The following is an 86,924-nucleotide window of genomic DNA, read 5'->3' as shown; positions in this document are numbered from 1 at the left end:
AATAGTGGGCTAGCACCGCAAACAATAGCCCGCCTTAGGGCGGCCAATTTCGCGGATGCTTCATTCATAGGATAAGTATAGTCGCATTTGAAAAAAAAGAAAGGCTCCTATTACTTTCAATGACTTTCCCATTGGCCTTGAAACAACAAAGCCGGGCTTGAACCCGGCTTGTTGAATATATTCTTTAATTTCATTGCGAAGTGGCCTAGCGCCGCAAACAATAGCCCGCCTTAGGGCGGCCAATTTCGCGGATGCTTATAAGCAAAGAGCTTTTAACTTCTCTACGTAAGAAAGCTCTTCCCAAGGAAAGAAACCATCTTTAGTTCTACCAAAGTGCCCGTAAGCAGCAGTTGGAGAATAGATTGGTCTAAGTAGATCAAGTCTTTCGATGATAGCCGCTGGCTTCATATCAAAGATTTGGTTAACAGCATTGTTAATCTTAGCAACGTCTACTTTCTCTGTACCAAAAGTATCAACAAGAAGTGACATTGGCTCAGCAACACCAATTGCATATGCAACTTGTACTAGAGCTTTATCAGCAAGACCTGCAGCAACGATGTGCTTAGCAATTTGTCTTGTTGCATAAGCTGCTGAACGGTCTACCTTAGTTGGATCTTTACCAGAGAATGCTCCACCACCGTGAGCACCGTGACCACCGTAAGTATCAACGATAATCTTTCTACCAGTTAGACCACAGTCACCCATTGGCCCACCGATAACAAATTTACCAGTTGGGTTAATGAAGTATTTCGTGTTGTTATCAACAAGTGATGCTGGAACAACTTTATTAACAACTTCTTCTCTCACTGCTTCTTGAACTTGTGAAAGAGTCATATTGTCAGAGTGTTGAGTAGAAACAACAATTGCATCGATACGAGATAGCTTACCATCTTCGTACTGTGCAGAAACTTGTGTTTTACCGTCAGCTCTAAGCTCACCTAGAGTTCCATTCTTTCTAACTTCTGAAAGTCTTTCAGCAAGTCTGTGTGAAAGATCAATTGTCATTGGCATGTAGTTATCAGTTTCGTTACAAGCGTAACCAAACATTAGACCCTGGTCACCAGCACCTAATTCTGTATATGTACCTTCACCAACGTTTACACCTTGAGCAATATCTGGTGATTGCTTATCAAGAGCAACCATCACACCACAAGTATTAGCATCAAAACCTTTATCAGAGTGATCGTATCCAATCTCTCTAATTTTATTTCTTACTGTTTCTTGGAAATCGATATTAGCTGTAGAAGTAATCTCACCTGCAAGAACAACTAGACCTGTTGTGATCATAGTTTCACAAGCAACACGAGATTTTGGATCTTGTTCTAACATCGCATCAAGTACCGCATCACTGATTTGATCCGCAATTTTATCAGGGTGCCCTTCTGTTACTGATTCAGAAGTGAATGTAAAATCTTTTAGCACTGCCTCATCTCCTAGCTATAAATAATTAATACACTAATAATTGTATGAATATACTGCTATTAGCGCGTTTTAACAACTAGTTTCAACTACTATTTTCAATAGCTTATACTCAATAAAAATTAGTAATCATCCTTCTTTACGAAGTATTTGAAATAATGAGGATTACGGTATTGATAGAACTTACCGCTTTTGGCCGAATGTACATAAACTTTATTTTTATAGCGATATACATCGTAATTATGTTCACCACTATCTTTAAAAGAATATAAGTAGTTCAAGTTCTTTCGAGTAAGCAATGTTTTTAATCGCGTGGTATTGTGAATTAAAGGCCCTGGACGCTCTTCCATACTAGAGTACTCATCCCACAAAGAAGACATATCCATTCTTCCAAGCATTGAAGCTCTTGAGAAGTAACGTGTTGCCTTGAAGTCTTTATCTGGATTATGTAATTCATCCAAAATCATTTTTAAGTTCTTACGCATTAACTTTCGTGCAGACTTTGATTGGTCAGGACAAAAGATTCCCTTCGAAGCAGGAATAAAAAAGTATGTAAATGAAAACTGGCCTCTTTTAAAGAGTACATTAAGCCACGGATACTTTTCAGTATTCTTTACACCTGCTTTAACAAGAGATTGATAGAATGGTTCATCACTTTCAATCGTATTATAGCCAGGATTTGTCACTCGATTAATTACAACCTTGGCCACATCTCTTCTTTCACTTCCATAGTTATCATCGAGGCGTCCAACTTCATGAATCAAAATCGTTTCAAGTGCATATAGCTTGCGATAAATCTCTTTTTGTCTTTTCCAAAATTTATAAACCAAGGCCTCTTTGTCATAGATATACTGGCTTAAGGCATAGCGGGCCTGATTCTTATCTTCGAAGATTTTCTTTAAGATATCATCTTTTGTTTTACTCTTATTGAGTAGGTCAACGTAATAGTCTTCACGTTCAATGATCTTTTTTTGCCAGTACTTTGTTCTAGCATAAGTCTTCTTATGACCTTTTCTTAAGACCCCATCGAGACGAGAAATTAAATCAGAAATATCATAACGAAGATCTTCAGTTAAGAATGGTTGGTCAAAGCCAACAATACGTAGGTAGACTGAGTCAATCAGAGAGCGAAGACTTAAATCAGATCGACCTTTTTTTGGATCAACACTTCCGTCTTCAACAATTTTTCTCAGTAAGTATGCAGAGTTTGACTTCTGTTTTCCTTCTGCTGTTTCTAGGTCCTTAACCTTGTCGTACTCACTTCTTAAATGTAGGTGATCAACAGGGAAGTTAAAAGACTGTAAGAAAAAGAGGCTATTTAGATATCTTTCAAGATCTTTGAGAAATTGTTTGACCTCTTTCTTTGATTTTAGGGCCACATGAGACTTAGCCTTTAGATCCTTGATATAGCGATACTTATAATTGTGGCGCATGGCCTTTTCAAATTGACTTTGGATCTCACGATTGCGGGCAAGAACATTTCTAAAAGAGCGCATTTTAGAAAGGCGTTCATTAACACCTTTAATCCACTCTCTCTTCTTCTTCATTAAAGGAACGTATTCTTTGATTGTTCCTTCATCGAGATCTCCACTTAATTGAAAAGGAATAAAGATTCCATTCCCTAAGAAATTCTTATAAAGCTTTTGAGACTCGTTATAAATTTTCATCGAGCATGTTGTTTTATACTGCTTGCGATGAAGCTTCATATACTCATTGATCACTTGTGTATCAGATAAGTTCTTTGCGTGAGCAAACTGCCCAGAGAAACTTGTAAAAGCGATGAGAAATGGAAGAGTTGTCTTAAAGTGTTTTAACAAACTCGCTACTCCATAAACCTAGACAAGAACTATTACTCATAACAAGTTGAACACTCTGCTCACTGCTATTTTCCTTTATTAACGTAATCAAAGGTTCTAACTCTGTTACAATATTAGTTCTTATTCCACTTTTTTCTAAGTCAGACTTTAGCTTATCAACATCAAGATCACCTTGGCCCTTTGCCGTTGTAGGACGTGATGGTTTGATAATTGTTGCACTGGCCGCGCCCTTTAAAGAGTCCGCAAATCTTTCTTGGAAAAGATCACTACGTGCAGTTGCTGAGCCTGGTTCAAGATAAGCATGTATCTTCTTTCCTGGATATTTTAAGGAGATTGCATGCAACGTTTCTTGGACGGCAGTTGGGTGGTGAGCAAAGTCGTCAATAATAGGCGAAGAATTGAACTCACCTTTTACTTCCTGCCTTCTTTGCACCATTCTAAGATCTAAGATGCCGGCCTGAATTTCTTCTGGAGTCTTTCCAGCTTTTAAAGCGACAATAATAACTGACGCTAGATTAAGAATATTATGATGGCCCATTAGGTTTGTTTTAAACTCATGCTCACCAACTGAACATTTCATTGAAAACGAAGTCAGGCCATTTTCGACATTAATGATTTTTACATTTTCACGATCATACTCTGACCAAGACTTATCCGTGACCTTTAGATCATTGATACTTTGCCACTCTGAGCAAGCTATCACTTCGTCGACACTTGGAAGAATTGCTTTAAACTCATTTTTAATATCTTCAATTGACTCAAAAATATCAGCATGGTCAAACTCAAGTGATGTGATAATTAATTTATTGATATAGTAAGAGCGAAACTTTGAGAATTTTTCAAAGTATGCAGAATCGTATTCGTCAGATTCAATAAAGAAGTAATCACCTTTTCCCACTCTAGCAGGTGGACGCTCATCCATTACCCCACCAATGAGATAACCAGGTTCCATTCCTAGTTTTTCAAAAAGTTGAACACCAAAGTATGTTGTTGTTGTCTTTCCATGAGTTCCAGAAATACCAACAACGGTTTTATCTTTTAAAACTAAGGCTCCTATTGCCGCCGGAAATGAACAAAATGGAAGGCCACTTTCTTCAATAAATTTTGCATCATCAGAATTTCTTGCGACGACATTTCCTACAACGATTAAATCGTAGTCTTTAATAATCTCTTCAATATTGTGTTCTTCAAATTTATAAACATCAATACCCGAGTTATCTAGATAGGTACTCATTGGTGGATAGAACATGCGATCCGCACCAGCGACCTCAAACCCAGCTTCCTTAAGAAGGCATGCAGCCGCTCCCATTCCCGTCCCGCAAATACGGTAAAAGAACACCTTTTTAAATTTATTTGATTCTTTCAATGCAGATAGTGCATTTATATCTTTGTAATTTTCTAAATTCATAACTTACCCTTTATCCGTCAATTTTAACCGTTTTTCGGACAAAGGGTAAGGGTAAATATTATGATCAACTAATTACTGTTGAGATAAGAACATCTTAATTACATCCTTACAAGTCTTGGTAGAATTTGTTGGCGTGATACCGGTTGGATCAATTTGTTTCCACCACTCAAGCGTTGCTCTAACTTTGTAATCACTATCGGCCTGCACCGCTGATCTTTCAAGTTCTGTTTCTTTAAGAAGACGTCCTATTTTTTCTTCTACTGAATCCTGAATTGCTTCAATATCTCCTGCTGGTTCAATTGAAATAATCTCATCAGGGAAGACGATCAGTGGGATCATTTCTTCTAGTTCATTATAATTTGAAACAAGATTTAATAAGCTTCTATTTTGAGACATCTTTAATGCCGCTATTTTTTGGCCGTGGTATTCACTAGCAAAATTATCCGCAACAGAAAGAACTGATCCCGATAAATAAGGAGAACCTAATGGCTCAACACTATGCCCTTTGAAAACACCAGCAAGAGACTGAAACTCAACTGGCATATGTACACCTGCTTTCTTGCTAATTTTCTTATCAAAGTAGGTTTTTAACGAACGCAGTCTTCTCGTGTAACTCCCCTGGTTCTTTGTTAGAAGCTTGGCCATTAAGAAGTGGCCACCATCATTGGACTCACGAACAAGGTCATCTCCTAAGCCTCTAAAGCTCACAAAGAAGTCATCACTAGGATTTTCAATTTCCTTTACCCATCTTTGCCATGCTGCAATCTCAGTTGGCTCCATTTGTTCCCATGGCATATACGCTTCAATTAACTCGGCCACTTTTTTGCGATTATTAGAAGCAATATAATCATCTAGTTTGAGATCTTGCGCCTCAAGCGCCTTATGAAGAGCTTTCCATTGTTTAGCTAAACCATTACGAATCGTTTTTTCAGCACGTACCTTCTTCTTAAGATTATTTGCAATCTTTGCTGCATGTGCCTTTCTAATTTCTGCATATTGTTCAATTTTACTAAGTGCTGCATCTGCATTTCCGGCAAATTTACTTCTCATTAGATTAGATAATTTATCCATTGCATCCACTTCTGCTCGTGCTAAGAACTCACGAGAACGCATTGATCCATGTTTTGCATTTAAAGCGGCTTCGGCCCAAAAAACGGGATGCTTTAAAAAGTCATCTCCACGTGTAATTTGATTCACGTGAATGGCCTCTTCTAAGAGGACAAGTGGATTATTATACCCTTCTTCCGTAAGGCGCACCTTTACAAGAAGTCCCTTCTCAGGATCAATATCTGGAACAATTTCAGCAAGCTTTCCATCTTCAAGAGTCGCATTCTTTTCAACGACGACTTCAAAGCTATAATTTGTTTGTGTAATTTGATTTGCCCTTTTAATCATTTCATTGAACATCTCAACTGGATCTTTATTAAATTGTGCTTTGAATTTTGTGTGTGAGTCAAAATCAACTAATAAGTCTTTTGTCGCCTGATCCGGTTTAAAGAATGAAAGATGGCAGAATTTTTCATCAACACAAACATCTGAGTTATTAACAGTTGGTAAGAAATTAAATTTTAAATTACCATTATAAGTAACTTGGGCATCAAGACCGGCTTGTTTAAATGCTGATTGTGAATAAAGATTTACAAGGAAGTCACTGTCAAGACCTACGTATTTTGGAATTGTAACAAATTCCTCAGAAGGAGGTCCTCTTATGAAATTGATTTCACAAAATTTAGAAACCTTTGCAATTTCATTTTCAAAATCTTTAGCAGCTTCTTTATACTGATCCACTAATTCTTGTGTGTCAGCATGAATATTAATAATAATCTTACCAGTTTTTGGGTGCCACTTTCCGTCGACAAACTCTTTATCAACAGAAATCTTAGGCATATGCCCAAATTCTTCTAATTTCCTTAGAACATAACTCGAGACCTCAGAAGATTCTGTAATTCTCTTTGTAAAATAGTTGTCGCTAAAATTATCAACAGAATCTACTGCCGCTTGAATCTCCGCCTCAGAGACATTCTTACTATCCTTTAGCATAGAGAAAATATAGTATTTTAGAGTGTTGGCCTTATTTCCAAGTACTTTATCGATTGTACTTCTTAGAATTCCAATATGGTTATCAGCAGTATTTACACCTTGTGGAATCCCAACCTTATCTCTATCAAGCATTGCATAGAGAAGTTTATTAAGAGAGTTTCTTCTTTTAGCTCCAGTTGCAGAAGCAAGAGTCTCACCTTCCGACTTAAGAACATCTGATATTAGTAGATAGGCTTGAAGATCGTCATCTTGTCCATTTAAAATTTTTCTTAAGTGACTTACTTCAACTTCGACAAAATCAGAATGACTTGAACTTTCTTCTAACCACTCATTTGTTTCAATAAATGGAGAATATACATGATCAACAGTACCACCAACTTTGGCACCATCAATATCCATAATTGTTCCACGAAGCTTCTTACTCTCACCATCTAAACGCGTATGTGAAGGGATAACAAGATCACCTACACTATACCCTTTCTCTGGGAATGCTCCAGCTGTTCCAATATATGTAATATTCTTATGACCTGTATTTTTCAGTGCCTTTGCAAGTGGCGAAATTTCATCTCCCCAACTATTTGCAACAACACGCCATACAACGTCTTCTCCTTCAGAGTTTTTAAAGACAATGTCTGACATCGAAATAACATAATTATCATAGTCATATTTCTTAAACTCAAAGGGCTCAATTCCTTTGCCCTTGATTGTCTTTTCTAGCTTCGTAAAGGCCGTTTCAATATCTTTTTTATTTTTGAAAATATCGTATTTCTTGATATCTCCATCGGCCATGAGATCTTTAAAAGAATCTTTTAACTTATCTGAGATGTGAGATAGAACCAAGTCTGGCTCGTCATCGTATAGATTTTTAAGAGCACGAACTTTCCACAGCGTTTCAAAAGTTCTCTCAATAGCACCTTTTTGTCCGATAATGACTCTTTCAGACTTTGGTAGGTGTCTAAAAATCCCAGAGAGCTCATCTTCCATCATCTTATGAGTGTCATCAAGATCACCAAAGATACGAACCTTATTTGTTACTGTATGTCCTCTCTTAGATAGACCAAATTGTAGCATTAGGTGATTTAGTCGATCTTTTCCACCGATTGCTGTAATCGCATAACGATAAGTCGACTCACCAGGGTATTGAACGGCATAGATTTTATTGTAATTATTTGCAAATGGACGAATTTCTTTAAGTATCTGACCACCATTGGCCTGTAAATTCTTTAAGAACTCTCTAGAGTTTTCAAGGTGAAATTCAACATCACGATTACTTTCAACTGCTTCCCAGAAAACAGCACGTGTCGTACGGTTTGAAATATAGTGATCAGCATCTAAAGTCAGCTCACCATTTTTAATTCCTTGATCAGGAAGAGTAAATTCAGACCTTGGTTCTACTTTAGTAATAGCAGAGTCATCTTTTGGTTTTATTTTAGAATCAAGAAGAGTAAAACCTTCATTTAATTTATTTTTAAAGAAGTTATAACCCCACTCATAACTAACCTTTGTCCCAGAAGGCTTCTTACCTAGACGATCTTTTAAGATATCATAAATAATTGCATCGTATTTCTTTGCATCAAAGATTCGAGAGTCAGTTGAGTACTTATCAATAATATAATCAAGCTCAACTTTCTTAAGTTCTCCTAGTGCTTCATCATCAATCTTCTTACCGAAGTTATTGATATATTCACCGATATAGTAATCGAGTTTATCAACAGCTAGTAACGTCTCTAAACGTTCCATATCAGCAACGGAAGCAGGTGCTCGAGTGCTGAAGTATGAATACTCAGAACGATCTACTTGCGAATACTGTGTAAGTACAGTAAGTGTTAGAAGTAAGACGGAAAGTAAACCAAATGCTTTCTTATGCATGAATTCCTCTTTTATTGCCTCTTTTACTGTAAGAAGCTCTTAATAGCGTATAAACAATTATTAATCTTAGGCATTTCATCGATCACTTTAACTTTCCCCTTACTAGAAGAAGAAAACTTATTCTTTAAATTACTAAAGAAGTTACTAATCTTCTTTGCAATTCCGACATTCTCATTAGTTGCCCCAGTTAAGTTTGTTTTTAATTTTGGAACAAGATATGCCTTTTCATAATCATTAAATTCACTTGAACGAGAAAGGATTTCATCAGCGATTCCCGGACCTTGTGCATCTCCATAAATCCTAACCATTTCTTTCTTAAGGCCATCATGAAGTGCATCTTTGATTGCTGAACGATTAACCTTTTCCATATAGTCTTCATCATAGAAGCCGACCATTTCATCAGGAAACGTAATTAATGGTGCTAAGTATTCCATCTCAGATTTAAACCCAGACATTTGATTAAACATCAGAAGTTCTGGATCAATTAAGAATGCCCCCATGGCCCCTTTAGCGTCGGCAACTGTTTTGTCATCCGCTATTGAAAATCCAAAGGTATAACCTGTATCAAAGTTTGAAGTGAACGAAAGGAATGGACTTCCCTGCGCTTCAATAGAGTGCTGCCTAAGCATTGTTGTTAGGCGTGCAGTTTCAACAAATTTAGAATCTGTATTACTTGGATTAGAAGCAATTTTCTTTCCATACATTGTTTGAAGAGAGCGAAGTCTACGATTATAAGTTCCTTGATTTCGAGTTAAGATAGTAGACATCGAACCAAGGTTTGCTTTCTTTACAGCATCTTCATACTCAAGCTCTTGGCCATCAACAATCTGAGGAAATAAGCGGTCACCGTATGTCCCACGGTAAACCAGAACCTTATCTTTTGCAGGGATTGGGTTTCTCATGCGCTTAAGAATATGATTCCAATATGAATCTTCAATTGGAGTCATCTGTTCCCAAGGAAGATATTTCTCTAAAAGATCTGCAACACCTTTGCGATCATTATTTTGAATTAATGCCTTTAACTGATGATTCTCAGCAGCTTTATCAAGTGCGGCCATTGCACTCTTACGAGCTGTTTCTTTGGCCTTCATTTCTTTTTTTACAACCTTAAAATCGCTTTCTAGTTCAGAGATACCTTCTTCAATAATTTTGCGATCTTCATCATAAATTGCAGAATCACCTAATGCCTTCATCTTTAAATTTTCTAAGGCAATCTTTGCACGAAGATCACCTGCTTTAGCATTGTGAGCAATTTCAAAGAATGAATAGATATTTACAATATTCTTCCTTTCATTAATTTCAGAAAGAAAGTTGAAGAGTAGACTTTTAGATGACTTAGTCATGGCCTCATCATTTGTCGAACGAATAACTTTTAAGACATGAACACCATTACCTTCAATTGTTGTATCAATTGCAAAGGCCTGTCCCTCTGGAAGCTCCATTGACTCTAGCGAGATCATAACTGCCCTCGTTTCACTCGAGTCATAAGCTCGTTTTTGCAGATTAACATTATAATGTGCAACTAACTCTTCGAGATTTCGGTCAAATAGATCAGGTGCTTCTGTAATCGTATTCAAATAAAGCGCCGGTTGATTATCAACCTGGTCTTCGATACTAGAAATTGATCTTTTCGTTTGCTGGCAAGAAACCAGTAAGAACGAAAGTACTAAAAATAATAATTGAAATCGCTTAAGGACGAGTCCCATTTTTCATCTCCGATAAAATACTTGATATTTATCGGCAATTATTAACAATTTCTTAATTTAAGGTGTAAGACAAAGAGTAAAATCAATCACTTACAAAAGAAAGTATTTGCAATTTCCTTTCGTATTTCGCTCAATTTCTTTCGATCATACCAATATTTAATGACTTCATTTGCTAGAATCACGACACCTTTTTGTGAATGGGGCTCGATCCAAATTGATGTCCCAGTAAAACCAAGATGACCAAAAGTATCTTTATTAGAACACTTACCAGCAAGAGAAGTTTCAGGGTTTGTCACGCTATCCCAACCATTAATAAATCGCTGATCGCTTTCACGCTTCGTTTTACTAATTAACTGGTATTCACAATTTGCTTTTAAGAGTGTTTTACAAACACCATCAATTGTTCCAAAAAGTCCTGCATGAGAAACTTTCTCAGCGATAACAAAAGCGTTATCATCGTGCACTTCTCCATCGATGATCTCTCTATTTCTACGGCCAGTAGGAACACAAACCTCATCTTCAATATCTAGCCAGTGCTTAATCTCTTCATCCCACATTGGTGAGACAAGATCATAGAGCCCATGCTTCTTTTCAATTTCAAGCTGAAGCCTTAGAGCACTGAAGTCAGAATAAAGAGTCTCACTTTCTTTAACAGGATAAGAAAGAATTTGTTCTCGCCAATTATCAAAAGAAATCCTTCCCCAAGAGTTTAATCCACCTCGATGATTTAAAAGAAGCTTCATCTCTTCAGAAAATATTTCAGGTTTATTTAAATAGGCAAAACCAAGTGTTAACGGCTTTGTCAGAGAAGCAAGATCAAAGTAAACTCTTTGACCTTTTAAAAAAGGATTTTCAAAAAATGAAAATGATTCATAAGATTCATTTTTAAAATCAATATAGGCAAAAGCAAGGCAGTTAAAATTATAACTGCCAAACTCTGCTTTTATTTTTTTTGTTAATTCTTCTATCGACATTACTTGTTACGAATTACGGCCTGAGCAGCTGCCAGACGAGCGATAGGCACTCGATAAGGCGAACAAGATACATAGTCTAATCCAATTCGATGACAGAAGTCGATTGACTGAGGCTCACCTCCGTGCTCACCACAAATTCCAACGTGAATTTCTTTGTTAGCACTTCGTCCTTGCTCAGTTGCAAACTTAACAAGATAACCAACACCTTCTTGATCAAGTGAAACAAATGGATCATTTGGAAGAACTGATTTTGAAATATACTCAGTTAAGAAACGTCCAGCATCATCACGAGAAAGACCAAAAGTTGTCTGAGTTAAGTCATTTGTTCCAAACGAGAAGAAGTCTGCATGATCAGCAATCTCTGCAGCAGTAATCGCTGCACGTGGAAGCTCAATCATTGTTCCTAACTTGTACTTAAATTCCTTATCACCTTTTGTCTTATCAATTGTTGCCACTAAGATTTCTCTAAGAATTGATAATTCTTTAGCTGTTGCTACAAGAGGAACCATAATCTCAGGTCTCACATCAATGCCTTCAGCAAGAGATTCTAGAGCAGCTTGAGTAATAGCAGTAACCTGCATTGTATAGATCTCAGGATAAGTGATACCTAAACGACAACCACGGTGACCAAGCATTGGATTGAACTCGTGAAGTCTTTCACATCCATCTTCAATAGTTTTTACTTCTACATCAATATACTCAGCAAGTTCTTTTTTCTCTTCATCAGAATGAGGTAAGAACTCGTGTAAAGGCGGATCAAGAAGTCTGATATTAACAGGCATACCATCAAGGGCCTTAAAGATTCCCTTAAAGTCTTCTTTCTGATACGGAAGAAGTTTTGCAAGTGCCTTTTCTCTTTGAATCGTTGAATCAGCAAAGATCATCTCACGAACTGCAAGGATTCTTTCCGGCTCAAAGAACATATGTTCTGTACGACAAAGACCAATACCTTCTGCACCAAACTTTACGGCCGTTTCACTATCTTCAGGGTTATCAGCATTAGTACGAACTTTTAGCGTTCTAATCTCATCTGCCCAAGACATGAACTCAGCAAAGTCAGCATTGATTTCAGCATCAAGAGTTGGTACTTCACCTTCAATAACTTCACCTGTTCCACCATCAAGTGTAATGAAGTCACCTTCAACATATTTTTTATCGCCAACAATCATTGTACGATTTTTACTATCAACTAAAATTTCAGAACATCCTGCAACACATGGTTTCCCCATTCCACGAGCAACAACGGCCGCGTGAGAAGTCATCCCACCACGTGCAGTTAGAATCGCTTGAGCAGCTGCCATTCCCGCAATATCTTCAGGAGAAGTTTCCTGGCGAACAAGAATAACTTTCACCCCATTTTCATGCATACTAGTTGCATCGTCTGAGTGGAAAACAATTTTCCCAGCACCTGCACCAGGAGAAGCTGGAAGACCTTTAGCGATAATATTCTTCGTTGCATCTGGATCAAGTCTTGGGTGAAGAAGTTGATTTAGTGCTTCAGGATCGATTTGCATAATTGCTTCTTCCTTCGTCACAATCCCTTCTTTCTCAAGATCAACAGCAATCTTTAAAGCGGCCGCTGCTGTTCTCTTTCCATTACGAGTTTGTAGTAGATAAAGCTTATCTGCTTCAATCGTAAATTCGATATCTTGCATATCTTTGTAATGTTTCTCTAGTTGCTGATAAAGATCTGTAAGTTCAGCAAATGCCTTAGGCATATATTCTTCAAGAGTTTTTTCATTTCTATTTGAATCATTCTTTGAACATTCATTAATTGGTGCCGGTGTTCTAATCCCTGCAACAACGTCTTCACCTTGAGCATTAACAAGATACTCACCAAAGAATTTCTTATCTCCAGTTGATGGATCACGAGTGAAACAAACACCTGTTGCACAGTCATCACCCATATTACCAAAAACCATGGCCTGCACATTTACTGCAGTTCCCCAGTCTCCTGGAATATTATTCAGCTGACGATATTTAATTGCTCGTGGGTTATTCCAAGAACCAAAGACGGCCTCAATTGCTAGCCATAATTGCTCCATTGGATCAGTAGGAAATTGCTTTCCAGTTTCTTGAGCAATAATTTGCTTATAAACCTTAACTAAGTTTTTAAAGTCTTTTGCATCTAATTTTGTATCAGAATCAACGCCCTTTGCTTCTTTTAAGTCTTCTAGAGTTGACTCAAGAAGAGAGTGGCTCATTCCCATAACAACATTGGCATACATCTGAATGAATCTTCTATATGAATCCCAAGCAAATCTTTCATTATCAGATTTCTTTGCAAGGGCCTCTACTGTTTCATCATTTAAACCTAAGTTAAGAACAGTATCCATCATCCCAGGCATTGAGACTCTTGCTCCAGAACGAACAGAGAAAAGAAGTGGATTCTCTCCACCACCAAATGTTTTCTCAGTTGATGACTCGACAAGCTTTAAGGCCTCAACAACTTGTGACTTAATTTCTTCATTTATAGTGTTTGCTTTTTGATAATCGATACAGGCTTCAGTTGTTACTGTAAAACCTGGAGGGACTGGTAATCCAAGAGCAGACATTTCAGCTAGGTTGGCACCTTTACCACCTAGAAGATTTTTCATGCTTCTATTACCTTCAGTTTTTTCTTTTGAAAACGAGTAAACCCATTTACTCATAACTGCGCTCCTTGCTTAGTATAGAAAAAAGGCCACGAATCTGTGGCCTTTCAAAAAAATATTTTAAATGTAGATTCTATCTCTTAAATAGTTTTTAACTTGATCGAGGGCGATACGCTCTTGATTCATGGAATCTCTGTCACGAATTGTAACAGCGTTATCATCTAATGAATCGAAGTCAAAAGTGATACAGAACGGAGTTCCGATCTCGTCTTGACGACGGTAGCGCTTACCAATTGATCCTGCTACATCGTATTCAGCAGCAAATTCTTGTTGAAGTTCATTAAATAGTTTTGTTGCTGGCTCATTTAACTTCTTTGTTAATGGAAGAACAGCAACTTTAACAGGAGCAAGAGATGGGTGGAACTTCATTACCACTCTTTCATTCTCTTTATCACCTTCGTTTTCAATTCTAAAAGCATCACACATAATTGCTAGAAGTGAACGATCACAACCAACAGATGTTTCTAGAACGTATGGAAGGAATTTTTTATTCCCATCCTGTAGATCAGTATACTTTAAGTTCTTCCCTGAGAACTCTTCGTGTTGACGTAGATCGAAGTCTGTTCTTGAGTGGATCCCTTCCATCTCATCCCAACCATGTGGGAATTTATACTCAATATCTTCCGCAGCATCAGCGTAGTGAGCAAGCTCATCTCCTAAGTGTGGATGCCATCTTAAATTTTCAGGACGTAGTCCATTTGATAAGTGCCAATTCCAACGAATCTCTTTCCACTGCTCCATGGCCTCCATTTGAGTACCTGGCTTAATGAAATATTGCATCTCCATTTGTTCAAATTCACGAGTTCTAAAAATAAAGTTACCTGGAGTAATTTCATTTCTAAACGCTTTACCAATTTGAGCAATACCAAATGGTAGCTTCTTTCTCATTGTTGATTGTACATTTAGGAAGTTTACGAAGATCCCCTGAGCTGTTTCAGGTCTTAGGTAAACTTTAGCTGATGAGTCTTCTACTGGACCCATTTGCGTATTAAACATTAGGTTAAAGTCACGTGGTTCAGTGAACTCACCTACTGCTCCACAGTTTTGACATGGAGCTGATGTATCAATTTTATCTTCGCGGAAACGTGACTTACATTGCTTACAATCAACCATAGGATCATTGAAGCCATCAACGTGACCTGAAGCTTTCCAAACTTGTGGGTGCATGAAGATCGAAGCATCAACACCAACGATATCTGAACGTAAAGTCATGGCCTTCCACCACTTATTCTTTAAGTTTCTTTTTAACTCAATTCCGTATGGGCCGTAATCCCAACAAGAAGATAGACCGCCATAAATTTCCGAACTTTGGAAAATAAATCCACGGCGTTTAGCTAGACTAACAATTTGCTGCATGTCCTTAATATTACTTTCTGACACAATGCCCCCTACTATGGTAAATAATTGCACAAAGTATACCTTTTGAAATGCCGAACGGCTAATTATTTTCCCATTAAGGTACGCGCCACCTTTTTGTAATATTACTAACTTATGCGTCAATTTTTATTGAAATTAATAGAAATTCGACTAGTTTATAAGTACTGCCTAATAACGAAACTCAACTTGGATAAGTAGTCTTTATAATTGCGAAGGATTTGCATGAATTTACTTATTTTCTATATATAAATTACTGAAATCACGATTTGGTATCGCGTACCTTTTGCTCTCGTGCTAAAAGCAGGTCATGAAAAAATCAGAAATTCTCGCCCCTGTGGGCAATATGCAAATGTGCCTAGCGGCAATTCACGGTGGTGCGGATGCCATCTATGTTGGAATGCCAGGATTCAATGCTCGTGGGAGAACTCACGACCACTCCGTTAATGAATTAAAAGAGATTATCGACATGTGCCATCTCTATGGAGTTAAGGTGCACGTCGCATTTAATATTCTCATCTTTGAAGAAGAAATTTCTGATGCTATTGAAAGATTAAACGAGGTTGTGGCCCTAGGCCCTGATGCCCTAATCATTCAAGATATCGGACTAGCAAATATCGTCCGACAATTATATCCAGAGCAAGTTATTCACGGCTCGACTCAAATGACAGTGACCAATCACGATCATATTACATTTCTTGAAGACCTTGATATCAAGCGATTTGTACTAGGACGTGAAAACTCAATTCCAGAAATTAAAGAGATCAGATCAAATACGCAGCGTGAGCTTGAAGTCTTCACTCACGGAGCTTTATGTGTCGCCTACTCTGGCCAATGCTTTACTTCAGAGAGTATTGGAGGGCGTTCTGCGAATCGTGGTCAATGCGCCCAAAGTTGTCGCTTCTCTTACGAGATGTTTGTGGATGGAGAAAAACAAGACCTCACAAAACACGGACGAAAGATGAGCTACCTAGTTTCGCCACAAGACCTTTGCGGAATCGAAGAAGTCAATGAGCTTCAAGACATGGGAATTGATTCTTTTAAAATTGAAGGACGTCTTAAAGGGCCGGCCTATGTTTCGACTGCGGCAAGTGCATTTAAAGCAAAACTTGAAGGAAAGAAAGTTGGCCAAAAAGAGCTCGACAATATGGCCCTTACATATTCACGAGGACTCTTTTCAGGATGGCTTCACGGGGTTGACCACCAACAACTTGTTAAAGGTCACTACGGCGCTCACCGAGGAATAGAACTTGGAAAAGTAAAAAAAGTTTCTCCTCCATTTTTAGAAATCGACACTGATCGTGAATTAGAGAATGGAATGGGTGTTGCAATATGCGACGACAATAAGGGCCTTGAGGTTGGATCTTCAATCTTTGGTGTAAAAAGAAAAGGAAAGCGCGTAAGCCTTTCACTTGCTCACGATTTTAAGTGGAAGCAAGTTCGCCCAGGTATGGATATCTATTTGAACTCGGATCCAAAAGTTGCAAAAGAGAGCGAGTCCTTAATTAGTGATATCAACAAACAAAAGCGTATTCCAATCCAAGTAACACTTATTGCAAATGTTGGAGAGAAGCTCACATATAAAATTAACGATGGTTTTAACCAAGTTATAATTGAAAGCGAAGACTTAGTTGAAGAAGCAAGAAAGCCAGCAGATTTAGAAAAAGTTGAAAAAGATGCATGTGCCCTATCTCGTACAATCTATGCTGTTTCAAATTTTGAATTGATAACAAATGAGAAGTCTCCCTTCATTCACTCGAAATCATTAAAGAAGTTGAGACAAGAAGCCGTCGAAGAATTAAATAACAAGCGAGTCTTTGTTAAGGCCCCTCAGACCCAATCTTTTAATCTTTCAAAGAAAGAAGTTTCTGAAAACGATATTACTCTAAACTTCCTACTTAGAGATATAGATCAAGTAAAAGAAGCATTTGAAGTTTTAAAAAGCTGTGAATACGAAAGACTATTAATTACATTAGACTTTGAATTTGGTAAGGACTACAAGCCTTCACTAGAGCTTTTAAAACAACTTCCAAAGTGCCAAGTTGGTATTGCTACGAATAGAATTTTGAAACCAAAAGAATATCATCACTTAAATGTTCTAACTCGATTAGAACCTGATTTTATTCTTTGTCGTAACCTTGGTTCTTACCAATACTTAAGGTCTAAATGTGACATTCCACTTAAAGGTGACTTTTCTTTAAACGTCGCAAATTCACAAACGGCCAATTACTTACTAGATAAAGGTTTTGAAACCTTAACATCATCATATGATTTAAATGCAAAGCAATTGGAAAACCTTCTTGCAAGTACTGATGCTGGGAGAATTGAAGTAAATATCCACCAATATATGCCAAGCTTTCATATGGAGCATTGTGTGTATGCTGCCTTCTTATCGGAGGGATCATCATTTAAAGACTGTGGGAAGCCATGTGAAAAGCATCATGTGGAACTTAAAGACCAATTTGGAAATATGCACTTTATTAAGGCCGATCAAGAATGTCGAAATACAATGTTTAATGCTATTGCACAGAGTTCGACAGACTTAATTGACGAGTTAATTGCAAAAGGTGTTTCTCAGTTTAGAGTCGAACTTTTAAACGAACACGGAGAGAAGCTCAAGAGTAAGCTTGAAAGTTACCTTAACTTCTTTAATGGAAAGATTTCCACGAATGAGTTAAAGTCTATGTTAGGCACTCAAGAGAAGTACGGAATTGGTACAGGAATGCTTATGAAAGAAGACACATATCAAGCGAGAAAGAATTAATGGCAAAGGCCGACAAGTGGTTTGTCTACATTATCGAAACAAAGAATGGGAAGCTCTACACAGGAATTACAACTGATGTAGAGCGAAGATTTGAAGAACATAAGAATGATCCTAAAGGTGCAAAGTTCACCAAGGCCAATCCACCTAAAAAAATTCGTTTTACAGAAGAGCATCCAGATCGCTCAAGCGCAAGTAAACGAGAAGCTCAAATTAAGAAGCTTACTCGTCCTCAAAAGCTGACTTTAATCAAGGAATCGTAAAAATTAATACCTACTAGGGTATTGATTTCTTGTGCTTCAATTAGAGATTTTATAAATAACACCTATGAAATTACTAATTGCACTCCTCATCTCAAGCGCAACGTTTGGGGCATTTACTGAAATACGCTACGATTTATCAACTCATCAAGAGAAACAAATTTCTGTTACTAAAAAGAAGAAAGTTCTTATTTTCCTTTCGCCTAGTTGTCCTTGTTCACAAAAACAATTCGACTATATTAACTCTCTTGCAAAGAAGTTTAGCAATATTGAATTCATTGGTTTTAGCTCGAACAAACATATCAGCAAGAAGAAGGCCCTCGAATACTTTGATCAATTCAAAATCAACTTTCCTATCTTCATTGATCAAGACTTAAAGTACGCAAATAAAATGAATGCCCTAAAGACTCCTCATGTCTTCTTATTAAATGATAAAGAGGAAGTTATCTATCAAGGGGCCGTAACAAATAAGAGAAGCCCTGAGCTATCTTCAAAATTCTACTTAAATGACGTGCTTACAGCATTACAAAATAAAAAAGAACTACCATATAAAGAATCAAAGGCACTTGGGTGCTATATCGCGAGGTAAATATGTTAAATTCATTTAAAGCATTAATTGTACTAGTTATCACTGCTTCTGTCATGGCGTGTCCATTTCAAATCGAATCACAAAATCTATGCGTTGATATCGAGTGGACTAACGGGCCATTTGATGGAAAGCCTTCAACATTTGAAGCAATTGTTTATGACAAAGACTCAGGAGAAAGAGTCTCTCCGAAAGAGCTTAAAGTTTATGTATGGATGATGATGGCAAACGGACACCAACACGGTGGACCAGCTATTTCTTGGTCATATGATGAAGATCAGATCATCAATGGGAATGCAAAATTCTTTATGGGACATATGAAAGGTTACTGGCAAGTTCGTTTTGAATTAGATGGTGACATTGCTGCAATTGATGTGGAGCTTAAGAAGTAATGAAATTATTATCACTGGCACTTTTATTCTTATTATTCACAAGTTGTGGAAAATCTCCATTCTCTGGCGACCTAAAAGAATTAGTTGGTGGACGTGATAATATTACAAATCAATTACAATTTAATACAGAGGCCCTGACAATTTCTCGTCAATGGGAAAAAGGGCCACTGCTCTACGATAGCTCAACGATCACGATCACATTTAAAGATTCAGCAGATAACCTAAAAGATCCAATTGGAGATTTTTCGGCCTATATCTGGATGCCAGATATGGGGCATGGTTCCTATCCAATTACTGTCACGAAGGTTGCGACGGGAATCTATGAACTAACTGATATCTACTTCACAATGGGTGGTCTTTGGGATTTTCACTTACAATTAAAAGATAACGGAAACTTATACGACACTGTCTCATGGCCACTTACGCTCTAATTCTACTTACATTCTTCTTTTCACTAACGACTCAAGCATCTTCATGCTGCGGTGGTGGCGCAAATATTCCTAATATTATTTTAGGCGACCACCAGTGGGAAGCAAAAATCAACTATGCAAACTCTGCAGTAACAAGTGAAGCGGGGGTTGATGGCAAGATTCATAATATTAATTCTAAGAATGAAGTAACTGAGACTATCGCGTTTCAAGGTAGCTACCTCATTGACAGCTATTTTCAAATCGCCTTTGATATTCCAGTTAAAAAAAGAACAGTTGAGTCTTCAATCAAAGAAACAAGTACCACTGAAGTTGTCGATCCAAGCTTTCAACTGACATGGGAATTTCTACCTGAGCTCACTTATAACCTTTTAAAGCCTCGTGGCTTTCTATTCTTTAAGCAGCTAATCCCAAATGGTAATTCTATTTATAGCTATGACGATCCCCTCTTATCAGACTCACTAAGCCGAGGAGTCTACGAATCAACTCTAGGACTTGCTCTATTTAAGGTTGTTTACGACTACGACTACTCTGTGACATTAGAGGGACACTACGGTTTTAAAAGAACGATTGATAATAAAGAAGTTGAGCCAGGATTTGGATATTCGTCTTCTTTAGGCCTTGGTTATAATCCCAATGCGAAGATGCGCTTTGGTACTTCACTAACCTATTGGCAAGATAGTGCCGTTAAGATCGATGGTATTGAAGGTGAAAATAAGTACTATCTTTCAACAAGCTTTAACTACTCGTATATGTTTACTAGAAGTTCACTCGTTTTAAATTATTCAGATGAGACCATCCTAAACGTAGCAAAGAATACAAATCTAGCAAAGGCCATCTCACTTACTTACAAAGTATTTGAAGACCTATAAGAGTAAGCTTAAGGACTTGTAGTGCTCACGTTGAACGTGCTGATGATAACAAATATAATTAACAAGTTGGTTTAGCTCAGATTTTTGAATCTGTGTACCTACTTGATATTCTGAATACTTGCTTGCTGCAACCTTTAGCATTTCACTTCTAAGGGCCTTACCTTCTTGTCCATTTACTAATCTTTGCTCTTCTAAGCTTAGATGAGAGAAGTGAATAAACCCACCTTGCTCAATTGATAATGAAACAAAATCATTATCACCAATTTCAACCCCTGAGACAGCACAAGTTTCTGTTCGAGGAAAAATCCCAAGCTCTACCATTGCCTTAACAAGAAAAATGAAGAGTTCATGATTAGCATTAAAGTCACTCGCTAGAACTCGGCTTTCCAAGCGAAAGATAGCATTTGAAAGAAGGCGAAAAATTCCTTCATGACTTTTCTCACTTAAATCAAGATCGTCTTTATGTGTAATTTGTGGAGCAAACGACTGACAAAGTTCACAGAAGAAACAAAGTAAGTAGAAGGCCATTGGACTGTGGGAAATATTCTTATGGCACCATTTTTCGACATGGTCCTTACTCGTTAGAATTTCAAAACTATTTTTAACTCGACCGAAACCGACTTTAAAAAGGTAACCAACTTGTAAGATAGAAGAAACTTTCTTCTTTCCTCCTCCTTGTCCACCATAGAACATCACAGAAATTTTATTTCCGTTTCTAAGGAGTAAGTTTCCAATCAAGTGCTTGTCTTGATATGGAATCTTGTTAATGAGAATGCCTTCTAATTCAACCATAATAATAAGTCCTGACTCATTATAAAGAGATAATTACATATCTTGTAGTGAATTCTTTCCCACCACTTCCTCCCTTTCTCTAAGGCCCCAATATATTGAAATTCTTCTCCAAAGCGACCACCACGACCGATCATTTGAAAATTTGTGGACTCACTAGGTTTATAACTAATATAAATATTTTCAATTCCATGTAAATTAACTCCATGGCTCAAAGCACTAGTGGCAATAATCAGATTTGCAGGATTTAGATTCTCTCTGGCCACAAAGTCTTTAACTTGTCCTCCTACACAGTAATCACATGAAATGCCTAATCTTAGAAAGAACTTATGCCAGAAAAAGACTTCTTTTCGTGACGAACAAAAAAGAATGGTTCTTCCACTTTCAAAGAGTAATTGTTCAAAGATAAGCTTTAGTAGAAGAAGTGGCCGAATCAACATACGCTTCTTCTTATACATATTCTTCTTTTGGAAGTTTCCAATATTAAGAAAACAGAAATGCCTAAAGTTATTTTCGACATCCCTTTCGATCACACGATATAGCTCATCTGTAATAGTTGCACTCAGTCCTATCACTTTGGTACTTTTAGAAGATGAGATTTGATAAAGGAAATCAAGTAATCTAGGACGAAAGGACTCTCCCCATTCATAAAAGAGATGAAATTCATCTAACACAAAAAGAGAGTTGGATTTTAAAGCAAAATCGAGATCATCTTTAGAAAGTGACTCCACAGTTGTTAAAAAGATTCCCTTGTCAGTAATATTATCCACAACACATTCCCTCTCCTTCAAATCTTCCAGAATTGAACGCAACGGAGAGACAATAATAATCCTTTCAAAGTCTTCTAATAATTGCCAAATAAGTCTTGTTTTCCCCCAGCCCATTGGTGCCATAAATAATGTGAATGAATGCTCTCTATTGACGATCTGTGACAAAGTTGCTTTAAAATCCATACCCAAGAGGTGCAAGAAGTGGTAAAAGAATTAAAGCTATAACTCATTAAAATTAAAGAAGATGAACTCTGTCATAATTAGAAAAGATCAAATTCGCGACTCAAAAGTTGTTCTCACGCAAGAGCAATCGAGACATTTACGTGAAGTTGTAAAGGTAAAGGTTGGTGATGAACTCAAGGGAACGATTCTTGAGCAAGGGCTAACGACTCTTAAGGTAAGCAGTATTATCGACGCAATTGTCGAAGTGGAAGTTGGCCTAACTCGCCCGGGACTTCACTACCCTATCGAGCTAATTATTGCGGCATCAAGGCCACCTACGATGAAGAAAGTTTTCGAGCATTGTAGTGCAATGGGAGCGGACAGCTTTCACATCTTTAAGGCCATTCTAAGTGATAAGAGCTACCTCACTTCTAAAGTTTACGAGCGTTTTCAAGAACTATCTGAATTGGGTGTAAGCCAGTCAGCTGTTTTCTACAAGGCACCTAAGCTTAAGAAAACTTATCAATACGAAGACATGCAACCACAAGGTGTTCAAAGATTTATTCTCTCACCTTATGCCACAACCAAGTTAAAAGATGTTAAAATAGATATCGAAAGACCATTACAATTGGCCATTGGACCAGAACGAGGATGGACTAACCAAGAGATTAACGAATTTAAGAATCTTGGTTTTAAAGAGATAAGCATTGGCCCTTCAATAATGAGAGTGGAGAATGCTTCAATCGCAATCCTTGGCCATTTAAACCAATTAATGGATAGGAATTAATATGCTTAGAAAAATTGAAAAACTTTTTGATGAACAAGTAAGGCCAGCACTAGCTGCCCACGGTGGGAATATCGAATTAATTGATTACGATAATGATAAGCTCTACGTAAAGATGACTGGTGGTTGCCAAGGCTGTTCTGCTTCACAAGCAACTCTTACGGATGGTGTTGCAAGACTTGTAAAACAAAATTTTCCAGACATTGTTGAAGTTGTTGATGTAACAGATCACTCAAAGGGTGATAATCCATTTATGTAATTAGTGCTGTTTAAAGTACTCTATTACGATTTCAGCAACTTCATCTGGTTGCTCACTAGTTAGAGCATGCCCAGCATGCTCGACTTCTTTATAAGTTACCTGATCCTCAAGCTCTTTAGCTAATACCTTTCCGGCCAACTCGGGAGGAGCAATAAAATCTTCACTGGCCTGAACAATCAAAAATTTCTTTCCTGCTGCCATCTTGTATTTATTTGCATCAATGGTAGAGGTCGCATGAATTTGAGCGGCCGCAAGTTGTGGGAACCATCCATTTAACCAAATGGAAGCATCATTACCTTTTGCAAAGAATGCACAACTAATCATTTCTAATCGCTTATCTTTTTCTAGTCGCATATTAAAAGAATTCTTCAAACAATTCTGTGCTTCATTAGTCATTTGAAAATTGCCGCCAGCTGCAAGAAGAGCAAGCCCCTTAACATACTTAGGGTAATATGTAGTAAAGCTTCGTGCTAACCTATTTCCAAAAGCATGGCCCACAAGCCAAATCTCTTTAATTCCTAACTGATCAAGAGTATCTCTTATGTCATCGACAAGCTCTAGCATCGTCGTACTTTTTCCACTTAGCTTGCCAGTGCTTCTACCGATACCACGTGGCTGTATTAAAACAACTTGATAACCTGCCTCGACAAAACGATTTGTCAGAGTCGATTTATATTTCTCAGTGTAATCTTCAACCCCTCTGCCAAGCGAAGGTAGGATAACGAGATACTCGCCAACTGATGCCTTTTCACTGAAAATTCTTACGTGATTTGAAGAATACTTATGTTTAACGATGGTTTCTTTTTGAAGGTATTTAACTGTTGGTGCTTGTGTCGTACTACTACAAGAAAATAGAACGAAATGAAGTAAGATAAAAACTAAACGCATTGAAACTCCTCGATAAGCTTTTTACTACTTATCGAGAAGTCTACTTATACAAGAACTTAATTAAGTTTAAATTATGCAACTTTAGTGTGTTCTTCTAGTTCTGACTCGCGCATACCATAGTCTTCATTGGCATGAGAAATTGACCTTCTTACCCTATCTTCAGTCTCCCAATAACTTAGTCCTGAAAGAATAATATTTCCGCTGGTGGCAAATGCCATGACTGTAGTCACGAGTATAATTTCTAGTAATTCCATATTTGCCTCCTAAATCTAATCATAAAGACTTATCGGCAGGTAATTATGAAATACCTCCAAATTCTACTCAATTTTCAATAAATTTAAACAGTTAGACTATAGGATAACTCGTGAACGTGTGTCAGAAATTTGCTCTTTATTGAGTCTTACAATCGAAATTCCCTCAGCATTCTTTTGATCAGAAAGAACTTCTCCCCATGGATTAATAACTAATGAGTGTCCATAAGTATGAATTCCTGGATTATTTTCTCCACACTGTGCACTGGCCACAACAAAGCACTGTCCTTCAATTGAACGTGCTCGTAATAAAGTATGCCAATGGGCCTGTCCTGTTGGAACAGTGAATGCCGAAGCAAAGGTGATCAGATCAACTTTATTATCGTAGTAATATTGAAGAAAGCTTGGGTAACGAAGATCAAAGCAAATTGCGATACCAATCTTCCAGCCAAGTACATCAATAATTAAAGGATCTTTTCCAGCGGTATAGATATCGGCTTCATTAATTTTTTTTCGTTTTCTTTGCCCTTGTTCATCTACAGTTGTGATGTCACAAGAAAATAGATGGCACTTGTCGTAGCTACCAATAACACGACCTTGAGGATCCAAGTTAATGGCCTTATTAAGAATACCTGTATCAGTTTTAAAAGCAACAGAGCCCCCAATAAGGAAGAGCCCAGAATCAACGGCCAATTGCCTGATGTTATCAAAGTGTTCATTGTCCCACTCCACAAGGTACGGGCTTGGCTCGCGGCCATTAGAGATTGAATAAAAACATTCAGGCAAGAAGGCCACTTGGGCCCCCTCTCTTTTTGCCTGAGATAAGTATGTTTTAATTTTTTCTAGATTTGATTTGTAATCAAGAGATGAAGAAATCTGAATATTGGCGATAACCAATTCATTCATTAAATTTTCTTCCCAATCGCGTAGTAAGTGAAACCTTCACCTAAAACTTTTTCAGTCTTAAATAGGTTTCTCGCATCAAAGATTACCTTTTCATTTAAACGTGTAGCGATTTCTGCAAAGTCAGGAGTTGAAAACTCTCTCCACTCTGTTACAGTAACCATTGCATCACAACCACTTAAGCAATCGTACTTATTTGATACTTCTTCTAAAGATGCGTGATATTTTTCTCCTACCGCTTTCATGAAGTTTGGCCCACCTTCAGGGTCAAAGAAACGAATTTTTGCACCAGCATCAATTAGATCTTTTGCCATATAGATCGCTGGAGACTCACGTACATCATCAGTATTAGCTTTAAATGCGACTCCCCAGAATGCAAAAGTTTTTCCACTTAAGTCTTCTCCGAAGTGCTTTTTTATTTTTGTTGCCATGTAAAGCTTTTGCTCATCATTCACATCTTCAGTTGCTTCAACAATTCTTAAAGAATGACCGTGCTCTTTGGCCGTATAAATTAAGGCCTTCACATCCTTTGGAAAGCAAGAACCACCATAGCCTGGCCCAGAATATAAGAAGTGAGAACCGATTCTTCTATCACTAGCGATCCCTTTACGAACTTCATTAATATCAGCACCTAAAGTGTCACATAGTCTTGCAATATCATTGATGAAAGAAATTTTTGTAGCAAGGAAACAATTTGATGCATACTTTGTCATCTCCGCTGACAAATTCGACATCATAAAGATAGGGTTTCCTTGTTTTAGTAATGGCTCATAAAGTTCTTCCATGGCCTGAGCAGCTTTTTCATTATTGTGTCCAATAACAACACGGTCTGGTCTCATGAAGTCTTCAATCGCCGAACCTTCTTTTAAAAACTCTGGGTTATTAACGATATGAAATTTCTTATCAGTATTCTTAGCAACAATCTCTCTTACTTTTTCACAAGTTCCGATTGGTACAGTTGATTTAATAACGATGATTGCATCATCAGAGATATTCTTTGCCACATCTTCGGCAGCTTGAAATAAGTATGTAAGGTTAGCACTACCATCATCACCAGAAGGAGTTCCAACTGCTAGAAAAATTGACTTGGAATCTTTAACTGATTCAAGCCCCGTCGAAAAAGCTAGTCTTTCGGCCTTAATATTTCTTTTTAATAGGTCATTAAGTCCTGGTTCGAAAATTGGCGATTCACCACGTCTCATCATGGCCACCTTATTTTCGTCAATATCAACACAAGTTACCTTGTGACCAATTTCTGCAAAACAAGTTCCGCTCACTAAACCAACGTATCCCGTTCCAATTACTGTAATTTTCAAGCTTTTATCCTTTTTAAAAATTGGTACTAGATTAGCACCTTTTATGCTAAGTTTTAAGCCTAAATAAGGAATTTAACTATATGCACAAAGCGTCAATTCAGACAATTCTCAAGGTTATTTTTGCGGCTGCAATTCTCACATGGCTTGCAAAATCAGATAAACTTGACCTTAGTCTGATCGGACAGGTACTTGAGAATGGTCCTTGGGCCTTAATCTCACTTGCACTTTTAATATGCAGTTCATTTATTGCAGCATTTCGTTGGTCACTACTTCTGAAAACAAAGAGTGATAAAATTCATATTAAGAAAATCTACCCAATTAATTTAATAGGACAATTCTTTTCAACGTTTCTCCCAGGTATTGTCACGGGAGACTTTTTAAAACTTCTCTACGTTAGAGATTGTGACAAAAACTTAAAGAGATCTTTTCTCTTAAGTACCGCACTAATTGATCGTATTATTGGCCTTATCGGTCTTCTCATTGTTGGTGGGCTATCTTCAATCTATTTTTATTCAGAGTTAACTGTTTTATCACCAAAGGTTAAGCCGCTTATCTCATTTAATATTATGTTATTACTTGGTGCCCTTGGATTCGTTCTTGTGCTTTTTATGCCAGTAAGAATTAAGATACATGTGATAGAGCTAATTAAAATCCTTCCAATTGTTGGAGATAAGATTGCTAACATCACTGAGACTTTTTGGAAAATTGGAGAAAGCAGAGCTGTTATCCTAAAGTCCATTGGCCTTTCAGTTATTGTCCACATCTTTGCCATTACGGCTTTTTGGAGTCTAGTTCACTCATTCCTTCATGCAAATATTGGTATCAAGCAGCTCTTTAGCATTATCCCAGTGGGGCTTATCTCAATAGCTATTCCTATCTCACCTGCTGGAGCAGGAGTTGGTCACCTTGTTTTTGAAGAGCTTTTTAAAGCGCTAGGCCAAGATAAGGGTGCTTCATTCTTTAATCTCTACTTCTTAGTAGCAATTTCAGTGAATCTTCTAGGTGTGATTCCATACGTTCTTTGGAAAAAGAAGCACACATTCAAAGAAGCTGAAGCACTGGAAGAAGTTCAGTAGTATTATTTAATTAAAAACAAAAATCTTTTTCGGATCGATATGACCGTATTGGCGCCACTTTGTTTTAAGGGCCTCAATTCTTAAAAGAAATTGCATATCTCTTTTGCGATCATTTAGTTTTCTGACTTTCTTTGATTCCTTAACGAGTGGCCCTCTTGCATCATATGGAAGAACAGAGATGTCATCGAGTAACATTGTCTTTCCTTCGTGGCTAATTGTGCGGGCAATGAATAAGTCATCCTTTACAAGTTGTAATGTAAACTCATTCTTAGGAATGTAGAATTTTGTATTGTGAAGAATGTCTTTAAAGACATGCTTTTTAAAAAGGTTTTGTCCACGGTACTCAAAAAGAGAATGGTTAATACTTAACATTGAATCTTTTTGATTTTCTTCAATTGAGATTTCATTAACAAATTTCTTAATTAACGGGCCATTATCATCGAAGTCACGTTGAGTGATATACCAATAGACGAAACCATTCATACGAGATTCGTAATCATCATCTTCTTCAGATAATTTTCCAGCAAGCTTGAAATACTCTTCTTTTGCTGACCTTAATTTGTCATAGTATTCATTTGATGAAAACTTCGTTACAGCATCATCTAAAATACTTCTCAATTCTTCCATGTTTATTTTTTCCCACCACTACTGTCTTCATCTACAGCAAGTACGGCCAAGAATGCTTCCTGTGGAACCTCAACAGATCCAACCATCTTCATTCTCTTCTTACCTTCTTTTTGTTTTTCAAGAAGCTTTCTCTTCCTTGAAACGTCACCACCATAACACTTGGCAAGTACGTTCTTACGGAGTGCCTTAACAGTTTCACGAGCAACAATTTTAGCACCAATTGCGGCCTGGATGGCAATATCAAATTGTTGACGGTCAATAATCTTTCTTAATCGTCCAACAAGGTCACGTCCCTTATAATATGCATTATCAGTGTGACAAATAATTGATAGAGCATCAACTTTTTCACCGTTAAGTAAAACATCAACCTTAACTAACTTCGAAGGCTCGTAACCTTTAAAGTCATAGTCCATTGATGCATATCCCTTAGTGTAACTCTTTAACTTATCGTAGAAGTCAAAAACCATTTCACTAAGTGGAAGATCGTAAGTTACTTGTACACGCTCTTCCGTAATATATTTCATATCAGTTTGAATACCGCGTTTCTCTTCACAAAGACGAATGATCTTACCAACGTACTCATTTGGCACGTGAATAGAAATTGAAACGATTGGCTCAGTAATCTCTTCAAACTTACCAGGCTCTGGCATCGTAGAAGGGTTATCAACTTCAACAATCTCACCATCATTCATCTTAACTTTATAAGACACAGAAGGCGCTGTTGAAATTAAATTTAAACTAAATTCACGCTCAAGTCTTTCTTGAATAATATTCATGTGAAGAAGGCCAAGGAAACCACAACGGAAACCAAAACCTAGGGCCTGAGAAGTTTCAGGCTCATATGTAAATGAAGAATCGTTAAGAGCTAGTTTTTCTAGTGCATCTTTTAAAACTTCATAGTCGTTAGACTCAACAGGGAAGATACCACAGAAAACCATTGGCTTTACTTCTTCGTATCCACCTAAACTCGGTGTATCTTTCTTTTTGGCATTAATAACTGTATCCCCAACTTTTACGTCACGGATATTCTTAATCCCACAAATTACCATCCCTACTTCACCGGCACCTAGCTCTTTCACTTCAGTAAAGAACGGAGTATTAACCGCAAGCTTAAGAACTTCATACTCTTGATCAGAGTTCTTAAGATAGATCATATCTTTCTTTTTAATTGTTCCTTCAACAACTCTCAGTAAGAAGATAACACCTTGATACGGGTCAAACCACGAGTCAAAGATTAGACCTTGAAGGTCCTTATTAGGATCACCTTTTGGGTGAGGAATTTTTTCGATAATTGATTCTAGAAGATCTTCAACTCCTAGACCTGACTTTGCAGAAACTTCATCAGCATCTAGTGCTTCAATCCCTACAACATCTTCAATCTCTTGCTTAACACGATCTGCGTCCGCGTGAGGAAGATCGATCTTGTTCAGAACAGGCATAATCTCAAGATCATTTTCAATGGCCATATAAACGTTAGCAAGAGTCTGGGCCTCAACACCTTGAGAGGCATCAACTACAAGTAGTGCACCATCACAAGAAGCAAGAGATCTTGATACTTCATATGAGAAGTCAACGTGACCTGGAGTATCGATGATATTTAGGTAGTAAGTCTGTCCATCACGGGCCTTGTAATTCAAGCGTACAGTTTGGGCCTTAATTGTAATCCCACGCTCTTTTTCAAGTTCCATATTATCGAGAATACGATCAGATTTCTCACGATCAGTAATTGAACCTGTTTTTTCAATTAATCGATCCGCAAGTGTCGACTTCCCGTGGTCAATATGGGCAATAATGGAAAAATTTCGAATTAGTTTCCTATCAATCATTGTATCTATAACTCCGCTAAATTCCACGAATCATAGCACAGAAATCAATGGATAACTATATTTTCGGCATTTTCAGGCACCTAAATCATTAAGATGCCTGAACTTCTTTTGACATCACCATCAAGTAATAATCGAGTGACGAATCGCGTCCACGAATTGGAATAACTGACGCGTAGCCTTCATAAATATATTCAACAACTTCTTCGGCCTCTTCATGCCCCTCGGCACCCTCATCACCTTCAATATCAACCTTTACTGAAATCTTATCTCCAACCTCTTTATCTGATTTAGTTGAGTCATCGCGCTTAGCGATTTTAATTTCCTGGTTTTCAATCTTAGAGCGACGCTTGATGGCAAGCTCATAAGTCTCGATGATGCACTGAGGAATAATTGAGTCAGTCATCACTTTACCAATTGTATCCTCAGACTGAACCTGAAGAAGTTGGTAAATCTGATTATTCATATACATCAGCTCACCCTTAGCATTCGTTAAGAGAACTGGCCTCTTAACCATATTGGCGAGTACATCAAATTTTCTATTTTCAACTACGATCTTATCCGCGCGCAGCTCTTCGAATTTCTTAAATGAGTGAATCATCTTATTCATCTCTTGAGCAATTTCACCAATCTCGTCATCTTGGGAGTAGTAGATGGAAACGTCGAAGTTACAATCTTGAAGCTCGCGAATCGCATCCTTAATTTTTTTAAACGGCAGGGCAATCTTTCCAGGGATAACTAAACCTAAAATTATTGTCCATAGAAAAGCGATAATAAGAGTGATCATCATCTTACGTTTTGTTTCGTTGATAATTCCCTTAATCTTCTCTTCTCTTTCAACATTTTGATAATACTGAATATCTTGAAACTCGGAGAAAGCATCAAGAATCTTATCCGCAAGTTCCCCAATAGAAGTCATTCCAATATTATTTCGATGAAATAAAGATGCCTTACTTAGGATAACTTTTAGAGAGTCGGTATAGGAGAGCATCTGCCCGATAATCTTTTTTACTTCCGGCTCATCGTAGTGAGTGTCGAGTCTTTGAAGTTGCGATGTGAATGATTCACAAAGATTTAGGATTCTTTCAACCATCTCAGGAGTAGGCTTCTTCGTTAAAATTCTTCTTTGGTTTTTAAGAATTGCAACCGCTGAAATCCTAACCTCATCTGTAATGAGAGTTACTTTATTAGAACGATCTGTAATCGACTCGATCTCTTTATTGAGATTATTTAAATGATAAAAAACGATGAACGCAAGTAGGATTACCACAGCTGCGGCAAACGAAAAACTCCATGCGACTCGGTTTCTTAGTGATAAATTCAAAGTTATTCCCCTTTATGCGACGTTAAAGACTTATGCATCCTCAAGATCAGCAAAAAGTTTATTAAAGTTTTTCTCACTTCCTACAAGAACAACGATGTCATCTGACTCGATAATATCCATCGGCATCGGACAATCATTAATCTCCATACGATAAGCGGACTTACCGTCTTCAGTGATATATGGAACCTTCTTTTGAAGGGCAACAATATTAAGTGAATAGTTTTGACGAATCTTACTCTCGACAAGAGTTTTACCTTCAAACTTCTTCCCAAGCTTTAGCTCGACAATTGAATAACCTGCTGCAAAGTTGTAGCGCTGGAGAACGTGTGGAGCGATGATCTTAGAAGCAACAATCTCCCCCATCTCCTCTTCAACTTTAATAATTTCAGAAGCACCAATTTCATGTAAAACGTGCTCGTGAAGCTTAGAAGTAGCACGGGCAATGACTCGACCAACCCCAAGCTTTCGAAGCATTGTTACGGCCATAATCGACATTTGGATATTATCCCCGATGGCCACAACTGCTGTATCAACGTCAGAAATATTTACTGATCGAAGTGATCTCTCATCTGTTACATCAAGAGCAACAGCGTGAGTTGTACGGTCTTTAATTTTATCAACGAGCTCATCATTCTTATCAATAGCAATTACCTCGGCACCTTTTTCGAAAAGTCCTACCGCAGTTTTTGCTCCAAATGTCCCTAGCCCGATAACAGCAACTAGCATATAAAATCCTTTATTTAATTTTAACCAATCATTATTCGTCCGTCAGGATAGTCTAATTTACCTGAGTATTTCTGTCTCTCTCCAATAGCTAAGATTAGTGTGAGAGGCCCAATACGTCCAATAAGCATTAGCATCGAAATTGCGATCTTTCCTGCGACAGTTAAAAATGGAGTAACTCCAAGTGTAAGCCCAACAGTCCCCCCGGCACTCAGCACTTCAAAGAAGAGAGGCAGAAAGTTTTGATTTGGCTCTATTTTCATCATGACAAAAATAAATGATGTTGAAACAACAATAGAAATGAACATTAGGGCCGTTGCCTTAACAACTACAGGGCCTGCGATCTTGCGATCAAACATCATAACGTTCTTATCACCTTTAAGAGTTGAAATAATAGATTGAACTAAAATTGCCAGAGTTGTTGTCTTTACCCCACCGGCCGTCGAACCTGGAGACCCACCAATGAACATAAACATGGCCATCATATAAATCGTATATGAGTGGAGGTTTGTCAGAGGAATCGTATTAAACCCGGCCGTTCTTAAAGTAATGGACTGGAAGACAGATATTTGAATTTTCTCCCAAAGGTTATAGCCATCAAGAGCACCTAGGAACTCTCCAAAGAAGATGAAAATTGCTCCACCAACAGTTAGTGCAAGTGAAGTAATAAGAACAACTTTAGTGTGCATTCCAAGTCGTACGATAGTCTTTTCTCTTGTGACAACTTCCTTTAATTCCTTAAGGGCAATAAATCCAATCCCACCAAGAGAGATTAGAATGGCAATCGTTCCGTGAATTAGTGGATTGGTTGCATAGTTTTCAAGAGAGTTATCAAAGAGAGCAAAACCTGCGTTACAAAAAGCAGAAACACTATGAAAGAATCCGTAGTACATTGCCTGACCAAATTCAAAGCCTTCAAAAGTAAAACCAATCGTTAGAATGATTGCACCCCAAAGTTCAATAATGAAAGTGTACTTAACAATATTGATAATCATGGCAAAGAGTTCTTCAAGTGATGAAACATCGAGAAGGTCTTGCATGATGATACGATCTTTCATCTTCATCGATCGCCCAAGAACGATGGCCATCGAAGAGTATAAAGTCATGATGGAAAGCCCACCAATTTGAATCAGTCCTAAAATAACAAGTTGGCCGACAATACTAAAACTTGTATTTGTTCCAAGTGTGGAAAGGCCGGTTACACATGTTGCGGAGGTTGCGGTAAAGAGAGCATCCACAAAGCTAATACTAACTCCATCCGCAGCAGAAAGAGGAAGCATAAGTAATAATGTTCCGGCTAAGATAACCCCACCGAATGTGAAGAGTACAAGCTGAGCAGAAGTTAATTTTATTTTACTAAAGAGCGTATCAAATCGATTCTTATATTCCCGATTTGTTGTCTCTCCCCCATCATCATATAAAGACAAGATTGTTGAGAGTAAGTGAGCACTCGCTAGTAGATAAGTAAATTTTAAGTCACCCCAAGTAATAAGTGTTGGGATAAAGACTAGTAACGAAAATGAATAGCGACGGAAAAAGTCTTCACCATTCTTTGCTTCAATCATGTTCTTAATAACCGTTAAAGCAATGGCAATTGGGACTACCCAAACCATTAAGTCTAGGGTATTCACGATAAACTTTTGATTCCAAGTGGCAGGTATCTTCTTATTATCAAAGAGAGTGAATAAGAGGATAAAACTACCGTTGAAAAAAAGTTCAAACAGGAATGACAATTTTTGTAATAATGATGCCATATTATTTAATAATATTACTAATTTAGCTAAGTTGATACTTATAGCAGATTGAGACATATTTTCCTATGACTAAAAAGAAGAAACCAAACAAACAGATCAAGTTTCCCCTAGATTTTCCAGTGGACTTCAAAGTCGAACACCTCGACTCTCTTGGTCAAGGCGTTTCAAAACTAAATGGAATTACCTTTATCCAAAAAACTCTCCCAGGAGAAGAAGGCAAGGCCCTTGTCTACAAGTCTAAGAAGAGCATTCAATTTGCAAGCTTAACTGAGTTAACTAAGAAGTCCCAATTACGTACCGATTCGAAATGCCCTTACTATAGTGAATGTGGTGGCTGCCACTTCCTGCATACTAGTTATGAGAATGAAATTGAATTTAAGAAGAAAGCTTATCTCGACAATTTCAATCGACAATTTAAAATTGATTTAAGTGATTCACTTATTATTCATAAAGCAAGTGATCGCTATCATTATCGAAATCGCATTCAGCTTCATTATAATAAGAAGGATAATTCACTTGGCTTCTTTAATGACTCTAATTCAAAAATCACTTCAATTAAAAATTGTTTAATGGCCAACGATGATATCAATAATGAGTTAGCTAAGCTGCATGACAATTGGCAAGGTGAAGCAAAGAAGACAAAGGGACATGTTGAGCTATTCCAGCGTGATGCAACGATCTTAAAAACTTTTGACTCTTATTATTCTGCGGAGGGATTTCTACAAGTAAACCCACCAATGAATGAGCTTTTATTAAATCTAGTTAATGAAAAAATGAAAAGTGTCACAAATGACTCTTCAACAACAGTCGACCTTTTTGGAGGAAATGGGAATATCACAAAGGCCCTTTCTCATCGAACGATTGTTATGGATGCAACTCCGACAAAATATATCAAGTTACAAAATAAAGAGTATCAAGAGTATAGTGAGCTCGATATTTATGACCAATCGGCAATTAATAAACTTGAGGCCTTCAATATAAAAGATATCGACCTACTCGTTATTGATCCACCTCGCAGTGGCCTGAAAAATATTGATGAATTTACTAAAGTACTTAATCCAAAATATATCGTCTATGTAAGCTGTAACAACCAAACACTGGCACGAGATACTCATAAGATTCTTGAAGATTATCTTATTGAAGAAGCGCACATGTTCGACTTCTTCCCAGGTACCCGACACTTTGAATCGGTTATCTTCTTTAAACATAGGTAACGATTGTAAGCTCTTAGATTAACATTGTAATGGGCGCTGAAAGCCATTACAATTAAAGAGTATATTCTCTTTTTAATCTAACGTTTTTGGTGAAATGATGAAACGAACTACAGTTACTTTTCTATTTGCAACATTAATTGGAATCATGACAACTTCTTGTTCTTCAAGTCAGAAAACGGAGCAGTTGAGAAAAGCAGAACTCTTCTATACATATGGAACTCAAAAGATGATTGATAAGGATTACTCTCAAGCACTTGAGGCCTTAGAGAATGCCAATCAATTAAAGCCAAATGATACAAAGACGCTAAACAATCTTGGACTTGCTTATTATTTCAAAAACAGACCTGAAAAAGCTAAGTTCTATTTCAAGCAAGCAATCAAAGTTGATAATAAGAACTCTGATGCCAGAAATAATCTCGCTTCAATTTACTTCAAGGAAGGTGACTACAATAAGGCCGAAGAACAGTACAAAGTTGTTCTTAAAGATCTTATCTATCGCTACAACTACCGAGTAAAGTACAACCTATCTCTAATTGAACTGAAGAGAGGAAATAAAGATGCGGCCATCAAATATCTTCAACAAGTAACAGGCTACACTTTAGACTATTGCCCGGCCCCGTATCAACTGGCCATGATTTATAAGAAAGATGGAAATATTAAAGATGCCATTAAAAACTTAAATATTGCAACAAGTGGTGAGTGTAAAAAAGAAATTGCACCAAAATTTGAGCTTGCTGAAATTTATCGCTCTCTTGGAGAAAGTAAAAAGGCACTACCTCTTTATAATCAGATCATTGAGCAGTTCCCAAGAACTGATTATGCAAAAAGAAGTTTAGTAATAAAGAATAACCTAATGAAGAACGTATATTATTCGAACAAATTTGAAACTGATAATTTATAATTAATTAAAAAGGCGTAATAATGGAACAGGAAGTTGCAAAAGAAGCCCCAAACCTATCTCTAGGTCAGTACCTACAAAAGGCCAGAGATAAAAAAGATTTAAGTATCGAAGCAGTAAGCAGACATACAAGAATCAATCTTACCAATCTATCAGCACTTGAAGCAGATGATGTTGAAAGGCTTCCCAATATTGCATATGTAAGAGGGTTTGTTAAAACTCTTGCAAAGACTTACGATATCGATGCAGAGGAAGCGACAAGAAAGCTTGAAGAACTTTATGGTGCAGTCGCCCCCGAGAAGTCACAACCCCTTGAAGCAGAAGACTTCCCTCAAGCAAATGTTGAAAAGAAACAAGACCTTGTAAAACAAGAAGTTCAGATTTCTGATTCATTAAAATACAAATTACTTGGCGTTGTAGCGGCCTTTTCAATAGGTATCTTTATTTACATAAATCTAGATAAATCAAAAGAAGTAGATACTGGAGAAGATACTAAAGAAGTTGTTGTTGAGGCCCAGGTGCTAGCTGAAAGCACTCCTATGCAAGACACGGCCGAAGAAGAAACGACAAAAGAAGTTGTGGCCGAAGAAACTCCTGCCCCAGTGGTTGAGGAAAAAAAGCCTGAAGTAGTCGTTGAGACAAAAAAAGAAGAAGAAGAAAAGCCTGTTGAGGAAAAAAAGGAAGAAGAAGAGGAAAAAGAACTTAACTTCTACAACCTACCTTCCCCTCTCTTTGCCTTCAAAGATATCTCTGAAGAAGAGAAGAATGAAATCATTCCTGCAAATATCAGGGCCGCTTTTGAAGAAGGAAAACAAAATATCTTCCTTAAGGCAATGACTGGTGACTCTTGGATCGTTTATCAAAGTGATAATGACCCAATTAAGAAGTTCACACTAAAAGAAGGACGCTACCTACTAATTAAAGGCGACCAAGTTCTTCTTCGTCTTGGAAATATTGATGCCTTAAATGTTTTCTATAATGGGGAATTACTTGGAATGTCTTCACGCTCTGGCGTTAAAAGCTTAGTCTTCCCTGTTGAGATCGCAAAAGATCACAAACTGCCACTTTTCATTTTTGATAAAAATGGTGGCGTCCAAACTTCTAAGCAATACTTAGAAGAAAAAGAAAACTCTCAAAACTAAGAATTCCAATCTAATTTTTTATAATAACTAATTCCGATAGCTCCTGTAATTACCGCTGGTAAGAACAGGACTAGAGGGATTGGGATATTATTCTTCTTTGCTAAAGATACCCCTGAGAAATAGAGTGCGTAGTAGATAATCGTCACGAGAAGCGCCAGAGCACTTGTATTTCGAGTCGCACCACGTCCCTTCTTTACACCAAAGACAAAGCCTAGAAGCGCAAAAATAACACATTGAATTGGAATCGTATAACGTCCCCAATACTCAATACTCCCCTTTCTTATATCATCTTCAAGATTATCTTTAATTCTTTTCGTCTTAGCTTTCTTAACTTGCCCTTTTAATTTTCTAATATGCCTTCTAAGTTCATTAGATGACATCATGCTGGCCTTATTAACAGTTGAAAAACTTTGACTGGTAACAATTGGATACTCATATGTTTCAAAAAGAATCTTTTCTATCTCATGGCCTTCTTTATCAATTGAAATAATACTGCCATTAAAGAAGTCAAAACGAATATTGAGGCCGATGGAGTCTCCGTCTACTTTCGGTTTATTTAAAACTCCTCTTTTTGCCATAATCACTTTATCAACATTATCTTTTGATGAAATCCTTAAGAATACATTTTCTAGAACTTTCCCTTCATCTTTTACATCTTCAGCAAATAGAATAACTCCTGGAATCTCAGTAAAGAATTGCTCCTTTTTAATGTCTGTAAGGATCCCCTTTGAACCAAGCTGCTTGAAAGTATTTCTAAAAATCTTCTTAGATGTCGGAATCATATTCGTATTTAAAGAGACAACCGAAGCTGCAATTAGAATTGAAATAATGAAAAATGGAGAAAAGATACGATGCTTATTGATCCCCATGGCCCTTAGGGCAACAATCTCAGAGTCTTCACTTAATTTATTTAGTGTATAAATCATGGCAAAGAGAATTGATAAGGGAGTCGCCATTGGGATGAAACTAATTGAAATATGGCCAAGTATTTCTAGGAATTGCAAAATTCCTACACCTTTTTTCGTCACAAGCCTCATGAATCTGAACAATTGTGTCGTTAAGAGGAAAGCAACAAAGAAAGTAAGACTCATCGTAAAGGGTACGATAAAATTTGACGCAAGGTATCTTTGAAATATCTTCGTTGGGATTAAATCTTTGATCTTTTTGACTGCGTCCATGAAAACCCTTGCCGACTTTTGTCATACTTTGTCTTTTTGTGTACTTACTGTTAGTTTATACCCTCTTAAATCACTTTGAAACCCCCTTTTAAGGAGCAAATATGAAATTCACTTTGAATTTAAATTCTAAAGAAAGTTCAAGTGCTGATTGCTATGTAATTGGTGCTTACTCGACAATGACAAAAAAAGGTAAAAAAGAAGTTGCAACTGTAGCACTTACAGGTTGGCCAAAAGAGCTTAAAGCTACTTTTGAATCAATGAGCAGCTCAGAAGACTACACTGGTGCGAAAGGAACAACTTACTCTTTCAACCACTACGGTAGCGATGTTCTAGTTGTTGGTCTTGGTGATAAGACTAAAGTAACAACTGAAGATATTAGAAAAGAGTTAGCAAAAGCTTACAAAACTGTTTCTAAGTACAAGAAAGTAGCAGTAGCTTTTGATACTTTCACTTACAAGTCAAAGAAAGAAGAGTCTCTAGCTGTTCTAGTTGAAGCTTTCGAAATGACTGCATACAAGTTTGATAAGTATCTTTCAGACTCAAAGCCAGCAAAGCTTAAAGAAGTAATCATCGATACTGCTGAAAAAGCAGCTAAGAAGAAAGATTTTGATAAAGCGATCAAGAACGCACAAATCGTTGCTGAGTCAGTAAACGTTGCACGTGACTTCGTAAACGAGCCACCAAACGTTCTACGTTCAACTGAATACGCTAAGCGTGTTAAGAAAGATGTTGAAGGTATGGCCGGAGTTAAGTGTAAGATTATGGGTAGAAAAGAACTTAAGAAAGAAAAAATGGATCTTTTCCTATCTGTTAACGACGGTTCTGCATTTGATGCTCAACTAGTTCACCTAACTTACACTCCTTCAAAAGCAACTAAGAATACTAAGCACATCGCTTTCGTAGGAAAGGGACTTGTTTTTGATACTGGTGGATACTCACTGAAGCCAGGTGGATCAATGATGAATATGAAGTTTGATATGGCCGGTTCTGCAACTGTTTACGCTGCATTTAGAGCTGCTGCTAAAATGAAACTTCCAGTTAAAATCACTTGTATCCTAGGTATGACTGATAACGCTGTTAACTCTAAAGCAACAATGCCAGATTCAATTGTTAAAGCTAGAAATGGTAAAACAGTTGAAATTCTAAACACTGATGCTGAAGGACGTTTAGTTCTTGCTGACTGTCTAGACTATGCTTGTGACCAAAAACCAGATGCAATCATCGACGCTGCAACTCTTACAGGAGCATGTCTAATGGCACTTGGTACTGAAGTTTGTGGTCTAATGTCAAATGACAAGAAACTTGCTTCTAGCCTACTAAAAGCTGCAGACTCTGCAGATGAGTATATGTGGGAACTTCCAATTATCCCTGAGTGGCAAAAAGATATGAAAGGTACTATTTCAGACCTTAAGAATATCGGTGGTTCACGTTGGGGTGGAACAGCTAAAGCAGCTGCATTCCTACAAGAATTCATTAAGAATGACATTGCTTGGGCCCACCTTGATATCGCAGGTGTTGGTGATTCTCAATCTCACCTTCCATACTGTCCACCAAAAGGTGCTTCAGGAACTGTGATTAGATCTCTTGTTGAGTACTTAAAGCAAAACTAAGAAGTCATCCCAGTGAGTAGTAACGCAATTTTTAACATTGTTCTATATGCGCCAGATATTCCCGGAAATACCGGGAGTATTGGGCGTACTTGCATCGCTCTAGGTGCAAGACTTGTCCTTATTAAACCTTATGGCTTTGATCTTTCAGAGAAGGCCGTAAGACGAGCGGGTCTTGATTACTGGAAACACGTTGAAGTTGCCGAATATGAAAACTGGGAAGAGTTTCTTGAAAATGAAAGGCCACAAGAAGAAGATCTATTCTTCTACACTAAGACAGCTAAAGAAAATCACTTCTATGGACGTGGTTACACAAAGGGTTGTTACTTAGTCTTTGGCTCGGAAACGAAAGGGCTACCAAAGCATATCTTTGATAGCTACCCTAATCGTTTATTTTGTCTTCCGATGTTTTCAGAACATGTGAGATCGTTAAATCTCTCAAATGTGGCCACGGCCGTGGCCTACGAAGCATTAAGAGTAATTCAATACTAGAATTGGTATCCCATTCCTAAAGTTACGCGATACTGATCAAGCTTAATATCTTGATTTGCAATCTCTAGATTTCCGTCTGCAAGATAATCGAATGCTAGTGTAATATCCATTCCGGCTTCACGATAACCAAAATCAACAGACGTATAAATTTGCTCAGATGAAGAGTTGTTAATCTCAAGGTTTCTATATTCAAGCCCTGGAGTTACGTATAGGTATTTTGTATAAAGAACTTCAAGATCAAAGTTAAACTTCATTCTCTTATAATCTCCAGTCTCGTAACCATTGTCTCCTAACTCATATTCAAAATCAGTATCAAATTCTAAGTTACTATACTTTCTCGTTCCACCAATAAAGAATTCTTTGCGAGTTCCGCGATTAAGCTCTTGGCTCTTCGTCTTAACACTTAACCCAGCTTCAGCAGAAAGAACCTCATCTAAGTATCCACCAGCAAGAGTTAAGTCTGCATAGTAACCATGTCTTTGTGAGTTTGGTTTTACATACTTATAAGCACCACCAAAGCTTACGCGATTAATATTAAACATTGTTGAAGCTTCAACTTCAAAAGTATTAATATTCTTATTTTGCATATCTCTTTCAATATTGCGGTAACCGAAACCAAAAGAAACTAAATCAACAGGTCTAAACCCCATTAGAAGAACGGCCTCTCTATTATGACCAACTTCAGTAATGATTGGCCTAGTCTGTGCGAAACCAACATTGTCGTTATAAGAAAATTCCGCTGAAAAGACACGATTTCCAAAAGCACCATTGATATCAAAATCAGAGCTATCTAGAGTATCGATATCCTGAATCTCGGCACTCCCACCTTCGAATTGAGTATTAAAAAATTGTCTGCGGTCATTTGCCACGGCCATTGAAGAGCTGTGTCTCGTTTTACCATCTTTAGAAATTTCAGGCATAACTCGGTTTGCAAATGCAGTTGATGATAATAGTAGTGATAGTGCAAAAATTTGTTTTTTCATAATCCCTCTTAAATAATTTGATTTTATTCTAGAGGATATAAAAAGGGAGGTCAAAGCCTCCCTTCTTACAAATTATCAATTTCTATATATCAATTAGAAATTATAACCAACGTTTAGTTTAAATCCTAATCCATCGACATCAATACTTTGAAGTTCACCTGTCGAGTAACTAAGCCCAAATGTAGCATCAAGCTTATTAGCTCTATATCCAAAATCTGTTTTAGCAACAAATACACTAGTATCTGCATCGAAAGCATCAGGTAGCGTAATACTCATATATTCAAGTCCCGGTGTTATATAAAAAGTTTCTCCCATTAAGAATTCTGCATCCATCTCTAAGCTTAAAGAAGAGTAATCATTATCACTTCCACCATTTTGTACATAATCACCGTACTCAAATGAGAATTTTCCATCTAATTCAATAGAGTTTACAATCGTTGTTCCATTAGCAAAAACACCTAAACGAGAATCAGTATTTACTGCATCATTTCCTTTAGTTGTATATTTAATTCCTGTTTCCCATGACAATGACTTATCTTGCTTACCAAATCCCATTGTTAGAACTGTATAATCACCTTCAACTAAGAAATCATTTAAAGTATGATGAGCAAGTGAAGCACCAAGAGTTGTCCCATTAACAACAATAGTTCCACCAGCTTCAATAATTGTATCGTCTAGAGTATCTGATAGTTCATTTACAGATAGACCAAGACCAAGGGTTAAACTTCCACCAGCTCTAATCCCCGCTAGTAGATCTACTCTTGCAAGTTCTTGATCAGAACCACCAGATTCAGTTTCTGATTTTTGATATGAACCTTCAAAAGAAAATGATTCATTTGAAAATGCTCCAAATAAACTAGGTACAGTAATATCAAGGTCAAATGAAGGAGTCGTATCTGTTTCAAGAGATTGAGAAATATATTGGCCAGCAATGAAGCTTCTCTTTTCTTGAGAAACAGCAAGTACTGATGTGTTTCTTGTTTTACCATCGCGTGAAATTTCTGGCATTAATACATTGGCGTATGCTGATGTTGAAAGTGCTGCAAGTGCAACTGCACTAATTAACTTCTTCAAATCTTCCTCCTTGAAGCAATAAAAATAAATATTAAGATTTATTATACTTTAAATAGAATTAATTAAAACAAATATCCAACATTTAGTGACCAACCAAGGCCATCATAGTCGATATCGTTTTCCTCACCGACAAAGATATAGCTCGCACCAATTGTTGCATCTAGTCTTTTTGTGCGATAACCGAAATCAGTCTTTATTCTAACGTCAGAAGTATCACTTGAAACACCCGGCGCGTTTTCGGCAGAATAATTAACTCCCGGAGTAATATAGAAATTTGAACCTACGAGGAATTCTGCATCGAATTCAAAGTAAAGTGCATTATAGTTATTTCCATCTAGAGAATTACCTTCATCTTTTAGGTAATTTCCAAATTCATATGTGAAGCTACCATCAATCTCAATTCCATTAACAACTTTTGTCATACTACTAAAGAGAGTAAAACGCTTTCCAGTTGTTAAATCATCAGAACCTTCTGTCATTAACTGCACACCTGCTTCAACACTATTCTTTGCATCTTGCTGACCAAATCCTGCACTTAGAACAAAGAAGCCACCTTTTGTGGCAGAAGTTTTATTTTCAACATATTCAACAGAACCACCTAAAACCTTGTCATTAACTTTAAGACTTCCTCCCGCCGCAATGACGCTTTCGTCTGTTGAGATATCTAACTCAGACTTAGTGTAGCCAAGCCCTAAAGTTAGCTTCTTATTTACCTGGTATCCACCGAGAAATGAGAAGTTGGTTGCATGATTTTTTGCACCTTCCATATCATAAGTCGGTATCTCCATATTTAACTGGCCACTAAAGCTATTAGTCGAAAATCCACCAAAAATACCTGGAGAGCTTTGTTTGATTTCAACTGCTGGAGTCGTATCACTTTCAACACTTAAGTATTCATACTTAGCTGCCGCGAAATTTCTTTTTTCTTGTGAGACTGCGATGACAGATGTGTTTAAGGTTTTACCATCACGTGAAATTTCAGGAAGAATAAAATTTGCAGATACATTAGTACTAATAAGTGAAAGTGCACTTAGACATAAGATTTTTTTCGACTTCAACTCGAACTCCTAGGGCGTATGAATATTGTAATAGATTATACAAAGAGAAAAGGGAGATGAAAATCTCCCTTTTTATGACATTGATAAGTTTAAAATCAATTTTTAAAATAAGTAAGCGACATTAACCTTCCAGGCCATTTCATCGTAATCGACAGTTCCAACTTCTCCAATAACTGCATAATCAACACCGAATGTCGCATCAATTCCGTTCATACGATATCTAAAGTCTGCAGAAAGATCGAGCTGTTTAGTGTCCGTTCCATCATTGTCTGTAAGAGTATATTCAATACCTGGAGCGATAAAGAACATTTTATGTAGCATGAATTCAGCATCAAAGTTTAAGTGAAACTGAGAGTAATCACCACCTGCTGTTGTAAAGTCACCAGTTGTGTAGTCAATATCACCATCAAGTTCTGTGTTATTTAGTACCGTTGTCATACCTGCAAAGATTTTAGTACGAGTTGGAGACTTAATATCATCATCTTTTTCTTCAAGATCAAATTGAAGACCAGCTTCCCAAGACATATTATCCTTATTTGACCCTAGTCCAAGAATAATACGATTATGAGAACCATCAATTGTTCCGTTATCTTCATCCACAAGACTGAATGAACCACCAAAAATTAAGTCATTCATATTAAATGATGCCGCAATCTCTATAACAGAGTCCTCGCTATTTGGATCTGTATCAACCATCTGATAACCAAGACCTAAGGCAAATTGTTTAGTTAATCTAAAACCGGCCTTAATATCATAAACTGTAAAATCTGTATCTGTTGCACCAGTATCGACATTCCCAAAGTCTAAGTCCGCTTCAATCGAAACCATCTTATTTGACCAAGCACCGTAAAAGTCAAAGTTAGTTGTATCGATATCACCACCGGTATCGGGTTCTAAATTTGAAGAATTATACTCGGCCGCAACAAAGGTTCTCATTTCTTGTGTTACTGCTATTGTTGAATCGTTTTTGGTTTTACCGTCACGTGACGTTTCAGGAACTATCGTATTCGCAAACGCTGTTGTTGTGAGCCCAACTAGAGTTGCGGCCATAATGATTTTATTCATTTCTTCCTCCATTAAATTTGTATATGCAAATTTTCAACTAAGAAGAAAAAAATAAAAACTTAAATTAATTTAAAAAAAAGAAAGGGAGACCTAAGTCTCCCTTCACGTATATTCTAAATTTTAAAATTAAAATTAGAAGTTGTAAGCTACGTTAACTTTCCAAGCCATTGAATCAAAGTCAACATCGTTAGACTCAGCCATTACAGCATAGTCAATACCAAAAGTTGCATCGATTTTGTTAGCTCTGTAACCGAAGTCAGCAGATAGGTCTAGTTGGTTAGTTTCAGTACCAGCTACGTCTTCGCTTGAGTAGTTAAGACCTGGAGTGATGTAGAACATTTTCCCTACTAGGAATTCTGCATCAAAGTTGAAACCTAGAGCAGTATAGTCACCACCAGCTGAAGTTACATCACCAGTCTTGTATGAAAGATCACCATCAAGTTCGATGTTGTTAACAACTTTAGTCATACCAGCGAATAGACCAATTTTTGATCCAACGTCTAGGTCAGTATCTTCTTCCATATCGTAAGTAAGACCTGCTTCCCATGACATATTGTTTGCGTTTGAACCAACACCTACAGTAAGAGTGTTGAATGAACCATCAGTTGTACCTTGCTCATAAGAAGTGATTGCAAATGAAGCACCAATTACTAGGTCATTCATGTTGTATGAACCAGCAATTTCAAGTTTAGACATATCAGTTTCTGGAGTTGTATCTTCACCCATCATTGTGTAACCAAGACCAACAGCAAATTGCTTATTGATTCTGTATGCAGCTTGTACACCGTAAGAATCGTTATCTGTATCTGCATCTTCACCCATGTTGATGTCTGCTTCTACAGAGATCATTTTGTTTGACCATGCACCGTAAACATTCATGTTAGTTGTATCAACTTCTTGTGCACCAGCAGTATCAGCTTCTGTAGTTTTTGAGTTATACTCACCAGCTACGAAAGTTCTCATTTCACCAGTTGTAGCGATAACTGAAGCGTTCTTAGTTTTTCCATCACGTGAAGTTTCTGGAACGATTGTGTTTGCAAATGCTGCAGAAGAAAGTACTGCCATTGCGATAATACCTGTCATTTTTTTCAAAACTTACTCCTTGTTTTGTTTTATTTAAACTAGCGTTCTAGTTCGATTTAAAAAAATAATTTACTAAATTATACCCTTTTTGTTTTTGTGTGCAATTTTTTTTTACTTTTTTTTAAGAAAGGCCGTGGTTACGCTTCCACGGCCTTCTGTATATAATCAAAAATTTAATTAGAAGTTGTACTTCATTGCAACTCTTGAATCTGTGTCTTCACCGTTTGTTCCAGTGTAAACATCAATATCAACAGTTTTATAATTTAAAGTAGCACCAACAGCAACTCTAGTTGTGTTTTCAAAAGAAGCATCACCATTTGTGTAAGAACCATTGTAGTTAGCAACAACAGCTGATGCTAAAATATTAGTTGGTCCACCTGTTGCATTTGCAAGGTCAGTAGATTTTGCATTTGAGTAAACAGATTGAGAAACAGAACCTCTAAGAGTTAACCAATCAGTTGCTTTAGTTTCAGCACCAATAATAACTGGAAGATTCATTGTTTCTAGCTTTGCTTTACCAGGAACAGCGTTAAGTTCAACATTGATTACTTGGAATGCAGTTCTTACGAAAACCATTCCACCTTCAACTTTGTATTCTTTACCTGCACCAAGATCTAGACGAGAAAGCTCTCCATCTTCATCTCCTAAACCTCTTTCTTGATCCCAAGAAAATGTTTTATATGAACCGTAGAATTTAGTGTCTTTATTGATTGTGTAAGAACCACCAACTTGTACACCAAGAGTTCCATCAAACTTATTACCTGATAGAAGGTTCTTAGACTCAGACATTAGAGATACGTTTGCGTATGCATCCCAGTTGTCTTTGTTAACACCAAGCTTAACGGCCATTGCTTCGTCTTCCATTTTATTATTTGTTGACCCATCAATTGATGTAACGTCTCTATCTGAAGAAGCGTAAACAAAAGCTGCACCCCAGTTAACACCAGCTTTTCCACCAATGAAAAGTTCTAGTTGATTATCTGAAGAAGCTAAGTAGTTTGTTGTAGCAACTGGAGCTGATGCAAGAATTCTAAGAGATGTCGAAATATTTGATTCGTTACCTAGGTAAAGACCATATGTGAAGTTCCCCATTTTCTTAAAGAATCCACCCATTGCTTTAGGGTCACCATCAGTATCAAGAGTTGCTGATCCAGAACCAATACCTTCTGCACCGTACTCAAGTACAACCATATCTCCGTAGTTGTTTACAAATGAAGCGTTAGTAAAGATATAACGATCATCCATTGTGTAGTAGTTGTCTTCAACTTCATCACCTAGAGCAAGAAGTCTCGCTTTAGTAGCATAAGCACTTGTACTTAGTAGAGCTAAAGTAGCGGCACCTAAAAATACCTTTTTCATATTCGTCTCCTTGAACGAGTAAATCCTTGAGCTTAAAAATTAAACTCTTCTAAAAAATGTTAGTTCTTAAATTTTCAAAGGAGATGAGATGAATGTCAACACCCCGAAATTGCTAAAGAATTCGTAATTTCGGGGTTTGTATAAGTATTTTTTATTTTATCTTTGCTTGGACGGCCATGCCACGTGCCAGGAATTTTGACGACATCCAGGAATCTACGAATGTAGTATTTTTTGTCGCCGCCTGCTTCAAAGGAGCGTTGAAACTAAAGAAGATTAGATGATCTTCATTTAAAGTTCCGTCTGCAATTGAAGAATCGTCAATATCTGGACAATAAGAATAATCTCTTAAAACCACGCGCTCCTTTGACTTATTCTCATCAAAAGCGTCAAAATTCTTAGCTAGGTTTTTCTTCAAAAGATTGATTTTTTTAGAAATATCTTCTTCTGTGCTCTCTTCTTTATCGACAAAAGTAACAAATTTCGCTGTTTGAGCATATCCTTCACTCTCAGAATCACAGATTTCACCGATAAAATGTCCCCAATCGTGAGTAAACGAAAGAGGAAAAAAGTAAGTCTGTTCTGCATCCTCATCCTTAGTAATCTTCTCTTCTAAGTCTAAGTGAACATATAAAGAACAAGGAGTTGTCGTGCTTTCACAGAATTCGATAAACTCACTAGAAAGAGTTTTCTTTTCTTGGAATAGCTCTAAGAATTTAGATGGAGACTCTCCCCAATAAAGATTTTCACATTCAATAATTAGCCCATTTGTCAGGCATACTTTCCAGAAGGCTTGATCAATTAACTCTTCAGGGGTTGTGCGGAAAATTTCTTTGATTCTTAGGCCATAACTATTTTCTTTAATTCGCTCGAGAAGCCCTTCTTTATTAAGAGATGGAAGAATTTCAGATGGTGACAATTGAATATGATTATCAATATAACTTTCTTCTCCCCAAAGTAGTGGCATTGGTTTTGTACGTGATCCAAAAGCGTGAAACTTTGAATCTTTATAAAAACAAGAGCTACTAATTTGAGCTTCTTCAACTAATCCAAGCTCTTTAAAAATTGAAATATTTTCTTCACCGCGAATTAATGATGGCCCCATCAGTTTAAAATTATCTTCAGTAATTTCTTCCTCTGAAAGGAGCTTTACACTTGTCGCATCTAAGTTATTTAAATGGTCAAATAAGTCGATCGCAAAGATATCATTTCCAACAATTAAGTTTTTAATAAATGTCTTCTCTTCTTGTTTAACTTCGACTTTTTTAAGCTTTAGAATATCGCTATAGGCCATGGTACCAAATTCCTTGTGTGTTGTGTTTGGCAATACAATAGCTTATTTTTTTTGGAATTTAAATAGCGAAACCACGCATTAAAGCGTGGTTTCAGGTATTTTCACTATTTTTTTCTTACATTTTTTTAGATTATTTAATGACGAGTCTGTCACCTGCTCTAATTTGTCTCTTCTTAATGATCTTTAAGTTAGAAACAATTAGAGTATCAAGACTAACTCCAGTTTTGCGTGATACCGACCATAAAGAGTCACCACGTTGTACTGTATAGTACTTCGTTGGGTTGTTAATTTTCTTTCCACGCTGTTTAGCTAGTCTAATACGATTGCGATACTTTCTCTTTCTCACAACTGACTTACGTGGCTTATCATAAAGGTCAGCATACATATTATCTTTCTTACTCTGACCAATTCTAAAAGGAAGAGTTACATATGACCCACGCTTAACTCTGGAACGATGTGATTTGAAATCATCGTTTAACCAAGTAAGAACTTCTTTATCTTTAATTTTGAACTTTCTTGCAACATCATCAAGGCGAGTTCTCTTTCCTCTTACGCGGTACTTTTGAAAAACTTCCTGGCTTGCAACGTAGTTCTTCTGTGTACAACAAGCTGCCCACTGCTCTCTTTTTCCAACAGGAACTCTTAATGTATAAGTCTTATGAGTCGGTGGCGTAAACCATCTTTGAATCTCAGGGTTCAAGTAGTGTAGATCATCAAATTCAACATTTAAGTCTTTTGCAATCTCAAATAAATCTGCTCCACCAGGAACAGAAATTTCTTGAAAGTCTAAAGGCTCATGCCAATCAATTTCTTCAAAACCAAATGACTTAAGGTTCTTCCCAATGATAGCAAGGGCCATAATTTTTGGAACATAATTTTTAGTCTCTGGCTTTAGGTAGCGACCTTTTCTAATTTTCCAAAAGTTCTTTGTACGGTAGCGACGAATCGCTCGAGACATCTTTCCTTCACCAGCATTGTATGAAGCAGCGGCAAGTTCCCAAGAACCAAATTGCTTAAATAACTTTCTTAAGTATTTCGATGCTGCATATGAAGACTTAATTGGGTCACGTCTTTCATCAACATACCAATTAACTTCAAGTCCATAACGACGTCCTGTGTATGGCATGAATTGCCAAGGACCAACAGCTTTTGCCCAAGACTTGGCCTTCGTTTGAAAACCTGACTCGGCCATTGCTAAGAAAATTAGATCCTGTGGAAGTCCGTTGTCTTTTAAAACTTTAGAAAGAATTGGTGCATATCTTCCAGCTCTCGCAGAGTATCTTTCAAAGAAGCCACGGCCACGAGTTGTAAAATACTTAATCCACTTCTTAACAGCAGCATTGTAAACAACAGGGATATCAAAATAATTATTTTCAAGATTTAAGTGCTCAGCTCCATATAAGAAGTAAGTCTTAAGTTCGTGAGATGTCGGATGCTCAATCTTTGCAGACCCAACAATTTGATCACTTGAGAACTCTGCACCGTGCTTAGCACTACGTGCAATGATCTTTTCTTCTGAGAATTCCGCATCTGCTTCAATTTCAGCATCTGTCTCAACTATTTCAGAAATGTCCTTCGGGCTCGGGACATCTTTCTCAACAGAGATACATGAAAAGAGCAGTTGGGAGGCTACCAGTAAAATTAATCCATTAATTCTCATCGATCATCCTTAACTATATATGTGTATTCAGCGTTCATAAATATAAGAGAACCCTAAATTTAGGGTTCTCATATTTTTTCAAATTGTCGTGTCTGAGTCAACGAGGAAAAGATTTTTTCGGTTAAGTTCCGTACTAAAATCAATACTTTGTGTTGTTTATTCTTTATTTTTCAGCATAGAGTCAACAACAACTGTTCCCATGGCATCGCCAAATACGTTAACAGCAGTTCTGAACATGTCCAGAATTCTATCAACTGCTAAGATAAGACCGATCCCCTCAATTGGGAGACCTACTGCCGAAAGAACAATCGACATTGTAATGAGTCCAGCTCCAGGAATTGCTGCAGCACCAATGGCCGCAAGAGAAGCTGTCATAAAAATGATAATTTGTTGTGTAAGACCTAAGTCATAGCCATAAGCTTGTGCAATAAAGATGGCCGCTACTGATTCGTATAAAGCAGTTCCATCCATATTAACAGTTGCACCAAGAGGAAGAACAAACTTTGCAGTGTCCTTATCAACTCCGAGATTTTCTTCAACATTCATCATTGTAATCGGTAGAGTTGCCGCTGAAGAAGCTGTTGAGAATGCTGTGATAATGGCCGGCCCAATACCTTTTAAAATTTCAAAAGGTGAAGTCTTGCTGCGAACACTTCCTACAATAAGAAGGAAAATACCGTGACAAATAAGACCTAAAATTACTGTAAGCATATATTTTGAAAGTGATACAATCGCACCAAATCCAGACTTAGCAAGTACACCTGTCATTAGAACAAAGATCCCATAAGGAGCTAAGCTCATTACACCCATAGTTAGCTTATTTGAAAGGGCCTCAAGAGAGCCAACAACTTTAACAAATGGCTCACTATCTTTTGGAATAAATAATGCCGTCATTCCCATGAGAATTGAGAAGACAATTACTTGAAGGATATTTCCATCGGCCATTGAGCCAAATGGATTAGTAGGTATAGCACCTAGAAGAACTTCCTTAATTGAAGCAAATAGTGAAGCCCAACCGCCGGAGCTACTTGCAACTTTAGATTGCATCGCTTCTGATAAACCTTGTACACCGGCGGCCCCAAGATCAGCGCCAATACCAGGGTTGATTAGGTTTACAAAAATGATACCAAATAAAACCGCAATACATGTTGTTACAAAATAGTATGCAACAGCTCTTACACCCATTCGACCTAAAGACTCAGGAGTACCTAAGTGATACATGGCCATAAAGATTGAAGAGAAAACAAGAGGAATGATTACCATTTTTAAAAGGGAGATAAAGGCATCTCCGACAGGAGAAATAAATTTTACGTATTCACCCTTTCCAAAATAATGTAACAGAAGACCCAAAATTAATCCGAGTACCATTGCAATACCAATCTTCTGCGCTTCCTTCTTTGCTGCTGGTTGCATTAAATTCCCCTTTTAACTATAAAAATTCAAATCGTTTAAAATAACGTATGGTTGAAAAAAATCTTAACAAAATTCTAACATGTTCATTTATTCTCTTATCATTTTGCATATTTATCAATCCGGCAAAAGCTAAGGTGGAAGAACCAAATTACGATTTTACCTTCGATAAATTCAGGCCATTTCACCCCGGACAAAAACTGTCGGATATAAAGAAAGAGTACAAAGCAATTAGGCTTATTAATGATAAGAAATCAGTGGCAACGTATGAAATTCAAATTCGCCACCAAAGCTACTTCTTTCCAGTTTTTATTCATGTACAAGATGAAATCGTATTAGACTTCTATGCAAGACTTCCAAATTATTTTCTTCACAATACTTTTCATCAATCACTTATCAATCGTTATGGTAAGCAAGATAAATTTATCAATAATGACGGCACATCTGTCTATATCTGGAACGATGAAGCCGGATTCGCCATAACATATTCAGGAGCATGTACAATTACATGCTTCCCGATATTCATTCATATGATTAAAAAAGATGATGTGAAAAATAAGGACTCTTTTCTCATTAAACTTTTAAAAAATTAACTTAACTCTTTTGCAATATCATTTACTGCAAACTTATAGCTCATAATATTCTTGGCAAGAGTGGCCACTGCTTGTCTTGTTGCCATTGGCATCCCATTGGCACCAAAATAGGCCGAATGAATTGCTAGAAATGCTTGAGCATCTTCAAATCTCATCTTTACTGGCCCTATTTTATGAAGGGCATCTTGCTTGATGAATATTTCTGATTTTCTAAGCTTATGAACTTCACTCATTGTAAATATATTCTGGTTACGATAATCAATATAGATCACCTCACCTTTTACTTCGGCCATACGACCTAAGATAATTCCCTGCTTTGTCTTTCTTCCCCACAGGCCAATAATTCCCATTGGCGCCAGTGCCCATGTAAGAAAGCGATTAATCACCACACGACTTTCAAATTCTCTTTCAGTGTGACCTAGTTCTGGAAATGTTCCCATAAGCCACTCATTTGAAGCCAGTGAGAGAACAATCATGGCCATATTCTTATAGCGGTAAACATTGTAGCCAGGTTTTTGAACGATAGATTCTTTCCCGTACTTATCGTTATCAAAATTTGATCTGATTTGAGCAGCAACCATCGGTGTCGCCTCATCAATTGTCATAACCTTGGCCAGCTGATTAGACGCTAAATTTTGTTGGGCCAACTCACTTTCTTTTTCACCTAATTCGGTAAAGTTCATGATTTGTAAAAATCCCGCGATCTCAGGATCAAACTCCGCAACGCGCAGTCTAATATAAACAGGTAGTGCCTGCTCTTTAGCATATTGATAATATGTGTATTTTTCAGTACTTACAGATTGCATTAGTGCCTCCATTCAACTTAATTTTTCGGTATTTTTTCCGACAAAATAAGCTCGGAAGCATTTCCGCTTAGCGCTAGGCAAAAAATCCTCAAATAAAGGAGTGTAATTGCGTCTTAGTCCTTGACAACAGGCCCAATTATTAATAAAAATCCTAGTTTCATAAAGTTAATTTCAGTCCGAGGGAAAAAAGAGTTCGCGATATAATATAGCAACCCCCAAAGACTGCCTTTCATTAGGAGAAAGTATGTACGGAGTAGTAGAGATCTCAGGTCACCAGTACAGAGTAGAAGCTGGTATGACTATTGATGTTCAGAAATTAGATCAAGAAGCTGGTTCAACAGTAGAATTCGACAAGGTTCTATTTGTTGGTGGTGAAAGCGCAAAAGTTGGTGCTCCAACTGTTGCAGGTGCTAAAGTTGTTGCTGAAGTAGTAAGACATGATCGTTCAAGAAAAGTTATCGTTTCTAAAAGAAAGCCAGGTAAGTACATCAAGAAGAACGGACACAGACAACACTTTACAACTTTAAAAATCAAAGAAGTTAAAGCTTAATTAATTATCAATTTTAGGAGTTAGATATGGCACACAAAAAAGCCGGTGGTTCAACAAGTAACGGTCGTGATTCAAACCCAAATATGTATGGTGTTAAGAAGTTTGGTGGTGAAGCAGTTGTTCCAGGAAACATCATTGTAAGACAAGCGGGATCTAAGTTCCACGCTGGTAAAAACGTAAAAGTTGGAAAAGACTTTACTCTATTCGCTACGAAAGAAGGTAAAGTACAATTTGGTTTCTATAACAAGAAGAAACAAATCGTTTCTGTTGTTGAAGCTTAATTAAAATTACCATTTTACGCTATTAATTAGTTGTAAATATTAAAGGGAGCCTATACATAGTGCTCCCTTTTTTTATATAAGACCTTATTATGAAATTTATCGATGAAGTTAAAATTACAGTAATTTCCGGAAACGGAGGAAACGGATGCGTAAGCTTTCGCCGCGAAAAGTATATCCCATTTGGTGGACCAGATGGTGGTGACGGTGGTGATGGTGGAAGTATCTACTTTGAAGCCGACGAAGGAATGAACACTCTTGTTAACTTCAGAGGGAAAAAGCACTACCGTGCTGAACACGGACAACAAGGTGGCGGCCGTCAAATGTGTGGAGCATTTGGTGATGACCTCACAATTAAAGTTCCTGTTGGAACGATTGTTCGTCATGCAGAAACAAATCAAGTTATCGCGGATCTAACTGATCACGGAATGAGATTGATGGTTGCCCAAGGTGGACGTGGTGGCCTTGGAAATATTCACTTCAAAACTGCAACTAATCAGGCGCCACGAAAAGCAACTGCCGGAAAAGAAGGTATTGAACTTGAAGTAGAACTTGAGCTTCGCCTACTTGCAGATATCGCACTAGTGGGACTACCAAATGCTGGTAAGTCGACACTTATCTCTTCTATCTCTGCGGCAAGACCAAAAATTGCAGATTATCCTTTTACGACTCTTGAGCCAAATCTAGGTGTTGTTACACTTGGTGAAGATGACTCATTTGTTGTTGCCGATATTCCAGGGCTAATTGAAGATGCCTCGGAAGGAAAAGGACTTGGGATTAAATTCCTTAAACATATTGAAAGAACAAAATCTCTTGTTCACTTAGTTGATGTTTCTTGGTGTCTTGATGAATACGAAGCATTTGAGCAATACGTAATTATTCGCCAAGAACTTGGTCGCTATAGTGAAGATCTTTTAAATAAGAAAGAGCTTATTTGTTTAACAAAAATTGATGCTATGACAGATGAAGAAATTAAGAAGTTCCAAGACTTCTTTGAAGCACAAGTTGATAGAAAGTGTCTTCCAATCTCTTCAGTATCTGGACTTAATATAGACTTACTTAAATCTTTAATGCTTAAAACGATAAAGGACTAACCAATGTCACAAAATGAATTTATCACAAAAAACGTAGATGAAATTACAGATAATTCAAAATTAGAATTCCCTCTAAATATCGCAATGGCCAGTGCTTGGATCCTTGGAAACTTTAAAGGTATCAACCTTAAAGTTCTTGATATGAGAAAGACGACTGCACTTGCTGATTACTTCATCCTTGCTTCGGCAACAAACTCTTCAATGGCAAATGCTATGTCTGATGAGATTGCAAAACAAATGAAGAGAAAGGGACAAACAGTCATCTCTAAAGAAGGTCTACACCAACAAACAGACTGGATTCTAATTGACCTTGGTGACATTATTGTTCATATCTTTGATGAGTCAGCTCGCGAAGCATACGATATTGATAATCTATGGTCAGTACCAACAGTTGAAATTCCAAATGAGTACTACTACTCTTCTGATGAAGCAGAAAGTTCTGCAGACTCAGACAAAGGTTACTTCTAGTAATCTATGAAAGACAATCACGTTATTGTCATTGGGAAGTTAAAAGATAAGCATCTTATCGCGCTTGAAAATGAATACTTAAAGCGCATTAACTTCCCAAAACTTCACATCCACGAATGTAAAGGTCATCAAGAAAATATCGACCTTGAACTCAAAGAACTTCTTAATAAAGTCGAATCCATTAAAGCAAAGTTTGGAAACCAACATATTGTTGCCATGACCGAGCATGGAAAGACTTGTGACAGTGAAAAGCTAAGTCATTACATCTATAATGTTATTGAGAATCAGCAAAAGGGTGTTTGCTTTTTAATTGGTGGAGCAGCAGGCTTTCCTAAAGAATTCTTAAAGACAGTTGATTACCAACTCTCCCTGTCACCAATGACATTTCCACACAAAATTGCACGACTTGTTCTTATCGAACAAATATATCGTGCTCAGACGATCAAACAAGACCACCCTTATCATAAGAATTAAATAGAATTAATTAGAAACGCCAATGGCCTTTTTAATACGTCTTAGGTTCTCTTGAGCAATTGGACGAACCTTTGCAGCACCTTCAGCTAGAATCTTATCAATCTGAGATTTATCTGCCATAAGCGCATCGTATTTTTCACGAGCTTCTTTCATCTCACGATTTACGATTTCAAAAAGCTCAAGCTTTGCATAACCCCATCCAATTCCATCTTGGTAGCGTTTTGCTAAGGCATCTTGCTCTTCTTTTGTGGCAAAGAATTTATAGATATCAAAAATAAGCGAATCATCAGGATTCTTTGGAGCTTCAGGAGGAGTTGAGTCTGTCGTGATTTTATTAATCATCTTCTTCAGTTTCTTCTCAGGAACAAAACAAGGAATATGATTATTATACGACTTACTCATTTTACGTCCATCAAGACCTGGAAGTAGCTTCACTTCTTCCTTGCTAACAATAGCTTCTGGAAGCGTTAGAAGATCACCATATTTGTGATTAAAGCTTGAAGCGATATCACGAGCAATCTCAATATGCTGAAGTTGATCCTCACCTACTGGAACATAATTAGTATTCATAAAAAGAATATCTGCGGCCATAAGAACTGGATACGAGAATAATCCCATATTAATACCAAAGTCCTCATCGCGATTTTCTTCAGCATTCTTATCTTTCTTAGCCTTGTATGCGTGAGCACGATTCATTAAACCTTTAGAAGCAAAACAAGAAATAATCCAGTTAAGTTCTGTAATCTCTGGAACGTCACTTTGCTTATAAAGAACGGCCTTTTCAGGATCAAGACCTGCCGCTAACCAAGTTGCAGCAACTTCGTAAATATCGTTACGAAGAGTCTCACCATCATGAACAGTGATTAATGAGTGGTAGTCTGCAATGAAGAAGTAGCCTTCCATTTCAGAATTATTAACATTATCAATTGCTGGTTTGATGGCGCCAATATAGTTTCCTAAATGTGGCATTCCTGTTGGTTTAACACCTGTAAGACAAATTTTCTTTTTACTTATGTCACTCATATTTCAAGCCTAATTCTTAAAGTTCACAGTCTTTTATAGCTAAATTTTGCACAAAAAAAAAGGGCCCAGTTAAGGCCCTTTTCTAACAAAATATCTACTCTCTTAATTATCGTATTTTACTACAGAAGATGATTCCATCAGCTCTGTTAATAGCTCAATTGAAAACTCTAGTGCTTGATCACCGTATGGAATCGATGAGTTGCCTTGGCAAAATTTTGACTGTTTAACTAGTGAAGCACAAATTCTCATAACTTCAGCAGTCCCATCAAAAAAATCCGCTTCATCTTCCGTCGTCACAATATGTGCCATAAGCATATTAATTGTTTTAATCGCGCGAAGTTGTGCAGGCGTAAGCTCTGAAGTGTCGATATCAATCGTTAACTTACTATGATTTTGCATTTCCATCTTCTAAACTCCAAAAATTTTATTTTTTAACATCCCTCATACAGAGTTCATATCGGAGCGTCTTCTAGAAATTTTAGTAATTTATGTCTGACAAATTTAATTTGACATAAGACCTTTCTGATAATATATTGATTTTACTTTGTCGCGGGGTGGAGCAGTTGGTAGCTCGTCGGGCTCATAACCCGAAGGTCGTTGGTTCGAATCCAGCCCCCGCAACCAATTCCTCATTAAAAAAATCCAGTCATTTACCGCATATACCGTCATTTTAAAACTGGCGCTAACGCTTGTTTTAAAATTTTGCATATTAAGCTCCTCAGCGTCATAAAGCCAACCTTTGTATTTTTACATCTTCAAGACTAAATAAAAATTCGTCATAGCCGAGAAACTTTTATATATAAATATTTAATTATTATGAAAGATCGTCTCAATACAATTCTTATTCACTTTACTAATGTGATGGCAATGCTCTCACTGGTTAGCTACGCCTTTAGGCATCATGATTATATTAATGATGCTGTTTTACATTATTTTGTTCTGCCGATCTCGACTCTCTATCTGGCCTTCTATTATTTTGACTATAAAGGGCAACATCTCCTTAGAAACCTATCAAGTCTCTTTCCATCTTTTGCAATTACCTTAGTTCTAATTACTTCTTTTGGAGGAATTCATGCACCGGGAGTATTTTGGATAGCAGGTTTTCCAATCTTCTTTGCAATATTTTTTAGAAAGAAGGGTATGATCATTGGTATCTTACTCATGCTTGCTATCTACGCTGTTTTCTACACATTTGAAGCACAGATACTTTCGATGACAGTAGAAGTTCCACACGAGCTATATATGGCCGAGAAGAGAATGAATGTTATTCACTTCTCAATAGTTATTACCCTCTTCTTTCTCTACTACACTTGGCTGGAGCAAAGAACGCGAGATGAAATTGAAAATTCAAAGGAGCAGCTCGATACCCTTTTACACGTCGTACTCCACGACCTTTCAAATCCTATAACAATTCTAAAACTTAAGCTTGAAAGTTTAAAAAGACGTTTTCATATAAAGGAAGTGGAAACAAGACAGATAAAAAAAGCTTTCACAAAGATCGAAGAGATTATTCAAAATGTTAGAAGCTTTCAATTAAGCTCCGAGGGCCTTCAAGAAGATAGAAAATTAATCAGCTCTTCTGAAGTGAGAACTTATTTAAGTGAGCAATTTAAAGAAATGAATAAGAAGCATCTAAAATTAGTTTTTAACGACTTAGGTGGATTTTACATAAAGTTTTCACCATCTATCCTAAAAGACCATATCTTAAGTAACCTCCTTTCAAATGCAATTAAGTTTAGTCATATTGAAGGGGTCATTGAAGTTACATTTAAGGCCCAAGATGATGCGGCCATCTTAAGTTTTCGCGATGAAGGGGTTGGCATACCTGAAGATATTATCGATGAAATCTTTGATTTTGATAAGAAGACATCGCGACTTGGTACAATTGGAGAAACTGGTACAGGTTATGGGCTACCAATTGTTCGCTACTTCACTGAGTTATCAGGGGCCAAAATATCTGTTCACTCACCTACAAGTACTGGAAAAGGCACGGAATTTACTCTTAGTTTTCCATTAAAAAAACCATAAATAAATTTCACTTTGCTAGTATAAGATTTCATTTTGAACTAATGTGGCCCAAATGAAATTAAATTTTAAACGCGAATTCCTTATTCAGCGCTACCTGATTATTTTCACACTGATTATGGTTTCGATAACAGTTTGTTATTACTACGTAGCATACCCACAGGTTCTCTTTCACAAAATCCCAAAAGAGTTCTTTTACACGTATACAACAAGTCAGGTCTTACTTTTCGTCGCTTCATGCTTCTTAGGTAAGCATAGACTGGCCAGGGCCATCTGCGTTCTTCCTTCAGTCTTTATCATGATCATCATTGTATTTACTTTTGGAGGAGTTAAGTCACCAGGAATTCTCTGGATTACAGGAACACCAATTTTCTTTGGGGTCTTTTATAAGCGCTCAGGTCTTCTCTTTGGTGTACTTGTTATGATCTCAACGTTTGCATCTTTTTTTATGCTCGATCATACCATTAGCTCTCTTTCTTACCCTCTAACTTCTAAGCAGTACTACACGCTTTTAAAATTTAATATTGTCCAATTTTCAATTCTCACAACGATTTATTTCTTCTTCTACGTTTGGCTAGAATCGAATTCACGACTAAAATTAGCGCTTTCTAATAAGCAGCTCGATACACTACTACATGTTGTCTTACATGACCTTTCAAATCCTGTCACAATTCTAAAACTTAAGATTTCAAGCTTACTTAGAAAGAGTGTTATTGATGATTCTTCGTATACACAAATCAATAACTCCCTTAGGAAGGTACAGGAGATTATTTCAAACGTTAGAAGCTTTCAGCTGGACTCTGAGATTCTTCTGACAGAAAAGAGTATGATTCATCCGCAACTAATTAAGGACTACTCTGAGCAACACTTTAAGCTTTTAAATGATAAAGACCTTAAACTCCATTTTGATATTCATACAAATAGTGGCTTCTTTTGCGAACAGAAAATTTTCTTCGATCATATACTTAGTAACTTAATTTCAAATGCCATTAAGTTTAGTTATGAAGGACAGGACATTCTCATTAAACTTTATGATGATGCTGGCCGTGTCTATATCGACATCGTTGATAAAGGGATAGGGATACCTAAAGATATCATTGAGGGCCTCTTTCACTTTGAAAGAAAAACTAGTCGCCTCGGAACCAAAGGTGAAATAGGTACAGGTTACGGACTTCCTATTGTTAAGTACTTCACAGACTTTTCAAATGGTAAAATTAATGTCAGTTCAGACGTCAACATCGGAACGAGGGTCTCTCTCTCATTTCAAGTCGCAAAGAATTAATGCATACTCTCATTTGGTAGCATTAGTAATTCGCTCCAAAAACTTAAATGCTCCTTGGCCTTATCATTTAAGCTAAAAGACTCTTGGCTAATGCTCTTGTAGCACTCAACCCATACCTCACGTATTTTCTCAGCAATATCAACTGGTATAATATTGGCGTCAAGATAGGCCTTGTCTAAGTGTTTTAGTGAAGAAAAGTAAAAGACATCGTTTACACGCGAGCGTTGTTCTCGCGTGTAGTGAATGGCCACAACCACCTTCTGTGCAAATGAAACTCTAGGATCATAATCTCTCATAATTTACTCCAAATCTCTCAAGATTATTTCGGAGCAAAGTTAACAAATACTTAATTATGAACAGGTTATGCAGAAATATTATTGAATCGGTGAACAACACCATCAAAACGATCTTTGATCACTTTTAGGCGTAATTCATTCTTTTGAGGAAAACGGCCAATTCCCTTACCTAGTAAGTTAATTTCGGCCTGAACGAAGCGTTTCTTTAAAGTTGTTTTTCTAACTCCCTTAAGTTTACCAAGGTAGTTAATATTTGATGAGGTCATATCACTCATCTTAAGAATAATGGACTTTTCAACAAGCTCTCTTTTCTCTTCGATTTCAGCAGCATCTAGATGATTCTCAATAATATCAAGTTGCATTGTTAAACGACGAAGCTCACGAGAAAGAGCATCTGTTGGTAAATTAGTTTTAATCACGTCTACACTCCATAAATTTAAGACAGATTCTTTATACACCAGAATTTGTTGCTAATGACTATGGAGTGAAATTAAGTATAGGGATGTTAGGAAATTAGACACAGGCTCTTTGAACCTGTGTCTATTATAAGAAGGATTACATTTTTTCAATAAATTCAAGTACTTGAGAACCTGAGTTTACATCAGGAGCTCCACCTTGAGCAAAGTTAGGGCGTCCACCACCACGGCCAGATACTGGCTCGAGGATCTTTTTAAGGAGGTCACCGGCCTTAACGTCTGAGTTAGACCATACAAATGACTTCATTCCTTTATCGTCTTTAGAAAGGAGACACACAATTTGTACCTCGCCCTTATTAATTAAGTTATCACCTAATTCTTTTACGGCCTTAGCATCTGCTTCAAGTGTTGCAGCTAGCATTTTAAAGCCTTCATAGTCGCGCTTAACTTCTTTTGTGAAGTTAGTTGAGCCACCTTTTGCGGCCTTCTCACTCGCCTCTTTAATCTTCTTCTTCATCTCTGAGCGAAGATCTTTAATACGCGCTGGAACATCTGAAGGCTTTGTACTTAGCTCTTTTGCAGCAGCATTTAAAAGCGCCGACCTTTCTTGCATAACTCTTACTGCGGCCGTTCCTGTTACGGCCTCAATACGACGAATTCCTTTTGCAACAGATGTCTCTGTTGTAATAACGAATAGTCCAATATCTCCAGTGCGGCCAACGTGAGTTCCTCCACAAAGCTCAACACTATCTTTTCCAAAAGCGATAACACGAACGTCACTATCATACTTTTCACCAAATAGTGCCATTGCTCCACTATCAATTGCTTCTTCATATGAGCAAAGCTTAGTCGTACGTGAGTCGTTTTGCATAATCCACTTATTAACAAGTGCTTCAACTTTGGCAAGTTCATCCGCAGATACAGCTTGTGGGTTTTGGAAGTCAAAACGTAAGCGCTCCGCCGTAACCATTGAACCTTTTTGGATTGCATGCTTGCCAATAACTTCGTGAAGAGCTGCATGTAGTAAGTGTGTTGCCGAGTGGTTTCTCATCGATGCCTTTCTATTTTCACCGTCAACGATTAATTCTATTTTCTCACCTGTCTCAATTTCACCAGAAATAATCTTAGCGATATGAACATGTGTATTCTTCACTTTCATTGTATCGATAATCTGAAGCTCACCAGTTGAAGTTCTAGCCGTTCCAATATCACCGGCCTGTCCACCTGACTCTCCGTAGAATGGAGTCTCTTTTGTTGCAAAGTAAACTTCATCTTCCGTACGGTAGATCTTTAAAATTTCACTATCTGTTTCTAGTGAGTCGTAACCAGTAAACTCAGTATCGGCAACTTCAATAAACTCAAGTTCAATTCTTTCTTGGTCAGCACCAACAGAGCTCTTACGAGAGATTACACGAGAAGCTTTTCTGTGAGCTTCATAACACTCGTTATATTCAATTTCTGCAAATTCAATATTCTTAGAAGCAAGCTCAGCTTTAATTACTTCCAAAGGAAGCCCATGAGTTGTTACAAGTTCAAAGGCAACATGCCCTGGGAATAATTCTTTTGATTTTGAATTTGAAGATAGTTCTTCTTCAATCTTCTTAAGTCCATTTTCAACGATTGGAACAAATTCATTAATCTCTTGTTCCATATTGTAGATAATTGCTTCACGTGCAGACTTTAGTTGAGGGTAAAAATCTCCAAGCATTTCAATAGTTTTTTGAATATGATTTTTAAAGTTTGGCTTAACACCTCTTGAAATACATGCAGCAACACACTTACGAATTAGACGACGAGGAATATAGCCTTGCCCTTCATTTCCTGGCATTACACCTTCGGCAAGAATCATAATACTTGCACGCATGTGATCAGAAATCATACGCTCTGTTTGCACGTCAGTATTTTTTCCTAGAAGTTCTTTTGAAAGTTTCATCAGTGGTGCCAGTAGATCTGTTTCATAAACAGAGTCACAACCATTCATCACCATTGCAAGTCTTTCAAGACCAGAACCAGTATCAACAGACTTAAGTGGAAGCGGTTCAAATGTTGCATCCTTCTTCTTATTAAGTTCCATGAAAACACCAGCATTCCAGATTTCAATGTAGCGACTTACATCATCAAAGTGTCCACCTGGTTTATACTCTGGCCCATACTCTGCTCCAGTATCATAGAATACTTCAGTACATGGCCCACATGGCCCATGATCTCCAGCTGGCCCCCAGAAGTTATCTTCACCTAGAACAACGATATGATCTTCAGGAACACCACACTTCTTCCATGCTTCAATTGATTCAGTATCTGGCTTGATACCTAAGTCTTCATTTCCACCATAAACTGTAAAATAAAGTCTTTTTGGATCAAAGTTTAACTCGTGAACAAGTAGGTCATAAGCAAGCTTACATGCTCTTTCCTTGTAATAGTCACCAATTGACCAAGAACCAAGCATTTCAAAAATTGTTAAGTGGTGGCGATCACCAACATCATCAATATCTTTTGTACGAATACACGGTTGGTAGTTTGCTAACCTTGGAGACGGAGGAGTCTCCTTCCCAAGAAAGTAATTCTTTAATGGGGCCATCCCAGAGTTGATAAAAAGTAGCGTCGGATCGTTTTGAGGAACGATTGAAGATGCACTAATTTTTAAGTGATCCATCTTTTCAAAGTAATCTAGGAATCTCTCTCTGATCTCGCGAGATGATAATGGCTGCATATTTTCTTCCTTATAATTCAAAGCACAACTAAGTGCATCATATCTATTGTGTATAAGTCTCCAAAATATACTATAAAATCGCTGTTCCGACTACTTCTAGCGTTAAAAAATATGAGCTGAATTAGAATAAAAATGGTTATCAATACAGTTTAAAAAGCATATATTTAGAGGCATAAAAAGAACTAAGAACAAGAACAATTATGGACTGTAAAATCGAACCGGAGATGATGTATGACGCAATTTTATACAGACATGGGAATTAACATGGAGCGACCAAATAATAAGATATTTGTAAACTCTGCAAGAAGTTTCTTAATCCAAGAAACAGTAGCTCGTGGCATTGGAAAACTAACGAAAGATGGTGCCCTAGTTGTTGAGACAGGAAAACATACGGGGCGCAGTGCCAATGACCGTTATATCGTCCGCGATGAAACAACTGAAAATACGATCTGGTGGGAAAATAACTTTAAATCAATGACACCAGAAACTTTTGCTAAGCTTAAGTCACATGTAACAAATTATCTAAATAAAGATCGTGATCTATTCATTACAGAAAGAAGTGTAGGAGCTGATGAAGTACACAACCTTGGAGCAAGGCTTGTGACAACAAACCCAAATCACGCACTTTTCTCAACTCACCTTTTCCGTGAGAAAGTAAGAGACTTTAACGAAAATGACTTCACAATCCTTCACGCGCCAGAGCTTTTACTTGATCCGGCGGAGTTTGACCTAAGATCAGAGACAGCAGTCGTTACTTGTCTTAAGTCTAAGATCACTATTATTGCAGGTACACTTTATGCGGGTGAAATCAAAAAGAGTATGTTTGCAGCAATGAACTATCTTTTACCTGAGTCGAATATTATGCCAACGCACTCTGGAGCATCTCGCCTAGATAACGGTGAAGTTTCAATCTTCTTTGGTCTTTCAGGAACCGGTAAGACAACACTATCAACTGATACAGGAACATTTCTAATTGGTGACGATGAGCACGGAATCAGTGAAGCGGGAACTTTCAACTTTGAAGGTGGATGTTACGCTAAGACATATAAACTTTCTAAAGAAGGTGAGCCTGAAATCTATGCAGCATCAAATCGTTTTGGAGCACTATTAGAGAACGTTGTTCTTGATGAGAGCTCAGGACGTGTTGATTTTTATGATAAGTCACTATCTGAAAATGGCCGTGCTTCATACCCTCTAGAGTTCATTGATGAGCTAGAAAAGACATCACGTGGAGATATTCCAAAGCATGTTTTCTTCTTATCAGCTGATGCCTTTGGAGTTCTTCCTCCAGTTGCAAAACTGACAAAAGAACAAGCAATGTTCTACTTTGTCCTAGGTTACACAGCAAAACTTGCTGGAACTGAAATTGGAGTAAAAGAGCCAACTGCGACTTTCTCTTCATGCTTTGGAGCGCCTTTCATGCTTCGTCACCCAAGCGAGTATGCGAAACTTCTTGGTGAGTATATCGACAAGTTAGGATTTAACGTTTGGATGGTAAACACTGGTTGGACTGGTGGTGCTTACGGAACAGGTCAGCGCTTCCCTCTAAATATTACAAGACAAATCATTCGCAACATTCAAGCAAATAATCTTCAGAATGTTGAAACTGAACAAGATCCAATCTTTGGTCTAAATATCCCTAAAGTTGTGGGAGAAATTCCAAGCACAATTTTAAATCCACAAAAATCGTGGGAAGATCAAGATGCTTACACAGCTAAGGCACAAGAACTTGCAGTTAGCTTTCACAAGCAAATGAGCACATTCGGTAATTTCTATGAAGAAAATATCACTGGTGCTCCAACATTTGGAAAGTAATGAGTTACGAGTATTTAAAAGCATTACATTTAATTAGTATCGTTTGTTGGTTTGCTGGACTTTTCTATATTGTCCGTCTCTTTATTTACCATACAGAGGCTCAAGATAAGAGTGATAGTGAACGAGCTATTTTAAGTACTCAATTCAAAATTATGTCTCGCAGGCTGTGGTATGGAATTACCTGGCCTGCGTGTATTGCCACAGTAATCTTCGGGGCCTCTTTAGTTTATACGACTTATTGGCCAATGAAAGGTCACTACTGGCTTCACCTTAAGTTAACTTTAGTTCTTCTATTGTTAGTGTATCAATTTAAGTGTCATAAGATTTTTAAGGCACTTCAAAACGACACATTTCCTCACTCTGCAAAATTCTTACGAGTGTGGAATGAAGTTGCCACTCTCTTTCTTTTTGCCATTGTTTTTCTTGCAGTGATTAAAAGCTTAGAAGGAATCCTTTACGGAGTTGGTGGAATAATTGCTTTAGGAGTTATTCTTATGGCAGCAATCAAATTTTATCGTAAAGTAAGGAGAGACTAATGAGTAAGATCGTTAAAGGTGGACTATATCAACACTACAAAGGCATGAATTACATCGTTCACGATATTGTACGACACTCTGAAACTTTAGAAGAGTTAGTTTACTACGAATGCCTTTATGAAAATGAGCTTGGAAAGCTTTGGGTACGCCCTCTTGAGATGTTTCTTGAGACAGTTGTTATCGATGGTGTCGAAACACCTCGTTTTAAGTATATCGGTGATCAAAAGGCGAACTCTCGTTTATGAGACATATTAAACTTAAAAAGGTAAAGCATCTTTCTTCTTGGCGTAAAGTTTCCATGAATACATGGAAAATGCCTGTTGATCCTTCAACATATGGACTCTTAAAATTTGATGCGACAAATTTTCAAGAATATACAAAAGATAAAGGGGTTACACCGACTCACCTTTTCACAAAGATTATTGCACAAGTCTTTCACGAGAACCCTCAAATCAATCGAATGATTCGTGGTGCTCATCTTTATCAAAGAGAAAGCGTCGATATTTTCTTACAAGTTTCAGTAGATCATAGCGGTCGAGACCTTTCAGGAACAGTTATCAGAGATGCTGATAAGAAGAGTGTTTTTGAAATAAAAAAAGAACTCATGGATAGTGCAAAGAGCATAAGAAATGATAAGGACAAGTCTTTTAAGAAAGTAAAAAAGGTTGTTACCCTTATTCCAAACTTTCTTGCCAGACCGGCCCTTGCACTCCTTGATATAGCTATGTACCGACTCAATTTCTACACGGGGCTCTTTAGTGTTAAACGTGACCCATTTGGTTCTTGTATGATTACCAGTGTAGGAAATTTTGGAGCTGAATTTGCTTTTGCTCCAATTCCAACAATCTCTCATGTTCCAATTATCTTAAGTCTATTTAAGGTCAAGGAAGAGGCCATCGTTGAAAATGGAGAAATTCTTGCAAGACCAACTCTAACAGTTGGAGCAACACTGGATCATCGAATTATTGATGGAGTTTATGCGAGCAAGATCATTGCTGGGATAAAGAAGTACACAGAAAGCCCACAACTACTTTAAATTACATCTGTTTTCTTTTTAAACGGCCTAGTAGTTATTTCAAAATTCAATATTATTTCCTTAATTCGCTCTAGAATATGAGCATGTATGTAAAATCAATTCTCATATTCATCATGGCCACGAACGCCCTTGCGCTTCAGATTCCATTTTTAGATCGAGACTATGTTATTGATCAGGCAAACGAGGACAGAGCAACATACAGCTATAAAAAAGATGAATATGGCAGGCTTGAGAATACTAGGTGGTACGAGTTAACTTGGCACCTTTTACAAGATGACTACCGAACAGATTTTAAGGCCTATACTAATGAATACAGAGGGACGACCTTTAATGAGGCCAAGATCAACTACTTCTCTCAATTTAACTTTTCTACTGAGGCCAGACACCACCTTGTGGATGAATATCCACTAAAAGAGTGGGGCTTTTTAAACCACTCACCTATTAGAGAAAAGATTAATGATCTTTCTCTATTTTCTAAAGACTTTGAAAAAATTGATTTTAAAACAATCGAACATCCTTATTTCTCAACAGACTTTCAAGTCAGAATGGATGAAGTATCCAAATCTCAACTGAGTTTTGGAAATAAAATAAGAGTTCTAGAAAATCATCATTCTTATCAAAAGAAATTGGAATTAATTCGAGGAGCAAAATCAGAAGTCCTAATGTCTTCGCTTAGCTTTGTTTGTGACAAATCGGTAAAGGTACTTGTAGATGAGCTAATAAATGCTCACCAAAGAGGTGTCAAAGTATATGTTATGGACGATAAGATGATGTCTAAGGCCCTAGGACATAATGAATGTCCTAAGAAACTAAAAAAGAAGGGTGTACAATTTATAAGAGCAAATGACTTCTGGAAATATGAAGGACGTACCGTTTATCACCATAAGAAGCTTGTTGTCGACGGAAAGACTGCAATTATCGGTGGTCAGAATCAATTAAATGCAGACAATTTATCGCAGGATACGGATTTTAAGAATAAGGATATTGATGTCATTATCCAAGGTCCACTTGTTACTGATATCGCCATCGGTTTCTTAAAAGATTGGCAATATTTTAAAAAGAAGAATACTCGTATCATAAGAGGAAATAGAGGAAGTATTATCAGACGTACGGGGCAGCATATTGCAAACCTAGATAAAGAGCTTAACTTTTACAAAGCAAGACAAGAATGGGAAACAAAGAACGAGTTAAGGGGTCAGGCCCAATACCACAAGGTATTAAATAATAAAGAAGAGCGCATGAATGGTGTTTGTCGCTTTATTCAACAATCCCCTTATGAGTATCAAAATAATATTGGAGACGCCTACCTATTGGCCCTTAACCATATTCAAAATTACCTGGGTATTATGGATCCGATTCGCTCTGACACTTATTACAACTCGGTTTTTAAAGATGCACCACTCATTGAGAAATTTGATACTTTTAAAATGTTCAACAAACTTCATTACAAGTTAAAAGGTCTCCAAGAAAGAGGTATCTCACTAGATTTCATTACAACAGGCACAGATATGACAGGTAATGAAATAATCGATATAAAAAATGAAGAGATTAAGGACCTCATTTTAACTGAAGGCATTAGCGATAAATTGCTTCGTAAGAAAATAGAGAAAAAACTTAAGAGCATAAAGAAGTGGAACGACCACTTTGGAGAGGCCCATTTTGCAAACTTAATCAAAGACTATTCAGGATTTGATAATACGCGTGTTTGGCTACACATTAGCTTTCTTCACTCAAAAGTTTTTTATTTTGATAGAATCTTATCAAGTATTGGTAGTTACAATTTCCAACACAATGCTACCGATCATTCATACGAAAACACCCTACTTTGTTTAGACAAGGAGCTTAATCGAGAGCTAGATGAAGTCTTTGTTAGAGATATGGCAAACTCGGTTCCACTAAAATTTAATAATTTAAAATAATTTCCGATGAGTGCCTAGGAAACTATTCTTAGGTGGTAATATGAAGCTCAGTTATATCTTTAAAATTTCATTAGTGACTATTTTTGCAATAGTAATTCAGGCTTCTGAAATGAAGATAAAGCTTAATAAAAGCTTCTTTCCTAAAAAAGAAATCACTATTGATGCTGACTCTCCTGATCGTATAATCGTCGAGTACGATCTTATGTACTATATAAGTGATGGCTGTGCAGCTGATGTCATTACTTCTTATAAGCTTGGCGGTTGCCCACGAAAAAAGTACAAGACCCTAAGAAAAGAGAGCAAGTATATCGTTGAACTTGGGAACTCAAGTGCTCGAAAAGGCAAAGGGCCACAAACGATTAGGCTTTCTGTGAAACAAGAAAAGAAAGACTCTTACGATATTATACCAGTGATCACAATCTTAGATGGCAATGAAGACCAAATTAAAATTGAAGATCCTTGGTTTAGTGCAACGAAAGTTACTCTAGAATCACGCGATCATGTCATTAACCAGTCGCAAGCTAATCAAAAAGGTGGCGAGCACAAAGGCCAACGAAACCATAAAGACAACAAAGTGAAATCTCACAACCAATAGAGATTTTAAACACTTAGAAAAGAACACATTTACTCAAGTATTTCCCCCATCTCTCCGATAAGAATAAAGTAATGAGAGAAAGGGAATTATCGTAATGATTTATTCAAAGAAAAAAATTTTAAAACTATGTGGACTCATAGCTCCACTACTCTTCTCAACACCTTTGCTTGCAAATGACGACAAGGTTGTGGATCAAATCATTGAAGGACATGAGTTCTATGAAGCAAGTGTTCATGGTTCAAAGATTAATATTCTAGAGTCAGATGCCTACAAAACTGCATTTACAGCACATTTAAAAGCAAGACTTACAGAAGTTATTATGGAAAAGGCCGAGCCTCTTTTACAAGAGGAAAAGGCATTATTAGATAAGATTGCCAATGGAGATACATCAACAAGTACCCGCGATATTCTTAGTAATGTTCGTGCAAAACTCGACGTATATCGCGATAGAGAAGAAGTAAGAAAGCTCTACCGTGAGGTCAAAGAAGAGGAAGTGAATAAAGAAAGTAATTACTGCTATGATTATTCACAAACGACTCTTAGAATCGTCTCAAATGGAGAGATGACTATTCGTTGTATTCAAAATGAAAGTGCTCGCAATATTGTAAAGGTCACCCAACTAAATCCAAAGGATCGTAGTGACCTTGAAGTAAAAACAACTTCGGCCACTAGGCCAGAGCCAGTTGAGGAACAAACTCCAGAAATTGAGAGAAGGTATTACTTCTGTTACGAGAGAACAAAGAATATCTTAGCAAAAGAGAATAATTGTCGACCAAAGAGATTAGAGCTTTCTGAGGAAGAACTTGAAAAAGTTGGACGAAGTAATTGTTATCCAATCGATCAAAGTTATAAGTACGACCCTAAAGATGGCTTCACACCAACCGCGAAGCTATACGGAAAGTGTCGTGATGAGATCTGTACAAATCAAAGTGAACAAATTGATTTTGCAAGTTTTGAACTGATCTCTTTCTCACAAGAAGATCCAAAGCAATGTATCGATGATAACTCAAAGTCTCGAGTGTGTGCTCAAACCTACAAGTGTAAGAATCAAACTTACCAAATTACTTGTGAGTTCAATGATGAGGAGACTGTTGACGAAAATCCATGTCACGTAAAAACAATTCTTAATTCAACGATTGAGAACAAGTGTAGTGTTATTGAACTAGGAACGGAGGTATAAGATGAAGTTTTTAATTTCTGTTCTATTTTCAATTACTTCAATTTTTAATACGTACGCATTTACGGTTCCGACTGTATATAATACGGGAAAATTAATTAATGTTACGAAAGAACACTACTTAATTCAAACGAAGTCGAAGAAATATATTAAGGTTAAACCATTTTTAAAGAACCCAAAAATAGGGATTCAAGTAACCTACCCTATTTCAACAACAGATGTTGCAGTTTCAGATAATTATATTTATCAGAAAGCTTTAACGATGCTTCCACAAAGTGAATATACTTCAGATATTATCGAAGCTTATCTGAAAACTCTTTCCGAAGTATCACGAAATGGACTTTATAAAGTTGAAAGTACAAATGGTGGCAGGTATTCATTTAACTTTGTCATGGATATGCTAATTCCTACGGCCTGTGCCGAAGGACAAGATTGCAATAATATGTGTTACTTTGGAGGATGGGCATCCACAAGAAAAGGGAGTTATTGCCAAGCACCTTGGAAGGTTTCGGGACTTGATAAAGTTAAGAGTGTCGATTCAGAAGTTTATACTAATAACTATAGCTGTGGTGGAAAAAACCTATTCCGTTGTAACCCAAAAATATTCGGAGCCTACGACTCTAGTCTAGACCCAGTACAATTTGTTGCGACAAGAAACTCAAAGAGAAATAGTGAAGCTGGTATTTGTATCAAGGTCTCACCTTCTTATGCTCATGCGACAGCGCAATGTCTTGAGGCTTCTGCAAAAGTTCCTAACTTTAAAGAATCTCTAAAGGAACGCTACAACAATAACAAAGAAACATTTGAAAAGATCATTGATAATGTGAATTGTTTTTGTGAATCAAAGAGTACACCTAAGAAGGCCTTCAGCTGTAACGCTCTAAAAGAGAGACTTGCAACGATTTTTGAAAAGCCAGAAACACCAGAGGTTCCAGTTGTTCAAGAACCAGTTGAGGAACCGACACCTCCACAGGTCGAAGAAAAAGAACCAGTGGCAATTCCGGAATCAATTCCACGTGAAGCAGATGGTGGAGACGAAGAAAAATTTGTTCCTATTCAAGAAGAGATTGAACAAGAAGAAGAACTTCTTCCTGACGATTTAATCTATTACAATTGTAACTTTGACTCGGATGAAAAATTATTTGAAGGAAAGAATGCTAATTGTTCGAATAAGGGAGTATGTCTTAAGAAGCTAATTTGTGAAGCACACTCTGAAAAACAGAAGAAATTTGATATCAAGTCAAAACTTCTGGCCTACTGCCCTTGTGATGAAAACGATGCCACACAATGTGCTAATGCCAAAGCAGATAAGGCCATTCGAACAGGAACACCTGACTCATCAAATTCAACATCTGTACAAGAACAGTAATTATAGTAACTCTAATAATTCATCAATTTTTGCATTAACTAGTTCAAGCTCATGGCCTGCGCTAGTTATTGCATCGGTGTCACCGGCCGCTGAAGCATTCTGAATTTTTTCTTCAAGAACAGATTGATACTTTTCTAAAGTTTCAATCTGGGCCATAACCTCTTCCTCTTTGTATTTATTTCCAGATACTTTAGGCTCTTCTTTCTTAGCTGGTTCCACTTTTACAGGCGCAGGCTTTTCTTTTGCTGGTTTAACATCTTCTTCCCAGCCAATCTTTTCAAGGAATTCATCATAAGTTCCTTCAAAAAACTCAGCGCCATCTTTTCTAAAGATCACAAGCTTATTAACACAAGACCTTAGAAGGTCTTCATTGTGGGTAACAATGAGGCATGCCCCTTCGTATTCGTTTATGGCCTCACCAAGAGACTCAATGCTCTCCATATCTAAGTGGTTTGTCGGCTCATCTAGGAAAAGTAGGTTCGTTTTTTTTGCCAGAATCTTTCCAAGCATAACTCTTGCTTTCTCACCACCTGACAGCACAGAGATTCTCTTATCAGAATCTTCACCAGTAAAGAGCATTGTCCCAGCAATGGCCTTTACTCTTGTAATAGGAAGTTCTGTATTAACTTCTTGAATCTCTTGAGCAATTGTATTTTCCGCATGAAGGCGTTTCACATTAGTCTGGCCAAAGTGACCAAGAGCAAGACTTGGGTGTTCCCAAATCTCTCCAGTCCCTTGCTTAAGTTCATGGGAGAGAACATTGAGAAGAGTCGACTTCCCCTTTCCGTTTTTTCCAATAATCCCAATTCGATCTTCGCGGTCGACTTCAAAACTAACTCCTGAAAATAAGTCTTCATCACCATAGCCAAAGCTTAGGTCATGAACTTTCATAATTTGTTTCCCAGGACAAGGAATATGATTGAATGAGAAGTCTAAGTCAGCAATCTTTTCAAGTTGCTTCATATCCTGCATTTTCTCAATCGCCTTAAGACGTGACTGAGCTTGCGATGCACCCCTGGCACTTACACGGTACTTATCCACGTAATCCATCATGTGCTTTATTTTCTTTTCTTGGTTCACACGAGTTTGTTCATAGATAATTTCATCTTGCTCAAGTTGCTCGTAGTACTTCTTTGTCGGCCCTTTTATTTTTCTAAGCTTTCCACGGTGAACACCCATAGTATGAGTTGTCACTGAGTCCATAAAGGAGCGGTCGTGAGTAATGATAATGACTTCACCTTGAAATGTTCTTAAAAATGAACGAAGCCATTGAAGTGAGACGATATCAAGATAATTTGTTGGCTCATCTAATAATAGGCAGTTCGGCTCAGTCAAAAGAGTTTTGACGAGATTAATTCGAATCTGATATCCACCAGAAAAACTTTGGGGGCTTTTTAAAAAATCTTCATCAGAAAAGCCTAGTCCAGTTAAGAGTTTTTCCGCACGGTAAGTCTCATATTCAAATTCAGGCCCAAGGGCCGACATGCATTCAGCAAGTACAGTCTCATGTGTGAAGTGGATATGTTGATCTAACGTACCGATTTTATAAGATTTTGGTATCTTCACCTCACCACTATCATGGGACTCGACACCAGTAATAACCTTAAACAAAGTCGATTTACCAGTTCCGTTACGTCCGACTAGGCCTATTCTTTCACCCGTATTGAGGGAGAACGTCACTTCTTCAAAAAGCGTTCGGCCACCAAAAGATTTAGTTACATTTACAAGCTGAATCATATATATTGTGTAGCAAATAAATTCATTAATAGAAAGCAGATAAGACAGACAAGAAAGGGGCACAATGAGTCAATTCGAGAAATTAAAAAACATCGCAGTAGTTGCGCACGTTGACCACGGTAAAACAACCATGGTTGATGAAATCCTAAAGCAATCAAACACTTTTGACGAACGCGCTGAAGTTGAAGAGAGAGTAATGGACTCTGGCGAGATCGAAAAAGAACGCGGGATTACAATTACAGCTAAAAACTGTTCTTTCTTTTACAAAGACACAAAGATCAACCTACTTGATACTCCAGGCCACGCGGACTTTGGTGGAGAAGTAGAAAGATCTCTAATGATGGTTGATGGTGTACTACTTCTAGTAGACGCTTCTGAAGGTCCTCTTCCACAAACTCGTTTTGTACTTAGAAAGGCACTTTCACGTGGACTTAAGGTTGCCGTTATTATCAATAAGGTTGACCGTCCAGACCAAAGAATTGACGAAGTTAAAGGTGAATGTGAAGACCTACTTCTTGAAATTGCGACTGAACTTGAAGTTGAAGATTTCGATATTGATATCCCTTTCATCTATGCTTCAGCTAAAAATGGTTGGGCCGCAATGGAGCCAGGTGTAGTTAGAGAAGACATGATTCCAGTTTTAGACTTTATGGTATCTGACTACTTCCCAGAGCCAGAAAGAGATATTGAATCTCCACTACAACTTCTAGTATCGAACCTTACATACTCAAAATTCCTAGGACAGCAATTTGTAGGTCGTATCCACAAAGGTACAATTGTTAAAAATCAACAATTCACTTGTATCGGTGATGGTAAAACTAAAAACTTTAAAGTTTCAAATATTCAAACTTACTCAGGTCTTCAAACTGTTGAAGTTAACGAAGCTCACGCTGGTGAGATCGTAATCTGTGCAGGTATTGAAGAAGTTCATATTGGAGATACAATCACTCCAACGACAGCTCAAAACCCATTAGAAAGAATTGAAGTTGAACCGCCAACTGTTGCAGTTAACGTATCGGTTTCAACATCTCCAATGAGTGGTCAAGAAGGTGAATACCTAACTTCAAGAAAGCTTGAAGAATTCTTACAAGATGCTTGTCGTCTAAACGTTGCTCTTAAGTATGAAGCAACTGATGATGCAAAAGTATATAAGCTTAAGGGCCGTGGTGAGCTTCAAATCGCTATCGTATTCGAAGAGCTAAGACGTAAAGGTTTTGAGCTAATGGTTTCAAGACCAGAAGTTCTTTTCCAAGAAATCGACGGCCAGAGACAAGAGCCATATGAGCTAGCAGTTCTTGATGTTCCTGATGATTTCACAGGAGTTGTAACAGAGAAGCTTTCAATCAGAAAAGGGATCATGTCTTCAATGATGCCAATTGGTGAAGGCCGTACAAGAATTGAATTTGAAATTCCATCACGTGGTCTAATTGGTTACCGTGGTGCTTTCATGACTGATACTCGTGGTGAAGGGATCCTTTCAACTGAATTCTTAGGTTACCGTCCATACGCAGGAGATATGCTTGCTCGTCAAAACGGTGCCATTATCTCAGATAGAGCTGGTAAAGTTACAGGGTACGCTGTCTTTAACCTTCTTAACAACGGTGAATTCTTTGTTGAACCAGGTGATATGGTTTATGAAGGTATGGTTATCGGTGAAAGTAAGAAAGAGAACGATGCCAACGTAAATATCTGTCGTGGTAAGCAGCTGACTTCAGTTCGTACTGCTGGTAAAGATGAAAATATCATCCTTCCACCAGTAAGACCAAGAACTCTTGAGTGGGCACTAGACTGGATTGATAATGATGAGTGGGTTGAAGTAACTCCACAAAATATCCGTATCAGAAAGAAAGAGCTTGCTGCTAATAAACGTTCAGTAGTTAGAAAAGAAAAAAAGAGTAAAGATTAGGCAAAATTGTCGGCATTAAAAATTTTTAAAGCTACGAATATAGGCCCCTAGAGAGAAACTAGGGGCTTTTTTTTATCAAGATTACAGCTCCTTAAGTACCTATAATTAAAGAAATTCTATAAATTATTCCCCAAAGACGCGGTGAACATATATTTATCTTATTGACGATTATATGAACCAACCTTTAAAATCAATACGTTATAGTTCAAAACTAAAGAACGAGAAGTTGAATCATGTCAAAATCTTTAAAGGCACATAAGCCACACGTAACAATCGTTGACGACGACAGCGATAACTTAGAAAACTATCAAGATCTTCTTGAGGATGATTTTGATCTGGAGTTAATTCAGAACCCTCTAGAGTTACTAAGTTTCTTAAACACTAATAAAACAGACATCATGGTACTGGATCTTCACATGCCTGAAGTGAATGGTTTCGAACTATTCAGCAAGGCCAGAGAACTAGCTCCTCGTACACCTGTTATCTTCTTAACGGGAGACCCTTCTGAAGAAGCTTGTGTAAAAGGGCTTGAGATTGGTGCACAAGACTTTATTGTTAAGCCAGTTACTATCAATGAACTAGTTGCTCGTATTAAAAATAAAGTTGAAGCTAAGAAGAGTAAGCACCGTCGTAAAAAGAAGAATGAGATTAATTTTGAAGATCATAATTTTTCAATCAACCTTGATCAGCAAAATGTCACTCTTGAAGGTAAAGAGATTAAGCTTACGACAACTGAGTATAAGATCATCACGCTATTAGCTTCAAACCCTAACAAAATCTTTTCAAGAGATCATATCTCTCAAGTAGTTTGGGCAGACAGTGATGTGAACTCACAAAATATTGATACTCACCTATCAAATCTAAGAAGAAAGATTAAGCCTTTCTCAAACTACATCAAGACGATTAAGTCTCGTGGTGTCCTACTAAGACTGTAGAATTTCTTTTAATATAATCTCACTCGCATGCTCCCTATCTTGAGGGGTAGCATGTGATGGGATCTTTTTAATTTCTTCAAGTAAATCACAATTCCCAAATTCATCTTCAGTAATAACAACCGACCCCAAAAGACGATTTGCTTCCATTGCATTATGATACTGTTCATTTTTTTGAGCGATCTTCAGGGGAATATAAAGACTTGGTTTTCCAATTGCAATTAACTCCGCCACCGTTCCCGCACCAGAGCGAGAGATAATATACTTTGCGGCCTTCATTAGATCTGGCATTTCATCACCAAGGAAAGCAACTGGATAGTAACGGCTGCTTTCAAGAGAGCTATATTCATCAATATACTGGCTCCCCACTTGGTGGATAACAACAAATTGCTTCGTTAGCGAATCCAAGTTCTCTTTAATTTTATCATTTAAAAGTTTTGAGCCATTTCCCCCACCAGTGATAAAGAAAATAGGTGCTTCGGAGTCTTTTAATTCAATACCTTTGAAAGTACGAGTTTTTAACTGAGTTGTTTTAAACTCATCACGTACCGGATAACCAGAATAACGAACAATCTTTTGAGGAAAGTATTTTAATGAATCTCTAAAACTTACAAATACACGGTGAGCAAAAAGTGAAGCAATCTTATTTGCAAGTCCTACACGAGAAGTCTGTTCATGAACAATAATTTTATAACCGAGGAGTTTTCCTGCAATAACAGTAGGAACACTAACAAAGCCCCCCATTGATACAATTGTATTTGCTCTCATTCGAATATGGGCAAGATAGTAAAAGCATTGGACTAGCCCAATCATTAAGCGAAAAATATCTGTCACATTTTGCCAGTCTAAGTATCTTCTAAGCTTACCGGTTGAAACACCAATATAGCGATTAACCTTATCCTGAGTGAGCTTAGACTCAATTCCCGTATATGAGCCGATATAGTAAATCCTTACTCCATCCTGCTTTAATTTTTCAATTAAAGTAAGGGCAGGAACAACGTGTCCGCCACTTCCACCACCAGTAAATACGACTGCTTTTTCTTTTCTCTTATTTCTCATAGAGAAATTATACATATTTTGCAGCTACATAGCCAGAGGACCAGGCCCATTGGAAGTTATATCCTCCTAGAAGTCCTGTAACATCAAGAACTTCACCTACAAAGTAAAGATTCTTTTGCAATCGACTCTCCATTGATTTAGAGCTTACTTGATTTGTATCGACACCACCTCTCGTAACTTCGGCCTTGCGGTAACCTTCAGTTCCACTTGGTACAAAAGTCCAATGGTGCATAACTTCGATAAGTTTTTCTTTTTGCGCCCCAGACAATTCAGCACAATTTCTATTTAAAGGAAGCTCATGTTGAGCAAGCCAAAGCTCTACAAAGCGAGTTGGTAGATGTCCCTTTAAAGCATTCACTAGATTCTTTTTCTTATGTTCTTTTAAGATTTCATAAAGATCAGATTTAGGAAGAAAATTAATCTTCACTTCATCTTTCTTATTCCAATATAACGATGCTTTTAGGATCGATGGGCCACTTAGTCCCTTGTGAGTCCATAGAATATTTTCTAGAAATTTCTTATTCCCTACTTTTACTTCCGACTCAATTGCAATACCTGCCAGGTTCGCATTAACCTTATCTAGCGTAAACGGAACAAGTGCAGGTGTCGTCTCGATTAATTTATGACCAAATTTCTTGGCCACACGATAACCGATATCCGTTGCTCCAAGCCCAGGAAAAGAAAGACCACCAGTTGCAAGAACAAGTGTTTCACTTGAGAAGGTTGTCCCATCACTTAAAGAAACCACATACTCTTCTTCGTGTTCCACGTCGATAACTCGACTATTTACTCTCAATTCACAGTTACTTGGAATAGACTTTTGTAGCGCCTCGAGAATTCCACGAGACTTTTGATCACAAAAGAGCTGCCCTAGAGTCTTTTCTGTATACGTTAGATTGTGTTCAGAAATAAAAGAAATAAAGTCCCAATTCGTATACTGGCTTAAGGCCGACTTACAAAAATGAGGATTACTTGAAACATAGAAATTAGGAGTGACATCAAGATTAGTGAAGTTACAACGGCCTCCACCAGAGACAAGAATTTTCTTTCCAGGACCTTTGGCACCTTCAAGGATTAAAACGCTTCTTCCTCTCTTGGCAGCATGAATGCCGCAGAATAAACCTGCGGCACCAGCACCAATGATTATGACATCATATTTTTTCATTTAATTAGAATGAGTTGCGAGAGTTTCCTCTATTACCGTTTGAACGTCCAGAGTTGCGACGGTTACCAAAACCACCACGACCGCCACGATCACCACCGCGTCCACCGCGATCGCCACCACGACCAAAACGTCCACCACGACCACCATCGCGTCCACCATCACGTGAGCGCTCTTTTGTCGCTTCAAATCTTAGCTTTTTATTACCGATAAATACTTGTTCTTCACCGTTAATAAGTAGCTTTCCACTTTCGATAGGAATATCGATGAAAGAGAATTTATCTTTTAACTGAACGTTACGGATCTTTCTCTGGTCAATATTAAGCTCACCTGCAATTGCGTCTAGGAAAGACTTAATTTGAGCTCCATCATCACGTCCGTAGTTTACGAAACAACGGATATTTCCACGGTTGTCAGCTCTAACTTCACCACGAGCACCACGCTCTCCTCTCTCACCTCTTTGTCTTGGCTCCATATCAATGATTGGATTCATTTCAAAACGCTTTAAGTTATCAGAGAAAAGTGACATGTACATCGCTCTTAGTACTTGCTCTTTTTCTAGGTGATCAAAGTTTTCAGCGAAAATATTGAAGCTTTCATCAAGGTTGTCATCACCTTCAAGTTCTTCAAAGATTTCATCAAAGTGATTAAGTTTACGACGAACCATTGCACCTTTAAGAGTATCAACAGTTGGAATTCTTTCTCTTTCGATCTTTGCTTTTGTTAGTCTTTCAAGAGCAGAGATCTTTCTAATTTCACTTGGTGAAACAACTGAAAGAGCTAAACCTTTTTGACCTGCACGTCCAGTACGACCAATACGGTGTACGTAAGACTCTAGATCTTGTGGAAGGCCATAGTTGAAAACGTGAGTTAAGTGATCAACGTCAATCCCACGAGCAGCAACATCAGTACATACAAGAAGTTTAACTTTCTTGTTCTTGAATTTCTTCATTGTTACATCACGATGCTTCTGGTCCATATCTCCGTGAAGAGAATCTGCAAGATAACCTCTTAGGTTTAGTTCATCACAAAGAGAGCTTGCTTCAAGCTTTGTCTTTGTGAAGATAATCCCGTAGTAGTCTTCAACAGCATCAAGAAGACGACAAACCGCTTCTCTCATGTTTTGATCTCGTACTAGGTAGAACTTCTGAGTGATATTATCATTTGAAAGAGTCTTCTTTTGAACTCTTACGATCTCAGGGTTATCAAGGTAGTTTTTGATTAAATCAAGAATTGCAGGTGGCATCGTTGCAGAGAACATCCACGTCTTCTTATTTTCTGCTTGAGCAAGAATTTCCTTAACATCATCAAGGAATCCCATATCAAGCATTTCATCAGCTTCATCTAGAACTGCATACTTAACATTTTCAAGTTTAAGTACACCACGATCGATAAGGTCAAGAACACGTCCTGGAGTACCTACAACGATTTGTGGTCTAATCTTTTTTAGATTTCTAATTTGATTATCAATTGGTGTACCACCATAAACCGACATCGTTTTAACTGTTTCAAAAGTTGAGAATTTCTTAATCTCTTCATTGATTTGGTTAGCAAGCTCTCTCGTTGGAGAAAGGATAATTGCTTGGATATTTTTCTCATTTCCATCAATACGGTGAAGTAGTGGTAGAGAGAAAGCCGCAGTCTTACCTGTCCCAGTTTGGGCCTGACCAACAAAGTCAGTGTCTTTTTCAATTAGTAATGGGATAGCATTAGACTGGATATCTGTAGCTGTTTCGAACCCTCTATCTTCGAGTGCACGAAGCAGCGATTCCTTAAGTGGAATTTCGTTAAAATTCAATTTTGACTCCTTAAACGCAAGCCTAGAATGCTGGCCACGGATTTTTTGCTCGACAAGAGCGGGATAATGACTAAGTGACCGTCATTTTTAATAGGCGTAATTTCTTAATTTCCGGGACTCTAACACGCTAGACGCTGTGTTTCAAGGGCCGTGGAAATAATACAATTGTTCAATTATTAATTGTATTAAACTCTGATCGTAAATTTTTGGCCATGTTGCTAAAAAATGTTGAGACCGTGATGGATTTATTAAGTAACCAATGGTCAGTGCTACAAGTAAATGTGTATGTATAGCGAGTTTTGCCACCGGAGGCAGGCATTATATAGTAAACCCCACCAGAGGTTTGCATCACACTGTTATTACTAAGAGGAGAAGAGATATAGGCCTTAGATTGCTTATCATTCAACATCTCCATCGTGATCTTGAAACCATCCATATAGCGATAGACACGAATAAGGTCATTATATGTATAAAGACCGCGATTATATGATCTGCGCTTTACAACAAAACGCTTAATTTCATTCTTATCCAGTTTCTTAACTTTAAGATTTTTAATGATTACTGATTCGATTAGGGAATCACTAGAGAATGGACATGAGATATTTTTAGCAGAAAGCGTACGCTTATCCCTGTACTCGTTATTACAACGCTTATCAAAGGCAAGAACTGTTTCTAGAACCTTATCAACAGGCTGAGCAATCGTATCGCTAATTGTTCCCTGATAGAAGCGAATGCCCTTCTTTTTTCCAGAAAGCATTGAGACATCAAATTCCTTTGATTTTTCACGGTAGTCTATTTCAAATTTTTTGATATTGATTGCATATGATGAAATCGCCGCAAATACTAAAATAAGAGTCTTCATGCCATCTATTTACCACCATTTGAAAATTTGGGCAAAGACAATAGGCTCTAAATAAAACTATATTACTCTCTATTGTCTTTGTGATCGTTGAAGAAGCGATTAACGGCATCTTCTCCGTCTTCCGCGCTAACTTCTAGTAATGTATTCATCGCATCGAGAATACGATCTTCTTCATCAGCAGAATAGTCATTATGAGCAAGGCGATCTTCTAAGTTTCTTATAACATGTTGTAATGCCGTCTCTTCTGCTAAAATCTGCCTTTTTAAAAGAAGACTATCAAGGGCCTTTTGCCTTTTTATAATTGAAATATTAAGAGCAGTACTCTCTTGCTCATGATGATAAATTTCTTCTTTGATTGTATTTAGCTTCTTCTCTAACTCAAGATCAAGATCACCAGCAAATGAGCTAGCTGAAATCAATAGAGTAAAGAATGCGAATGATAATGCCTTCATGTTAATTTCCTTTAATTTAAGAATTGAACTAAAATCAGATTATCATCAACAAAGAATATTTCACTCAATCTTGAAAGCATTACAAGTGCTGTACAAAAGGTACACACGAATTTATCGAGGCCCTTTAAATACCAAAAGGCCTCAAGTAGCTGAAATTGTTTTAGAAGTCGCGAAATACTTCGTCTTCGATGAATTCAGAAGTTTCAAAATTCTTAAACCACAGCTTCGCAGAGATAGTCTTGATGATCTCACCCGTTTTTACATCTTTTATTCCGATATCAAGATTGGCAATGTCACCAGCGATCTCATAACACTCTTCCATCGTTGTATTATCAATAATGCGCTTTTTGGCCCACTCATGAAAGACACGACTCATTTTTATTCTAACTGGTAAGTTGTCACCAAAGTTTCCCTGTACCATACAAGCAGTACTTAACGGTACTGGCATTGGCTCAGTTGTTTGGTCACTATCCGTTTGATCATTTGCAAATGAATTAAGCCCCGTTAGAAGCACAAGTAAACACAGAAATCCCTTTAACATTTTAGGCATAAATCCTCCCTCTCATTAGAATTCACATTTTGATATGGGAAAACCTATCAATATCTAAGAGGCTCGACAAACCAAGTTCATACAAATTGAGAAAGATTAAGAAAATATTAACCTTATTCTAATGCCATTAGAAATTTGTCATTGGAGATATGGGAAAAATAACTTCAGAAGTAGCAGAATACTGAGAACGGCCACCCCAGTAATCGATATACTTATAGCGAAAATAATAGCGTCCATCTCGGGTGCTACGCCAACAGAATTCAGACCTATCAGACCAGAGTTCCCTGACGATTCGCTTCATCTTACTATCGCGATAAATTTCAATATAGTATTTCTTTGCAGTCTTATAATCAGGAAGATCGACTCGGTAGCACTTATCTTTTGAATTATACTTCATCACATACTTATTCATCTGCTTCGGCCTACTATTTTCAGGGGGAGTAAGAATGAAGTTCTTTTCGCCAAATGAAACGAGTTGATCATTTTCAAAATGAGAAATTTTAATTTTATAATGGCCGGTTTGATTTTCTTTGAAGTCATATGAACGTTGATTAACGATCTCTCTATTTATTACTTTATCTTTGCTATTGAGAACTTCGACAACGTATTTACCAGATTTAGATAATTGATTTAGAGAACTCCAATTAAAGGATTCGGTAATCATATCTTTCTTATTTTTAGGAGTTCCTCTTTCAATCACAATCTGCTGAATTTCGACCTTCTCAACAACCTTGAGTTCTTCAACCACTTCAGCCACTTCAACTTCAGTAGGCTTCTCTTTTGTTTTGCTAACTTTTGGAACAGGGAGAATAGGAACGACAGCTTTATCCTTAGAAGGATTTATAAAAGCTGAAGCAATGACCACTCCCACAACGATCAAGGAGATTAAAATAATTTGATTAGTTCTATTTTTCTTATTTTTTAATATTTTTTTCAGAACTGATCTCTCTTCTTTTCGGGTTTGAAAAATCATACTTTTTTCTTACCGCATGATACTCCATTTGAACTGTCTCAAAGTCTTTGTAGTATAGAGTAAACCCAGGAAAGATAAGATCATAGTCATCAATGATCTCTTTATTATTATCCCAAATATTAATCCAGAAACGGCTATTGCCTTCATATACTCCCTGTGAAATTTTTCCCAGAGTATCATCCTTCTTAATTAGATATGGCTCGCCTTCAGGTCTTATATATTCCAACTCTTCAGGAATTCTTGGAACCTTAATTGTTTGTCCAACATGCATATCAACTGTTCCATTTAATTCTCTGATCTCTTTCCACTTACGAATATCTTTGTAGAGATAGAAAGCAATTTTCATGGCCGTATCAAATTCTTGAACGACATATAGGTCATATTCCATACTTGAAGACGCTGGAGCGCGATTACCTTTTAAAGAGATTTCTTTTTCAATGATATTTCTTTTTGGAATATCTTCGTAAATAGTATCCGATCGCAAGAGATCACTCTTCTCACTAACAGTCCCAAGATTAAAAACGAGATCATCCTGAGTTAGAACGAGAGTATCCCCTTCAACTACTGAATCGTCATCTGCAATAAACTTGTAAGCATCAAATGAACAAGATTGAAAAATAAGAGCAATAAATAAAACTGAAATTAAATTATACTTTTTCACATACACCTCAATATATATTGTCGGCATTAGTGAATAAAAGTTTAAATTTTATAAAATATAGCCAAAACCTAGTCCCACTCTTAGTGTCGTGATATCAGATGGGCCATTCATCCAATGATATTTAATTAAACTGTGAGCAAAGAAATTATTTCCGACGTTTTTAAACAGGTATAAGAGAATTTTGCTACCAGTAAAGCTTTGTGTATTTTCTGCGTTAGCTAAACTTATGCTTCTTTGAGATGATAGCGACTGTGAATAGCTTAATTTAGTAAAAATCCTATGTCCTAGTACCTCTATTGAGCGAGAGGCCCCTACAGTGAGGTAGAGCACTTCATTTGTATCGAAAGTAACAAGGTCGTTCTTCTGTAAATTTTCAAGATTGAAAGTATTAAACTTTTCAAAATCGAAGCCTGCATACAATGAGATGGCAGGAGACTGTAAGCGATATGAGAAATAGATGTTACCACCAATTTCTGGATCCACCTTAACTTTATCACTAGTATAGTTGTCAATCTCAGCAGTCGTTAGATAAGAGTAATAAAGACTACCAGAAATATTATATGAACTATCCTTTGGATAATAAGCAGAGCTTAGACCTAATGAGACTGGTGAGTTTTGTAAAAAGCTAACATCTGCATAAGATGGATTAGCTTGCGAAAACTTACCATAAGAGGCCATATAAAAAACTGAAGAACGAAAGGACTTTTGGCCAAGCTGCTCCTTTATCCTATTCATACTTTTTTGACTTATTTGTTCTGTCTTATTAAGCCTGTGCTGGAAAACTGAGAATTTATTATAATCGAGTAAATCGACAGAAATATAAAGTTGGAGAATTGTATCCTTTTGTAATTTTGAAAAGTCTAATTGATTGGCCTTCATTGTTCGCTTAACCATTTCGTGGTTAATGCTGACGACTGCTTCATCAATAATAAATTTCTTATATATTTCAGATAGTCGTTCTCCATCAAAAGCTATCCGATATGGAAATTTTATGAAATCGACATTCTTATTTCTTACTACTTCTTTAAAATCAATTGGCTCTGCACGCACAGAGAAGAAACAAAAGAGAGTTATTAGTATTACTTTTATAATTTTCACTTAAATCCGATTTTTAACTACAAATTGTATTTAATTATAACAAATGATTGATTTGAAGCAACCGCCTTCGTGCAGAGTGGAACATAGGATCGTTTAAACAAGTAATACGATCAATTCATCTTACGAAGTTGAGAGCTAAATAATGACAAAATTAAATTAAAATTGAAGAAAGGCAAAAAAAAAGACCGCGAAAGCGATCTACCAAAAAGATGGTGCCCAGAAGAGGACTTGAACCTCCACGCCAAAGGCACTAGATCCTAAGTCTAGCGTGTCTACCAATTTCACCATCTGGGCACAATTAAAAATTTTTCAAAAATTTCATTGGTAAGGCGTGAGAATATTTATAAGGGACTTCATTCAAAATGGCAAGAAAAAAATTAAGCTGCTGATTTATTTTTATTATTAAGCTTTCTCTCTAAGTCTTTAATTTTATTTGAAAGGATTTTATTTTCCTGATTTATTTTATGATTATCTTTTTTTAGAGAAGAAATTTCTGTCTCCATCTTCGATTTAATCTTATTTTGTTTATCCATTAGCTTCTCAAGATGGGCAATTTTCTTATTATTTACTCCGCCACTAGCAGCTGCCTTCTTCGCCTTCTCTAGTGTTTGTATTTGAGACTGAGCAAATTTAAGCCTTTGCTTGTACATCTTGATTTCAATATTAGCATCCTTAAGTTTGGTCTCCAGATCTTCACCTGAACCAGCACCACCAGATGCACCTCCATTAAACTTTGATAATTCTTTTTCTAGGTCTTCAACCTTTAGAATCTCTTCCTTTAGCTTTTGTTGGGCAAGCGAAAGCTCTTGCTTATCTTCTGCTGCAGATAAATTGGCGGCATCAACCTTTTGGCTCATCACTTCGATTGAGTCATTTTTGATTTCAAGCTCTTTTGAAAGTTGCTTAACCTTATCCTCAAGGTCTTGCATTGCTCGCTGCTCTCCCATAGATCCTAAAGGAGACTCACCATCCCCCTCGCTTACAGGAGCGGCATTACTAGGTGATTGCTTGGCCTGCTCTAACTTTGCCTGCATTTGTTCAAATAAGTGGCTCATACGAGCAACTTTCTCTTTCATGGCAAAGAATTCTGACTCTCTTATAAATTGCTCTACAGACTTGCCACTTTTCTCCAACACTTCTTCAGCAAGACTTCCCTCAACACCTTCTTTAACTGTTTCAAAGTCTTCTTTTGGAACGTTATAATTTTCTTCGACATAGCCCTGAACTGAATTAATGTATTCATTATAGGTTTCAGGCCCTTTTTCATTTAGAATTTTAGATTTTATTTCTTCTTTTAGAGCATCGTTATCAATTGGCCAATTTTCGGCCTTAACAAGGTCTTTTAAAGTTTGTCTGTCCACCTTGTTAAAGAAGTTTTCGTTAAACTCTTCTCTACTTTGTTCCTCAAAGCTATTAACTACTGTTAATCTAATTGCTTCTTTTAAGCTCTCTGTTCTTTCTTTATTAAGTACAGATTTTTTTATAAAATCAATATCATCATCAGCAAGAACTTTTAGAATTTGCTTATCAGGATAGGCTTCTAGATGATCGAGAAATTCATCATTTGTTACTTCTCTTTTTGATAGAAAATCAATAATTCGCTTTAACTCTTTAAGAGTTACCTTCTTTACGATTGGGTCATGGTAGTTGGTATGATCAACAATTTTTTCACTAGCATTTGCTACTGTTTCACTATTAGAGATGACTCTAGACGCTCCCACTTCATAATCAAAACGCGCAATATATGAC

At 37.2% G+C, this 86,924-nt stretch carries 78 protein-coding genes and 2 tRNA genes; 33 read left to right on the top strand and 47 right to left on the bottom strand.

Annotated features, from left to right (window positions below; genetic code table 11):
• Positions 1 to 255 precede the first annotated feature (255 nt).
• The 8 genes from metK to ABMA79_RS00365 form a co-directional block, all read right to left on the bottom strand.
• Positions 256 to 1,422: a methionine adenosyltransferase gene (metK, locus tag ABMA79_RS00400; protein WP_392857430.1), complete on the bottom strand. Its 1,167-nt coding sequence runs from the start codon at positions 1,420 to 1,422 to the stop codon at positions 256 to 258.
• Positions 1,423 to 1,541: 119 nt separating this feature from the next.
• On the bottom strand, positions 1,542 to 3,236 hold the full coding sequence (locus tag ABMA79_RS00395; RefSeq protein ID WP_393089369.1) for a hypothetical protein: 1,695 nt from the start codon (positions 3,234 to 3,236) through the stop codon (positions 1,542 to 1,544).
• Positions 3,220 to 4,644 carry a UDP-N-acetylmuramate--L-alanine ligase gene (gene murC, locus ABMA79_RS00390; RefSeq protein WP_393089366.1) on the bottom strand — a complete coding sequence of 475 codons (1,425 nt, stop codon included), beginning with the start codon at positions 4,642 to 4,644 and terminating at the stop codon, positions 3,220 to 3,222. Before murC ends, ABMA79_RS00395 begins: the two co-directional genes overlap by 17 nt.
• A gap of 72 nt (positions 4,645 to 4,716) precedes the next feature.
• Entirely contained in the window at positions 4,717 to 8,553 is a 3,837-nt protein-coding gene (locus ABMA79_RS00385; protein WP_393089363.1) for a hypothetical protein, read from the bottom strand.
• A 23-nt stretch (positions 8,554 to 8,576) separates the two neighbouring features.
• Positions 8,577 to 10,259, bottom strand: coding sequence for a hypothetical protein (locus ABMA79_RS00380; protein WP_393089360.1), 1,683 nt, complete (start codon positions 10,257 to 10,259; stop codon positions 8,577 to 8,579).
• An 86-nt stretch (positions 10,260 to 10,345) separates the two neighbouring features.
• On the bottom strand, positions 10,346 to 11,233 hold the full coding sequence (locus ABMA79_RS00375) for a hypothetical protein (RefSeq protein ID WP_393089358.1): 888 nt from the start codon (positions 11,231 to 11,233) through the stop codon (positions 10,346 to 10,348).
• A complete protein-coding gene (gene ppdK / locus ABMA79_RS00370; protein ID WP_393089356.1) occupies positions 11,233 to 13,884 on the bottom strand; it encodes a pyruvate, phosphate dikinase in 2,652 nt (883 codons plus the stop codon). Before ppdK ends, ABMA79_RS00375 begins: the two co-directional genes overlap by 1 nt.
• A gap of 63 nt (positions 13,885 to 13,947) precedes the next feature.
• Entirely contained in the window at positions 13,948 to 15,267 is a 1,320-nt protein-coding gene (locus ABMA79_RS00365) for a glycine--tRNA ligase (RefSeq protein ID WP_392857442.1), read from the bottom strand.
• Between the two features lie 304 nt (positions 15,268 to 15,571).
• Here ABMA79_RS00365 and ABMA79_RS00360 point away from each other — a divergent pair, with 304 nt between their 5' ends.
• From ABMA79_RS00360 to ABMA79_RS00335, 6 genes are all read left to right on the top strand, one after another.
• Positions 15,572 to 18,025: a DUF3656 domain-containing protein gene (locus ABMA79_RS00360; protein WP_393089353.1), complete on the top strand. Its 2,454-nt coding sequence runs from the start codon at positions 15,572 to 15,574 to the stop codon at positions 18,023 to 18,025.
• Entirely contained in the window at positions 18,025 to 18,285 is a 261-nt protein-coding gene (locus ABMA79_RS00355; protein WP_392857446.1) for a GIY-YIG nuclease family protein, read from the top strand. Before ABMA79_RS00360 ends, ABMA79_RS00355 begins: the two co-directional genes overlap by 1 nt.
• A 64-nt stretch (positions 18,286 to 18,349) precedes the next feature.
• Positions 18,350 to 18,871, top strand: a complete 522-nt coding sequence (locus ABMA79_RS00350) for a redoxin family protein (RefSeq protein WP_393089350.1) — start codon at positions 18,350 to 18,352, stop codon at positions 18,869 to 18,871.
• Positions 18,872 to 18,873: 2 nt separating this feature from the next.
• A complete protein-coding gene (locus tag ABMA79_RS00345) occupies positions 18,874 to 19,260 on the top strand; it encodes a hypothetical protein (protein ID WP_393089348.1) in 387 nt (128 codons plus the stop codon).
• Positions 19,260 to 19,691 carry a FixH family protein gene (locus ABMA79_RS00340; protein ID WP_393089345.1) on the top strand — a complete coding sequence of 144 codons (432 nt, stop codon included), beginning with the start codon at positions 19,260 to 19,262 and terminating at the stop codon, positions 19,689 to 19,691. Before ABMA79_RS00345 ends, ABMA79_RS00340 begins: the two co-directional genes overlap by 1 nt.
• The gene (locus tag ABMA79_RS00335) at positions 19,673 to 20,560 is read left to right on the top strand and encodes a hypothetical protein (RefSeq protein ID WP_393056633.1); all 888 of its coding nucleotides are present in this window, start codon (positions 19,673 to 19,675) and stop codon (positions 20,558 to 20,560) included. The genes ABMA79_RS00340 and ABMA79_RS00335 overlap by 19 nt, the downstream gene beginning before the upstream one ends.
• On the opposite strand, the gene ABMA79_RS00330 is transcribed toward ABMA79_RS00335, so the two are convergent.
• Positions 20,555 to 21,352: a DNA repair protein RecO gene (locus ABMA79_RS00330; protein WP_393089344.1), complete on the bottom strand. Its 798-nt coding sequence runs from the start codon at positions 21,350 to 21,352 to the stop codon at positions 20,555 to 20,557. The two genes, ABMA79_RS00335 and ABMA79_RS00330, sit on opposite strands and share 6 nt — an antisense overlap.
• Positions 21,340 to 22,302, bottom strand: a complete 963-nt coding sequence (locus ABMA79_RS00325; protein WP_393089341.1) for a DEAD/DEAH box helicase — start codon at positions 22,300 to 22,302, stop codon at positions 21,340 to 21,342. Before ABMA79_RS00325 ends, ABMA79_RS00330 begins: the two co-directional genes overlap by 13 nt.
• A gap of 61 nt (positions 22,303 to 22,363) precedes the next feature.
• On the opposite strand from ABMA79_RS00325, the gene ABMA79_RS00320 reads away from it, so the two are divergent.
• Positions 22,364 to 23,068, top strand: coding sequence for an RsmE family RNA methyltransferase (locus ABMA79_RS00320; RefSeq protein ID WP_392857458.1), 705 nt, complete (start codon positions 22,364 to 22,366; stop codon positions 23,066 to 23,068).
• Between the two features lies 1 nt (position 23,069).
• Positions 23,070 to 23,324 (top strand): NifU family protein, encoded by a 255-nt coding sequence (locus tag ABMA79_RS00315; RefSeq protein ID WP_021266260.1) that lies wholly within the window; start codon positions 23,070 to 23,072, stop codon positions 23,322 to 23,324.
• Here ABMA79_RS00315 and ABMA79_RS00310 read toward each other — a convergent pair whose 3' ends face one another.
• The 4 genes from ABMA79_RS00310 to ABMA79_RS00295 form a co-directional block, all read right to left on the bottom strand.
• Positions 23,325 to 24,212: an alpha/beta fold hydrolase gene (locus tag ABMA79_RS00310; RefSeq protein WP_393089339.1), complete on the bottom strand. Its 888-nt coding sequence runs from the start codon at positions 24,210 to 24,212 to the stop codon at positions 23,325 to 23,327. It lies immediately after the preceding gene.
• A 71-nt stretch (positions 24,213 to 24,283) separates the two neighbouring features.
• Entirely contained in the window at positions 24,284 to 24,466 is a 183-nt protein-coding gene (locus tag ABMA79_RS00305; RefSeq protein WP_392857462.1) for a hypothetical protein, read from the bottom strand.
• Between the two features lie 96 nt (positions 24,467 to 24,562).
• Positions 24,563 to 25,369, bottom strand: coding sequence for a nitrilase-related carbon-nitrogen hydrolase (locus ABMA79_RS00300; protein ID WP_393089336.1), 807 nt, complete (start codon positions 25,367 to 25,369; stop codon positions 24,563 to 24,565).
• Positions 25,369 to 26,682: a UDP-glucose dehydrogenase family protein gene (locus ABMA79_RS00295; RefSeq protein ID WP_392857466.1), complete on the bottom strand. Its 1,314-nt coding sequence runs from the start codon at positions 26,680 to 26,682 to the stop codon at positions 25,369 to 25,371. Before ABMA79_RS00295 ends, ABMA79_RS00300 begins: the two co-directional genes overlap by 1 nt.
• 80 nt (positions 26,683 to 26,762) lie before the next feature.
• Between ABMA79_RS00295 and ABMA79_RS00290 the strand changes: the two genes are divergently transcribed.
• Positions 26,763 to 27,758, top strand: coding sequence for a lysylphosphatidylglycerol synthase transmembrane domain-containing protein (locus tag ABMA79_RS00290; protein WP_393089334.1), 996 nt, complete (start codon positions 26,763 to 26,765; stop codon positions 27,756 to 27,758).
• A 6-nt stretch (positions 27,759 to 27,764) separates the two neighbouring features.
• On the opposite strand, the gene ABMA79_RS00285 is transcribed toward ABMA79_RS00290, so the two are convergent.
• From ABMA79_RS00285 to ABMA79_RS00265, 5 genes are all read right to left on the bottom strand, one after another.
• Positions 27,765 to 28,385, bottom strand: a complete 621-nt coding sequence (locus ABMA79_RS00285) for a hypothetical protein (RefSeq protein ID WP_392857471.1) — start codon at positions 28,383 to 28,385, stop codon at positions 27,765 to 27,767.
• A 2-nt stretch (positions 28,386 to 28,387) separates the two neighbouring features.
• A complete protein-coding gene (gene lepA / locus ABMA79_RS00280; protein ID WP_392857473.1) occupies positions 28,388 to 30,211 on the bottom strand; it encodes a translation elongation factor 4 in 1,824 nt (607 codons plus the stop codon).
• Between the two features lie 88 nt (positions 30,212 to 30,299).
• A complete protein-coding gene (locus ABMA79_RS00275; RefSeq protein WP_392857475.1) occupies positions 30,300 to 31,532 on the bottom strand; it encodes a HAMP domain-containing protein in 1,233 nt (410 codons plus the stop codon).
• 30 nt (positions 31,533 to 31,562) lie between these two features.
• Positions 31,563 to 32,258 carry a TrkA family potassium uptake protein gene (locus ABMA79_RS00270; protein ID WP_021266154.1) on the bottom strand — a complete coding sequence of 232 codons (696 nt, stop codon included), beginning with the start codon at positions 32,256 to 32,258 and terminating at the stop codon, positions 31,563 to 31,565.
• A gap of 20 nt (positions 32,259 to 32,278) precedes the next feature.
• The gene (locus ABMA79_RS00265; RefSeq protein ID WP_392857476.1) at positions 32,279 to 34,009 is read right to left on the bottom strand and encodes a TrkH family potassium uptake protein; all 1,731 of its coding nucleotides are present in this window, start codon (positions 34,007 to 34,009) and stop codon (positions 32,279 to 32,281) included.
• Between the two features lie 65 nt (positions 34,010 to 34,074).
• On the opposite strand from ABMA79_RS00265, the gene ABMA79_RS00260 reads away from it, so the two are divergent.
• The 3 genes from ABMA79_RS00260 to ABMA79_RS00250 all read left to right on the top strand — a co-directional run bounded on the left by ABMA79_RS00260 (position 34,075) and on the right by ABMA79_RS00250 (position 37,263).
• Positions 34,075 to 35,223 carry a class I SAM-dependent RNA methyltransferase gene (locus ABMA79_RS00260; protein ID WP_392857479.1) on the top strand — a complete coding sequence of 383 codons (1,149 nt, stop codon included), beginning with the start codon at positions 34,075 to 34,077 and terminating at the stop codon, positions 35,221 to 35,223.
• A 97-nt stretch (positions 35,224 to 35,320) separates the two neighbouring features.
• Positions 35,321 to 36,124 (top strand): tetratricopeptide repeat protein, encoded by an 804-nt coding sequence (locus tag ABMA79_RS00255; protein WP_392857481.1) that lies wholly within the window; start codon positions 35,321 to 35,323, stop codon positions 36,122 to 36,124.
• 20 nt (positions 36,125 to 36,144) lie between these two features.
• Positions 36,145 to 37,263, top strand: a complete 1,119-nt coding sequence (locus ABMA79_RS00250; RefSeq protein WP_393089331.1) for a helix-turn-helix domain-containing protein — start codon at positions 36,145 to 36,147, stop codon at positions 37,261 to 37,263.
• On the opposite strand, the gene ABMA79_RS00245 is transcribed toward ABMA79_RS00250, so the two are convergent.
• The gene (locus ABMA79_RS00245) at positions 37,260 to 38,441 is read right to left on the bottom strand and encodes an LptF/LptG family permease (RefSeq protein WP_393089328.1); all 1,182 of its coding nucleotides are present in this window, start codon (positions 38,439 to 38,441) and stop codon (positions 37,260 to 37,262) included. The two genes, ABMA79_RS00250 and ABMA79_RS00245, sit on opposite strands and share 4 nt — an antisense overlap.
• A gap of 101 nt (positions 38,442 to 38,542) precedes the next feature.
• Here ABMA79_RS00245 and ABMA79_RS00240 point away from each other — a divergent pair, with 101 nt between their 5' ends.
• Both ABMA79_RS00240 and ABMA79_RS00235 read left to right on the top strand, forming a co-directional pair.
• Positions 38,543 to 40,051, top strand: a complete 1,509-nt coding sequence (locus ABMA79_RS00240; protein WP_392857486.1) for a leucyl aminopeptidase — start codon at positions 38,543 to 38,545, stop codon at positions 40,049 to 40,051.
• A gap of 12 nt (positions 40,052 to 40,063) precedes the next feature.
• Positions 40,064 to 40,540 carry a tRNA (cytidine(34)-2'-O)-methyltransferase gene (locus ABMA79_RS00235; RefSeq protein WP_393056649.1) on the top strand — a complete coding sequence of 159 codons (477 nt, stop codon included), beginning with the start codon at positions 40,064 to 40,066 and terminating at the stop codon, positions 40,538 to 40,540.
• On the opposite strand, the gene ABMA79_RS00230 is transcribed toward ABMA79_RS00235, so the two are convergent.
• The 9 genes from ABMA79_RS00230 to ABMA79_RS00190 form a co-directional block, all read right to left on the bottom strand.
• Complete coding sequence (locus ABMA79_RS00230; protein ID WP_393089325.1) at positions 40,537 to 41,523, bottom strand: hypothetical protein; 987 nt, start codon at positions 41,521 to 41,523, stop codon at positions 40,537 to 40,539. The genes ABMA79_RS00235 and ABMA79_RS00230 overlap by 4 nt on opposite strands.
• A gap of 93 nt (positions 41,524 to 41,616) precedes the next feature.
• Entirely contained in the window at positions 41,617 to 42,597 is a 981-nt protein-coding gene (locus ABMA79_RS00225; protein ID WP_392857492.1) for a hypothetical protein, read from the bottom strand.
• Between the two features lie 62 nt (positions 42,598 to 42,659).
• Positions 42,660 to 43,655 (bottom strand): hypothetical protein, encoded by a 996-nt coding sequence (locus tag ABMA79_RS00220; RefSeq protein ID WP_393089322.1) that lies wholly within the window; start codon positions 43,653 to 43,655, stop codon positions 42,660 to 42,662.
• 102 nt (positions 43,656 to 43,757) lie between these two features.
• A complete protein-coding gene (locus tag ABMA79_RS00215) occupies positions 43,758 to 44,720 on the bottom strand; it encodes a hypothetical protein (protein ID WP_393089320.1) in 963 nt (320 codons plus the stop codon).
• A 132-nt stretch (positions 44,721 to 44,852) separates the two neighbouring features.
• Positions 44,853 to 45,803: a porin gene (locus tag ABMA79_RS00210; protein ID WP_393090820.1), complete on the bottom strand. Its 951-nt coding sequence runs from the start codon at positions 45,801 to 45,803 to the stop codon at positions 44,853 to 44,855.
• A gap of 177 nt (positions 45,804 to 45,980) precedes the next feature.
• A complete protein-coding gene (locus tag ABMA79_RS00205; RefSeq protein WP_393089317.1) occupies positions 45,981 to 47,162 on the bottom strand; it encodes a hypothetical protein in 1,182 nt (393 codons plus the stop codon).
• A gap of 151 nt (positions 47,163 to 47,313) precedes the next feature.
• The gene (locus tag ABMA79_RS00200) at positions 47,314 to 48,486 is read right to left on the bottom strand and encodes a hypothetical protein (protein WP_392857502.1); all 1,173 of its coding nucleotides are present in this window, start codon (positions 48,484 to 48,486) and stop codon (positions 47,314 to 47,316) included.
• 97 nt (positions 48,487 to 48,583) lie between these two features.
• Positions 48,584 to 50,113 (bottom strand): transglycosylase SLT domain-containing protein, encoded by a 1,530-nt coding sequence (locus ABMA79_RS00195; RefSeq protein ID WP_392857505.1) that lies wholly within the window; start codon positions 50,111 to 50,113, stop codon positions 48,584 to 48,586.
• 156 nt (positions 50,114 to 50,269) lie between these two features.
• Positions 50,270 to 51,526, bottom strand: coding sequence for a dicarboxylate/amino acid:cation symporter (locus ABMA79_RS00190; RefSeq protein ID WP_392857506.1), 1,257 nt, complete (start codon positions 51,524 to 51,526; stop codon positions 50,270 to 50,272).
• Positions 51,527 to 51,573: 47 nt separating this feature from the next.
• On the opposite strand from ABMA79_RS00190, the gene ABMA79_RS00185 reads away from it, so the two are divergent.
• Positions 51,574 to 52,116: a hypothetical protein gene (locus tag ABMA79_RS00185; protein ID WP_393089314.1), complete on the top strand. Its 543-nt coding sequence runs from the start codon at positions 51,574 to 51,576 to the stop codon at positions 52,114 to 52,116.
• Here ABMA79_RS00185 and ABMA79_RS00180 read toward each other — a convergent pair.
• Positions 52,113 to 52,922: a hypothetical protein gene (locus ABMA79_RS00180; protein WP_393089312.1), complete on the bottom strand. Its 810-nt coding sequence runs from the start codon at positions 52,920 to 52,922 to the stop codon at positions 52,113 to 52,115. The genes ABMA79_RS00185 and ABMA79_RS00180 overlap by 4 nt on opposite strands.
• A gap of 244 nt (positions 52,923 to 53,166) precedes the next feature.
• Between ABMA79_RS00180 and rplU the strand changes: the two genes are divergently transcribed.
• The 5 genes from rplU (at position 53,167) to ABMA79_RS00155 (ending at position 55,786) form a co-directional block, all read left to right on the top strand.
• Positions 53,167 to 53,472: a 50S ribosomal protein L21 gene (rplU, locus tag ABMA79_RS00175; protein ID WP_021266313.1), complete on the top strand. Its 306-nt coding sequence runs from the start codon at positions 53,167 to 53,169 to the stop codon at positions 53,470 to 53,472.
• 26 nt (positions 53,473 to 53,498) lie between these two features.
• A complete protein-coding gene (rpmA, locus tag ABMA79_RS00170; protein WP_021266471.1) occupies positions 53,499 to 53,753 on the top strand; it encodes a 50S ribosomal protein L27 in 255 nt (84 codons plus the stop codon).
• Positions 53,754 to 53,842: 89 nt separating this feature from the next.
• Positions 53,843 to 54,844 carry a GTPase ObgE gene (obgE, locus tag ABMA79_RS00165; RefSeq protein WP_392857512.1) on the top strand — a complete coding sequence of 334 codons (1,002 nt, stop codon included), beginning with the start codon at positions 53,843 to 53,845 and terminating at the stop codon, positions 54,842 to 54,844.
• Positions 54,845 to 54,847: 3 nt separating this feature from the next.
• A complete protein-coding gene (gene rsfS, locus ABMA79_RS00160; protein WP_392857514.1) occupies positions 54,848 to 55,312 on the top strand; it encodes a ribosome silencing factor in 465 nt (154 codons plus the stop codon).
• Positions 55,313 to 55,318: 6 nt separating this feature from the next.
• Positions 55,319 to 55,786 (top strand): 23S rRNA (pseudouridine(1915)-N(3))-methyltransferase RlmH, encoded by a 468-nt coding sequence (locus ABMA79_RS00155; RefSeq protein ID WP_392857515.1) that lies wholly within the window; start codon positions 55,319 to 55,321, stop codon positions 55,784 to 55,786.
• A 6-nt stretch (positions 55,787 to 55,792) separates the two neighbouring features.
• Here the strand turns inward: ABMA79_RS00155 and ABMA79_RS00150 are convergent, their stop codons facing one another.
• On the bottom strand, positions 55,793 to 56,800 hold the full coding sequence (locus ABMA79_RS00150) for a tryptophan--tRNA ligase (RefSeq protein WP_392858015.1): 1,008 nt from the start codon (positions 56,798 to 56,800) through the stop codon (positions 55,793 to 55,795).
• A 111-nt stretch (positions 56,801 to 56,911) separates the two neighbouring features.
• Positions 56,912 to 57,214: a hypothetical protein gene (locus tag ABMA79_RS00145; protein WP_392857517.1), complete on the bottom strand. Its 303-nt coding sequence runs from the start codon at positions 57,212 to 57,214 to the stop codon at positions 56,912 to 56,914.
• A gap of 143 nt (positions 57,215 to 57,357) precedes the next feature.
• On the opposite strand from ABMA79_RS00145, the gene ABMA79_RS00140 reads away from it, so the two are divergent.
• The 3 genes from ABMA79_RS00140 to ABMA79_RS00130 all read left to right on the top strand — a co-directional run bounded on the left by ABMA79_RS00140 (position 57,358) and on the right by ABMA79_RS00130 (position 60,116).
• Positions 57,358 to 57,433: transfer RNA gene (locus ABMA79_RS00140), tRNA-Met, on the top strand.
• Positions 57,434 to 57,625: 192 nt separating this feature from the next.
• Entirely contained in the window at positions 57,626 to 58,837 is a 1,212-nt protein-coding gene (locus ABMA79_RS00135) for a sensor histidine kinase (protein ID WP_393089310.1), read from the top strand.
• Positions 58,838 to 58,889: 52 nt separating this feature from the next.
• Positions 58,890 to 60,116 (top strand): sensor histidine kinase, encoded by a 1,227-nt coding sequence (locus tag ABMA79_RS00130; protein WP_393089307.1) that lies wholly within the window; start codon positions 58,890 to 58,892, stop codon positions 60,114 to 60,116.
• Here the strand turns inward: ABMA79_RS00130 and ABMA79_RS00125 are convergent.
• From ABMA79_RS00125 to alaS, 3 genes are all read right to left on the bottom strand, one after another.
• On the bottom strand, positions 60,113 to 60,412 hold the full coding sequence (locus ABMA79_RS00125) for a hypothetical protein (RefSeq protein WP_392857523.1): 300 nt from the start codon (positions 60,410 to 60,412) through the stop codon (positions 60,113 to 60,115). The two genes, ABMA79_RS00130 and ABMA79_RS00125, sit on opposite strands and share 4 nt — an antisense overlap.
• Before the next feature lie 65 nt (positions 60,413 to 60,477).
• Positions 60,478 to 60,831 (bottom strand): hypothetical protein, encoded by a 354-nt coding sequence (locus ABMA79_RS00120; protein WP_392857525.1) that lies wholly within the window; start codon positions 60,829 to 60,831, stop codon positions 60,478 to 60,480.
• A gap of 136 nt (positions 60,832 to 60,967) precedes the next feature.
• Entirely contained in the window at positions 60,968 to 63,538 is a 2,571-nt protein-coding gene (gene alaS, locus ABMA79_RS00115) for an alanine--tRNA ligase (RefSeq protein ID WP_392857527.1), read from the bottom strand.
• A 231-nt stretch (positions 63,539 to 63,769) separates the two neighbouring features.
• On the opposite strand from alaS, the gene ABMA79_RS00110 reads away from it, so the two are divergent.
• The 8 genes from ABMA79_RS00110 (at position 63,770) to ABMA79_RS00075 (ending at position 71,985) form a co-directional block, all read left to right on the top strand.
• Positions 63,770 to 65,353, top strand: coding sequence for a phosphoenolpyruvate carboxykinase (ATP) (locus ABMA79_RS00110; protein WP_392857529.1), 1,584 nt, complete (start codon positions 63,770 to 63,772; stop codon positions 65,351 to 65,353).
• Positions 65,353 to 65,889, top strand: a complete 537-nt coding sequence (locus ABMA79_RS00105; protein WP_393089304.1) for a CopD family protein — start codon at positions 65,353 to 65,355, stop codon at positions 65,887 to 65,889. The genes ABMA79_RS00110 and ABMA79_RS00105 overlap by 1 nt, the downstream gene beginning before the upstream one ends.
• On the top strand, positions 65,889 to 66,134 hold the full coding sequence (locus ABMA79_RS00100) for a DUF1653 domain-containing protein (RefSeq protein ID WP_392857533.1): 246 nt from the start codon (positions 65,889 to 65,891) through the stop codon (positions 66,132 to 66,134). The genes ABMA79_RS00105 and ABMA79_RS00100 overlap by 1 nt, the downstream gene beginning before the upstream one ends.
• Complete coding sequence (locus ABMA79_RS00095; RefSeq protein ID WP_393089301.1) at positions 66,131 to 66,925, top strand: 2-oxo acid dehydrogenase subunit E2; 795 nt, start codon at positions 66,131 to 66,133, stop codon at positions 66,923 to 66,925. Before ABMA79_RS00100 ends, ABMA79_RS00095 begins: the two co-directional genes overlap by 4 nt.
• An 83-nt stretch (positions 66,926 to 67,008) precedes the next feature.
• Complete coding sequence (locus ABMA79_RS00090; protein ID WP_393089300.1) at positions 67,009 to 68,844, top strand: phosphatidylserine/phosphatidylglycerophosphate/cardiolipin synthase family protein; 1,836 nt, start codon at positions 67,009 to 67,011, stop codon at positions 68,842 to 68,844.
• 40 nt (positions 68,845 to 68,884) lie between these two features.
• The gene (locus ABMA79_RS00085; RefSeq protein ID WP_393089297.1) at positions 68,885 to 69,439 is read left to right on the top strand and encodes a hypothetical protein; all 555 of its coding nucleotides are present in this window, start codon (positions 68,885 to 68,887) and stop codon (positions 69,437 to 69,439) included.
• A 94-nt stretch (positions 69,440 to 69,533) separates the two neighbouring features.
• A complete protein-coding gene (locus tag ABMA79_RS00080) occupies positions 69,534 to 70,619 on the top strand; it encodes a hypothetical protein (protein WP_393089295.1) in 1,086 nt (361 codons plus the stop codon).
• A gap of 1 nt (position 70,620) precedes the next feature.
• Entirely contained in the window at positions 70,621 to 71,985 is a 1,365-nt protein-coding gene (locus tag ABMA79_RS00075) for a hypothetical protein (protein WP_393089292.1), read from the top strand.
• Here the strand turns inward: ABMA79_RS00075 and ABMA79_RS00070 are convergent, their stop codons facing one another.
• Positions 71,986 to 73,722 carry an ABC-F family ATP-binding cassette domain-containing protein gene (locus ABMA79_RS00070; RefSeq protein ID WP_392857545.1) on the bottom strand — a complete coding sequence of 579 codons (1,737 nt, stop codon included), beginning with the start codon at positions 73,720 to 73,722 and terminating at the stop codon, positions 71,986 to 71,988.
• 64 nt (positions 73,723 to 73,786) lie between these two features.
• Between ABMA79_RS00070 and typA the strand changes: the two genes are divergently transcribed.
• Together typA and ABMA79_RS00060 are read left to right on the top strand one after the other, a co-directional pair.
• A complete protein-coding gene (typA, locus tag ABMA79_RS00065) occupies positions 73,787 to 75,628 on the top strand; it encodes a translational GTPase TypA (RefSeq protein ID WP_392857548.1) in 1,842 nt (613 codons plus the stop codon).
• A gap of 233 nt (positions 75,629 to 75,861) precedes the next feature.
• Positions 75,862 to 76,563: a response regulator transcription factor gene (locus ABMA79_RS00060; protein WP_392857551.1), complete on the top strand. Its 702-nt coding sequence runs from the start codon at positions 75,862 to 75,864 to the stop codon at positions 76,561 to 76,563.
• On the opposite strand, the gene ABMA79_RS00055 is transcribed toward ABMA79_RS00060, so the two are convergent.
• The 11 genes from ABMA79_RS00055 to ABMA79_RS00005 all read right to left on the bottom strand — a co-directional run.
• Positions 76,552 to 77,619, bottom strand: coding sequence for a glycosyltransferase (locus tag ABMA79_RS00055; RefSeq protein ID WP_392857554.1), 1,068 nt, complete (start codon positions 77,617 to 77,619; stop codon positions 76,552 to 76,554). The two genes, ABMA79_RS00060 and ABMA79_RS00055, sit on opposite strands and share 12 nt — an antisense overlap.
• A gap of 7 nt (positions 77,620 to 77,626) precedes the next feature.
• The gene (locus ABMA79_RS00050) at positions 77,627 to 78,784 is read right to left on the bottom strand and encodes an NAD(P)/FAD-dependent oxidoreductase (protein WP_392857556.1); all 1,158 of its coding nucleotides are present in this window, start codon (positions 78,782 to 78,784) and stop codon (positions 77,627 to 77,629) included.
• Between the two features lie 4 nt (positions 78,785 to 78,788).
• Positions 78,789 to 80,579, bottom strand: a complete 1,791-nt coding sequence (locus tag ABMA79_RS00045; protein ID WP_392857558.1) for a DEAD/DEAH box helicase — start codon at positions 80,577 to 80,579, stop codon at positions 78,789 to 78,791.
• Between the two features lie 169 nt (positions 80,580 to 80,748).
• Complete coding sequence (locus tag ABMA79_RS00040) at positions 80,749 to 81,441, bottom strand: hypothetical protein (protein ID WP_392857560.1); 693 nt, start codon at positions 81,439 to 81,441, stop codon at positions 80,749 to 80,751.
• Positions 81,442 to 81,503: 62 nt separating this feature from the next.
• Positions 81,504 to 81,893 carry a hypothetical protein gene (locus tag ABMA79_RS00035; protein ID WP_393089289.1) on the bottom strand — a complete coding sequence of 130 codons (390 nt, stop codon included), beginning with the start codon at positions 81,891 to 81,893 and terminating at the stop codon, positions 81,504 to 81,506.
• Between the two features lie 160 nt (positions 81,894 to 82,053).
• Positions 82,054 to 82,443 (bottom strand): hypothetical protein, encoded by a 390-nt coding sequence (locus ABMA79_RS00030; protein WP_393089286.1) that lies wholly within the window; start codon positions 82,441 to 82,443, stop codon positions 82,054 to 82,056.
• Between the two features lie 127 nt (positions 82,444 to 82,570).
• Positions 82,571 to 83,416 (bottom strand): hypothetical protein, encoded by an 846-nt coding sequence (locus tag ABMA79_RS00025; protein WP_393089283.1) that lies wholly within the window; start codon positions 83,414 to 83,416, stop codon positions 82,571 to 82,573.
• Entirely contained in the window at positions 83,358 to 84,077 is a 720-nt protein-coding gene (locus ABMA79_RS00020; RefSeq protein WP_393089280.1) for a hypothetical protein, read from the bottom strand. The genes ABMA79_RS00025 and ABMA79_RS00020 overlap by 59 nt, the downstream gene beginning before the upstream one ends.
• Before the next feature lie 48 nt (positions 84,078 to 84,125).
• Complete coding sequence (locus ABMA79_RS00015; RefSeq protein ID WP_393089277.1) at positions 84,126 to 85,175, bottom strand: hypothetical protein; 1,050 nt, start codon at positions 85,173 to 85,175, stop codon at positions 84,126 to 84,128.
• Positions 85,176 to 85,385: 210 nt separating this feature from the next.
• Positions 85,386 to 85,469: transfer RNA gene (locus tag ABMA79_RS00010), tRNA-Leu, on the bottom strand.
• An 83-nt stretch (positions 85,470 to 85,552) separates the two neighbouring features.
• On the bottom strand, positions 85,553 to 86,924 hold a 1,372-nt coding region (locus ABMA79_RS00005), incomplete at its 5' end, for a hypothetical protein (protein WP_393089274.1).

This window comes from Halobacteriovorax sp. HFRX-2_2 (genome assembly GCF_043196705.1).
In the GTDB taxonomy this organism is placed as follows: Bacteria; Bdellovibrionota; Bacteriovoracia; order Bacteriovoracales; family Bacteriovoracaceae; genus Halobacteriovorax_A.
Note: the sequence above shows the minus strand (reverse complement) of the source record. Positions and strands in the feature narration are given on the sequence as shown.

Coding starts and splice junctions, on each gene's coding strand:
- ABMA79_RS00095 (WP_393089301.1), top strand. CDS start 66,131: ATGAGACATATTAAACTTAAAAAGGTAAAGCATCTTTCTTCTTGGCGT.
- ABMA79_RS00350 (WP_393089350.1), top strand. CDS start 18,350: ATGAAATTACTAATTGCACTCCTCATCTCAAGCGCAACGTTTGGGGCA.
- ABMA79_RS00245 (WP_393089328.1), bottom strand. CDS start 38,441: ATGGACGCAGTCAAAAAGATCAAAGATTTAATCCCAACGAAGATATTT.
- ABMA79_RS00380 (WP_393089360.1), bottom strand. CDS start 10,259: ATGGGACTCGTCCTTAAGCGATTTCAATTATTATTTTTAGTACTTTCG.
- ABMA79_RS00025 (WP_393089283.1), bottom strand. CDS start 83,416: ATGATTTTTCAAACCCGAAAAGAAGAGAGATCAGTTCTGAAAAAAATA.
- alaS (WP_392857527.1), bottom strand. CDS start 63,538: ATGCAGCCATTATCATCTCGCGAGATCAGAGAGAGATTCCTAGATTAC.
- rplU (WP_021266313.1), top strand. CDS start 53,167: ATGTACGGAGTAGTAGAGATCTCAGGTCACCAGTACAGAGTAGAAGCT.
- ppdK (WP_393089356.1), bottom strand. CDS start 13,884: ATGAGTAAATGGGTTTACTCGTTTTCAAAAGAAAAAACTGAAGGTAAT.
- typA (WP_392857548.1), top strand. CDS start 73,787: ATGAGTCAATTCGAGAAATTAAAAAACATCGCAGTAGTTGCGCACGTT.
- ABMA79_RS00360 (WP_393089353.1), top strand. CDS start 15,572: ATGAAAAAATCAGAAATTCTCGCCCCTGTGGGCAATATGCAAATGTGC.
- ABMA79_RS00075 (WP_393089292.1), top strand. CDS start 70,621: ATGAAGTTTTTAATTTCTGTTCTATTTTCAATTACTTCAATTTTTAAT.
- ABMA79_RS00340 (WP_393089345.1), top strand. CDS start 19,260: ATGAAATTATTATCACTGGCACTTTTATTCTTATTATTCACAAGTTGT.
- ABMA79_RS00215 (WP_393089320.1), bottom strand. CDS start 44,720: ATGAATAAAATCATTATGGCCGCAACTCTAGTTGGGCTCACAACAACA.
- ABMA79_RS00180 (WP_393089312.1), bottom strand. CDS start 52,922: ATGCAATCTGTAAGTACTGAAAAATACACATATTATCAATATGCTAAA.
- ABMA79_RS00080 (WP_393089295.1), top strand. CDS start 69,534: ATGATTTATTCAAAGAAAAAAATTTTAAAACTATGTGGACTCATAGCT.
- ABMA79_RS00230 (WP_393089325.1), bottom strand. CDS start 41,523: ATGAAAAAACAAATTTTTGCACTATCACTACTATTATCATCAACTGCA.
- ABMA79_RS00285 (WP_392857471.1), bottom strand. CDS start 28,385: ATGGAAGAATTGAGAAGTATTTTAGATGATGCTGTAACGAAGTTTTCA.
- ABMA79_RS00385 (WP_393089363.1), bottom strand. CDS start 8,553: ATGCATAAGAAAGCATTTGGTTTACTTTCCGTCTTACTTCTAACACTT.
- ABMA79_RS00185 (WP_393089314.1), top strand. CDS start 51,574: ATGGTTGAAAAAAATCTTAACAAAATTCTAACATGTTCATTTATTCTC.
- lepA (WP_392857473.1), bottom strand. CDS start 30,211: ATGATTGATAGGAAACTAATTCGAAATTTTTCCATTATTGCCCATATT.
- ABMA79_RS00310 (WP_393089339.1), bottom strand. CDS start 24,212: ATGCGTTTAGTTTTTATCTTACTTCATTTCGTTCTATTTTCTTGTAGT.
- ABMA79_RS00085 (WP_393089297.1), top strand. CDS start 68,885: ATGAAGCTCAGTTATATCTTTAAAATTTCATTAGTGACTATTTTTGCA.
- ABMA79_RS00290 (WP_393089334.1), top strand. CDS start 26,763: ATGCACAAAGCGTCAATTCAGACAATTCTCAAGGTTATTTTTGCGGCT.
- rsfS (WP_392857514.1), top strand. CDS start 54,848: ATGTCACAAAATGAATTTATCACAAAAAACGTAGATGAAATTACAGAT.
- obgE (WP_392857512.1), top strand. CDS start 53,843: ATGAAATTTATCGATGAAGTTAAAATTACAGTAATTTCCGGAAACGGA.
- ABMA79_RS00190 (WP_392857506.1), bottom strand. CDS start 51,526: ATGCAACCAGCAGCAAAGAAGGAAGCGCAGAAGATTGGTATTGCAATG.
- murC (WP_393089366.1), bottom strand. CDS start 4,644: ATGAATTTAGAAAATTACAAAGATATAAATGCACTATCTGCATTGAAA.
- ABMA79_RS00305 (WP_392857462.1), bottom strand. CDS start 24,466: ATGGAATTACTAGAAATTATACTCGTGACTACAGTCATGGCATTTGCC.
- ABMA79_RS00205 (WP_393089317.1), bottom strand. CDS start 47,162: ATGAAAAAGGTATTTTTAGGTGCCGCTACTTTAGCTCTACTAAGTACA.
- ABMA79_RS00105 (WP_393089304.1), top strand. CDS start 65,353: ATGAGTTACGAGTATTTAAAAGCATTACATTTAATTAGTATCGTTTGT.
- ABMA79_RS00040 (WP_392857560.1), bottom strand. CDS start 81,441: ATGAAGACTCTTATTTTAGTATTTGCGGCGATTTCATCATATGCAATC.
- ABMA79_RS00155 (WP_392857515.1), top strand. CDS start 55,319: ATGAAAGACAATCACGTTATTGTCATTGGGAAGTTAAAAGATAAGCAT.
- ABMA79_RS00240 (WP_392857486.1), top strand. CDS start 38,543: ATGAAATTCACTTTGAATTTAAATTCTAAAGAAAGTTCAAGTGCTGAT.
- rpmA (WP_021266471.1), top strand. CDS start 53,499: ATGGCACACAAAAAAGCCGGTGGTTCAACAAGTAACGGTCGTGATTCA.
- ABMA79_RS00335 (WP_393056633.1), top strand. CDS start 19,673: ATGGCCACTTACGCTCTAATTCTACTTACATTCTTCTTTTCACTAACG.
- ABMA79_RS00195 (WP_392857505.1), bottom strand. CDS start 50,113: ATGAGAATTAATGGATTAATTTTACTGGTAGCCTCCCAACTGCTCTTT.
- ABMA79_RS00255 (WP_392857481.1), top strand. CDS start 35,321: ATGAAACGAACTACAGTTACTTTTCTATTTGCAACATTAATTGGAATC.
- ABMA79_RS00125 (WP_392857523.1), bottom strand. CDS start 60,412: ATGAGAGATTATGATCCTAGAGTTTCATTTGCACAGAAGGTGGTTGTG.
- ABMA79_RS00090 (WP_393089300.1), top strand. CDS start 67,009: ATGTATGTAAAATCAATTCTCATATTCATCATGGCCACGAACGCCCTT.
- ABMA79_RS00315 (WP_021266260.1), top strand. CDS start 23,070: ATGCTTAGAAAAATTGAAAAACTTTTTGATGAACAAGTAAGGCCAGCA.
- ABMA79_RS00130 (WP_393089307.1), top strand. CDS start 58,890: ATGAAATTAAATTTTAAACGCGAATTCCTTATTCAGCGCTACCTGATT.
- ABMA79_RS00270 (WP_021266154.1), bottom strand. CDS start 32,258: ATGCTAGTTGCTGTTATCGGGCTAGGGACATTTGGAGCAAAAACTGCG.
- ABMA79_RS00110 (WP_392857529.1), top strand. CDS start 63,770: ATGACGCAATTTTATACAGACATGGGAATTAACATGGAGCGACCAAAT.
- ABMA79_RS00050 (WP_392857556.1), bottom strand. CDS start 78,784: ATGAAAAAATATGATGTCATAATCATTGGTGCTGGTGCCGCAGGTTTA.
- ABMA79_RS00055 (WP_392857554.1), bottom strand. CDS start 77,619: ATGAGAAATAAGAGAAAAGAAAAAGCAGTCGTATTTACTGGTGGTGGA.
- ABMA79_RS00345 (WP_393089348.1), top strand. CDS start 18,874: ATGTTAAATTCATTTAAAGCATTAATTGTACTAGTTATCACTGCTTCT.
- ABMA79_RS00035 (WP_393089289.1), bottom strand. CDS start 81,893: ATGAAGGCATTATCATTCGCATTCTTTACTCTATTGATTTCAGCTAGC.
- ABMA79_RS00100 (WP_392857533.1), top strand. CDS start 65,889: ATGAGTAAGATCGTTAAAGGTGGACTATATCAACACTACAAAGGCATG.
- ABMA79_RS00375 (WP_393089358.1), bottom strand. CDS start 11,233: ATGTCGATAGAAGAATTAACAAAAAAAATAAAAGCAGAGTTTGGCAGT.
- ABMA79_RS00320 (WP_392857458.1), top strand. CDS start 22,364: ATGAACTCTGTCATAATTAGAAAAGATCAAATTCGCGACTCAAAAGTT.
- ABMA79_RS00250 (WP_393089331.1), top strand. CDS start 36,145: ATGGAACAGGAAGTTGCAAAAGAAGCCCCAAACCTATCTCTAGGTCAG.
- ABMA79_RS00070 (WP_392857545.1), bottom strand. CDS start 73,722: ATGATTCAGCTTGTAAATGTAACTAAATCTTTTGGTGGCCGAACGCTT.
- ABMA79_RS00210 (WP_393090820.1), bottom strand. CDS start 45,803: ATGACAGGTATTATCGCAATGGCAGTACTTTCTTCTGCAGCATTTGCA.
- ABMA79_RS00260 (WP_392857479.1), top strand. CDS start 34,075: ATGACTAAAAAGAAGAAACCAAACAAACAGATCAAGTTTCCCCTAGAT.
- ABMA79_RS00300 (WP_393089336.1), bottom strand. CDS start 25,369: ATGAATGAATTGGTTATCGCCAATATTCAGATTTCTTCATCTCTTGAT.
- ABMA79_RS00265 (WP_392857476.1), bottom strand. CDS start 34,009: ATGGCATCATTATTACAAAAATTGTCATTCCTGTTTGAACTTTTTTTC.
- ABMA79_RS00330 (WP_393089344.1), bottom strand. CDS start 21,352: ATGGTTGAATTAGAAGGCATTCTCATTAACAAGATTCCATATCAAGAC.
- ABMA79_RS00145 (WP_392857517.1), bottom strand. CDS start 57,214: ATGGAAATGCAAAATCATAGTAAGTTAACGATTGATATCGACACTTCA.
- ABMA79_RS00355 (WP_392857446.1), top strand. CDS start 18,025: ATGGCAAAGGCCGACAAGTGGTTTGTCTACATTATCGAAACAAAGAAT.
- ABMA79_RS00135 (WP_393089310.1), top strand. CDS start 57,626: ATGAAAGATCGTCTCAATACAATTCTTATTCACTTTACTAATGTGATG.
- ABMA79_RS00030 (WP_393089286.1), bottom strand. CDS start 82,443: ATGCCTAAAATGTTAAAGGGATTTCTGTGTTTACTTGTGCTTCTAACG.
- ABMA79_RS00325 (WP_393089341.1), bottom strand. CDS start 22,302: ATGGATTTTAAAGCAACTTTGTCACAGATCGTCAATAGAGAGCATTCA.
- ABMA79_RS00060 (WP_392857551.1), top strand. CDS start 75,862: ATGTCAAAATCTTTAAAGGCACATAAGCCACACGTAACAATCGTTGAC.